This is a genomic window from Cupriavidus sp. 2SB (assembly GCF_005503625.1).
GTDB lineage: Bacteria > Pseudomonadota > Gammaproteobacteria > Burkholderiales > Burkholderiaceae > Cupriavidus.
In genome coordinates this window covers 1-88066 of the sequence record NZ_SCMX01000023.1, presented here as the reverse complement: position 1 = coordinate 88066, position 88066 = coordinate 1, and the positions used below count along the sequence as shown (strand labels likewise).

99 protein-coding genes and 1 tRNA gene are annotated in these 88066 nt (G+C 62.2%); 13 read left to right on the top strand and 87 right to left on the bottom strand.

Annotation, left to right across the window (positions count from 1 at the left end; translation table 11 throughout):
- On the bottom strand, positions 1-2301 hold a 2301-nt coding region (locus FFS21_RS13475; RefSeq protein ID WP_137925329.1), incomplete at its 3' end, for a DUF3300 domain-containing protein.
- 238 nt (positions 2302-2539) lie between these two features.
- Between FFS21_RS13475 and FFS21_RS13470 the strand changes: the two genes are divergently transcribed.
- The gene (locus tag FFS21_RS13470; RefSeq protein ID WP_137925328.1) at positions 2540-3682 is read left to right on the top strand and encodes a metallophosphoesterase; all 1143 of its coding nucleotides are present in this window, start codon (positions 2540-2542) and stop codon (positions 3680-3682) included.
- 157 nt (positions 3683-3839) lie between these two features.
- Here FFS21_RS13470 and ettA read toward each other — a convergent pair whose 3' ends face one another.
- Positions 3840-5507: an energy-dependent translational throttle protein EttA gene (ettA, locus tag FFS21_RS13465; RefSeq protein WP_137925327.1), complete on the bottom strand. Its 1668-nt coding sequence runs from the start codon at positions 5505-5507 to the stop codon at positions 3840-3842.
- A 234-nt stretch (positions 5508-5741) separates the two neighbouring features.
- On the opposite strand from ettA, the gene FFS21_RS13460 reads away from it, so the two are divergent.
- Positions 5742-5966, top strand: coding sequence for a hypothetical protein (locus FFS21_RS13460; protein WP_137925326.1), 225 nt, complete (start codon positions 5742-5744; stop codon positions 5964-5966).
- A gap of 49 nt (positions 5967-6015) precedes the next feature.
- Complete coding sequence (locus tag FFS21_RS13455) at positions 6016-6516, top strand: M48 family metallopeptidase (protein ID WP_137925333.1); 501 nt, start codon at positions 6016-6018, stop codon at positions 6514-6516.
- Between the two features lie 166 nt (positions 6517-6682).
- Here the strand turns inward: FFS21_RS13455 and FFS21_RS13450 are convergent, their stop codons facing one another.
- Positions 6683-7582, bottom strand: a complete 900-nt coding sequence (locus FFS21_RS13450) for an endo alpha-1,4 polygalactosaminidase (RefSeq protein WP_137925325.1) — start codon at positions 7580-7582, stop codon at positions 6683-6685.
- Between the two features lie 418 nt (positions 7583-8000).
- On the opposite strand from FFS21_RS13450, the gene FFS21_RS13445 reads away from it, so the two are divergent.
- Positions 8001-9890 (top strand): PhoX family protein, encoded by a 1890-nt coding sequence (locus FFS21_RS13445; RefSeq protein WP_137925324.1) that lies wholly within the window; start codon positions 8001-8003, stop codon positions 9888-9890.
- Positions 9891-9948: 58 nt separating this feature from the next.
- Here FFS21_RS13445 and FFS21_RS13440 read toward each other — a convergent pair.
- From FFS21_RS13440 to petA, 6 genes are all read right to left on the bottom strand, one after another.
- Positions 9949-10024, bottom strand: a tRNA-Thr gene (locus FFS21_RS13440).
- 51 nt (positions 10025-10075) lie between these two features.
- Positions 10076-10576: a ClpXP protease specificity-enhancing factor gene (locus FFS21_RS13435; RefSeq protein ID WP_137925323.1), complete on the bottom strand. Its 501-nt coding sequence runs from the start codon at positions 10574-10576 to the stop codon at positions 10076-10078.
- A gap of 27 nt (positions 10577-10603) precedes the next feature.
- Positions 10604-11215: a glutathione S-transferase N-terminal domain-containing protein gene (locus FFS21_RS13430; RefSeq protein ID WP_008643086.1), complete on the bottom strand. Its 612-nt coding sequence runs from the start codon at positions 11213-11215 to the stop codon at positions 10604-10606.
- A 293-nt stretch (positions 11216-11508) separates the two neighbouring features.
- Positions 11509-12252 carry a cytochrome c1 gene (locus tag FFS21_RS13425; protein WP_137925322.1) on the bottom strand — a complete coding sequence of 248 codons (744 nt, stop codon included), beginning with the start codon at positions 12250-12252 and terminating at the stop codon, positions 11509-11511.
- A 37-nt stretch (positions 12253-12289) separates the two neighbouring features.
- Positions 12290-13693 carry a cytochrome b gene (locus tag FFS21_RS13420; protein ID WP_137925321.1) on the bottom strand — a complete coding sequence of 468 codons (1404 nt, stop codon included), beginning with the start codon at positions 13691-13693 and terminating at the stop codon, positions 12290-12292.
- Between the two features lie 2 nt (positions 13694-13695).
- Positions 13696-14313 carry a ubiquinol-cytochrome c reductase iron-sulfur subunit gene (gene petA / locus FFS21_RS13415; protein WP_137925320.1) on the bottom strand — a complete coding sequence of 206 codons (618 nt, stop codon included), beginning with the start codon at positions 14311-14313 and terminating at the stop codon, positions 13696-13698.
- Positions 14314-14556: 243 nt separating this feature from the next.
- Here petA and mscL point away from each other — a divergent pair, with 243 nt between their 5' ends.
- Positions 14557-14991, top strand: coding sequence for a large conductance mechanosensitive channel protein MscL (gene mscL / locus FFS21_RS13410; protein ID WP_137925319.1), 435 nt, complete (start codon positions 14557-14559; stop codon positions 14989-14991).
- A 36-nt stretch (positions 14992-15027) separates the two neighbouring features.
- Here the strand turns inward: mscL and FFS21_RS13405 are convergent, their stop codons facing one another.
- A complete protein-coding gene (locus FFS21_RS13405; protein WP_137925318.1) occupies positions 15028-15774 on the bottom strand; it encodes a Nif3-like dinuclear metal center hexameric protein in 747 nt (248 codons plus the stop codon).
- A gap of 20 nt (positions 15775-15794) precedes the next feature.
- On the opposite strand from FFS21_RS13405, the gene FFS21_RS13400 reads away from it, so the two are divergent.
- Positions 15795-16985 carry a Do family serine endopeptidase gene (locus tag FFS21_RS13400; protein ID WP_137925317.1) on the top strand — a complete coding sequence of 397 codons (1191 nt, stop codon included), beginning with the start codon at positions 15795-15797 and terminating at the stop codon, positions 16983-16985.
- A 434-nt stretch (positions 16986-17419) separates the two neighbouring features.
- On the opposite strand, the gene FFS21_RS13395 is transcribed toward FFS21_RS13400, so the two are convergent.
- The 27 genes from FFS21_RS13395 to FFS21_RS13265 form a co-directional block, all read right to left on the bottom strand.
- Positions 17420-18568 carry a porin gene (locus tag FFS21_RS13395; RefSeq protein ID WP_249359362.1) on the bottom strand — a complete coding sequence of 383 codons (1149 nt, stop codon included), beginning with the start codon at positions 18566-18568 and terminating at the stop codon, positions 17420-17422.
- A gap of 253 nt (positions 18569-18821) precedes the next feature.
- A complete protein-coding gene (gene tatC / locus FFS21_RS13390) occupies positions 18822-19613 on the bottom strand; it encodes a twin-arginine translocase subunit TatC (RefSeq protein ID WP_137925315.1) in 792 nt (263 codons plus the stop codon).
- A gap of 2 nt (positions 19614-19615) precedes the next feature.
- Complete coding sequence (gene tatB / locus FFS21_RS13385; RefSeq protein ID WP_137925314.1) at positions 19616-20134, bottom strand: Sec-independent protein translocase protein TatB; 519 nt, start codon at positions 20132-20134, stop codon at positions 19616-19618.
- Positions 20135-20218: 84 nt separating this feature from the next.
- Positions 20219-20458, bottom strand: a complete 240-nt coding sequence (gene tatA, locus FFS21_RS13380) for a Sec-independent protein translocase subunit TatA (RefSeq protein WP_130393095.1) — start codon at positions 20456-20458, stop codon at positions 20219-20221.
- Between the two features lie 160 nt (positions 20459-20618).
- Positions 20619-20975 carry a histidine triad nucleotide-binding protein gene (locus tag FFS21_RS13375; RefSeq protein ID WP_137925313.1) on the bottom strand — a complete coding sequence of 119 codons (357 nt, stop codon included), beginning with the start codon at positions 20973-20975 and terminating at the stop codon, positions 20619-20621.
- A 40-nt stretch (positions 20976-21015) separates the two neighbouring features.
- Complete coding sequence (locus tag FFS21_RS13370; protein WP_137925312.1) at positions 21016-21408, bottom strand: DUF4870 family protein; 393 nt, start codon at positions 21406-21408, stop codon at positions 21016-21018.
- A 62-nt stretch (positions 21409-21470) separates the two neighbouring features.
- Positions 21471-21839 (bottom strand): phosphoribosyl-ATP diphosphatase, encoded by a 369-nt coding sequence (locus tag FFS21_RS13365; RefSeq protein ID WP_137925311.1) that lies wholly within the window; start codon positions 21837-21839, stop codon positions 21471-21473.
- On the bottom strand, positions 21836-22243 hold the full coding sequence (gene hisI / locus FFS21_RS13360; protein ID WP_137925310.1) for a phosphoribosyl-AMP cyclohydrolase: 408 nt from the start codon (positions 22241-22243) through the stop codon (positions 21836-21838). Before hisI ends, FFS21_RS13365 begins: the two co-directional genes overlap by 4 nt.
- A 2-nt stretch (positions 22244-22245) precedes the next feature.
- The gene (hisF, locus tag FFS21_RS13355; protein ID WP_137925309.1) at positions 22246-23016 is read right to left on the bottom strand and encodes an imidazole glycerol phosphate synthase subunit HisF; all 771 of its coding nucleotides are present in this window, start codon (positions 23014-23016) and stop codon (positions 22246-22248) included.
- Positions 23017-23091: 75 nt separating this feature from the next.
- The gene (hisA, locus tag FFS21_RS13350; RefSeq protein WP_137925308.1) at positions 23092-23835 is read right to left on the bottom strand and encodes a 1-(5-phosphoribosyl)-5-[(5-phosphoribosylamino)methylideneamino]imidazole-4-carboxamide isomerase; all 744 of its coding nucleotides are present in this window, start codon (positions 23833-23835) and stop codon (positions 23092-23094) included.
- 210 nt (positions 23836-24045) lie between these two features.
- The gene (gene hisH, locus FFS21_RS13345) at positions 24046-24699 is read right to left on the bottom strand and encodes an imidazole glycerol phosphate synthase subunit HisH (protein WP_160473057.1); all 654 of its coding nucleotides are present in this window, start codon (positions 24697-24699) and stop codon (positions 24046-24048) included.
- Entirely contained in the window at positions 24696-25319 is a 624-nt protein-coding gene (locus tag FFS21_RS13340; protein WP_137925306.1) for a YchE family NAAT transporter, read from the bottom strand. The genes hisH and FFS21_RS13340 overlap by 4 nt, the downstream gene beginning before the upstream one ends.
- Positions 25320-25410: 91 nt before the next feature.
- Positions 25411-25998, bottom strand: a complete 588-nt coding sequence (gene hisB / locus FFS21_RS13335) for an imidazoleglycerol-phosphate dehydratase HisB (protein ID WP_137925305.1) — start codon at positions 25996-25998, stop codon at positions 25411-25413.
- A gap of 7 nt (positions 25999-26005) precedes the next feature.
- Positions 26006-27106 carry a histidinol-phosphate transaminase gene (gene hisC / locus FFS21_RS13330; RefSeq protein WP_137925304.1) on the bottom strand — a complete coding sequence of 367 codons (1101 nt, stop codon included), beginning with the start codon at positions 27104-27106 and terminating at the stop codon, positions 26006-26008.
- A 33-nt stretch (positions 27107-27139) separates the two neighbouring features.
- Complete coding sequence (hisD, locus tag FFS21_RS13325) at positions 27140-28474, bottom strand: histidinol dehydrogenase (protein WP_137925303.1); 1335 nt, start codon at positions 28472-28474, stop codon at positions 27140-27142.
- 36 nt (positions 28475-28510) lie between these two features.
- Positions 28511-29185: an ATP phosphoribosyltransferase gene (hisG, locus tag FFS21_RS13320; protein ID WP_137925302.1), complete on the bottom strand. Its 675-nt coding sequence runs from the start codon at positions 29183-29185 to the stop codon at positions 28511-28513.
- Positions 29186-29263: 78 nt separating this feature from the next.
- Positions 29264-30514 carry a UDP-N-acetylglucosamine 1-carboxyvinyltransferase gene (gene murA / locus FFS21_RS13315; protein WP_137925301.1) on the bottom strand — a complete coding sequence of 417 codons (1251 nt, stop codon included), beginning with the start codon at positions 30512-30514 and terminating at the stop codon, positions 29264-29266.
- 64 nt (positions 30515-30578) lie between these two features.
- Positions 30579-30827 carry a BolA family protein gene (locus FFS21_RS13310; RefSeq protein ID WP_137925300.1) on the bottom strand — a complete coding sequence of 83 codons (249 nt, stop codon included), beginning with the start codon at positions 30825-30827 and terminating at the stop codon, positions 30579-30581.
- Positions 30828-30872: 45 nt separating this feature from the next.
- Positions 30873-31694 (bottom strand): ABC transporter permease, encoded by an 822-nt coding sequence (locus FFS21_RS13305; protein WP_370459294.1) that lies wholly within the window; start codon positions 31692-31694, stop codon positions 30873-30875.
- Positions 31691-32641: an ABC transporter ATP-binding protein gene (locus FFS21_RS13300; protein ID WP_137925299.1), complete on the bottom strand. Its 951-nt coding sequence runs from the start codon at positions 32639-32641 to the stop codon at positions 31691-31693. The genes FFS21_RS13305 and FFS21_RS13300 overlap by 4 nt, the downstream gene beginning before the upstream one ends.
- Before the next feature lie 252 nt (positions 32642-32893).
- Positions 32894-33193 carry an STAS domain-containing protein gene (locus tag FFS21_RS13295; protein ID WP_137925298.1) on the bottom strand — a complete coding sequence of 100 codons (300 nt, stop codon included), beginning with the start codon at positions 33191-33193 and terminating at the stop codon, positions 32894-32896.
- A 140-nt stretch (positions 33194-33333) separates the two neighbouring features.
- Positions 33334-33957, bottom strand: coding sequence for an MlaC/ttg2D family ABC transporter substrate-binding protein (locus FFS21_RS13290; protein WP_137925297.1), 624 nt, complete (start codon positions 33955-33957; stop codon positions 33334-33336).
- A gap of 220 nt (positions 33958-34177) precedes the next feature.
- Positions 34178-34951, bottom strand: coding sequence for an MlaA family lipoprotein (locus FFS21_RS13285; protein ID WP_137925296.1), 774 nt, complete (start codon positions 34949-34951; stop codon positions 34178-34180).
- On the bottom strand, positions 34948-35523 hold the full coding sequence (gene mlaD, locus FFS21_RS13280; RefSeq protein WP_137925295.1) for an outer membrane lipid asymmetry maintenance protein MlaD: 576 nt from the start codon (positions 35521-35523) through the stop codon (positions 34948-34950). The genes FFS21_RS13285 and mlaD overlap by 4 nt, the downstream gene beginning before the upstream one ends.
- 21 nt (positions 35524-35544) lie before the next feature.
- Positions 35545-36321: a lipid asymmetry maintenance ABC transporter permease subunit MlaE gene (mlaE, locus tag FFS21_RS13275; RefSeq protein WP_137925294.1), complete on the bottom strand. Its 777-nt coding sequence runs from the start codon at positions 36319-36321 to the stop codon at positions 35545-35547.
- Entirely contained in the window at positions 36318-37169 is an 852-nt protein-coding gene (locus FFS21_RS13270; protein ID WP_137925293.1) for an ABC transporter ATP-binding protein, read from the bottom strand. Before FFS21_RS13270 ends, mlaE begins: the two co-directional genes overlap by 4 nt.
- A 182-nt stretch (positions 37170-37351) precedes the next feature.
- Positions 37352-38440, bottom strand: coding sequence for a tripartite tricarboxylate transporter substrate binding protein (locus FFS21_RS13265; RefSeq protein ID WP_137925292.1), 1089 nt, complete (start codon positions 38438-38440; stop codon positions 37352-37354).
- A 174-nt stretch (positions 38441-38614) separates the two neighbouring features.
- Between FFS21_RS13265 and FFS21_RS13260 the strand changes: the two genes are divergently transcribed.
- On the top strand, positions 38615-39133 hold the full coding sequence (locus FFS21_RS13260) for a GNAT family N-acetyltransferase (protein WP_249359360.1): 519 nt from the start codon (positions 38615-38617) through the stop codon (positions 39131-39133).
- 75 nt (positions 39134-39208) lie between these two features.
- On the opposite strand, the gene FFS21_RS13255 is transcribed toward FFS21_RS13260, so the two are convergent.
- The 11 genes from FFS21_RS13255 to pilM all read right to left on the bottom strand — a co-directional run bounded on the left by FFS21_RS13255 (position 39209) and on the right by pilM (position 54879).
- On the bottom strand, positions 39209-40675 hold the full coding sequence (locus FFS21_RS13255) for a glutamate synthase subunit beta (RefSeq protein ID WP_137925291.1): 1467 nt from the start codon (positions 40673-40675) through the stop codon (positions 39209-39211).
- Between the two features lie 114 nt (positions 40676-40789).
- Positions 40790-45457 (bottom strand): glutamate synthase-related protein, encoded by a 4668-nt coding sequence (locus tag FFS21_RS13250; RefSeq protein ID WP_202126800.1) that lies wholly within the window; start codon positions 45455-45457, stop codon positions 40790-40792.
- A gap of 375 nt (positions 45458-45832) precedes the next feature.
- The gene (locus FFS21_RS13245) at positions 45833-46564 is read right to left on the bottom strand and encodes a transposase (protein WP_137925289.1); all 732 of its coding nucleotides are present in this window, start codon (positions 46562-46564) and stop codon (positions 45833-45835) included.
- A gap of 82 nt (positions 46565-46646) precedes the next feature.
- A complete protein-coding gene (locus tag FFS21_RS13240; RefSeq protein WP_137925288.1) occupies positions 46647-47813 on the bottom strand; it encodes a deoxyguanosinetriphosphate triphosphohydrolase in 1167 nt (388 codons plus the stop codon).
- A gap of 55 nt (positions 47814-47868) precedes the next feature.
- Positions 47869-48975 carry a 3-dehydroquinate synthase gene (aroB, locus tag FFS21_RS13235; protein WP_137925287.1) on the bottom strand — a complete coding sequence of 369 codons (1107 nt, stop codon included), beginning with the start codon at positions 48973-48975 and terminating at the stop codon, positions 47869-47871.
- On the bottom strand, positions 48972-49583 hold the full coding sequence (locus tag FFS21_RS13230; protein WP_137925286.1) for a shikimate kinase: 612 nt from the start codon (positions 49581-49583) through the stop codon (positions 48972-48974). Before FFS21_RS13230 ends, aroB begins: the two co-directional genes overlap by 4 nt.
- A gap of 216 nt (positions 49584-49799) precedes the next feature.
- Positions 49800-51932: a type IV pilus secretin PilQ gene (locus FFS21_RS13225; protein WP_137925285.1), complete on the bottom strand. Its 2133-nt coding sequence runs from the start codon at positions 51930-51932 to the stop codon at positions 49800-49802.
- Complete coding sequence (locus FFS21_RS13220) at positions 51929-52471, bottom strand: pilus assembly protein PilP (protein WP_137925284.1); 543 nt, start codon at positions 52469-52471, stop codon at positions 51929-51931. Before FFS21_RS13220 ends, FFS21_RS13225 begins: the two co-directional genes overlap by 4 nt.
- Positions 52468-53139, bottom strand: coding sequence for a type IV pilus inner membrane component PilO (locus FFS21_RS13215; RefSeq protein WP_137925283.1), 672 nt, complete (start codon positions 53137-53139; stop codon positions 52468-52470). The genes FFS21_RS13220 and FFS21_RS13215 overlap by 4 nt, the downstream gene beginning before the upstream one ends.
- A 2-nt stretch (positions 53140-53141) precedes the next feature.
- On the bottom strand, positions 53142-53789 hold the full coding sequence (locus tag FFS21_RS13210) for a PilN domain-containing protein (RefSeq protein ID WP_137925282.1): 648 nt from the start codon (positions 53787-53789) through the stop codon (positions 53142-53144).
- Positions 53790-53808: 19 nt separating this feature from the next.
- A complete protein-coding gene (pilM, locus tag FFS21_RS13205) occupies positions 53809-54879 on the bottom strand; it encodes a type IV pilus assembly protein PilM (protein WP_171020406.1) in 1071 nt (356 codons plus the stop codon).
- Positions 54880-55343: 464 nt separating this feature from the next.
- On the opposite strand from pilM, the gene FFS21_RS13200 reads away from it, so the two are divergent.
- On the top strand, positions 55344-57722 hold the full coding sequence (locus FFS21_RS13200; RefSeq protein ID WP_137925280.1) for a penicillin-binding protein 1A: 2379 nt from the start codon (positions 55344-55346) through the stop codon (positions 57720-57722).
- An 81-nt stretch (positions 57723-57803) separates the two neighbouring features.
- Here the strand turns inward: FFS21_RS13200 and cyaY are convergent, their stop codons facing one another.
- Positions 57804-58139, bottom strand: a complete 336-nt coding sequence (cyaY, locus tag FFS21_RS13195) for an iron donor protein CyaY (RefSeq protein WP_137925279.1) — start codon at positions 58137-58139, stop codon at positions 57804-57806.
- 117 nt (positions 58140-58256) lie between these two features.
- Here cyaY and lptM point away from each other — a divergent pair, with 117 nt between their 5' ends.
- Together lptM and lysA are read left to right on the top strand one after the other, a co-directional pair.
- Positions 58257-58517, top strand: coding sequence for an LPS translocon maturation chaperone LptM (gene lptM, locus FFS21_RS13190; RefSeq protein WP_349304715.1), 261 nt, complete (start codon positions 58257-58259; stop codon positions 58515-58517).
- An 18-nt stretch (positions 58518-58535) separates the two neighbouring features.
- Positions 58536-59798 (top strand): diaminopimelate decarboxylase, encoded by a 1263-nt coding sequence (gene lysA / locus FFS21_RS13185; RefSeq protein WP_137925278.1) that lies wholly within the window; start codon positions 58536-58538, stop codon positions 59796-59798.
- A 115-nt stretch (positions 59799-59913) separates the two neighbouring features.
- Here lysA and msrQ read toward each other — a convergent pair whose 3' ends face one another.
- The 6 genes from msrQ to FFS21_RS13155 form a co-directional block, all read right to left on the bottom strand.
- Complete coding sequence (gene msrQ, locus FFS21_RS13180) at positions 59914-60573, bottom strand: protein-methionine-sulfoxide reductase heme-binding subunit MsrQ (protein ID WP_137925277.1); 660 nt, start codon at positions 60571-60573, stop codon at positions 59914-59916.
- On the bottom strand, positions 60573-61571 hold the full coding sequence (gene msrP / locus FFS21_RS13175; RefSeq protein WP_137925276.1) for a protein-methionine-sulfoxide reductase catalytic subunit MsrP: 999 nt from the start codon (positions 61569-61571) through the stop codon (positions 60573-60575). The genes msrQ and msrP overlap by 1 nt, the downstream gene beginning before the upstream one ends.
- A 149-nt stretch (positions 61572-61720) precedes the next feature.
- On the bottom strand, positions 61721-62143 hold the full coding sequence (locus FFS21_RS13170) for a COG4315 family predicted lipoprotein (protein ID WP_137925275.1): 423 nt from the start codon (positions 62141-62143) through the stop codon (positions 61721-61723).
- A 202-nt stretch (positions 62144-62345) separates the two neighbouring features.
- Positions 62346-63569: a c-type cytochrome biogenesis protein CcsB gene (gene ccsB / locus FFS21_RS13165; RefSeq protein ID WP_137925274.1), complete on the bottom strand. Its 1224-nt coding sequence runs from the start codon at positions 63567-63569 to the stop codon at positions 62346-62348.
- A 61-nt stretch (positions 63570-63630) separates the two neighbouring features.
- Entirely contained in the window at positions 63631-65850 is a 2220-nt protein-coding gene (locus tag FFS21_RS13160; protein ID WP_137925273.1) for a cytochrome c biogenesis protein ResB, read from the bottom strand.
- A gap of 179 nt (positions 65851-66029) precedes the next feature.
- A complete protein-coding gene (locus FFS21_RS13155; RefSeq protein WP_137925272.1) occupies positions 66030-66692 on the bottom strand; it encodes a c-type cytochrome in 663 nt (220 codons plus the stop codon).
- 368 nt (positions 66693-67060) lie between these two features.
- Here FFS21_RS13155 and yihA point away from each other — a divergent pair, with 368 nt between their 5' ends.
- From yihA to FFS21_RS13140, 3 genes are all read left to right on the top strand, one after another.
- Complete coding sequence (gene yihA / locus FFS21_RS13150) at positions 67061-67735, top strand: ribosome biogenesis GTP-binding protein YihA/YsxC (protein ID WP_137925271.1); 675 nt, start codon at positions 67061-67063, stop codon at positions 67733-67735.
- Positions 67736-68026: 291 nt separating this feature from the next.
- The gene (gene hemB, locus FFS21_RS13145) at positions 68027-69019 is read left to right on the top strand and encodes a porphobilinogen synthase (protein WP_137925270.1); all 993 of its coding nucleotides are present in this window, start codon (positions 68027-68029) and stop codon (positions 69017-69019) included.
- 24 nt (positions 69020-69043) lie between these two features.
- The gene (locus FFS21_RS13140) at positions 69044-70303 is read left to right on the top strand and encodes a magnesium transporter CorA family protein (RefSeq protein WP_137925269.1); all 1260 of its coding nucleotides are present in this window, start codon (positions 69044-69046) and stop codon (positions 70301-70303) included.
- Between the two features lie 12 nt (positions 70304-70315).
- On the opposite strand, the gene dsbD is transcribed toward FFS21_RS13140, so the two are convergent.
- The 32 genes from dsbD to FFS21_RS12980 form a co-directional block, all read right to left on the bottom strand.
- On the bottom strand, positions 70316-72277 hold the full coding sequence (dsbD, locus tag FFS21_RS13135; protein ID WP_249359364.1) for a protein-disulfide reductase DsbD: 1962 nt from the start codon (positions 72275-72277) through the stop codon (positions 70316-70318).
- 45 nt (positions 72278-72322) lie between these two features.
- The gene (cutA, locus tag FFS21_RS13130; protein WP_137925267.1) at positions 72323-72712 is read right to left on the bottom strand and encodes a divalent-cation tolerance protein CutA; all 390 of its coding nucleotides are present in this window, start codon (positions 72710-72712) and stop codon (positions 72323-72325) included.
- Positions 72713-72819: 107 nt separating this feature from the next.
- Complete coding sequence (rplQ, locus tag FFS21_RS13125) at positions 72820-73215, bottom strand: 50S ribosomal protein L17 (protein ID WP_137925266.1); 396 nt, start codon at positions 73213-73215, stop codon at positions 72820-72822.
- Positions 73216-73375: 160 nt separating this feature from the next.
- Positions 73376-74356, bottom strand: a complete 981-nt coding sequence (locus FFS21_RS13120; protein ID WP_019451037.1) for a DNA-directed RNA polymerase subunit alpha — start codon at positions 74354-74356, stop codon at positions 73376-73378.
- Positions 74357-74531: 175 nt separating this feature from the next.
- Positions 74532-75155: a 30S ribosomal protein S4 gene (rpsD, locus tag FFS21_RS13115; protein ID WP_137925265.1), complete on the bottom strand. Its 624-nt coding sequence runs from the start codon at positions 75153-75155 to the stop codon at positions 74532-74534.
- Between the two features lie 283 nt (positions 75156-75438).
- Entirely contained in the window at positions 75439-75840 is a 402-nt protein-coding gene (gene rpsK, locus FFS21_RS13110) for a 30S ribosomal protein S11 (RefSeq protein WP_130393144.1), read from the bottom strand.
- A 24-nt stretch (positions 75841-75864) separates the two neighbouring features.
- Positions 75865-76230: a 30S ribosomal protein S13 gene (gene rpsM / locus FFS21_RS13105; RefSeq protein WP_010812377.1), complete on the bottom strand. Its 366-nt coding sequence runs from the start codon at positions 76228-76230 to the stop codon at positions 75865-75867.
- 19 nt (positions 76231-76249) lie between these two features.
- Positions 76250-76366 carry a 50S ribosomal protein L36 gene (rpmJ, locus tag FFS21_RS13100; RefSeq protein WP_008642959.1) on the bottom strand — a complete coding sequence of 39 codons (117 nt, stop codon included), beginning with the start codon at positions 76364-76366 and terminating at the stop codon, positions 76250-76252.
- A 31-nt stretch (positions 76367-76397) separates the two neighbouring features.
- On the bottom strand, positions 76398-76616 hold the full coding sequence (gene infA, locus FFS21_RS13095) for a translation initiation factor IF-1 (protein ID WP_010812378.1): 219 nt from the start codon (positions 76614-76616) through the stop codon (positions 76398-76400).
- Between the two features lie 30 nt (positions 76617-76646).
- On the bottom strand, positions 76647-77990 hold the full coding sequence (gene secY, locus FFS21_RS13090; RefSeq protein ID WP_137925264.1) for a preprotein translocase subunit SecY: 1344 nt from the start codon (positions 77988-77990) through the stop codon (positions 76647-76649).
- Between the two features lie 49 nt (positions 77991-78039).
- The gene (gene rplO, locus FFS21_RS13085) at positions 78040-78474 is read right to left on the bottom strand and encodes a 50S ribosomal protein L15 (RefSeq protein ID WP_137925263.1); all 435 of its coding nucleotides are present in this window, start codon (positions 78472-78474) and stop codon (positions 78040-78042) included.
- A 19-nt stretch (positions 78475-78493) separates the two neighbouring features.
- On the bottom strand, positions 78494-78676 hold the full coding sequence (gene rpmD / locus FFS21_RS13080) for a 50S ribosomal protein L30 (RefSeq protein WP_008642953.1): 183 nt from the start codon (positions 78674-78676) through the stop codon (positions 78494-78496).
- Between the two features lie 10 nt (positions 78677-78686).
- On the bottom strand, positions 78687-79205 hold the full coding sequence (gene rpsE, locus FFS21_RS13075; protein ID WP_006160449.1) for a 30S ribosomal protein S5: 519 nt from the start codon (positions 79203-79205) through the stop codon (positions 78687-78689).
- A 21-nt stretch (positions 79206-79226) separates the two neighbouring features.
- Positions 79227-79583 carry a 50S ribosomal protein L18 gene (rplR, locus tag FFS21_RS13070; protein WP_061956591.1) on the bottom strand — a complete coding sequence of 119 codons (357 nt, stop codon included), beginning with the start codon at positions 79581-79583 and terminating at the stop codon, positions 79227-79229.
- 11 nt (positions 79584-79594) lie between these two features.
- Positions 79595-80128 (bottom strand): 50S ribosomal protein L6, encoded by a 534-nt coding sequence (gene rplF, locus FFS21_RS13065; protein ID WP_137925262.1) that lies wholly within the window; start codon positions 80126-80128, stop codon positions 79595-79597.
- A 9-nt stretch (positions 80129-80137) separates the two neighbouring features.
- Entirely contained in the window at positions 80138-80533 is a 396-nt protein-coding gene (gene rpsH / locus FFS21_RS13060; protein WP_130393148.1) for a 30S ribosomal protein S8, read from the bottom strand.
- A 27-nt stretch (positions 80534-80560) separates the two neighbouring features.
- Complete coding sequence (rpsN, locus tag FFS21_RS13055) at positions 80561-80866, bottom strand: 30S ribosomal protein S14 (protein WP_008642942.1); 306 nt, start codon at positions 80864-80866, stop codon at positions 80561-80563.
- Positions 80867-80875: 9 nt separating this feature from the next.
- Entirely contained in the window at positions 80876-81418 is a 543-nt protein-coding gene (rplE, locus tag FFS21_RS13050) for a 50S ribosomal protein L5 (protein WP_019451027.1), read from the bottom strand.
- Positions 81419-81443: 25 nt separating this feature from the next.
- A complete protein-coding gene (gene rplX / locus FFS21_RS13045; protein ID WP_137925261.1) occupies positions 81444-81752 on the bottom strand; it encodes a 50S ribosomal protein L24 in 309 nt (102 codons plus the stop codon).
- 9 nt (positions 81753-81761) lie between these two features.
- Entirely contained in the window at positions 81762-82130 is a 369-nt protein-coding gene (gene rplN / locus FFS21_RS13040) for a 50S ribosomal protein L14 (protein ID WP_006576237.1), read from the bottom strand.
- 271 nt (positions 82131-82401) lie between these two features.
- Positions 82402-82680 (bottom strand): 30S ribosomal protein S17, encoded by a 279-nt coding sequence (gene rpsQ, locus FFS21_RS13035; protein ID WP_008642939.1) that lies wholly within the window; start codon positions 82678-82680, stop codon positions 82402-82404.
- Positions 82677-82871, bottom strand: a complete 195-nt coding sequence (gene rpmC / locus FFS21_RS13030) for a 50S ribosomal protein L29 (RefSeq protein ID WP_137925260.1) — start codon at positions 82869-82871, stop codon at positions 82677-82679. The genes rpsQ and rpmC overlap by 4 nt, the downstream gene beginning before the upstream one ends.
- Positions 82872-82881: 10 nt before the next feature.
- Entirely contained in the window at positions 82882-83298 is a 417-nt protein-coding gene (gene rplP / locus FFS21_RS13025; RefSeq protein ID WP_006160465.1) for a 50S ribosomal protein L16, read from the bottom strand.
- A gap of 2 nt (positions 83299-83300) precedes the next feature.
- A complete protein-coding gene (gene rpsC / locus FFS21_RS13020) occupies positions 83301-84098 on the bottom strand; it encodes a 30S ribosomal protein S3 (RefSeq protein WP_092602196.1) in 798 nt (265 codons plus the stop codon).
- A 9-nt stretch (positions 84099-84107) separates the two neighbouring features.
- Entirely contained in the window at positions 84108-84437 is a 330-nt protein-coding gene (gene rplV, locus FFS21_RS13015; RefSeq protein ID WP_137925259.1) for a 50S ribosomal protein L22, read from the bottom strand.
- A gap of 9 nt (positions 84438-84446) precedes the next feature.
- The gene (gene rpsS, locus FFS21_RS13010) at positions 84447-84722 is read right to left on the bottom strand and encodes a 30S ribosomal protein S19 (RefSeq protein ID WP_137925258.1); all 276 of its coding nucleotides are present in this window, start codon (positions 84720-84722) and stop codon (positions 84447-84449) included.
- 22 nt (positions 84723-84744) lie between these two features.
- The gene (gene rplB, locus FFS21_RS13005; protein ID WP_137925257.1) at positions 84745-85575 is read right to left on the bottom strand and encodes a 50S ribosomal protein L2; all 831 of its coding nucleotides are present in this window, start codon (positions 85573-85575) and stop codon (positions 84745-84747) included.
- 2 nt (positions 85576-85577) lie between these two features.
- Complete coding sequence (gene rplW / locus FFS21_RS13000; RefSeq protein ID WP_006576245.1) at positions 85578-85892, bottom strand: 50S ribosomal protein L23; 315 nt, start codon at positions 85890-85892, stop codon at positions 85578-85580.
- Complete coding sequence (rplD, locus tag FFS21_RS12995; RefSeq protein ID WP_130393152.1) at positions 85889-86509, bottom strand: 50S ribosomal protein L4; 621 nt, start codon at positions 86507-86509, stop codon at positions 85889-85891. The genes rplW and rplD overlap by 4 nt, the downstream gene beginning before the upstream one ends.
- 12 nt (positions 86510-86521) lie before the next feature.
- A complete protein-coding gene (rplC, locus tag FFS21_RS12990) occupies positions 86522-87166 on the bottom strand; it encodes a 50S ribosomal protein L3 (protein ID WP_137925256.1) in 645 nt (214 codons plus the stop codon).
- 351 nt (positions 87167-87517) lie between these two features.
- On the bottom strand, positions 87518-87826 hold the full coding sequence (gene rpsJ / locus FFS21_RS12985; protein WP_006160488.1) for a 30S ribosomal protein S10: 309 nt from the start codon (positions 87824-87826) through the stop codon (positions 87518-87520).
- An 81-nt stretch (positions 87827-87907) separates the two neighbouring features.
- The coding region (locus FFS21_RS12980; protein ID WP_502705172.1) for an EF-Tu C-terminal domain-related protein at positions 87908-88066 on the bottom strand (159 nt) is incomplete at its 5' end.

Genomic DNA, 88066 nt, shown 5'->3' with positions numbered 1-88066 from the left:
GTCCAGCCGGTTCTGCACATCGGCATTCGGTTGCACCGACTGCCAGCCGTTGCTGGTGTGCTGCTGCCAGCCGTTATCCGTGTGCTGGTAGACGTTTCCGTCGTGCCCCGCATAGACATTGCCGTTGTTCCAGACCACGGCGTTGTCCTTGTTCGGATTGGCGACAAAGCCTCGACTGCCCGCCGTCTGCTGGCCGGTCTGCGTGTTGCCGGCCACGCCGATCTCGCCAGCGCCCACGCGGCCGGTCTGCGCGTTGTAGCCTGCGGCCTGTCGGCCCGCCGCATAGTTGCCCGAATACTCGTTGCCGGCCACGCCGCCGCGCGCCGCACCTTCGCGGCCGGTCGACGGATTGGCGAACGATCCCTGGCGCCCCGCCGCGTAGTTGCCCGAGTAGGGATTGAAGGCCGCACCCCGGCTGCCCTGGTAGCGAGCGCCCGTGGCCGCGTTGTAGCCGGCACCTGCCGTGCCACGCCACTGGGTGCCGGTCCAGGCATTCCAGCCTTCGGCATGGGTGACCGTGCCTTGCCCCCACCGGCCATAGAAGTTCGCCTGGTTGATATTGACGAAGTTGCCGCCGCCCCAGCCGCCGTACCAGTACGGACCCCAGTACGGCGCCGCGCCGCCCCAGATCGCGCCTGCCGCAAAGCCGAACGCAAACCCCTCGGCCACGCCGATGCCGAAGCCTGCGCCATAGCCGTACGTCACCGGATAGCCGTAGTAATAGCTGCCGACATAGGGCGGATAGACATAGCCCGTGCCGTAGACGACGGTGCCGTCGGGGCTGACCACCACGCCCATATAGCCCGGCGTGTAGCCGACCACGACAGTCGTCGGTGTGACCGAGTAGATCCGCACATAGGTCACGTAATACAGCGGCGAACTGGGCGGGATCGTGTAGATGGCCGAGGGCACTTCGGTGGCCACGCGCCACGGGCCGCCCGGCACACCAGCGGTGAACCAGACGCCGTTGGCCACGGCGTAGTAGTGGGCGCTATCGACCTCGATCACGGGCGTGCCCGTGTTGACCGCGTAGCGCAGTGACGTGCCGGTGATGGCCTCGAATTTCGGCGGGCCATCGTAGGTGACGGCGACCGTGGCCTTGTCACGTGCCACCGAGGCGGTCTGCGGAATCGTCGCCGCGATCTCGGCTTCGCGGGCCTGCGGCGTGCCCGGCACCGAGACCAGTACATTCGCCTTGGGGTCCTTCGGCGAGATCTTCGCGAACTCCGCCGGCAACTGGTCACCGGGCACGTATTCCCATGGCCCGTTGAGCATCGCCGCGCGGAACCAGCGCCCCGAGATCAGCACATAGGTCTGGTTGCTCGACGGATCGACAAAGACCGCGTGGTCGGCATTGGACATCGTCAGCAGGCCCACCCCCGCGACCGGTGTCATCTGCGGCTCGCCCTGTGTCACGATCAGTTCCGCTGGCCGCGTCGCCAACTGCACGGCTGGCGGCCGCGCGGGCTTCTTGCCATCGGCAGGCATCATCGGATCCGCCTTCGGCTCGTTCTTGACCGCTGCAATCTTGCGGGCGGCGCCTAGCAGCGCGGCGGGCGGATTGGCGACGGCATCCCACTTCCCACCCTCCGATGCCGAGCGATACCAGTAACCCCCCGCCTGCAGCCATAGCTCGCCGCTGGTATCGCGCAGCAGCAACGCGCGGCTGTTGATCGCGCGCTCGTAGCCAGTGCCAGCCACCTCGCGCCAGACGGGCTCGCCATCCACATGCACAAGCAGCGTGGGCGTGGCGGCGAACAGGATCTGCGGAGCATCGTTCTTCACGGGCACGCGCTGCGCTTTCGCCAGTTCCTGCGACACGGCGTAGCTGGCCTGCAACTCATCCAGCGGCACGGTCAGGCCCTTGGGAGACAACTGGCCGATCAGGGCCTGGCGGATCTTGTCGGCGGCTTCCGGGCGTGTGGGCACGTCCACGCTATCGATCTGGATCTTCGACAGTTGCACCAGCGCCGATGGCTTGTCGATATCGGCCTGCGCCGAAAAACGCGCCACGCCATAGGTCGGCGCACCGTCCTTGGCGCCGATGCCCACTGCGGCGCGACCTGACATCCGGTCACCCTCCCATTTCTCGATCTCGGGCTGGTAAAGCTCCACGTGCTCACCCGCCACCTCGTAGCTGCGCGGCCAGGTGAGCGGCGCCACCTTGCGGGCGGCGCTGGCGGGCTGGGCCGTGGTGGCAGCCTGCGCATCCACCGGCAGCGGCGCCGCCGCCACACCGAGCAGCGCCGCGGCGATCAACGTAGGGCTGATGGGCAAACGCCTGGGAAATCGCTTCAACATAGAAACTCCAGCAAGAATGGGCAGCATCAGACACCACTGCAGCGTCAGTGAATCTAAATGACCGCGCAGGCTGGAACAATGCGCCTCGAAAACATTCATCTTGCGCCCAAAATCGGACAGATCGATGCCGCCTTGCCACGGGCAGCGCAGGCATTTGTCGCGTATCTTGCACCTACACCCTTGAATCATGCGCGTGAGGGCCTCAACTACGTCGAATTACGATGCCATCGCCCCCGCCATGAGTTCCAAGCTGCTGCGCCGCTCCCTGTTGCTGCCCGCGATGATCGTCGCGGCGCTCCACGTCTATATCGGGGTGCGCCTGCTCCCGCCCCTGCCCGGTCCGCTGGTGGTCCACACGGTGGGCGTGCTCTGGCTCATGGCGTCGAGCCTGCTGATTCCGTCCGCGTTGATGGCCCGGCGCCTGTCCACGGGCTGGGCGGATCGACTGAGCTGGATCGGCATGCTGGCGATGGGCTTCTTCTCGTCGCTGCTGATCCTGACCGTCGCCCGCGACATCTTCCTGCTCGTAGCCACCCTGACCGGCTGGCAGCCTGCCCGCCTCGCTGCCAACAGCGCAGCGGCAGTGTGGGGACTGGCGCTGGCAGTCTCGGCCATCGGTTTCTTCAACGCGCGGGGGCTGGCGCGGGTGGTGAAGGTGGATGTGCCGATCGCTAACCTACCCGAGGCATTCCAGGGTTTCACCATCGCGCAGATCAGCGATATCCACGTGGGGCCGACGATCAAGCGCCCCTATCTCGATCGCATCGTCGATCGCGTGAACGGCCTCAAACCCGACGCCATCGCCGTGACGGGCGATCTTGTGGACGGTTCGGTTCGCGAGCTATCGGCCCACACCGCACCCTTCGCGCGACTGGAAGCGCGGCATGGCGCCTATGTGGTCACAGGCAATCACGAGTACTACTCTGGCGCGGAGCCGTGGATCGCCGAACTGCGGCGCCTGGGCCTGACGGTGCTGATGAACGAGCATGTGGTGGTCACGCGCGGGCAGGCGTCGCTGGTGCTGGGTGGCGTGACCGATTTCACGGCGGGCGGCTTTATCGAAAGCCATCGCAGCGATCCGGTTCGTGCGCTGCAGGGTGCGCCAGCCGATGCGTCCGCACGCGTGTTGTTCGCCCATCAGCCGCGCTCGGCCCCCGCTGCTGCAGCGGCAGGTTTCGATCTGCAGCTATCGGGACACACGCATGGCGGCCAGTTCTGGCCATGGAACCTGTTCGTGCCAATGCAGCAGCCCTATGTGCATGGGCTGAACCGGCATGAAAGGATGTGGATCTATGTGAGCCGCGGAACGGGCTACTGGGGTCCGCCGAAGAGGTTCGGGGCACCGTCGGAGATTACGCTGGTGAGGTTGGTGCGGGGGTGAGTCTTCTGCTCTACCGCTTGTTTGCTCCCCTCTCCCGCGACGCGGGAGAGGGGTTGGGGGAGAGGGCCGGAAGTTCTGCTTGCCGACATCAGCAATTTGAACCGCTGGCCCTCTCCCCCGCCCCTCTCCCACAAGTGGGAGAGGGGAGAAGAACCAATCAACGCATGATCGGCTTGTACCGGATCCGCTTCGGCTTCGCAGCTTCTTCACCCAGGCGCTTCTTCTTGTCCGCTTCGTATTCCTGGTAATTGCCCGGGAAGAACTCCACGTGCGAATCGCCTTCGAAGGCCAGGATGTGCGTAGCGATACGATCCAGGAACCAGCGATCGTGGGAGATCACCATGACGCAGCCGGCGAACTCCAGCAGTGCGTCTTCCAGCGCGCGCAGCGTTTCCACGTCGAGGTCGTTCGACGGTTCGTCCAGCAGCAGCACGTTGCCGCCTTCGATCAGCGTCTTGGCCATATGCAGGCGACCGCGTTCACCGCCTGACAGCGAGCCCACGGTTTTCTGCTGGTCGCCGCCCTTGAAGTTGAAGCGGCCGATGTAGGCGCGCGACGGCGTTTCGTAGCGGCCCACCGTCAGCACATCGGAGCCGCCCGAGATTTCCTCGAACACGGTCTTCGTGCCATCCAGCGCATCGCGGCTCTGGTCCACGAATGCCATCTTCACCGTCGGGCCGACCTTGATCTCGCCGCTATCCGGCTGTTCCTTGCCGGTGAGCATCTTGAAGAACGTCGATTTACCGGCGCCGTTCGGCCCGATGATGCCGACGATGGCGCCCGGCGGCACCTTGAAGCTGAGATTGTCGATCAGCAGTCGATCGCCAAAGCTCTTGCTGACGTTCTCGAATTCGATCACTTCATTGCCCAGACGCTCGCCCACAGGGATGAAGATTTCCTGGGTTTCGTTGCGCTTCTGGTATTCCTGGCTGTTCAGTTCGTCAAAGCGCGCGAGACGCGCCTTCGACTTGGCCTGACGGCCCTTCGGATTCTGGCGCACCCACTCCAGTTCCTTGTTCAACGCCTTCTGGCGGGCCGACTCGCTCGACTCTTCCTGCTTCAGCCGGTTTTCCTTCTGCTCCAGCCACGAGCTGTAGTTGCCCTTCCACGGAATGCCATGGCCGCGATCCAGTTCGAGAATCCACTCGGCGGCGTTATCGAGGAAGTAGCGATCGTGGGTCACGGCCACCACGGTGCCCGGGAAGCGCGTCAGGAACTGTTCGAGCCAGTCCACGGACTCGGCGTCCAGGTGGTTGGTCGGTTCGTCGAGCAGCAGCATGTCGGGGCGCGACAGCAGCAGGCGGCACAGCGCCACGCGGCGCTTTTCACCACCGGACAGGTTGCCGATCTTGGCGTCCCACGGCGGCAGGCGCAGCGCATCGGCGGCGATGTCGAGTTGCAGCTCGGCGTTGTTGCCATCGCTGGCAGCCAGGATGGCTTCGTACTTGGCCTGCTCGGCGGCCAGCGCGTCGAAGTCGGCGTCCGGCTCGGCGTAGGCCGCATAAATTTCGTCGAGCTTCTTGCGCGCTTCGAACACGCCGCCCAGCCCGGCTTCCACCGATTCACGAACGGTCTGCTCGGGATCGAGCTGCGGCTCCTGCGACAGATAGCCGATGTTCAGGTTCGGCATCGGCGTAGCTTCGCCCTCGATTTCCTTGTCGAGGCCGGCCATGATCTTCAGCAGCGTGGACTTGCCCGAGCCGTTCAGGCCCAGCACGCCGATCTTGGCGCCGGGGAAGAAGGACAGCGAGATGTCCTTGAGAATGTGACGCTTGGGCGGAACGATCTTGCCCACGCGGTTCATGGTGAAAACGTACTGTGCCATGGGAGCGGGTTCGGTTGAGTGCTGTGGAATGCGGAGGAAGGCGGCTGCGCTGGGCGCACCGCGAGGGAATGGCGGGAGTGTAGCAAACGGATGGCAGGACTCAATGCCATCCCCGCATCACCCACCTGGCACCCACGCATTGATCCGGCACGGCCGGTACAATACCGGGTTCTTTGGAGCGCCTTCACGGTGCTTCCATCACCCCCGAATTTCTCCGATATCTTCCGAATTGCGATGAGCAAACCCGCCCTGACCCTGAAGTTCAAGTGCAAGAAGTGCACGAAACCCGTCACGCTGTATCTGCAAAAGACCTCGGCCTGCTCGCACATCATGCCGTACCAAGGCATCTGCAAGTGCGGCGAACTGATGCGCCACGCCACCGGTGACAAGGACGCGGTCGCGTCGTTCGTCAACTCGACGGACAACAGCTGGATGCACCAGCACCATCACCACCACTGATTGACGATTGGCGATGACCGAAGGCTGGCGGCCGGGCGTGAAAGACCCGATGCGATTCCTGGGCGGCTATCCGCCCAACGTACTCGACCAGGTGCGCGCCGCGATGGCGGCCGGCACGCTGGGCGACCATATCGCACGCCGCTATCCAGAGCACCACATCATCCAGACCGATCGCGCGCTCTACGAATACACCGCAGAACTCAAGCAGGAATACCTGCGCAGCGCGCCGCCGCTGCACAAGGTGGGCTACGACGCGCGGCTCGACACCGCGCAACACGCGCTCGGCCTGCACACAGCCATCTCGCGCGTACAGGGTGGCAAGCTCAAGGCAAAAAAGGAAATCCGCGTGGCGTCGCTATTCAAGGACGCACCCGCCGATTTCCTGCGGATGATCGTCGTCCACGAACTCGCCCACCTGAAAGAGAGCGACCACGACAAGGCGTTCTATCGCCTCTGCGAACATATGGAACCGCGTTATCACCAGCTGGAGTTTGATACGCGCGTGTATCTGGCGTGGCGGGAAGTGGAAAAGACGCAAGGGGCTCGCTGAACCCCTTGTTTGCTCCCCTCTCCCGCAAGGCGGGAGAGGGGCAGGGGGAGAGGGCTCAGCGGTTCAAATTGCGATCAGTCGCAATACAAGCCTTTGCCCTCTCCCCCACCCCTCTCCCACTATCGCGGGAGAGGGGAGCGCATAACGACTTATCGCGCTGCGAAAATCAATCGCAGCTATACCGATACTTGTCATTCAACGCCAACGGCAGCACCAACGTCCGCAGGTTCAACGCCTTGGCCTTCGCGCATAGCGTCTTGCGCGTGGTGGCGTCCTTCCACTTCGTCTGATACTCCACGTTGAACACAGGCTTGCCCTGTACGGTGAACGCCGAGTAACCCGCGCATTCGTTGTACCTGAAGCACGACTCGTTCACCGCGAAATCGAACGACGAAGCCAGATCACCCAACTGGTCCACACTGTTCTTCAATCCCACGGCCAGTCCGCGCGCATGCGCTTCGGTTGCCAGGAAGCGGTTGTAGTCGAGCTGCGTGGCTGCTGTCAGCGGCAAGCCCGGCTTATTGGTGTAGCCGTCGACATTGTCGGGATCGACCCCATCGCAGCCCTTCGCCCTGGCGAGGTCCATGCGCGCTTTCATGATCGTACGCACGTTGGCCGATCGCGTGTCGAGCCAACGTTCGCCCGCCCAGCCATCGAGTGCATTACCCATATCGGCCGCCTTGAACTTCGAGAAGTCCGAGCGCCAGTTCTCGCTGCTGCCTGCGGAGAAGTAGCAGACCACGCGCTTGCCCTGCGCCTTCAGGTTATCGATGGTGGCCTGCGGCGTATCGAACAGGTCGATGTCGAACACCGCCGCGTTGTAGCTCGTGTTGACGGTGCCCTGCAGTTGCAGTTGCCACGTGTCGTTCACCGAGGGGATCCACCGCGCCGGTGTCACCGTGCTTCCCGATGTTGCCATCGTCGACAACATCGTGGCATTCGCTTCCGACACCCGCACTACCGAATTGCCATCGTCGTCACCGCCGCCACCGCATGCGGCCACTGTCCCGACGATCGCCGCCATTGCCACGCGCGCAAGCCCCCGGCCTGCTTTCCTGCGTTCCATAGATTGACCTCTCCAGTTGTACCCAACAGAAAAAAAATCGGCCGGATTGTTTGTCCCCCGCGTGGCCAGCCACCGGCGCGGGGATGCCCTTTTTCAGAAAGGGTCGGTACGGTGTGGCACCGATTATGCGCGAGACAAGCGTCGATGACTGGACAACTCACCGCCCTGTCGTCACGCCACAGGACTGTCATCGAACTCCGCCACCCTTACGGGACTTGTCCGCTTAGAAGTTATCGGTTGAGGATTCTGGAGATTGAAGGGGGATGCCGAAGTCGGCCCAAGCCAGATCGAAGATCGCCGATTGTGCAGTCATTGTGTAACGAAAAAGACATATCGCTTCCCTAGTATCTGCGGCTGTCCCTGAACCGGCGCGCGTCACGCAACGCGCGCCTTCCCGCAAAAGACTGGAGGAACGATCATGTCGTACATCACCGACAAGCTGCGCGCACCGCGCCGCGAAGCAGAAGGCAACAAGACAGTACCGGGCCAGACGCTCGAAGAACTCGTAGCCGCCAACCCGGCCCGTCGCCGCGTACTGCGCGGCAGTCTCGGCATGTCGCTGCTGTCCGCCTTCGGCGGCGGCACGCTCCTCGCCGCATGCGGTGGCGACGACGACAACACCGCCGCACCGGCGCCCGCCCCTGCACCGGCTCCGGCCCCTGCACCGACGCCCGGCCAGCAGCCGCTCGACTACAGCGTCAACTTCAAGGGCCTGGACTCGAAGATCACGGCCAACAAGGTGACCGTAGCCGAGAACTACGAGACCTACACGATATTCTCGGCAGGCGACCCGGTCGCTCCGGGCGCAGCCGGCTACAAGGGGGCGTTCCAGACGTCGATGGAAACGGAGCAGCAGGCCGGCGGCAATCACGACGGCATGCACTTCTATGAAATCCCCGGCGTCGATCCGCAAAAGGGCGGCCTGCTCGTGATGAACCACGAAGCACCGGATGCCGCCATCCTGATGTCCGGCTCATACGACCCCGCCACCGCCACGCCCGAGCAGAAACGCATCGTGCTGTCGTCGGTAGGCGTGTCCGTCATCGAGATCGAACTCGTGGCCGGCAAGTGGGAAGTCAAGCGCAACTCGCTCTACAACAAGCGCTACTCCGGCAACACGTCTTACCGCGTGTCCGGCCCGGCCGCAGCCGCCGTGGGCCCCGTGGTCATCGGCACGCTCAACAACTGCTCCAGCGGCCATACGCCGTGGGGCACGTACCTGACGTGCGAGGAAACCACCGACAACTACCTCGACCCGACGCACGCCGACGAAGGCTACGGCTGGGTGGTCGAGATCGACCCGCTCCAGCAGATCAGCGGCCTGCCCGTGAAGCGCACCGCCATGGGCCGCTTCGACCACGAGAACACCGCGTTCATGACCACCGCAGACAATCGCGTGGCGTTCTACATGGGCGACGACGGCACGCCTGGCTGCATCTACAAATTCATCCCGAGCGCCGCGTTCGACGCCACCAATCGCCTGAACAACGCCAGCCTGCTCGACAACGGCACGCTCTACGCGGCCAAGTTCAATGCCGACGGCACCGGCGACTGGATCGAACTGACCCAGGGCAAGAACGGCCTCACCGCCGGCGCCTCGGACCCGGGCAACTGGACCCAGGCCGCCCCGGGCGTGGTAGTGCCGGTCAACGTCGACTTCAACACCCAGTCAGACGTCCTGATCAACACCAAGGCCGCCGCCCGCGTGGCAGGCGCCACGCTGATGGATCGCCCCGAGTGGATCACGGTGGGCCTCGACAAGACCATCTACTGCACGCTGACCAACAACGGCAGCCGCGTGCAAATCGACGCAGCCAACCCGCGCAACAACAACTCGCACGGCCACATCATCCGCTGGCGCGAAGACGGCGACTCCCCGCTCGCCACCAAGTTCAAGTGGGAAATCCTGCTGCTAGCCGGCGACCCCTCGATCGCCGCCCCCAACCTGAAGGGCAACATGATTGGCGCCACCTTCAGCAGCCCCGACGGCATCCGCGTGGACCCGAAAGGCCGCCTCTGGGTGCAAACCGACGCCGGCACCGGTACATCCGTCACGAACATCTTCGGCGCGAACTCGATGCACTACGTCGACCAGGTGACGAAGGAAGTGCGACGCCTGCTGGTCGGACCGCAAGGGTGCGAAATCACCGGCCTGGCCTACACGCCGGATCTGACGACGTTCTTTGTGAATATCCAGCATCCGACGGGGACGGGGGTGGCTGGTGGGAACTGGCCGGATGCGAACCTGCCGTCGAGGTCTTCGACGGTGGTGGTGCGGCATAAGGATGGGAAGCCGGTGGGGGGGTGATATCCACGAGGGAAGAAGTAAAAAAGCCACGCTTTCGCGTGGCTTTTTTACTGGAAATTGGTGCCGGCTGCAGGACTCGAACCCGCCACCTGATGATTACAAATCAACTGCTCTACCTGATGAGCTAAGCCGGCATGTTTGGTGCAGACCGCGATTCTACTGCATGCGGTCGGCTTTGTGGATGTCTATTTGACAACCTTCAGCGATGGCTTCTTGCCGCCGATGCGGGGCACAGGCGGTGGGGTCGGTTCGTCGTCCGAATCGACGCCGCCAGCGTCGGCGGTAACCGGCGCGGGCGTGTCGATGTCCACCGGGGCCAGCTTCGGAGGCGGGTTGTTTTCGCGTTCTGTAGCAGCCTGGGTTTCGGGGACGCTGCGTTCTACCGGGAACGCCATGCCCTGCCCGTTTTCGCGTGCGTAGATGGCCAGCACGTTTTCGATGGGCACATCGATCTTGCGCGATACGCCACCGAAGCGGGCGCTGAAAGCAATCCATTCGTTGCCCATGTCCAGGCCGCTGGTTGCGTCGAAGCTCACGTTCAGCACGATTTCGTTGTTCTTCACGAACTCGCGCGGCACGTTGGTCTGGCTGTCGACGAACACGGCGATGTACGGCGTGAAGCCGTTATCCGTGCACCACTCGTAGATGGCGCGGATCAGGTAGGGCTTGGTGGAAGTTTCAGACATTAGCTTTGCGGTGGCGTCGCGGCCGTCTTAGCGACGCATGACCTTTTCGGACGGAGTCAGTGCTTCGATGTAGGCCGGGCGGCTGAAAATACGTTCTGCGTACTTCAGCAGCGGTGCGGCGTTCTTCGACAGTTCAATGCCGTAGTGGTCCAGGCGCCAGAGCAGCGGCGCGATGGCGACGTCGAGCATCGAGAACTCTTCGCCCAGCATGTACTTGTTCTTGACGAAGATCGGGGCGAGCTGGGTCAGGCGGTCGCGAATCGCGGCGCGGGCACGCTCGTGGTTCTTCTCGGCGGCCTTGCCCTTCTCGTTCTCCAGCACGTACACGTGGGTGAACAGTTCCTTTTCGAAGTTGAACAGGAACAGGCGGGCGCGGGCGCGTTGCACCGGGTCTGCCGGCATCAGCTGCGGATGCGGGAAGCGCTCGTCGATGTACTCGTTGATGATGTTCGATTCGTACAGGATCAGGTCGCGTTCGACGAGAATCGGCACCTGGCCGTACGGATTCATCACCGAAATATCTTCCGGCTTGTTGAACAGGTCAACGTCGCGAATTTCGAAATCCATGCCCTTTTCGAAGAGGACAAGGCGGCAACGTTGGGAAAACGGGCAAGTGGTACCCGAATACAACACCATCATGGTTGAATTCCTTGGGTGGGAAGTGCGCCAAATTCGTAGCAATTTGACGAACTTAGCAGTGCTAGCTCAGACAGGGCAAACATTCTGCCGGAACGGCCCATCGAAAAGCAAATTAGTTACAAATGATCCATGGATCACTGAAACCACCAGGCCGGCATCGGTAACCCGAAACGCCCCAAGCAAAAGGGTCGGCGCGGCGGTGCATTGCTGCAACTTCCGCGCCGACCCCTGGGGATGGCATCCTGCGTTGTTACAAACACCGTTACAAAGCTAACGGAGCAAACCTCCCCTGCTTACTTCACATCCTTCCAGTACGCCGCATTCAGGCGCCAGGCGAAGATGGCAAAAACGCCGAGGAAGAGCAGCACCCAGACGCCGAGCCGCTTGCGGCGGCTCTGCGCCGGCTCAGCCATCCAGTTGAGGTAGTTCACCAGGTCGGCTGCAGCCTGGTCATACTCCTGCGTGCTCATCTTGCCAGCAGTAACCTGCTCCCAGCCAGCCAGTTTCTGCACCTTGTGGCCGTGCTCCTCCACTTCGGCGAACTTCGGCACGCGAACACCTTGCAATTCCCACAGCACGTGCGGCATGCCGACGGCCGGGAAAACCAGGTTGTTCCAGCCCGTCGCGCGGGTGTCGTCACGGTAGAAGGTACGCAGATAGGTGTAGAGCCAGTCATTGCCCCGTGCGCGGGCGATGACCGACAGGTCCGGCGGAGCTGCGCCGAAGAACGCCTTGGCATCCTTCGGCGGCATCGCCACAGTCATCGTATCGCCCACCTTGTCCCCGGTGAACAACAGGTTCTGACGGATCTGGTCGTCAGTCAGACCCAGGTCCTTGAGCCGGTTGTAGCGCATCATCGATGCACCGTGGCAGTTCAGGCAGTAGTTGACGAACAGCTTGGCGCCACGCTGCAGCGACGATACATCGCTGGTATCCAGCGGCGCCGGCTCCAGCGGATAGCCTCCTTCTGCGGCCATCGCGGGCAGCGCGGCAAGGCACGCGCCGACCAGTGCGAAGATCGAAAGCAACTTTTTCATCTTGTGTCCTTGTCCTCTTGTAGGGTCGCGCGGCGTCTTAGTGCGGATGGAACGTGACACGCTCCGGCACCGGCTTGAACGTGCCGGCACGGCTCCACAACGGCATGGTCAGGAAGAAGGCGAAGTACAGCAGCGTACCGAGCTGCGACACCTTCTCGCCGACCGGCGACGGCGGTTGGACACCCAGGTAACCCAGGACCAGGAACACCACCACGAAGACCGTGAGAATTGTCTTGTGGAAACCCGGACGGTAACGGATGGACTTGACCGGCGAGCAGTCGAGCCACGGCATGAAGAACAGCACGATTACCGAGCCGCCCATCACCAGCACCCCCCAGAACTTGGCGTCGATGAAATAGAAGCCAACGGCCAGGATCACAAGCACCGCAACCGAACCAATGCGGATGCGCGCATCCTTCGTGCGAAGGAACACCATGCCCAGCACGAACGCGAAGAACAGCCACAGAATCGGCAGGAAGTTCGTGGTCGTGGCGCGCAGCATCGAATAGAACGGCGTGAAGTACCACACCGGTGCGATGTGCGGCGGTGTCTTGAGCGGATCCGCCGGGAAGAAATTGTTGGCTTCCAGGAAGTAGCCACCCACGTCCGGGAAGAAGAAGATCACCGCCGAGAAACAGATCAGGAAGCCTGCCACGCCCACCAGGTCATGCACCGAGTAGTACGGGTGGAACGGGATGCCGTCGAGCGGAACACCGTTCTCGTCCTTCTTCGCCTTGATCTCCACGCCGTCCGGGTTGTTCGAGCCCACTTCGTGCAGCGCGATGATGTGCGCCACCACCAGGCCCAGCAGCACCAGCGGCACTGCAATGACGTGGAACGAGAAGAAGCGGTTCAGCGTGGCATCGCTCACCACGTAGTCGCCGCGGATGAACAGCGACAGGTCCTGGCCGATCACGGGAATCGCCGAGAACAGGTTCACGATCACCTGCGCGCCCCAGTACGACATCTGGCCCCATGGCAGCAGGTAGCCCATGAACGCCTCGGCCATCAGGCACAGGAAGATCAGGCAGCCGAAGATCCAGACCAGTTCGCGCGGCTTGCGATACGAGCCGTACAGCAGCCCGCGGAACATGTGGAGGTACACGACCACGAAGAACGCCGAGGCGCCAGTGGAGTGCATGTAGCGGACCAGCCAGCCCCATGGCACCTCGCGCATGATGAACTCGACGCTGGCAAACGCCACGGGAATGCCGGCGGCATTCAGGGTGCCATCCGGCTTGTAGTTCATCACGAGGAAGATGCCCGTGACGATCTGGATCACGAGCACCAGCAGCGCGAGCGATCCGAAGAAATACCAGAAGTTGAAATTCTTCGGCGCGTAGTACTTGGAGAGATGATCTTCCCAGAGTTGGGTCGCGGGGAAACGGGCGTCGATCCAGCCCAGCAGCCCGGTAGTCTTGACTTCTTTTTCGGCCGCCATGATCACGCTTCTCCTTTCTCGTCCTTGCCGATCACGATCTTGGTGTCGGAGAGGAACTGGTACGGGGGGACGTCAAGGTTCTGCGGGGCAGGCTTGTTCTTGAACACGCGGCCAGCCAGATCGAACGTTGACCCGTGGCACGGGCAGAGGAAACCAGGATCGGCGCCGAGCTGCGGGTTGGCACCCGAGGCAAAGGGACCGGAGGGGGAACATCCAAGGTGGGAGCAGATGCCCACGACAACGAGGAGATCCTTGTGCTCGGCACGCGAGCGGGTCTCGTTCTTGCAATAGTCGGGCGTCGCCATCGTAAAGGGAACGTCTGACTTGGGATCCGCTACTTCAGCGTCGGTCTTCTGAAGCGAAGCCAGCATTTCCGGGGTACGGCGGAGAATCCAGACCGGCTTGCCACGCCATTCCACCGTCATCATTTCGCCAGGCTTCAAGGCACCAATGTCGGCCTCGACGGGCGCGCCGGCGGCCTTGGCCTTCTCCGACGGTGCAAAGGTACTGACGAAAGGTACTGCTACTGCTACGCCTCCTACGCCGCCCGCGACTGAAGTCGCGATCAACCAATTGCGGCGACCTTTGTCCACGTTCTTCACGTTTTGCTGGTCACTCATTCCAAACCCCAGGGGATGTCATCAATTGAATCCTGCGTCAACAAAAAATTATACCTGAGGCACATCTGGCGACGATAGGCGAACTACTGATAGCCGCGGCGCCGATAATCCGTCATGGGATCGCGGGTGTGACCGCTTGGGGGCGGTTCTGGCGCTGATTCCCGACTTGCACTCGAGGTTGCGATGATGCAGTCTTTGTCAAACTCAAACGTTAATCTGGAACAACAAAATGGAGAATAACCAATGGGAATGATGAGCGAGTTCCGAACTTTTGCAATGCGCGGCAATGTCGTGGACCTGGCGGTCGGGGTCATCATCGGTGCGGCCTTCGGCAAGATCGTGGATTCCATCGTCAACGATCTGATCATGCCGCTGGTGGGCCGGATCATCGGGAAGCTGGACTTCTCGAACCTCTTCATCGTGCTGGCGGACCCTCCGCCCAATGTGCCGCACACGCTGGCGGACCTGAAGAAGGCGGGCGTGCCAGTCTTTGCCTACGGTAACTTCCTGACCATCGTGGTCAATTTCGTGATCCTGGCCTTCATCATCTTCATGATGGTGCGCGCGGTGAACAAGATGCGCGCGAAGAGTGAGGAAGCGCCGAAGCCCGCCGAGACGCCCGAGGACATCAAGCTGCTGCGTGAAATCCGCGACAGCCTGCAAGCCCCGCGCGCCTGAGGCTCCTTCGGTTTGCAACCATATTCCGAATCCGGATCAGACCGGGTTCGGAATATCGATGAACGTGTGGCGCAGCTCGAAACGTTGTGCCAGATGTTCTCCGACGGCGCGGATGCCATACCGTTCCGTGGCGTGATGCCCCGCCGCGATGTAGGCCACCCCGCTCTCGCGCGCCAGATGAGTGGTCGGCTCGGAGACCTCACCGCTGATATAGACATCCACGCCGGCATCTACAGCCGCCGCAAAATAGCCCTGCGCACCGCCCGTACACCAGCCAACAGAACGGATCATCTGGTCCGGATCGCCAATCGTCAGCGGTTCCCGATCCAGCACGCCTCCCACGTGGGCGGCAAATGCTTTCAGCGGCATCGGCTGCAGCAATGTGCCCGTCCAGCCGAGTTGATCGTCGCTGAAACGTCCGATGGGAGACAGCCCCAGTTGCAACGCGAGTTGCGCGTTGTTGCCGAGTTCGGGGTGGTTGTCGAGCGGCAGATGGTAGGCCATCAGGTTGAGATCGGCGGCCAGCAGATTTTTCAAGCGCGCGTGCTTTTGACCGATGACCCGTGCATCCTCGTTCTTCCAAAAGTAGCCGTGATGGACGAGGATCGCGTCGGCACCGGCCTCGATCGCGGCGTCGATCAGTGCCAGGCTCGCCGTGACACCGGTGACGATATGCGTGACTTCGGGTCGACCTTGCACTTGTAGCCCGTTCGGGCAATAGTCCTTGAAACGCGGAACTTCCAGAAGGTCGTTCAAGTACAATTCAAGCTCTTTTGTTTTCATTTTCTGGTCAAAACTCCAATATGTTGCGCCGCTTCTGGCTGTTTTTCGCCCAGGCCGTCACGGTCGTGCTGGCCGTGTGGTTCGTGATAGCCACGCTCAAACCCGAGTGGCTGCAGCGCGGGCGGGTGGCCGTGCAATCCGGGTCTCCCATCGTCGCATTGAAGGAAGTAGTGCCCAGCGTGGCCGGTTCCGCAGCGCAGGGGTCGTACAGCGACGCTGCTCGCGAAGCGATGCCCGCGGTGGTCAATATCTTCACCAGCAAAAACGGCTCAAAGCGGACGCCCAACCCGCAGGCGGAAGATCCGTGGTTCCGGTTCTTCTTTGGCGATCGGCTGCCTGAGCGGCAGGAGCCCGTATCCAGCCTGGGTTCCGGAGTGATTGTCAGCGCCGAGGGTTACATTCTAACCAACCACCATGTGGTGGACGGCGCCGATGAGATAGAGGTAGCGCTGACCGACGGTCGCAAGGCCAACGCCAAGGTCGTGGGGTCCGATCCCGAAACAGACCTGGCAGTCCTGAAGATCACGCTGAAGGATTTGCCTGCAATCACGCTCGGTCGAATCGAGAACGTCAAGGTGGGCGATGTGGTGCTGGCCATCGGCAACCCGTTCGGTGTCGGCCAGACCGTGACGATGGGTATCGTCTCGGCGCTCGGCCGTAGCCATCTGGGCATCAATACCTTCGAGAACTTCATTCAGACCGACGCTGCAATCAATCCCGGTAACTCCGGCGGCGCGTTGGTCGATGCGCAAGGCAATCTGCTCGGCATCAACACGGCGATCTATTCGCGCTCGGGCGGCTCGCTGGGTATCGGCTTCGCCATCCCTGTCTCGACGGCCAAGCAGGTGATGGAGTCGATCATCTCGACTGGCAGCGTCACACGAGGCTGGATCGGTGTGGAGCCACAGGATCTGACGCCTGAAATTGCCGAATCCTTTGGTCTCGACGCCCGGGAAGGTGCGCTGATCGCCGCCATCGTGCAGGACGGACCTGCGGACAAGGCAGGCATGAAGCCTGGCGATGTGCTGGTCTCGGTCGATAACCAGGTCATTTCGGATACGACCGCACTGCTTAACGCCATCGCCCAGCTCAAACCCGGTGCCGAGGTAAAAATGAAGATGATCCGACGCGGCAAGGCGTCTGAACTGACTGTCACCATTGGCAAGCGACCTCCGCCGCCGCGGCGCGCGATGCCGTTGGACGAAGAGTGATCGCTGAGCAGCAATCGATAGTGCAGTAGAAGGTCTCAACGCAGAAAGCAAAACCCCCGCCTCTTCAGACGGGGGTTTTGCTTTTTGAGGGTCACCGATGCTGCACCGATGCAAACAACACAGGAATGGGGCGACGACAGGCGCTTTCCCGTCGATGCTGCTGGATACTCCCTCACCACCCCGGAGTCAGAGGCGGTACATGGCGCCACGCTCGAATCCAGCCTCTCGCATCGTCTGCGCCGCCGGATTCAATGTGCCATCCATGTCTCCGAACAGACCACCGATTCGCACCGGCGAGCGAAAGGGATACGACGGAGTCCAAGGCGCGCAACTTGAAACCCACAACCCAGGCCACAAAACAAAACGCCGGCATCCTTGCGGATACCGGCGTTTTGGACAAGCCGAATCTGAAGCGGGCTTACACCCGCGTCAAATTAGAACTTGTGGCGAACACCAACCACAGCGCCGAACTGGTTGGCACCGTTGTTGGTCGCGCCGAAGGCCGAACCACCAGCGCCCGTGCCCGACAGACCCAGTTGCGAGCCGTCCTTGTTCTTCGTGTAGGCGACGTTGAAGTACGCGTCGGTACGCTTCGAGAACGCGTAGTCAGCCGAAGCCACGAAGCTCCACGGATCTGCACCGCTGTTGCGGAAGTCTTGGTAGTACGCAGCGCCCGTCAGCGAGAACGCCGGGGTCAGCTGGTAACCCACGCCCAGCCAGTACAGGTTGGAGGTCGACGAGTTGTTCGGTTGACCGATTGCCACGGCGCCCGGCAGCACTGCGCCGTCCAGAGCCTTGGCCCAACGGTAACCAGCGAACACCTTGGCCGGGCCAAAGGCGTACGTACCGGCTGCCGATGCGCGACGGATCTTGGCGTCGGTCAGACCAGCAACGTTGATACCTTGGTTCGTTTCGTCGTAAATGGCACCGAACGAGAACGGACCTGCTGCGTAGATCAGGCTGGCAGTGTAAGCACGGCCCAGCTTGTAGTTGCCCGGAACTTCGCCAGCGGTGCCTTGGTAGGTCACGCCGCCGATGGTGTTGGCTGCGCCGCCAGTGTTCGTGCCTTGGCTATACAGCAGCGAGCCGGTCAGGCCGCCGAACTTGCCGATGTACTTCAGCGAGTTGTCAGCACGAGCCTGGAATTCCGGAGCTTGGCCAGTGATCGAGTAGTTCGAAGCGATGGCCATCGGGTCGAAGGCCAGACCGAAGTCATAGAACGGCGTCTGGTGGCGACCCAGGGTCAGCGTGCCGTAGTTGCTTTGCAGACCGACGAAAGCCTGACGACCGAACAGGCGGTTGCTTTGGCCCATCGTGCCGCTATCAACGTTGAAACCGCTTTCCAGGACGAACACGCCCTTCAGGCCGCCGCCCAGATCTTCCACGCCGCGCAGGCCCCAACGGCTGCCGGACATGTTGCCCGAGTTCAGGCGCACGACGTCGTGGCTGCCCGAAACGCCCGGCTGATGGTTTTGGTATTCGATACCGGCGTCAACGACACCGTACAGGGTCACGCTCGATTGGGCATAGGCGCCACCGGCGGCCAGAGCGGCAACGGCAGCAGCAAACAGTTTCATCTTCATATCGACACTTTCCTTGTCAACTGATTGGGAAATCTTGGTTGCCCAAGTGCTTGGGCGACGCATTTAGCTTCACGTCTGCGTCGTATTATGTGTCACCCCCCCTGCCCGTCAGAAGTCTTTTTCGCCGTAAACCGAGTTTACCGACGCTTCTTGTTGTGATGAAGCAACAGCAAACCCGAATATTTTCACCATTTTGGTGCAAAAAAGGCATAAAGACCCGGGATATACAGGTCGTTAACAACTCGCGGGGAACTCAGTCAGGCTGGGTTTCGCCTTCTGCGGGCCTACCAAGAGGCTGACGCGTCACAAAACGCGCCATAAGCAGGCCGAGTTCGTACAACAGCACGAGCGGCACGGCCAACAGGAGTTGCGACATCACATCGGGAGGTGTGACCACTGCCGCAATAATGAAAGCGCCCACAATCACATATGGGCGGATCTGCTTTAATTTTTCCAGTTCCACCACGCCGAACTTGACGAGCACGATGACTACCACCGGCACTTCGAACGTGATGCCGAAGGCAAGGAACGTGGTCATGGCAAAACTCAGGTATTTATCGATGTCCGTGGACATCTCGGCCCCGAGTGGCGCGTTGTAATGCGCCATGAAATGGAAAACGGTTGGAAATACCAGGAAATAGGCAAACGCCACGCCGCACAGGAACAGCACATAGGTACTGGTAACCAGCGGTACGATCAGCTTCTTTTCATGCTGGTAAAGGCCCGGCGCCACGAACTTCCATATTTGGTAGAGCACCCAGGGCAACGCGATCAGGAACGCCACCAGCATCGTGACCTTCATGGGCACGAAGAACGAGCCGGTGACATCGGTCACGATCATCCGGCCATTCTTGGGCAGCGAGGCGGTCAGCGGCGCGGAAAACAGGTTGAAGATTTCAGCCGCCCAGTAAACCAGGCAGACAAAGACGAGGATCACGCCACCCACGGCCTTGACCAGTCGTTCGCGCAGCTCGACCAGGTGGGAAATGAACGTCTCTTGCTGGGACTCGGCGTTGGGGTCGAGAGGATCTGGGGTGCCCGCCATGCTTACTCGAAAAAGGAACGATTACGACCGGTGGCCGGGCGATGGCGCTTGACGCGCGCAGCGCCGGACTGCACCCACACGCGGGTATTCTGCTGACGCTTGAACCAGATAGGCCGCGCGCCCTGCTTCACACGCCAGCTCTTCCGGCCGTTGTGCGATTTGTGAGCACTGTCCCAACTGGGCACGTAGCCAGCGGAAACGCCGGAGTCCATCCCAGCCGAATTGTCGGCCGACTCCGCACCGTTCAGCGCTTCATTCAGCGACTGCGTGTGCTCGTTGACTTCCTTGTGGATGGTCTGCTCGACATCGCGCGCGGCAGTCTCGAATTCCGTGCGCATCTTGCGCAGTTCCTCGAGTTCCACCTCACGGCTGACTTCAGCCTTGACGTCATTGATATAGCGCTGCGCACGGCCGACCAGTGCGCCAACCGTGCGCGCCACTTTCGGCAAACGCTCGGGGCCGATCACGATCAGCGCAACAGCGCCAATGAGTGCCAGCTTGGAAATGCCGAGATCGATCATGCGGACATCGGGACAGTAACACGTGACAGGCGGCCGCGATTCACGCAGCCGCCATGTGGAGGGAGGAAAACAGCCGCCCGGACTTTATTGCTGGCGCGACTTTTCCTTGGCTTCCACGTCGATCGTGGTGGTGTCGCGCAGTTCCTTGGCCGGTGCCGGCTGGCCATCTGCCGCCGCTTCACCATTGCCGTCCTTCATGCCGTCCTTGAAACCCTTCACGGCACCGCCCAGGTCGTTGCCAATATTGCGCAGCTTCTTGGTACCGAAGACGAGCATGACGATCACCAGCACAATCAGCCAGTGCCAAATGCTAAACGAACCCATTTCTTGCTCCTGATGTAGCTGCGGCGTCGGATGGAATAGCCGCCCCGCCAGTAGTTCCGTCCCTCAAAGGCCGCGCCGGTCGACGGTGGCCGGCGCAACATCCAATCGGTGCATCGCTGCACCGATCACTCTTCATACCCAGGCAATCTGACGAACGTCCTCAGAACGCCGGCGTCTTCCACTGGTCGCGCGGGCCGCCGAGCACATGCAGATGGAGATGGAAAACCTCCTGTCCACCGTCCGTGCCGGTGTTGATCACCGTGCGGAACCCGTTAGTGCAGCCGGCAAGGCGCGCCAGTTCAGGCACCTTGAGCATTATTCTAGCAAGCACCTCGGCATCGCCGGGCCCGCAATCGGCCAGCGAATCGACATGCGATTTCGGAATAACCAGAAAGTGTACCGGCGCTTTGGGATGAATATCGTGAAATGCCAGCAGGTCGTCATCCTCGTAAACCTTGTTCGACGGGATCTGGCCGGCCACGATCTTGCAGAAAAGGCAATTGTCCTGGGATTTCATGAAATTTTCGTTGCAACGTGTCCAACGCGCCCTGGCTGTCTCAGAACTGCTCGCCCGGGTACATCGGCTTGCGGTCATTCAGATTGAGCCAGCCCTTGATAATACGGTATAGCATCCACAGGGAAAGCACGCTCCAGAGCCCGATGGCCACCGGAAACAGCAACACCGTCACAAACATGGCGCCGCCCACCACGAACCAGAGGATCGACCACCAAAAAGTGCGGATCTGCCACGCGAAGTGCGAAGCGTAGAGCGTACCCCGTGTGTCGTCACGCTTCACGTAGTTGACGACAATAGCAATCAGCGCAGTGATTCCGCCAGTCAGCCAATGTATCGCATAGAGCGCATAGAGGATATGCGTGAGTTTGCGTAGTCCATCGAGTTTGTCCGAATCGACCGTTGTCGTGACCTGCGTGGTGTAGTCCGTCGCCATTCGTGACCTCCAACGTAGCGCATCCGCCGCTCCGGACCATTTCCGGGTGGCATGGCGTCATCCTACTCCTTGCGGCTTGCCTTCTCCGCCAGCCCCGACAATCCTTCGCGGCGCGCCAGTTCGTCGATGACGTCGGCGGGAGACCTGCCCACGTGCGCCAGCAATACCATCGAATGGAACCACAGGTCGGCCACTTCGTAGACCATCTTGTCGACAGTTGCGGCGTCCAGATTGGCTGCACGTGCATCCTTGGCGGCCATCACGGTCTCGGTGGCTTCTTCGCCGATCTTCTTCAGGATGGCGTCGTCGCCCTTCCTGAACAGCTTGGCCACATAGGACGATTCCGGATCGCCACCGTTCTCCGGCTTGCGAGATTCCAGCGTGGCGGCCACGCGCGCCAGCACATCGGCGGAGGACAGTTCCTGACTCATGATTTCGAAGTGTAGATCTTGGAGGGATCCTTTAGCACCGGCTCCACGGTCTTCCAGTCGCCCGTTTCGGCATCCCCTTCGAACTTCTGGAAGAAGCACGAGTGGCGGCCGGTGTGGCACGCAATACTGTCGATCTGCGTGACCTTGAGCAGTACCACGTCTTCGTCGCAGTCCAGGCGCATCTCATGCACCTTTTGCACGTGCCCCGATTCCTCGCCCTTGTGCCACAGGCGCTTGCGCGAACGTGACCAGAACACCGCTTCGCCCAGTTCCGCGGTGCGCAGCAGCGCTTCGCGGTTCATGAATGCGAACATCAGCACATCGTTGGAGCCCGTCTCCTGGACGATCACCGGCACGAGCCCGTTATCGTCCCACTTCACCTTGTTCAACCACTTGTTCGCCATGATCAGATCCGGACCGGAATGCCCTCGCGGGCCATGAAAGCCTTGGCTTCGCCAACGGTATGCTGGCCGTAATGGAAAATGCTGGCCGCGAGCACCGCGTCCGCACGGCCCAGCTTGATACCGTCGGCCAGGTCCTGCAATCCACCCACGCCACCCGAGGCGATCACCGGCACGGGCACGGCGTCGCTCACGGCGCGCGTCAACTCCAGGTCGAAGCCGCTCTTGGTGCCGTCGCGGTCCATGCTGGTCAGCAGGATCTCGCCGGCGCCGCGCCTTGCCATCTCGCTGGCCCACTCCACGGCGTCAAGGCCCGTGGCCTTGCGGCCGCCATGTGTGAAGACTTCCCAGCGGGCCGGCTCACCGGGCGCCGATGTGCGCTTGGCGTCTATGGCCACGACGATGCACTGCGAGCCATATTTCCCGGTAGCGTCAGAAACCAGTTGGGGATTGGCAATGGCCGAGGAATTGACGCTGATCTTGTCAGCGCCGGCATTCAGCAGGCGCCGCACATCTTCCACGGTCCGCACGCCGCCACCCACCGTCAGCGGGATGAACACCTGCGAGGCAACCGCTTCGATGATGTGAAGGATCAGGTCGCGGCCATCGCTGGTAGCGGTGATATCGAGGAATGTAATTTCGTCGGCGCCCTGATCGTCGTAGCGGCGCGCGATTTCCACAGGGTCGCCCGCGTCGCGCAACTCGACGAAGTTGACTCCCTTGACCACCCGCCCGTTCGTGACGTCGAGGCAGGGGATGATACGTTTGGCTAGCATGAGTTTCCTTGCCTGCCGCCGCCCGCCTGGGGCAGCGGCTGGTTGGGGTGCCATTGGGGCACCCTGCCGGCGACGTTACTCCGCGCCCAGCTTGTCGGCGTGCGCCTGGGCTTCCGAGAAGTTGAGGTCGCCGGAGTAGATTGCGCGACCGCAGATCACACCTTCCACGCCCTCATGCTCCACCGCGCAGAGCTGGTCGATATCGGCCATGTTGGACAGGCCGCCGCTGGCGATCACCGGGATCGACATCGACTGGGCCAGCTTGACCGTGGCATCGATATTGATGCCCTGCAGCATGCCGTCGCGGCCGATGTCGGTGTAGATGATGGCTTCCACGCCGTAGTCCTCGTACTTGCGCGCCAGATCCGCCACTTCGTGGCCGGTCAGCTTGCTCCAGCCATCGGTGGCGACCTTGCCATCGCGGGCGTCGAGTCCCACGATGATGTGGCCGCCGAAGGCCGAGCACGCATCCTTGAGGAAGCCGGGGTTCTTGACGGCAGCCGTGCCGATGATCACGTACGAGAGGCCATCGTCGAGCCAGCGCTCGATCGTGTTCAGGTCGCGGATGCCGCCGCCAAGCTGCACGGGGATCTCGTCGCCCACCTCGGCGATGATCGACTTGATGGCCGCCTCGTTGCGCGGCTTGCCGACAAACGCGCCGTTCAGATCAACCAGATGCAGGCGCCGCGCGCCCTGATTGACCCAATGACGTGCCATGGCGGCGGGATCTTCGGAAAAGACGGTGGCCTGGTCCATGTCGCCTTGTTTGAGGCGTACACACTGACCGTCCTTCAGGTCGATGGCCGGAATGAGCAACATAGCGTAACGAGCGTGGTGGTTGTGTAAAAAGGGAAAGGTAGCGATGCCGGCGCGGACGCTGGCGTTCAGGTCATGTCAGTTTTGCAAGGAATGCAGTCTGGGTCGTCGGCTCTGAACGATCGGTATCGATATCGCTTGGGACAATTCTTGGTGTGTCTGGCAAAAAGGTGCTGCTAACGTGCTTCTGCTCGTGAGGCCGCTTTCGAGGCTTCACGGATTCCAGTGCACGAAGTTCCGGTACAGCTGCAAACCCATCGCGGCACTCTTCTCCGGGTGGAACTGCGTGGCGAAAATATTATCGCGTGCCACTGCGCTGGTAAACACAACGCCGTAATCCGTCTCGCCAGCCACATGGGCCGCGTCTTGCGCCCGCACATAATAGCTGTGGACGAAATAGAACCAGCTCTCGTCCGGAATACCGTTCCACAGCGGGTGGGCCCGCGTCTGGCGAACACGGTTCCAGCCCATCTGCGGCACCTTGAAGCGCGAGCCGTCTGCCTGCGTCATGCCATCCAGCTCGAAGCGGATCACCTCGCCTGGCATCAGTCCCAGCGCAGGCGTATCGTCCTGGCCGATGCGAGCTTCGTGGCTACGGTCGAACAGCATCTGTTCGCCAACACACACACCGAGCATCGGCTTCGAGGCGGCGGCTTCGATCACTGCTTCCTGCAGGCCCGATTCGCCGAGTGCACCCATGCAGTCCGGCATCGCGCCCTGCCCCGGCAATACCACGCGGTCCGCCGCGCGAATCGCTTCCGGGCGATCCACGACCTGGACATCCGCTTCCGGCGCTGCGGCGCGAAGCGCCTGCGCCACCGAGCGCAGGTTGCCCATGCCGTAATCCACAATTGCTATGGTAGTCATGATTTCAAAACAGGCAACAATGTCTTGAGCCCGTCCACAATGAATTCAACGGCCAGCGCCGACAGGATCAGACCCATCAGGCGCGTACCGATATTGATCCCGGTCCGCCCGATCACCCGTGCGATCGGGTCAGCGGCCCGGAACGTTCCATACACCACGCACCCCAACACCACGCCAATCGCCACCAGGATCAGCAGTTCGTACCAGTGATCCGTCTTGCCGGCATACACGATCACGGTACTGATCGATCCCGGCCCCGTCAGCAGCGGCAACGCCAGCGGCACCACCGCGATACTCGTCTTGGCTTCGGCCTCGTCCTCTTCCTCGGGTGTGGCCTTGGTCCGACCGGCCTGCGCGTTCAGCATGTTCATCGCCATCATGATCATGATGAGTCCGCCGCCAACCTGCAGCGATGCCACCGAGATATTGAAGAACGCGATGATCTGCTGGCCCAGCAACGCCGACAACCCCACCACGATCGCCACGGCAATCGACGCCGTCTTGATCGTCTTCAGCTTTTCCGCCTCGGTCTGCTGACTGGTCAGACTGATGAAGAACGGGATGGCACCGATCGGGTTGATCAGCGCTAGCAGCGAGATGAAAGACTTCAGCGTATCCATCGGATGCGGGTGAGTAGCGGTGGTGGCGTGTCAGCGTCGCCGCAACCAGCCGGCTCGCCTGCAAGGGGCGCAGGTCAGTACCCAGTATCGTTCAGAGCGTTCCCTTGGTCGATGGAATCTGGCCAACCGCGCGCGGGTCAAGCTCCACCGCCATGCGCAGTGCCCGGCCAAAAGCCTTGAACACGGTCTCGCACTGATGGTGGGCATTGATGCCGCGCAGGTTGTCGATATGGAGCGTCACGCCGGCATGGTTCACGAAGCCGCGGAAAAATTCGATGAGCAGGTCCACGTCGAACGTACCCACGCGGGCGCGCGTGAACGGCACGTGAAACTCCAGGCCCGGACGGCCCGAGAAGTCGATCACCACGCGCGACAGGCACTCGTCCAGCGGCACGTAGCTGTGGCCGTAGCGGGTGATGCCCTTCTTGTCGCCAATGGCGCGCGCCACGGCCTGGCCCAGCGTGATGCCCACGTCTTCCACCGTATGGTGATCGTCGATATGGGTATCGCCCTTGGCTTCGACCTCGAGATCGAACATGCCATGGCGGGCGATCTGGTCCAGCATGTGGTCGAGGAACGGCACACCGGACGCCAGCTTCTGGCGGCCCGTGCCATCAAGGTTCAGCGAAACGCGAATCTGCGTTTCCGAGGTATCGCGAGTGACCTCTACAACACGCATGGTGGGGTTAATCCTGCAATGAAGCCTGGAATGCTTCAAGAAACTGCGCGTTTTCTTCGGGGGTGCTGACCGTCACGCGCAGACAGTTGGCCAGCAATGCGTGCATTTTACTCACGTTCTTGATCAATACCCTCCGTGCGAGCACCCGGTCGAATACCTGTGTAGCGTTCGGCACACGGACCAGCAGAAAGTTGGCTGCGCTCGGGAACACCGTCACACCCGGCAGCGCCGCCATCGCATCGGCCAGCTTCGCGCGTTCTGCGCGCAGTTGCGCGGCCTGATCGTCGAGCACATCCACATGTTCGAGCGCGAATAGCGCGGTGGCCTCGGTCAGCACGTTGACGTTGTACGGCGGGCGCACCTTGTCGAGTTGCGCCAGCCAATCGGGCGAACCAGCCATGTAGCCCAGGCGGATACCAGCCAGCCCGAGCTTGGATACCGTGCGCATGACCAGCAGGTTGCCGAAATCCTTCAGTCTCGGCATCCAGCTTTCCTGCGCGAACGGCTGGTAGGCCTCGTCGACGACCACCAGGCTCTGGCACACCTCGCCTTGTGCGGCGCGGACGATGGCTTCCATGTCGGCGGCATCGAACAGGTTGCCCGTCGGATTGTTCGGATAAGCCAGATAGATGATGGCGGGCTTGTGCTCGGCCATCGCTGCCAGCATCGCGCTACGGTCCAGCGAGAAATCGGCACGCAGCGGCACGCCGACAAACTCCAGTCCTGCAAACTGCGCCGACATCGCATACATGACGAAACCCGGCAACGGCGCCAGCACCTTCGCACCAGGCTTTGCAGCCGCCAGCGACAGGATGCTGATCAGTTCGTCCGAACCATTGCCGAGGATGACGTCCATGCCAGCCGGCACGTTCATCACTGTCTTCAGCTTGGCACGCAGTGCCTCGCTGCTGGGCACCGGGTAGCGGTTCAGGGCCACCTCGGCCAGCCGCGCGGCCAGCTGGTCGCGCAGCGCGGGCGGCAGCCGGTAGGGATTCTCCATCGCGTCGAGCTTCACCAGTCCGTGCGAATCGGCGACATGATAGGCGCCCATGGCGCGTACGTCGTCACGGATGATGCGTTCGATCAGGGATGGGTCTACGGCTGACATATCGATCCTTATGGAGGCGGCTCTGAAATTGACTTAACGTTTGAAGCGATACTCGGCGCTGCGCGCGTGGGCCTGCAGCCCTTCGCCATAGGCAAGTTCGGCGGCGATCTGGCCCAGCATCTGCGCCCCGCCCTCGCTGACCTCGATCAGGCTTGAACGCTTCTGGAAGTCATACACGCCCAGCGGCGACGAGAAGCGCGCCGTGCGCGAGGTCGGCAGCACGTGGTTGGGACCGGCGCAGTAGTCGCCCAGCGACTCGCTCGTGTAGCGGCCCAGGAAGATCGCGCCAGCATGGCGGATCTTCTCGCTCCACTGGCGCGGGTTCTCGGCCGAAATCTCCAGGTGCTCCGGTGCAATGGCGTTTGCGATGTCGCACGCCTCTTCCATGTCGCGCACCTTGATCAGTGCGCCACGCCCGGAGATCGACGCGGCGATCACCTCGCGGCGCGGCATCGTCGGCAACTGGCGACGGATGCTCTCTTCGACGCGACGCAGATAGTCGGCGTCCGGGCACAACAGGATCGATTGCGCCAGTTCATCGTGCTCGGCCTGCGAGAACAAATCCATCGCCACCCAGTCCGGATCGGTCGTGCCGTCGCAGATCACCAGGATCTCGGACGGGCCGGCGATCATGTCGATACCGACCGTGCCGAACACGCGGCGCTTGGCCGCCGCCACATAGGCATTGCCCGGGCCGACGATCTTGTCCACCTGCGGCAGCGTGGCCGTACCGTAGGCCAGCGCGCCCACAGCCTGTGCGCCACCGATCGTGAAAACACGATCCACACCGGCGATCTGCGCGGCTGCGAGCACCAGCTCGTTGCGCACGCCGCCGGGCGTGGGCACGACCATGATCACTTCCTTGACGCCAGCCACGCGTGCCGGAATCGCGTTCATCAGCACAGACGACGGATATGCGGCCTTGCCGCCAGGCACGTACAGGCCCACGCGGTCCAGCGGGGTCACCTTCTGACCCAGCATCGTGCCGTCCGATTCGGTGTACTCCCAGCTATGGCTGCCGCACTCGATCTTCTGCTTCTCGTGATAGGCACGCACGCGGGCAGCGGCCGCTTCCAGCGCGGCGCGGCGCTTGGGTTCCAGTTCTTCAAGCGCGGCTTCGAGCGCCGACTGCGGGATTTCCAGCGCGCCCATCGACGCGGCTTCCACGCGGTCGAAACGGCGCGTGTATTCCAGCACGGCCTCATCGCCACGACGGCGCACATCGGCCAGGATGTCGGCTGCGGCGCGGTCGATGGCCTCGTCTTCCGAGGCTTCGAAGGCCAGTACCTGCCGCAACGCTTCAGCGAAGCCGGGCTCGGTCGAATCGAGCCTGCGGATCGACAGGTTGTCCATTTCGGATTCGTTCATGACTTCGTTCCTTGCGGGTCCCCGATCAACTTCACCTCAGGCGATTGCCGCCGAGGCCCGTTCAAATGCGTCCAGAATCGGCGTCAGCCGTTCCCGCTTGAGCTTCAATGCCGCCTGGTTGACCACCAGCCGCGACGAGATCTGCACGATCTCCTCCACCTCGACGAGGTTGTTCGCGCGCAGCGTGCCACCTGTGCTGACCAGATCGACGATGGCGTCGGACAGTCCTACCAGCGGACCCAGTTCCATCGACCCATAGAGCTTGATCAGATCCACGTGGACGCCCTTCTTGGCGAAGTGCTCACGCGCGGTCTGCACATACTTGGTGGCCACTGCCAGCCGCGCACCCTGACGCACGGCATTGGCGTAGTCGAAACCGGCCGGCACCGCCACCGACATGCGGCAGCGAGCGATGTTCAGATCGATCGGTGCATACAGGCCGGTCATGCCATGTTCCATCAGCACGTCCTTGCCCGCCACGCCAAAGTCCGCGGCGCCGTACTGCACGTACGTGGGCACGTCCGAAGCGCGCACGATGATCACGCGCACGGCGGGATCGGTCGTGGGCAGGATCAGCTTGCGCGAGGTTTCCGGGTCCTCGGTGACCTCGATGCCGGCAGCGGCCAGGAGCGGCAGCGTTTCCTTGAAGATGCGGCCCTTGGAGAGCGCCAGCGTCAGCTGGTTGGGCGAGGCATTGAAAGCGGGGCTCATCGTAGATTCTTCAAACGCGTTCAGGGGGCGACTCGATACGATCTTCGTCGATGTTCGATAGTCGATGGTGTACGTGGCTCAGGCGATGCGGCGGATCTTCGCGCCCACGGCCGACAGCTTGTCTTCCATGCGGTCGTAGCCACGATCCAGGTGATAGATCCGCTCGATCGTCGTTTCGCCATCGGCCACCAGGCCGGCGATCACGAGACTGGCCGACGCGCGCAGGTCGGTGGCCATCACGGTGGCGCCGGACAGGCGCGGCACGCCCGTCACGACCGCCGTGTTGCCTTCCGCCGTAATGCTCGCGCCCAGGCGATTCAGTTCCTGAACGTGCATGAAGCGGTTCTCGAAGATCGTTTCGGTGATGCGCGCGGTGCCTTCGGCCACGGCATTCAATGCCATGAACTGCGCCTGCATATCGGTCGGAAACGCCGGGTACTCGGACGTACGGAAACTCACGGCCTGCGCGCGCTTTGGCATCGCCAGACGAATCCAGTTGTCGCCCGTCTCGATCTGGGCGCCGGCTTCGCGCAGCTTGATCAGCACGGCGTCGAGGATCTGCGGCGGGATATCGCGCAGCGTCAGGTCACCCAGCGTGGCAGCGGCCGCGCACAGGAACGTGCCGGCCTCGATGCGATCGGCCACTACGCTGTGACGCGCGCCGTGCAGGCGGTCCACACCGTGGATCACCAGCCGATCGGTGCCGATGCCCTCGATCTTCGCGCCCATCTTCACCAGCAGTTCGGCGAGGTCGGTCACCTCGGGCTCGCGTGCGGCGTTCTCCAGCACGGTCTCGCCATCAGCCAGCGTGGCGGCCATCAGCAGGTTCTCGGTGCCGGTCACTGTGATCATATCCGTCACCACGCGCGCGCCCTTCAGGCGGCTGGCGCGGGCATGGATGAAGCCATGCTCGATGGTGATCTCTGCGCCCATCGCCTGCAGGCCCTTGATGTGCTGGTCCACGGGGCGTGCGCCGATGCCGCAACCACCCGGCAGCGAGACACGTGCCTCGCCGAAGCGCGCCACCAGCGGTCCCAGCACGAGGATTGACGCGCGCATGGTCTTCACCAGTTCGTACGAAGCTTCCGGCGCGTTGATATCGGCCCCGGTCAGCGTGGCCACGCCATCCACCATTTCCGCCTGCATGCCCATCTGGCGCAGCAGCTTGAGCATGGTGCGCGTGTCCTGCAGGTCAGGCACGTTGTCGATAGTCACCGTGTCGGCGGTCAGCAGGCTCGCGCAGAGGATCGGCAGCGCGGCGTTCTTGGCGCCCGATACGCGGATCTCGCCCTTGAGGGGGCCATTGCCCTGGATCTGGAATTTGTCCATGTTCTGTCTGGTTCACCGCCCCGACACACGTCCAGGCGGCAGTTGATCTGTTGTGTGGCGCCGCTTACTTGTCGGCCCCGGCCTGCCACTCGGCAGGCGTCAGCGTCTTCATCGACAGCGCATGGATCTCCGCGCGCATACGGTCACCCAGGGCCGCGTAGACCCGCTGGTGACGCTGGATCAGGCGCTTGCCATCGAACTCCGCGCTCACGATGGTGGCGAAGAAGTGCTGGCCATCGCCTTCCACTTGCAGATGTTCGCAGGGCAACCCTTGGGCAATGTAATCCCTGACTTGTTCCGGTGTAGGCAGCATGTCTGTCTCAAATGTAATCAGTGAATGGCGGCGGATCGACGTCGATCAATGCCGCAGCTTGTAACCCTTGCGCAGCAGGTGCAGCGCCAGCGCGGCCAGCACGACGAATGCCACCGCCACCACGGCCAGGCTGTACAGCGGCGGCACGTCGGACACGCCGAAGAAGCCGTAGCGGAATCCGTCGATCATGTAGAAGAACGGATTGGCGTGCGACACCGCCTGCCAGAACGGCGGCAGGGAATGAATCGAATAGAACACGCCGGACAGGAACGTTGCCGGCATGATCAGGAAGTTCTGGAACGCGGCCAGTTGATCGAATTTCTCCGCCCAGATGCCGGCGATCAGCCCCAGCGTGCCCAGGATGCCCGCACCGCCCAGACCGAACAGCAGGATCCAGAACGGATGGGCGAAGTGCAGGTTGGCAAACCATGCCGTCACCAGCAGCACGCCCAGGCCAACGCTGAGTCCGCGGATGATCGACGCCACCACATAGGCGCCGAACATCTCCCAGTGCGACAGCGGCGGCAGCATGATAAATACGAGATTGCCTGTGATCTTGGACTGGATCAGCGACGAAGAACTGTTCGCGAACGCATTTTGCAGCACGCTCATCATCACCAGGCCAGGCACCAGGAATGCGGTGTAGCTGATCTGGTCATAGACGCGCACGCGGCCTTCGAGCACATGGCCGAAGATCAGCAGGTACAGCACGGCGGTCAGCACCGGCGCGGCCACGGTCTGGAAGGCGACCTTCCAGAAACGCAGCACTTCCTTGTAGAGCAGCGTGCGGAAGCCCACCAGCCCGCCCACGGCCATCGCATCCAGCCGTTGCTGCTGGGTCACATCCACGTCGACGGGGTTCTTCATGCCGCGGCCTCCATGGCGGAATTCGGCAGGCTGCCGGGCATCTCGCCCTCACGGCGCATGATCTGCACGAATACATCCTCCAGGTCGGCCTTGCTGATTTCCATGTCTTCGATTTCGCATCCGGCGGCGCGCAGCGCGCCCAGGATCGGCTCCACGGCCTCATAGCCCGACAGGCGCAGGCGATGCGCCCGCTCGCCCGGGTTGCCCTGCGTGCGCAGTGCTTCGAGTTCCGCCGGCAGCGTACCCTTCGAAAGTGTCAGGACGAGTTGCAACCCGGCGAACTGGTTCAGCAGACTGCTGGTACGGTCCAGCGCCACCACCTCGCCGAACTTGAGCATCGCGATGCGATCGCACAGCGCCTCGGCTTCTTCCAGATAGTGCGTGGTCAGGATGATCGTGTGGCCTTCGCGGTTCAGGCGCGAGATGAACTTCCACAGGGTCTGGCGCAGTTCCACGTCCACGCCGGCCGTCGGCTCGTCGAGCACGATCACGGGCGGGCGATGCACCAGCGCCTGCGCCACCAGCACACGGCGCTTCATGCCGCCCGAGAGCTGGCGCATGTTGCTGTCGGCCTTGTTGGTGAGATCCAGGTTGGCCATGATCTCGTCGATCCAGTCGTCGTTACGCGACAACCCGAAATATCCCGACTGCAGCCGCAGCGTCTCGCGCACGGTGAAGAACGGATCGAACACCAGTTCCTGCGGCACCACGCCCAGCATGCGCCGCGCCATGCGGTAATCGTCCACCACATCGTGACCCAGCACGCTGACCGACCCCGAATCGGCGCGATTCAGGCCTGCGAGGATCGAGATCAGCGTGGTCTTGCCGGCGCCGTTGGGACCGAGCAGGCCGAAAAACTCGCCACGCTCGACGCTGAAACTGACGCCCTTGAGCGCCTGCAGGTTGCGGTAGCGCTTGCGGACATCGGTAATTTCGATGGCTTTCATGGCCAGATGTTGGGACGGGGCCGCTTGCACGGCCGGGCCTCTCTTGGAGTTGGGAAGCGACCCTGAGGTTAGCCGCGAAGCACCTGAGGGAATGGTCTCAGGGCAGTTGGGGGCGACTTGGGGACGAACAACCCGGAATTATAGGGGATGCGGGGGTTCTCCCGCTCTGACCTGCGCGACGGCGGGCCAGGCCCGACGCCGTGGCATCGCATGACCGCGCGCTTGAGTCCGCGCACGGCAACGGATGCCGGTTCAATGTCGGTGGTGGTGGTGCTGCGGGAGGGTGGCGCCGGCGGACAGACCCAGCAGGGTGTCGACGCCGTAAAGGCTGGCCAGCGACTGCAACTGCGGTGGCACACCCTGGAGCGCCAGTGTCTGGCCACGTTGCTCGGCAGCACGCTGCCACGCCAGCAGCACGGCCACGGCCGACGAATCGACGTGGGTCAGCGCACTGCAATCCACCGTCACGTCGCCCTGCCGCACATGCGACAGCCCGTCACGCAGCACGTCGGCGGCGTTGCGGTTGGTCAGCGAGGAGCCAAAGGCTGGCATGGGATCAGGGAGGCTTCGGGAGAGGAATCGAAACTCCCGCCTGCAAACAAAAAAGTGCAACAGCCGGGAGCGAGCGACCATTGTAGACCAGATCCGCGCGCCATGTTGCGGCGCAACGGTTTCCAGCGTCACATGGACAGTCAGCCCTTGGCGTTGGCCAACTGGCGGTTGCGGTCCTGCAGCGTCTTGATGATGCCGTCAATACCCTGCTGGGTAGCAATCGTGTTGAAGCTGCCCTTGTAGGCTTCGGTCAGCCACGCGCCCAGCACGTTGATGTCATAGACTTTCCAGCCTGCAGCGGTCTTCTCAAGGCGGTAATCCATCTGGATCGGCTCGCCCTTGTTGATGACCTGCGTACGGATCGTCGCGTCGGTGTCCTCCGCAGTGCCACGGTACGGACGGAACTGCACCTTCTGGTCGCGGATCTGCGCGATGGCGCCTGCGTAGGTACGGATCAGCAACGTCTTGAACTCGTCGGCGATCACTTTCTGCTGCTCGGGCGACGCTTTCGACCAGTTACGGCCCATGGCGATCTGCGTGGTGCGCGTGAAATCGGCATGCGGCAGGATCTTCTGTTCCACAAGTTGCGTGATCTTGCCGATGTTGCCAGCCTGCATGTCCTTGTCGGCCTGCACGGTCGCCATCACGTCGTTCACGACGGTCTTGACCAGACCATCCGGCGTGGCAGTGTCGATGGCCTGGGCCTGTGCGGCGCCCGAGAATGCCAGGACAGTCAGGAATGGAAGCAGAACTCGCTTGAGCATGTGAATTTTCCTCTTTTCATTGTGGTGACACTGCAATATCGGCAGGGTCACGCCCTCCCGGTACACCAGACACGGCGCCGGGACGGGCTCATTGAAACATAGGCGCCGTCGCGACGCTGCCCGAATCATGCTTGAGACACCACTTTCAAACACTTTGTTTCAGGGCTGACACCGCGCTCACAGCGCCGTACGTCCTTGACTGGACTGGGCTGGCGCCGGATCAGCCAGCGCTCGTCGTGGTGGGTGCCGCGCCATCGTCCTTCGGTGCCGGCTTGTCGTCTCCGTCATCCTCGTCGTCCTTGGACTTCGGCGGATTGCCGTCATAGATCAGGTACTGGCGGCGCTGCAGGTACGAATCGCGCAGGAACGAGTACTTGTCCAGCGCCGCGGCCTCGATCAGGTTGGACGCACCTAGCAACTGTGCCCGGCCGTCGACCACGCGAACCCCCGATACTGCAAGGCTGGCGGTCCACGGCGAGATATAGAAGGTGGGATCCATGAAACGGTCCACCACCATGCCCGACGCGTCGCGCACGCTGCTCGGCCCGAACAGCGGCAGCACCAGGTATGGGCCCGTCGGCACACCCCAGACCCCCAGTGTTTGGCCAAAATCTTCCTTGTACTTGGGCAGGCCAGCCGGCGTGGCGATGTCGATCAGGCCACCGATACCCAGCACGCTGTTGATGGCCACGCGCATCGTGTCTTCCATCGCACGCGTCGGCTTGCCCTGCAGCAGGTTGTTGCCGGCCGAGTAGACATCGCTGATGTTGGAGAAGAAATTGCCTACTGCCGTGCGCACCGGCGAAGGCACGACGTTCTGGTAACCCTCGGCCACCGGCTTCAGCGCGTAGCGGTCGAGGTTGTCGTTGAACGTGCTGACGCCGCGATTGAAGGGTTCCAGCGGATCGGCCGGGTTGGCTTGGGGACCCGTGGCGCAACCCGCCAGGGCAAAGGCGGCAACGGAGGCCGCGATCAGGCGTTGATAGGAACTCATTTGCTGCCGCCAAGCCCCGGCGCCGCAGGCAAGGCTGCCGCGCCCGAGCCGGACGTATCCGTCGAAGAAGAAGGGGTAGCCGGCGTCGAGGCAGGGGCCGGCGAGCTGCCGCCGCCCGCATCCGCGGCCTTGTTATAGAGGAACTGACCGATCAGGTTCTCGAGCACCACGGCGGACTGGGTCATCGTGATCTTGCTGCCCTGCGCCAGCATCTTGTCGTCGCCGCCCGCTTCGAGCCCGATGTACTGCTCGCCCAGCAGGCCCGAGGTCAGAATCTTGGCCGAGGTATCTCTCGGGAATTCGAAGCGCTTGTCCAGGTGCATCGTCACCTTGGCCAGGTACTCCTTGTCGTCGAACGTGATCGACGACACACGGCCCACCACCACACCCGCGCTCTTGACCGGTGCGCGCGGCTTCAGGCCGCCGATATTGTCGAAGTTGGCGGTTACCGTATAGGTGTCCTGGAACGAAAAGCTGCTCAGGTTGCCGGCCTTGAGCGCCAGGAACAGCAGTGCAGCAAAGCCCACCACCACAAACAGCCCCACCCAGTAATCGAGCGAATTTTTCTTCATGCGAGTCTCTTTTGGAAAGCTTTAGCTGAACATCAGCGCGGTCAGCAGGAAATCCAGCCCCAGCACGGCCAGCGACGCCATCACCACGGTGCGCGTCGTGGCGCGCGATACCCCTTCAGGCGTCGGGTTGGCCTCAAACCCCTGGTACAACGCAATGAACGTCACCGCGACACCAAAGATGAAGCTCTTGATCACGCCATTGAGCACGTCGGCGCGCACATCGACACCGCCCTGCATCTGCGACCAGAACGCGCCGGCATCCACGCCGATCAACTGCACACCCACGACATAGCCGCCCAGGATGCCCACGGCGCTGAAAATGGCCGCCAGCACCGGCATGGCAATCACGCCACCCCAGAAGCGCGGCGCTATCACGCGTTGCAGCGGATTCACGGCCATCATTTCCATGGCCGTAAGTTGCTCGCCCGCTTTCATCAGGCCGATCTCGGCCGTCAGCGACGTACCGGCGCGGCCCGCAAACAGCAGCGCCGACACCACCGGACCCAGCTCGCGCACCAGCGAGAGCGCCACGAGCAGCCCCAGCGCCTGTTCCGAGCCGTACCGGTTCAGCGTGTAGTAGCCCTGCAAGCCCAGCACGAATCCGACGAACAGCCCCGACACCGCGATGATCAGCAGGGACAGGTTGCCCACGAAGAACACCTGATCGGTCACCAGCCGGAAACGGCGGAAGAGCGCAGGCGATAGCGCCAGCAATGCCACGAACATGCGCGTCGCTCGGCCCAGGCCACCCACGAACTGGCGCAGCGCGGCGCCGATGGAGATGAAGAAGCCGGTCAACGCGAGCCTCCGGCGAGAAAATCTTCGGCCAACGAGGGGCCGGCATAGTGGAATGGCACCGGGCCGTCCGCCTCGGCACGGACAAACTGGCGCACGAACGGATCTTCCGACCGGCGCAGCTCCTCTGGCACGCCTTCGGCCGCGATACCGCCGTTGGCAATGAAATACACGTAGTCCGCGATCTGGAACGTCTCCTGCACATCGTGCGAGACGATGATCGTGGTGGCGCCCAGCGCGTCATTCAGGTTGCGGATCAGGTTGGCCGTCAGGCCCAGCGAGATCGGGTCGAGTCCGGCGAACGGCTCGTCGTACATCAGCAGCGCCGGATCCAGGGCAATCGCCCGGGCCAGCGCCACCCGCCGTGCCATACCGCCCGAGATCTGTGCCGGCATCAGGTCCCGCGCACCGCGCAGCCCTACGGCATTCAGCTTCATCAGCACCAGATCACGAATCATCGACGCGGGCAGATCAGTGTGCTCGCGTAGTGGAAACGCCACATTATCGAAGACGGAGAGGTCAGTGAACAGGGCCCCGAACTGAAAGAGCATGCCCATCTGACGCCGCACGGCATAGAGACCGGGCTGATCCATGGTGTCGATATCGGCGCCATTGAACGTCACACGGCCTCGTTGGGGGCGCACCATGCCGCCGATCAGCCGCATCACGGTGGTCTTGCCGCAGCCCGATCCGCCCATGACCGCTACGACCTTTCCACGCGGAAAACGCATCGAAAGCCCGGAAAGTATGGGCGTGGCGCCATCGGCATACGCGAAATCGACGTCCGTGAGTTCGACGATGTTCGGGCCGGTAGCAAGCTGGCCAGCAGGGTTCGGCACGGTAGCGCTCACAATGTCACCGGTTTTAGGCAGGTCGCCATTATAAGGGCTACTACCTACCGGTCACTGTCCCGTGTGGTGATCTCACCATTGCCAGCACGACAACAATCGGCATCCGGTGGGAAACGAGGTGGCATCTGCAGATGCGGACTACGCGCCACCTGCCCTCGGGAGGCGTACCAGCCGGGCCGCACTCAGGGTTCAGCGCGTGTCCCGCCTTGCCTCATGATGACCTGCCACTGTACGGATTCCGACCGGATGGCCGTGGCGAAAGCCTCGGGCGAATCCCGCACCGGCGTGAGCCCGGCAGCCAGCAACTGGGTCTGCACGTCCCGCTCGTTTGTCACGTTGTCCAACTCGCCGGCCAGGCGGGCGACAATGGCTCGTGGCGTCTTGGCAGGGGCCATGACGCCGTACCACGCCAGGGCGCCATAGCCATCGAGGCCCGACTCTTGCAGCGTGGGCACTTGCGGCGCCAGCGGCGACCGCAGCGGCCCAGCCACGCCAAGTATCTTGAGTGCGCCTGATCGCACATGACTCTGCACGGCCGTCCACGAACAGAAACAGGCGCTGATGCGGCCCGCCAGCATTTCCTGGACGACGGCATTCTCGCCCTTGGCGGTGACCAGCGGCACACCGTTCGAGACGCTGCGCACCGCGTACTCGGCATAGAGATGGGAAGGACTCCCGGGCTGACCATAGCCGAAGCTGTACGACGCCGGATTCGAGCGCACAGCGGTAACCCACTGCTGCGACGTCGTCATCGGCAGCCGTCCGTCGATGACGAGAAACAGCGGCGTGGCAGCCACCCGGGCCACGGGCGTGAAGTCGCGCATCACGTCGTAAGGCACGGGCTCCAGCCCTGGCTGGATCAGCATGTTGGCCTGATGGAACAACAGCGTGTGCCCATCGGAACTGGCCTTGGCCACGAGGTCGCCGGCCATGGTGCCCGATGCACCCGGACGGTTATCCACTTCGACAGGCACCGCCAGCCGTACCTCCAGCCGCTCGGCGAGCAGGCGCGCGACGGCATCGGCCACACTGCCGGCCGGGAATGGCACGATCATGCGCAGCGACCGCGCCGGGAAAGATATCTGGCGATTCTGCAATTCCGCGCGGGAGCTGTGCGGAATGCTCGCAAGCTGGGCGAAAGCAGGAGGCTGAGCGAGGACCGTCGTCATGCCGCTCAGGCAGACAACTGCACACCCCAACCACTTGGCAGCGAGTATTGGCAACTTCGCTTGACCTCGCCAAAGCCGCATACAAACGCGTACTTCGGTCATCAATTTCCTCCGGGCCGCAGCCCACCGCAGCGGCACCAGTTCGGCTGAAAGGGATTCTCGAGGCAGTTTCTTTTGTTATGTTCTGTGGAAATTCTAAGAAGAAGAGCGGGCGCGGCACAGACACGTAAACGCTCTCAGGGCGGACCCCAATGTGAGCGCTCGTATAATCCGCCGATGCATCCGAAGTCAGAATTCACGCTGCGGCCGATGCGCGCCGCCGACTTGCCCGCCGTGCTCGATATCCAGGCGCAATGCTATGGCGCCGCGCTCGTGGAAACTGCCGCGGCGCTGGCGAGCCGACTGGACCTCTCGCCCTCCACTTGCTGGATCTCCGGATTGCCCGATGGGACATTGGCCGCCTATCTGTTCACGCACGCCTGGCCCGAGACATCGTTGCCGCCATGGAATGGCGCACTCGCGCGGGACTGGCGCGATAGCGAATCGCTGACGTGGTTCGTGCATGACATGGCCGTAGCGCCGATCGGGCGTGGGGCGGGTCTGGCGGTGCAGCTCTACGAGGCGGCGCGCGAGGTGGCGTGGAATGCGGGCCTGCGGTCTTCACGGCTGGTCGCCGTACAGGATGCCGATGGATTCTGGCGCAAGCTTGGGTACGCGCCGGTGGCGAGGCATTCGCTTGGCGCGAAGCTGGCGACGTATGGGGAGGGGGCGGTGTTGATGGAGTGTGGGCTGTAAATTCATCACCCGCCGTCTGGCTCCCCTCTCCCACACGGTGGGAGAGGGGCGAAAACCGGAGGCACCGGTTGATGCTTACCGCGGCAGTTCCGAATATCCCATCAGGAACGCATCCACCGAACGCGCGGCCTGACGGCCTTCGCGGATGGCCCAGACCACGAGCGACTGGCCGCGACGGACGTCGCCGGCGGCGAAGACCTTCGGCACGTTGGTGTGATACGCGCGCTCGCCTTCGGTCGATGCCTTGGCGTTCTTGCGAGCGTCGGTATCCACGCCGAACGCTTCGAGCACCGAACCTACCGGGTTCGTGAAGCCCATTGCCAGCAGCACCAGATCGGCCTTGAGCACGAACTCGCTGCCCGGCACTTCCTGCATGCGTCCGTCCTTCCATTCCACGCGGCACGCCTTCAGCGCCGTGACCTTGCCGTTCTCGCCGATGAATTCCTTGGTGGCCACCGACCAGTCGCGCGAGCAGCCTTCGTCGTGCGACGACGACGTGCGCATCTTGATCGGCCAGTACGGCCACACCAGCGGCTTGTTCTCTTCTTCCGGCGGCTGCGGCAGCAGTTCGAACTGCGTCACCGACACCGCGCCATGGCGGTTCGACGTACCCACGCAGTCAGAGCCCGTATCGCCGCCACCGATCACGATCACGTGCTTGCCTTCGGCACGGATCTCGTTGGCGCCGTCGCCGGCCACTTCCTTGTTTTGCGGAATCAGGAATTCCAGCGCGTAGTGCACGCCATCCAGATCGCGGTTCGGCACCGGCAGATCGCGCGGCACTTCGGAGCCGCCCGCCAGCACCACGGCGTCGAACTGGTCCATCAGCGCCTGCGCAGTCACCGTTTCGCGAGCGTAGTTCTTGATGCCGGCCGGCAGCTTGTCGCCATCGGTCACCATCACGCCCGTGCGGAACGTCACGCCTTCCGACTGCATCTGCTCGATGCGGCGGTCGATCAGCGTCTTTTCCATCTTGAAGTCGGGGATGCCATACCGCAGCAGGCCACCCACGCGGTCGTTCTTCTCGAACACGGTCACGTCGTGACCGGCGCGCGCCAGTTGCTGCGCAGCGGCCATGCCCGCCGGGCCCGAACCCACCACGGCCACGGTCTTGCCGGTCTTGTGCTTGGCTACCTGCGGTGCGACCCAGCCTTCTTCCCAGGCCTTGTCGATGATCGCGTGCTCGATCGACTTGATGCCCACCGGCAGTTCGTTGATGCCGAGCGTGCAGGCTGCCTCGCACGGTGCCGGGCAGATGCGGCCCGTGAACTCGGGGAAGTTGTTGGTCTGGTGCAGCACCTCGATCGCCGACTTCCAGTCCTGGCGATACACCAGGTCATTGAAGTCGGGAATGATGTTGTTGACGGGGCAGCCGTTGTTGCAGAACGGAATTCCGCAGTCCATGCAGCGCGCACCCTGGAGCTTCGCTTCGTTGTCCGACAGCGCGAACACGAACTCCTTGTAGTGCTTCACCCGCTTGACTACCGGTTCGTAGCCTTCGTTCTGGCGCGGAAATTCGAGAAAGCCAGTCGCCTTACCCATGTTGCATCCTTGGTCTTGCTTGGCGCGAGGCGGCCGGGCCAGCCTCGCGTGGGGTCAGTATCTTGTCGGCGCCGCGGCCCGTGGCCGCAGGCGCCCTCTCGTGGGGCTGCCCGATCAGGCGGCTACCGCTTCGCGATCGTTGTCGCGTGCGGCCTGCTCCTTGGCGTACATCTCGCCCAGCGCGCGCTTGTACTCGGTCGGGAAGACCTTGACGAACTTGCGGCGTGCCGTTGCCCAGTCGGCCAGCAGCGCCTTGGCGCGCTCCGAACCGGTGTAGCGGAAATGCTGCTCGATCAGGTTGCGCAGGATCACTTCGTCCAGCTGGCGCTTGCCATCGAACTTGTGCCACTGCGATTCCGGCTGCTCCTTCTGCTGGTCCGCCGAGGCGAGCACCGGATCGAGTGCCACCATCGCCGTGTTGCAGCGCTTGTCGAACAGGCCGTCCTCGTCATAGACGTAGGCCAGGCCACCCGACATGCCAGCCGCGAAGTTACGGCCCGTACCGCCCAGCACCACCACCGTGCCGCCGGTCATGTACTCGCAACCGTGGTCGCCCGTGCCTTCCACAACTGCCGTGGCGCCCGAGTTACGCACCGCGAAACGCTCGCCGCCCACGCCGTTGAAGAAGGCTTCTCCAGCCAGCGCGCCGTACAGCACCGTGTTGCCGACGATGATGTTGCGCGTCGGGTCGCCACGGAACTCGTGCGGGGCACGCACGATCACGCGGCCGCCGGACAGGCCCTTGCCCACGTAGTCATTGGCATCGCCGACGAGGTCGATCGTCACACCGTGCGCCAGGAACGCGCCGAACGACTGGCCGGCCGTGCCCTGGAACTGGATGTGGACGGTATCGTCGGGCAGGCCCTCGTGACCGTACTGCTTGGCAATCACGCCGGACAGCATCGCGCCCACCGTGCGGTTCACGTTCTTGACCGGCTGAATGAACGAGACGCGCTCACCCTTGTCGATGGCAGGACGCGCCTTGGCGATCAGCGTGTGGTCCAGCGCCTTGCCGGCTTCCACCGACAGGCCGTGGTCCTGCACGTCGGTGTGGTAACGCGGCACATCCGCCGGGAACGGTGCCTGGTAGAAGATGCGGCTGAAGTCCAGGCCGCGTGCCTTCCAGTGTTCGATGCCACCGCGCGTGTCGAGCAGGTCAGCGCGGCCGATCAGTTCGTCGAACGTGCGGATACCCAGTTGCGCCATGATCTCGCGGGCTTCCTCTGCAACGAAGAAGAAGAAGTTCACCACGTGCTCGGGCTTGCCCTGGAATTTCTTGCGCAGCGCCGGGTCTTGCGTGGCCACGCCCACCGGGCAGGTGTTCAGGTGGCACTTGCGCATCATGATGCAGCCCTCGGCCACCAGCGGTGCCGTGGCAAAGCCGAACTCGTCGGCGCCCAGCAGCGCGCCGATCACCACGTCGCGGCCCGTCTTCATCTGGCCGTCAGCCTGCACGCGAATGCGGTTGCGCAGGCCGTTCAGCATCAGCGTCTGCTGCGTTTCGGCCAGACCCAGTTCCCACGGCGATCCGGCGTACTTGATCGACGACCACGGCGATGCGCCCGTGCCACCGTCATGGCCGGCGATCACCACGTGGTCAGCCTTGGCCTTCGCCACGCCGGCCGCCACGGTGCCCACGCCCACTTCGGACACGAGCTTGACCGAGATGTCCGACATCGGGTTCACGTTCTTCAGGTCGTGGATCAGCTGTGCCAGATCCTCGATCGAGTAGATGTCGTGGTGCGGCGGCGGCGAGATCAGGCCAACGCCCGGCACCGAGTAACGCAGCTTGCCGATGTAGTCGGACACCTTGTGGCCCGGCAACTGGCCGCCTTCGCCCGGCTTGGCGCCCTGCGCCATCTTGATCTGGATCTGGTCGGCGGAAGCCAGGTACTCGGCCGTGACGCCGAAGCGGCCCGACGCCACCTGCTTGATCTTCGAGCGCAGCGAGTCGCCAGCCTTCAGTTCCAGGTCCTTCTCGATGACGTGATCGCCCAGCAGGCTCTTGAACGTGTCGCCCTGCTTGATGGGAATGCCGCGCAGTTCGTTGCGATAGCGCTTCTCGTCCTCGCCGCCTTCGCCCGTGTTGGACTTGCCGCCGATGCGGTTCATCGCCACGGCCAGCGTTGCGTGCGCTTCGGTCGAGATCGAACCGAGCGACATCGCACCCGTGGCGAAGCGCTTCACGATTTCCTTGGCGGACTCCACTTCTTCCAGCGGAATCGCGCGGGCCGGGTCAACCTTGAACTCGAACAGGCCGCGCAGCGTCATGTGGCGACGGCTCTGGTCGTTGATGATGTTCGCGTATTCCTTGTACGTCTGGTACTGGCCCTTGCCATCGTCCGCACGCACCGAGTGCTGCAGCTTGGCGATAGAGTCCGGCGTCCACATGTGTTCTTCGCCGCGCACGCGGTAGGCGTATTCGCCGCCCGTGTCGAGCATGCTCTCCAGCACCGGGTTGTTGCCGAATGCATCGCGATGCAGGCGCAGCGCTTCCTCGGCCACCTCGAAGATGCCGATACCTTCGACATTCGACGGCGTGCCGTGGAAATACTTCTGCACCAGTTCGCGCGACAGGCCGATGGCTTCGAAGATCTGGGCGCCCGTGTACGACATGTACGTGGAGATGCCCATCTTCGACATCACCTTGAACAGGCCCTTGCCGATCGCCTTGACGAAGTTCTTGACTGCCTTTTCCGGCGACAGGTCGCCCGACAGGCCCGCGGCCATATCGGCCAGCGTTTCCATCGCCAGGTACGGGTGCACGGCTTCCGCGCCGTAGCCGGCCAGCAGTGCGAAGTGGTGGACTTCACGTGCCGAGCCGGTTTCCACGACCAAGCCGGCGGACGTGCGCAGGCCCTTCTCCACCAGGTGATGATGGATGGCCGACGTGGCCAGCAGCGCGGGAATCGCCACCTCGCCACCGTCCACGCGACGGTCCGTCACGATCAGGATGTTGAAGCCCGAACGCACGGCGTCCACGGCTTCCGCGCACAGCGATGCCAGGCGGGCTTCGATGCCTTCCTTGCCCCACGCCACCGGGTAGCAGATGTTCAGTTCGTAAGAACGGAACTTGCCGCCGGTGTAGTGCTCGATGTTGCGGATCTTGGCGATGTCCTTGAAGTCCAGCACGGGCTGGGACACTTCGAGGCGCATCGGCGGGTTGATGTTGTTCAGTTCCAGCAGGTTCGGCTTCGGACCGATGAACGACACCAGCGACATCACCATGTTCTCGCGGATCGGGTCGATCGGCGGGTTGGTCACCTGTGCGAACAGCTGGCGGAAGTAGTGGTACAGCGTCTTGTTCTTCGACGACAGCACGGCCAGCGGCGAGTCATTTCCCATCGAGCCCGTGGCTTCCTCGCCGGCCAGCGCCATCGGCGCCATCAGGAACTTGACGTCTTCCTGCGTGTAGCCAAATGCCTGCTGGCGATCCAGCAGCGGCGACACCGGCTTCTTCTCGGCCGCCACGTCTTCCGGCTTGGCGTCGATCTCGTCCAGCTTGATGCGGACGGCGTCGATCCAGCTCTTGTACGGCTTGGCGTTGGCCAGGTTGTCCTTGAGTTCCTTGTCGTCGATGATGCGGCCCTGCTCCATGTCGATCAGGAACATCTTGCCCGGCTGCAGGCGCCACTTCTGGACGATGCGCGATTCCGGGAACGGCAGCACGCCAGCTTCCGAAGCCAGCACGACGAAATCGTCCTCGGTCACATAGAAGCGGGCCGGACGCAGGCCGTTACGGTCCAGCGTGGCGCCGATCTGGCGGCCATCGGTAAAGCAGATGGCGGCGGGGCCGTCCCACGGCTCCATCATCGCGGCGTGGTATTCGTAGAAGGCACGACGGTTGTCGTCCATCATGGTGTGCTGTTCCCAGGCTTCCGGGATCATCATCATCATGGCGTGGACGAGCGGGTAGCCGGCCATCGTCAGCAGTTCGAGGCAGTTGTCGAACGATGCCGTGTCCGACTGGCCCGGATAGATCAGCGGCCAGAGCTTGGGCAGGTCATCGCCGAGCACGGGCGACGAGATCGCGCCAGTCCGCGCGTTCACCCAGTTCACGTTGCCCTTGACCGTGTTGATTTCGCCGTTGTGGGCAACCATGCGGTACGGGTGGGCCAGTTCCCAGGCCGGGAAGGTGTTCGTCGAGAAGCGCTGGTGAACCAGGGCCAGTGCCGACACGGCGCGCGAATCCTGCAGGTCCAGGTAGTACTCGCCCACCTGGTTGGCCAGCAACAGACCCTTGTACACCACGGTACGGGCCGACATCGACGGCACGAAGTATTCCTTGCCGTGCTTGAGCTTCAGCGCCTGGATGGCGTGGCTGGCCGTCTTGCGGATGACGTAGAGCTTACGTTCCAGCGCGTCGGTGGTCATGATGTCGCGGCCGCGACCGATGAAGATCTGGCGGATGACCGGCTCGGTCTCGCGCACCGTCGGCGACATCGGCATGTTGGCGTCCACCGGCACATCGCGCCAGCCCAGCACGACCTGGCCTTCCAGGCGCACCGTGCGTTCGAGTTCCTGCTCGCAGGCCAGACGCGACGCGTGTTCCTTCGGAAGAAAGATCATGCCCACGCCGTACTCGCCGTTCGGCGGCAGGGTCACGCCCTGCTTGGCCATTTCCTCGCGGTAGAACTGGTCCGGAATCTGGATCAGGATGCCGGCCCCGTCGCCCATCAGCGGGTCAGCGCCCACGGCGCCCCGGTGATCCAGGTTCTCCAGGATCTTCAAGCCCTGCGAAACGATTTCGTGGGACTTCTTGCCTTTGATGTGCGCGACCATGCCGACGCCGCAGGCGTCGTGCTCGTTGGTCGGGTCATACAGGCCCTGGGCCTGCGGGCGGGCGGCGAGTGCATCAGAAGCGGTGGGGTGTTGCGTATGGTCCACGGGCTGAATTCCGGTGAAGGCTGCGCAATCAGCGCGCGTGCAGACCGTAGGGGTGGCTGCTGCAGGGCCTCTTTATCGGGCGTGGCAAGCAGGCACCGCAGCGGCGTACACGAGCGTGACGCGCCGCACAATGACTGTGTGGGTGGGGCAACTATAAGAGAATCGACTTAACCGTGCAGATTTTTTAAATGGGGTCAGAACACATTAAAAATCGCACCATTTTTGTAGGGTCAATTAATGGGGACACATTAAATTTCGCGCACAAATGCCTCAACTTGGTGCGTGCTCCGACGGCGCCGTCAACGCGTCCTCGCCCCCCACCTTGCGCGGCCGGCCTTTGGGAAGGGGTTGCACGCGCCGGGTGGACTGCCGCTCCAACTGCGCCAGGAACGCATCGCTACCCAGCGGCCAGCCGCTATGGGCATGTTTTTGCAGAGTGGCGAGCGCCTTGCCGGACAGGCCGTCAGCCATCAGCGCCCGGTAGTTGGATTGACGCTCGAATGGCGTGTTACCGAGATCCCAATACACGGAGTGATCGCTTACAAGCGGACTGGCTTCGATGCCGGCATGATGGCGATAGCTGCTCCAGCGGTCGGCGTCAGGCGTCAAGACATCGGCAGAACGAACCGCATTCCCCTCGACATAGAGCATGGCGGGCATCATCCAGAGGCCGGGTTCGATGACCGCCGAGCGAAACCGTCCTTCCCAGAGGGTGCCAGTACGCTCTGCCACCCGATTGAAATGCCGAGCGTAGCGCCGGCCCACCGCTTGCATCGTCAAGCTCAGCGAATCAGCCCCCTTGGGCGTGGCGACCAGGTGGATATGGTTGGGCCGCAATGCATAGGCGTGGATCGACAACTCGTGTTCGCGGGCTGCCATGCGCAGGCAATCGAGGTAATGCAGGTAGTCGTCTGTGCCGAGGAACACCGGCTGGCGGTTGTTCCCGCGCTGCAACACCAGCACAGGCATGTCAGGGGGAGAGAATCGGGGAAGGCGAGCCATGGGGCAATCCGGCTATCTGATCTTGGGTGGCCCCAATGATAGCCTGATCTGTCCCCGTTTATTTCAATGCATCCCCGGCGAGTCAGTTGCTTTCGCTGACTGCGAAAATGCGGCGATGCTCGCGGATGGCATAGCGGTCCGTCATGCCGGCGATATAGTGCGCGATCAACCGTGGCTGATCGGTGCCGTGGCCCGCCGCCTGGTATTGCGGCGGCAGGAGGCGCGGATCCTGAATGAATGCGCCGAACAGGTCGGTAATAATGCGCTGGGCTTTGGCCGACATCCGCATCACCAGGTAGTGGCGATACAAATGGCGGAACAGGAAACGCTTGAGTGCCTGGGCCTCTTCATGCACCTTCGGACTGAACGACACCAGCGGGCCGGCGGCGCGTACGTCATCGATCGTCTTCGGGTTGGCCGCCACGATATTGCGCCCCGTGGTCTCGATCAGATCGACGATCAGCGTGTTGATCATACGGCGCACCGTCTCATTGATCACACGCCTGCCGTTGATACCCGGGAACGCCGCCATCACCTCCGCGCGATGGCGTCCCCACATCGGGATCTCGTCGAGTTGCTCCAGGGTCAGCAAACCCGACCGCAGGCCATCGTCGATATCGTGGTTGTTGTAGGCGATCTCGTCGGCCAGGTTGGCCAGTTGCGCCTCCAGCGAGGGCTGCGCCCCCTCCAGAAAGCGGCGCCCCAGCTCACCCAGCGCAGCGGCGTTCACGCGCGAACAATGCTTCAGGATGCCCTCGCGCGTTTCGAACGTCAGGTTCAGCCCGTTGAAGCCGCCGTAGCGCTCCTCCAACTCGTCCACCACCAACAGGCTCTGCAGATTGTGCTCGAAGCCTCCGTGGTTCTTCATGCAGCCGTTGAGCGCATCCTGACCGGCGTGGCCGAATGGGGTGTGCCCAAGATCGTGCGCCAGCGAAATGGCCTCTACCAGATCCTCGTTCAGCCGGAGGTTGCGGGCGATGGACCGCGCGATCTGCGCCACTTCGAGGCTGTGCGTCAGCCGCGTGCGAAACAGGTCGCCCTCGTGATTCACGAAGACCTGCGTCTTGTATTCGAGTCGGCGGAAGGCTGTGCTGTGGATGACGCGATCGCGGTCGCGCTGGAATTCGCTGCGCGACGACGAGGCCGGCTCCGCATGCACGCGCCCGCGCGACCGCGCAGAGAGCGCGGCATACGGGGCGAGGTGGGCGTCGAGGTCGGCGGGTGTGACTTTCAGGGGAGCGGTGGTCATGCGGGCAATCCGTTAATCCGTGGCTGGTTCGGGGTTGCAAGGCATAACCTGTCGCTCACGCGACCGGTGCCTCGGTAGGCGGTTTGAGGACGGCGTGGCGCAACGTATCGCGCAGATCGGGGTCCGGCACCGTGGTAATGAATGCTTCGCCCAGCTTGCGCAACAGGATGAACTTGATGCTGCCGGCTTCGGCTTTCTTGTCCACCTTCATCAGTTCGACATAGCGATCCACGCCCAGGTCCGGCGCCACCACGGGCAGCATGGCCGCTTGCGTCAGCGTGCGGATACGCGCGCGGGTCTGCACGTCGATGAAGCCCAGCCGATGCGACAGGTCCGCTGCCATCACCATGCCGCAGCCCACGGCCTCCCCGTGCAGCCATTCGCCGTAGCCCATGCCGGCTTCGATGGCATGGCCGAACGTGTGCCCAAAATTGAGGATGGCGCGCAGGCCGCCTTCGCGCTCGTCCTGCGCCACCACACTTGCCTTGATCTCGCACGAGCGGCGCACGGCTTCGGCCATCAGCACGACGTCGCAGTCATTGAGTCCGCCGATATTCGATTCGATCCAGCCGAAGTAGTCCGCATCGGCGATGGCACCATGCTTGATGACCTCGGCCAGCCCCGCTGCGAGTTCCCGCGGCGGCAGCGTTCGCAGCGTGTCGATATCGGCGATCACAGCATTCGGCTGGTGGAACGCGCCGATCATGTTCTTGCCGAGCGGGTGGTTGATACCAGTCTTGCCGCCCACGGACGAGTCCACCTGTGACAGCAGCGTCGTCGGCATCTGCACGAACGGCACGCCACGCATATAGCAGGCGGCTGCAAACCCCGTCATGTCGCCCACCACGCCGCCGCCCAGTGCGATCAGTGTCGTCTTGCGATCGGCGCCAGCCTGCAATAGCGCATCGAAGATAAGGTTCAGCGTTTCCCACTGCTTGAAGCGCTCGCCGTCGGGCAGTACCACCGTCCGTACGGTCTTGCCGAGCTTCGCCAGCACGGCCTCGACGCGCGCCGCGTATAGTGGCCCCACGGTTTCGTTGGTGACGATGACAGCGTGCTGCCCCCGCACATGCGGTTGCAGCAGTTCGGCGCGGTCCAGCAGGCCGCCGCCGATATGGATCGGGTAGCTACGCGTCCCGAGATCGACTTCCAGCGTGATCATGAATGGGTGTCCTGGGCCGGGCGCCCGTCTGGCTCGTCCGTTTCCGAAATCGAATCGGCGGCAGTATCGACGGGCGGAAGCGTGAAGCCGGCCATTTCAAGTTGCATGAGAACCATATTAGCAAGCTGTGCCACGGTCGGCTTGCCGGTTTCGATAATGAAGTCCGCCACTTCCCGATAGAGCGGATCGCGCTCGGCGTAGAGCGCTTCCAGGCGCCCCTTGGGATCGGCGGTTTGCAGCAGTGGACGGTTGCGGTCATGCCGGGTGCGCAGCCACAGGTCATGCGGGCTGGCGCGCAGGTAGACGACCGTGCCATTGGCCTTCAGGGCCGCCCGGTTGGCCTCGCGCAGCACGGCGCCGCCGCCGGTTGCCAGCACAATGCCGCTGCGCGACGTCAGTTCTGCAATGGCGTGTTCCTCGCGGTCCCGGAATCCGGCTTCACCTTCGTGATCGAAAATTACCGGGATGCGCACGCCACACCGCGCTTCGAGTTCATGGTCCGAATCGAAGAACGGATAGTTCAGGCGTCGGGCTACGGCGCGGCCCACGGTGGTCTTGCCGGCGCCCATCAGGCCAACAAAGAATAGGTTCGGGCGATTGGCTGTCACAGGAGACTGTCTTGCACGATAAGGCTCGGGGCACGCGCGGTCGCCTGGGAGGGGACGCGACGTGATGCAAACGCCATTGTGCATCATTGCATGGCTCCCGTCCCGGCCAGCCATCGATACCGCCCACGACGCCGCCAAAAGGAAAAAGGCCGCGTCGGGTTGCGACGCGGCCTGCCAGTTTACTGCATCCGGGCTTGGTGCTGCACCCGGACCGGGCTATTTCAGCGAGACGTTATCGTTCAGGATGCGCGGCGTCAGGAACACCAGGAGCTCGGTCCGGTTGTTGACCTTGGCGTTGTTCTTGAACAGGTTGCCGATCACCGGGATATCGCCCAGGAAGGGCACCTTGTTGACGTTGTTGCTTTCGTCCTGGCTGTAGATACCGCCAATCACCACCGTGCCGCCGTTGTCGACCAGCACCTGGGTCTGCACGTGCTTGGTGTCGATGGCAAAGCCGTTGACGGTCTGGATACCGACACTGTCCTTGTTCACATCGACGTCCAGCAGCACATTGCCTTCGGGCGTGATCTGCGGCGTGACTTCCAGCTTCAGGTTGGCCTTGCGGAACTGGATCGACGTGGCGCCGCTCGACGTAGCCGACTGGTACGGCAGTTCGGTACCCTGCTCGATCAGCGCCTTGATGTTGTTTGCCGTCACGACACGCGGGCTGGAGATGATCTTGCCCTTGCCGTCAGCTTCCAGCGCCGAGATTTCCAGATCCAGGAAGCGGCCTGCGCCGGCGTTGAAGATGCTGAACGCCACCGATGCCGGGTCCACGCCATTGATCGCCGCTGCCGGCAAACTCAGCGCCGGCGCGTTGGTCCACTTGCTGTCGGCCGTGAATGGCGAGGCCACGTTCTGATAGGAATTGCCGATTGCGCTGCCCGAGCGCGGCAGGGCAAAACCCAGCTTCACACCGAGATTGCGGCTGAACGTATCGCTCGCCTCGACGATGCGCGCCTCGATGATGACCTGGCGTACAGGAATGTCGATCTTCTGCAGGAAGCCTTGCACTTCTTCCAGCTTGCTGCCGATGTCCGACACGAACAGCTGGTTCGTACGCGGATCCGCCGTCAGCGAGCCGCGCTTCGACAGCATGCGCGTCACGCTCGCGGCACCCGCTGCACCACCCGCCGGTGCAGCACCGCCGCCACTGCCCGCAACCGGCAACCCCAGCAGCATGCGGCGCACATCGTCGGCACGCTGGTAGTTGAGTTGGAACACCTGGCTGCGGATCGGCTCGAGTTCGTTGATCTGCTGCATCGACTCAAGCTCGAGCTTTTCCTTCGTGGCCAGCTCGGCCTTCGGCGCCACCCACAGCACGTTGCCGTTGCGGCGCGACGCCAGCCCCTTCGAGTCCATCACGATCTGGAGCGCCTGGTCCCACGGCACATCCTTGAGGCGCAGCGTCAGGTTGCCCTGCACCGTGTCGCTCGTGATGATGTTCAGGTTCGTGAAGTCCGCAAAGACCTGCAGCAGCGACCGGATATCGATGTTCTGGAAGTTCAGCGACAACCTCTCGCCGCGATATCCCTGACCGGCGATCAGCTTGTTCGGATCGTTCTTGACCGGCCGCACCTCCACCACGAACTGAGTGTCGGTCTGGTAAGAGCTATATTCCCAGTTGCCCCGCGGCTCGATGATGAGGCGAGCGCTGCCGTTGGCATCGTTGGCACGCAGACCTTGCACCGGCGTGCCGAAATCCGTCACGTCGAAGCGGCGGCGCAGATCGGCGGGCAGCGCGGTGCCCATGAAATCCACGACCAGGTTCTGGCCCTGCTGCTGGATGTTGATGCCGGTATCGCGCGAGGACAGGTCCACCACCACGCGGCCCGCACTCTCGCCTGCGCGACGGAAATCGATATTGCGTACCGACGGACGGTTGGCCGCCACGGCGGCGGTCACGGTCGGCGATGGCGCGAACGTCGGTGCGGCGGCGGTAGCCGACTGCGTGACGTTGTCCATCAACACCACGTACTGCGTGCCCCGAATTTCCGTGCGATACGTCGCGTTGCGACTCAGGTTCAGCACCACGCGGGTGCGGTCCCCGATCTGCATCACGTTGGCGCTCTTGAGCAGCTTGCCGGCGTACTCATACTGTGCCCGGCCCGCTACAAACCCGGTATCGAAGAAATCGATCGCGATCTTCGACGGATTCTGCGTCGTGAAATCCACCGGCTTCTGCGCCAGCGGGCTCTTGAGGTCGACCGTGAACACGGTCTGCTCGCCAACCACGTTGGCGTCCACCTGTTTGAGCTGGTTGTTCTGTGCAAATGCGGCCGGAGCGGCCAGCATCAGCGCCATAGCGGACGCGCCCGCAAGCGTCCTGACCCAACGTGCGGTGATCATGCGGATGCCTCCAGCTTCAGGCTGGTCATTTTCTCTTTCCAATCTGAGACCCCTTCCCGAACCAATTCGCGCAACACGATCTCCTGATCGTTGATGCGGACGACCCGGCCATAGCTTTGGCCGAGATATTGACCCACCTTGACGTGGTGGATCTTGTTATCTACGCGTACGACACCGTAGGTCTCGCCGTTTTTCTTCAGCATGCCGAGCATCTTGAAGTTCTCCAGCGGATAGTCTTCAAGCGGCTCGCGTCGCCGTCCGGCCTCCGGCGACTCGGTCATCGACTTGTTCAGCTCGCCGATCTTGGTCTGCGCAAATGGCTCCGGCGAACTACGGCCGGCATACTCGCGCGGCGTGTAAGGCTTGACGTCGGGCAGCGGCTCGGGCGCGGGCGCCTTAGCGGCACGCGTCTGGTCCATCCACAGTCTCAGGCCGTCGTCCTCGCTAGGGCCGCATCCGGTCAGCGCGAGCACCGCCAGTGCCGCAGCAGCCAACGTATGCAGCGCAACCGGGGGGCATCGTTCGAGAAGGCGACTCACTTGGCACCTCCCTTCTTCTTCGCCGCGGCATCGGCAGCCGCCTTGCGTTGTGCTGCCTGCTCGTCCGGGTCCAGCGCACGATAGGCCATCGCCACACCTTCCATCGAAAGCGTGCCGTCCTTGGCCACCGACATGTTCAGGTTACGCATCGACACGATCCGCGACAGGGCCGCCACGTCCGCATTGAACAGCGCAACGTCGTGGTAGCGGCCGGTGACCTTGAGGTTGACCGGAATCTCGGCAAAGTACGGCTTGATGATGGCGGCCTGTGGCTTGAACAGTTCGAACTGGAGGCCGCGCGCCACACCAGCGTGGTTCACGTCCGCGAGCAGCGCGTCCATCTCGGTACTGTTCGGCAACTGGCGTTCGGCAAGCGCGACGCGCTTTTCCACTTCCACCTTCTGCTTGCGCAATGCTTCGAGGTTGGCCACCTGCGCCACCTTGCTTCGGAACTGTGTCTTGAGAGTCTCGTGTTCGGCATGACGGCGATCAAGATCGGCGGTTTTGTCGCTCCAGTAGAACTGCCAGCCGAGTACCAGCACGATCACCGCGGCCAGAACCGAGAACAGCAGGCGCGGGGCGGTAGGCCACGTTTCGGGCTCGTTCAGGTTCAGGCCGCGGAACTGCGCGGTCAGATCCTGCAGGGAGATATCGGAATTCAGCGCCATGGTCAGACCTTGCCTTTCGCGGGCTTGGCCGCGGCCGCCGATGCGCCGCCGGCGCCCTTCTTGACGGCGGGTTCTTCCACGCGATACGAGAAGCGCATCGAGAAGTCGAACAGCCTGCGTTGCTCCTTCAGGTTGTTCGTCATCACGGTGGCCTTCGACTCGACCAACTCGGCTCGATCGAGCCATTGCACCTGGTCGATGTTGCGAAGCAGTTCGGAGACACGCTCGTTGGATTGCGCGATGCCGGCCATGACAAAGTTGTCGCCCGTCTGCTTGAGGCTTGTCAGGTACACGCCTTCGGGTACCTGGCGAACCAGTTCCTCGAGCAACTGCACCGGCAGGTTGCGCTGGGCCTGCAAGCTTTCGATGGCGCGCTGCCGGTCGAGCAGTGCCTCGATATCCTTCTTGAGCGAGTTGACTTCCTTGATCTGCCCGTCCATGCGGGCGTTCTCGGTCGAAAGCGTCTGATTCAGACGGCTGACATCCTCGATCTGCGCGTCAATGTAGAAGCCGCCAGCCAGCACCACGAGCGCACCTGCGCCCGCCGCACCGCCCAGCATCGTGTAGACCTTCTTGCGTCGGGCTGCCTTGCGCGCCTCGTGATAAGGCAGCAGGTTGACCGACGGAATGGTATTCGTCGTCGTGGACATGCGTGTCCCCCAAGGTGGGTTATTGCAGTCCGCGCAGCGCCAGTCCCGCACTGACGATGTACGCAGGCAGGTCACGCTGGAGATAGCGTTCGTTGACCTTGCCTGCGGTCATCATGTTGGCGAAGGGATTGGCCAGCGTGGTCGTGATCTGCGTCTGCTGCTGGATCGCCGCCTGGACACCCAGCAGCGAAGCGTGGCCGCCGGACAGCAGGATCTCGTCGACACGTCCCAGGCTGGAACTGGCGATGAAGTTGCCGATGGCACCCTGCACTTCCATGGCGAGTGCATCGAGCGACGGCTTGAGCAGTTGCGCACGCCACGCTTCGGGAAGCGTGTTCTTGCGCTTCTTGATCTCGGCCTTGAGCGCGTCCAGTGTGAACATGCGAGCGGCGCTCTGCGTGAGCTGGTCGCCGTAGCTGTTCAGAGGCTGCTCGTACAGTTCCTTCCAGCCCTGGTAGAAGATGGCCTTGGAACGGCTGCCGCCAAGATGCACGACCGCCACGACCGGCAGATCCTTGGCGTCGGTTTCCGTCACACCCACCGGAACGCCAAGCATCTGCACGACCGAACGCTGTACGGCGTACTCCTCCACGTCCATGACCTGCGGCTTGAGGCCGGCCATTTCGGCAGCCGTCACGCGCTCCTGCACACGATCGCTGTTGGCGGCCGTGACGCGTACGCCAATGCCACCTTCGGTTTCGCTGGGACCAATCACCGCGAAGTCGAAATTCACCGCCTGGGAAGGCGGATAGAGGCGGTGCGCCTCCGATTCGACCTGCGAATAGAGTTCGTCCTCGGACAGGTTGTCCGGAAGACTGACCGTCTGGGATTCCGTGAGCATGGACGGCACACCCAGGACTACGTCCTTGGTGCGGATGCCGGCCTTGCCAAGGGCACGCTTCAGCGCGATCCCCACGGCCTCGATGTTGACCACGTTGCCATCGGCAACGGCATTGCGATCCAGCAGTTCGCTGGCGCATTTCTCCAGCCTGAAGTCGTTCTTCCCTGCCCCGACGGACAGTTCGACGACCTTGACGCTAGACGACCCAATATCTACGCCGACCGTAGTACGGCGTAGAAGACCCGACAAGATGCCCCGTCGCAAGGTTGACCCCCTGACATTTGAACTCGCCCACGGCTTGTTTGCTCTAATGGTGCGAGCCAGTTTCTTGGATGAAACGTTTGCTCTTTTATGTTCGTGGATTCTCACTCAAACCATGGGCGCTGGCAATGTGCCGGTTTGACCACGCATCCATTTTCAGAAGGTCGTCGCGAATCCGTTGCCAAAATCCGACGCTCCGAAACATCGCCGTCGCAGGGCGTCGTTTCCCGGCAACGCGCCCCTTCCGACGTCACGTCAGACGGGTCGTTTTCACCAACGCTGCGAGACCTCCCGCTGACCCGCGCTGCGTCAGCGATCTGCACCGCGTGACAGGCAGACCTCAACGTCATTACATCTTGTAACAGCGCGATAGCGCCTTCCGCGCCACCGGGCGCGCTGTGTGGCCAGGCGCCGACGATATAATCCGGGCACTCTTGTCAGGTAAACCCCTTATGGCCACAGCACAACAGAAGCCGTCCCTCCCCGTCCGCCGTCCGCTCTGGACGCGCATCATGTTCTGGGTGCTCGGACTGCTTGTTGCCGGCATGGTTGCGGTGGCGCTGCTGGTAGGCTATGCGCTGGTTGTGGCAGCCCCGAACCTGCCGTCGCTGGACACCATCACCGACTACCGTCCCAAGATCCCGTTGCGGATCTACACGGCCGACAACATCCTCATTGGCGAGTTCGGCGAGGAGCGCCGCAACTTCGTGCCGATCGGCGAAATTCCCGACGTGATGAAGAAGGCCGTGCTCGCGATCGAGGACGACCGCTTCTACGAACACGGCGGCGTGGACTTCGTAGGCGTGCTGCGGGCTGGCCTGGCCAACCTGCGCGGCGGCCTATCGCAAGGCGCATCGACGATCACGATGCAGGTGGCACGCAACTTCTTCCTGTCCAGCGAGAAGACCTACACGCGCAAGATCTACGAGATGCTCCTCGCGTACAAGATCGAGGCCAATCTGACCAAGGATCAGATCCTCGAGGTGTACATGAACCAGATCTACCTGGGCCAGCGCGCCTACGGGTTCTCCAGCGCCGCACGCGTGTATTTCGGCAAGTCGATCAAGGACGTGACGCCGGCCGAAGCCGCGATGCTGGCCGGGCTGCCCAAAGCACCGTCGGCGTACAACCCGGTGGTCAATCCGCGCCGCGCCAAGGTGCGCCAGGAATACATTCTCCAGCGCATGCGCGACCTCGGCTACATCACGCCCGAACAGTACGATCAGGCGGTACGCGAGGAGTTGAAGGTACGCAGCGAGGGCAACGAGTTCTCGACCCACGCCGAGTACGTGGCTGAAATCGTGCGGCAACTGATGTACGCGCAGTATCGTGAGGAAACCTACACGCGCGGCCTGACGGTCCACACCACGTTGAACAAGACCGACCAGGACGCCGCATACGAGGCTGTGCGCAGCGGCATCATGACGTACGAGCGCAAGCACGGCTACCGCGGTCCGGAGGCATTCATCGACCTGCCGTCGGACTCCGCCGAGCGCGAGCAGGCCATCGACGATGCACTCGTCGAGCATCCGGGCAGTGACGACCTGCGCTCCGCCGTGGTGACCAGCGTGACGGCCAAGCAGGTCAAGGCCACGCTGCTGTCCGGCGAGGTGGCAACGATCGAAGGTAACGCGCTGCGCTTTATCGCGCCGTCGTTGTCGGCCAATGCCCAGCCCAAGGTCAAGATCCGCCCGGGCGCAATCATCCGCGTGACGCAGGACGAGAAGTCCAACTCGTGGTCCGTGACGCAGCTGCCCGAGGTAGCCGCGGCATTCGTCTCGCTGAATCCGGAGGACGGTGCGATTCGCTCCATGGTGGGCGGCTTCGACTACAACCGGAACAAGTTCAACCACGTCACGCAAGCGTGGCGCCAGCCCGGCTCGAGCTTCAAGCCGTTCATCTACACGGCCGCATTGGAAAAGGGTTTCTCGCCGGCGACGGTGATCAATGACGCGCCGCTGACGATTGGCCCGGACACTGGCGGCCAGGTATGGGAACCGAAGAACTACGACGGCAAGTTTGAAGGTCCGATGACGATGCGCCGCGCGCTGGCCAAATCGAAGAACCTCGTTTCCGTCCGTATCCTGCGCGCCATTGGCACGCAGTACGCCCAGGACTACATCACACGCTTCGGCTTCGAAGCCGACAAGCATCCGGCCTACCTGCCAATGGCACTGGGCGCGGGAAGCGTGACGCCGTTGCAGATGGCCGGCGCCTACTCGGTCTTCGCCAATGGCGGTTACCGCGTGAATCCGTACCTGATCCAGCGTGTGGAAGATTCGCGCGGCAAGGTCATCTCGGAAACCCATCCGCAGACGGCCGGTGCCGATGCGGTGCGTGTGCTGGATGCGCGGACCGCCTTTATCGCCGACAGTATGCTGCGGGAGGTGGTGCGCAGTGGCACGGCCAATCCGGCCAAGCAGCGGCTGGGCCGCAACGATCTGGCCGGCAAGACCGGTACCACCAACGACGCGGTCGATGCCTGGTTCGCAGGCTATACACCGAAGCTCGTGGCCATCGCCTGGATGGGCTATGACCAGCCCAAGAGCCTGGGCGTGCGCGAAACCGGCGGCGGGCTGGCCCTGCCGATCTGGGTGGGGTACATGAGCAAGGCGCTGAAGGGCGTACCGGAAAGCCCGGATCGCCAGGCGCCGGAAGGCGTGGTCAACGTGGCTGGCGACTGGACGCTTGAGGAGAACGCGGGCGGCGCTGGCGTGGCCTCCGTGGGCCTGGGCGATCCGTGGCCGGGCAAGCCCGAGGAAAGCTCGCGTCCGATCCAGGACACCGAGCAGGAAAAGAAGAAGATCCTGGAGATGTTCGGCGGCGCATGATGTGCGGCCTCCGGCTTCAAAACGAAAAAAACCGGCCCTGGCGGCCGGTTTTTTTATCATGGCGCCGAAGCGCCCCAGCGCTTACTTCAGCGTCAGCGTCGCACCGGCCTGCTGGCTCATGTAACCCGACAGCGCCGCGTACAGCTCCGCCCCGCTGCGCGAATCGATCCATTTGGCGCCGTCATGGCGAAAGTGGAAGCCTCCTGCCTTGGCCGCCACCCACAATTCCTGCATCGGCGCCTGGCTGTTGACGATGATCTTGGAGCCATCCTCGAATTCGAGCTCCATGACATTGCCGGTGCGGTTGATTTCGACATCGGCATCTACCGCGTCGGCGGCCGACTCGATGTCGGCTTCCAGCTTGTCCAGCGCGGCCCCGGCCAGCGCCAGGAACTCCGTTTCATTGAGGGGGGGCATGCTACACTCCAAGACCGCCGGCGGCCCGTTTCCGACAGGCTTTGGGGCCGGCATCAATTGATGGAAATCAGGGAAGCAGCACGCCTCCCCCAGCCATCCGAAAGCCCATCCAGACAAATGAAGGACTCCCCGATGCTGCGTCGTGGTGCGATTGTATCGGCGTTTGCCGCCGTTCTCGCGATGACCCTCGCCGGCTGCGGCATCCGCGGCCCGTTGTACATGCCCCGGGTACCGGGCGAACCCACCCCGCCGACCGTGCCCGATCCGGGCCTGGGCAAGCCGGGTGCCGTGACGCCGGCCCAACCCATGGGCGAACCGGCCACCACGCCAGTACCCGTCCAGCCGGCCACCGGCGCTTCCGCCCCCTCCGCACGCTGAGTGCTGCACGCCACGAACATGACTGAATTCTTCTCCCGCCGTCCGGACGGCACCCTCGCCGCCGAACAGGTGCCGCTGGCCCGTATCGCCACCGAGTTCGGTACGCCGACCTACATCTATTCGCGCGCCGCGCTGACCACCGCCTACAATGCCTACGCGGCTGCCTGCAAGGGCCGCAATGCGCACGTGCAGTACGCAGTCAAGGCCAACTCGAATCTGGCCGTGCTGCAGGTCTTCGCAAAGCTGGGCGCGGGCTTCGACATCGTCTCGGGCGGTGAACTACTGCGCGTGATCGCCGCTGGCGGCGACCCACGCAAGGTGGTCTTCTCCGGCGTCGCCAAGAGCGAGGCCGACATGGCGCTGGCACTCCAACATGACGTGCGTGGCTTCAATGTCGAATCGATTCCCGAACTCGACCGGCTCAACGCCGTGGCGGGACGCCTGGGCAAGCGCGCGCGCGTGTCGCTGCGCATCAACCCCGACGTCGATGCCAAGACCCACCCCTACATCTCCACGGGCCTGAAAGGCAACAAGTTCGGTGTCGCATTTGAAGACGTGCTGCCGACTTACCGCAGCGCCGCCGCACTTCCGCACATCGACGTGGCAGGTATCGATTGCCACATCGGATCGCAGATCACGGAAGTCGCCCCGTACCTTGAAGCACTGGACAAGGTGCTGGACGTAGTGGAAGCGCTCGAAGCCGAAGGGATCAAGCTCGAACACATCGACGTAGGCGGTGGTCTCGGCATCACGTACGACGACGAGACGCCGCCGGACATCACCGGCTTCGCCACGACGCTGATCGACCGCGTGGCGGCGCGAGGTCACGGTCACCGCGAAGTGCTGTTCGAACCGGGCCGTTCGCTAGTTGGCAATGCTGGCGTGCTGCTCACCCAAGTGGAGTTCCTGAAGCCGGGCGCGGCAAAGAATTTCTGCATTGTCGATGCCGCCATGAACGATCTGGCCCGCCCTGCAATGTACGAGGCGTTCCATCGCATCGAACCCGTGGCGCCGCGCGACGACGCCGCCAGCACCTACGATGTGGTCGGCCCCGTGTGCGAATCAGGTGACTGGCTGGGCCGTGATCGCGCGCTGGCTGTGCAGCCGGGCGACCTGCTGGCGGTGATGTCGGCTGGCGCGTATGGCTTCGTCATGAGCTCGAACTACAACACGCGTGGCCGCGCCGCCGAAGTCATGGTCGATGGCAACACCGTGCACCTCGTGCGCGAGCGCGAACTGCCGGCGGACCTGTTCGCCAATGAGCGCCTCCTGAAAGACTGAAGACGCCTCAGACATCCCGATGCGCCCTGCATCGGCACGCCAAAAACGGCGATGCTGCGACTACCGCACGTCGCCGTTTTTTCATCGCACTCCGGGACGACGTGCAGAAGCCGCTTTATGCCCGCTTGCCCCGCCACCACACCCGCGCTGCCAGCAGCACAAACACCACGGCAGCATAGATCGACACTTCACCAAAATCGTTCTTGCCGGCCTTGTGCCACCAGAAGTGCAGGATCGCCAGCACGGCGATGGCATAGATCGCCCGATGCAGGCTCTGCCACCGCTTGCCGCCGAGCCATCGCACCATAACATTGGCCGAGGTGGCAGCCAGCGGCACCATCAGCACGAACGCCGCAAACCCGACCGTGATAAACGGGCGTTTGCCGATGTCCTTGAGAATGGCCGCCAGTTCGAATCCTCGATCCACGGCCAGCCACAGCAGGAAGTGCTGCAGCGCGTAGAAGAACGTGAACAGGCCCAGCATGCGACGCAGCCGAAGCAACCAGTTCCAACCGGTCAGCCTGCGTAGCGGAGTGACAGCCAGCGTCACGCAGAGCATCACCAGCGTCCACGTCCCAGTGGACCGCGTCACGAATTCCAATGGATTGGCGCCGAACTGCGAGGTCGCGCCCAGGTACATCAATCGCGCGAACGGCAGCAATGCCAGCAACCACACCACGACCTTCACGGCACGCAGTTGCGCTGGCGTGGGCATCGCCAGCCCGCGCGCCTCGCCCGCACGCGTCGGGGTAGCCGACGGACCGCGCCCATCCATCAGAAGTTCTTCCTCAGATCCATGCCCTGATAGAGCGATGCCACTTGCGCGCCATAGCCGTTGAACGGCAGCGTCTTGCGCTTGGGCGCGAACAGCGCGGAGAAACCACCACCGCCTTTGTCCTCACCAATGCGACGCTCCGTGGCCTGGCTCCAGCGCGGATGATCGACATCCGGGTTCACGTTGGAATAAAAGCCATACTCATTGGCGGCGGCAAGGTTCCAACTCGTCGGCGGCTGCTTGTCGACGAAACGAATCTTCACGATCGACTTTGCGCTCTTGAATCCGTATTTCCACGGCAGCACCATCCGCACGGGTGCGCCGTTCTGATTGGGCAGCACCTCGCCATACAGCCCGAAGGTCAGCAGCGCCAGCGGATGCATCGCCTCGTCCATGCGCAGTCCTTCGCTGTACGGCCAATCGAGGACACTGCTACCCAAGCCCGGCATCTGCTTCTTGTCGGCCAGCGTGATGAACTGCACGAATTTCGCGCCGGGCTGCGGCTCCACGCGCTTGATCAGTTCCGCCAGCGGATATCCGATCCACGGGATCACCATCGACCAACCTTCCACGCAACGCAGCCGGTAGACACGTTCCTCCATCGGCGCGAGTTTCAGTAGCTCGTCGATGTCGTAGGTCTTGGGATGCTTGACCAAGCCTTCCACTGCCACCTGCCACGGACGCGGGCGCAGCGTGCCGGCATTGCGGGCGGGATCGGACTTGTCCGTGCCGAACTCGTAGAAGTTGTTGTAGGTGGTGACGTCCTCGTAGGGCGTGCGCTTCTCGGTCACGACATAGGCGTTGTTCGGCGTGGCGGGCAGCCGCGCCAGTTTGCCGGGCGCGCCTTGCGCAAACGCTGAACGCGAGAGCCACGTACCCGCCATCCCAGCGCCGCCGAGCGCCAGCAACTGCCGACGCGAAAGATATGTCTCCCGAGGCGTGATCTCGGATGCGGCAATGTCATCACCGCGCAGCCATTTGGGGGAAGGAATCAGCATGATGGGCAGCATTTATTCTGGACGATGCTGCATTGGACACGAAAACGGTCTCAAACGTGCGATGCCGCCCCCGACATTGCGACAAAAGGCCGCGCCCGCCCCTTCTACCCGGGAGCCGGCGCGGCCTTCTGGCGGGTCGCCGTGCCCGCTCAGGGCTTTGCGACGTGCCAGACGTTGTTCAGGTTGTCGCCTGCACGATCGCCAGCCTTGGCGTCCTTGGCAAAGCGATAGAGCGGCTTGCCCTTGTACGCATACTGGCGTGCGCCGTCGTCGCGCGTGATGATCGAATAATCGCCCGATGCCGTACGGCCGGGCTCTGCCAACAGCGGCGGCCAGTTGGTGGCACACGCGCCGTTGCAGACGCTCTTGCCACTGCTCGCCGTGTCGCGGTCAAACGTGTAAAGCGTCAGGCCCTGCGGATCGGTCAGTACGCCGTTGGCGACCTTGACGGTCGGCGGCATGTTTCCACCTCCCATTCCCATGCTCGCGCAACCGCCCAGCAGCAGCGCTGCCGTACCCAGTGCCAAGGCAGCCGGTCGCAATGCAGACATGGCGTTGTGACGAATAGTCATCTTCAAGTCTCCCTTCTCGGTCGGCGCCGACAACCGGTGCCGTTCACCCTCAGTAAACACCGAATGTGATGCGTTTGTCGCCGTCGAGTTCAAATAAATGTCACCTGTGATGCGGGCGCTACTCGACAAGACAAACGAAAAAGAGCCCGTCGTATTGGACGGGCTCTTCGATCGACAAGCTCGGGTCCAGCGTCGGCGCGTCTCAGAGTTCGCCGTAGCTATGCAAGCCCGAAAGGAACATGTTGACGCCCAGGAACGCAAAGGTCGTGACCAACAGGCCCACCAACGCCCACCACGCCGCCATGGTGCCGCGCAGCCCCTTCATCAGGCGCATGTGCAGCCATGCCGCATAGTTCAGCCACACGATCAGCGCCCAGGTTTCCTTGGGGTCCCAACTCCAGTAGCCACCCCACGCTTCGGCCGCCCACAGTGCGCCCAGGATCGTCGCAATCGTGAAGAACGCGAAGCCCACGGCGATCGCCTTGTACATCACGTCGTCGAGCAGTTCGAGCGATGGCAGGCGCTCCGCCATGATGCCGCGCTGCTTGAGCAGGTAGGCCACCGCCACCATTGCAGCCAGTGCAAACGTGCCGTAGCCAATGAAGTTCGCCGGCACGTGGATCTTCATCCACCAGCTTTGCAGCGCCGGTACCAGCGGCTGGATCTCCTGCGCATTGCGGGACACCGTATACCAAAGCAGGAACGCCACCGCTGCCGACACTACCAGCATGACGAAGGCGCCCAGCGCGCGCGTGGCGTAGCGACGCTCGTAGTACAGGTAGAACAGCGACGTGATCAGCGTGAAGAGGACGAAGACCTCGTAGAGGTTCGAGATGGGAATGTGACCGATGTCTGCGCCGATCAGATACGACTCGTACCAGCGCACCATCAAACCGGTAAAACCGAGGACCACGGCGGCCCAGCAGAGCTTGCTGCCGATGCTCGCGCCCGTTTCGGATCGGGTGATCAACGACACCCAGTAGAACGCCGTCGAGAGAAACACCAGCGCGCTCATCCACAGGATGGCCGACTGGCTCGACAGCAGATACTTCAGGAAAAATGCCTCTTCGGCACGCGCCAGGTTGCCCTGGTACATCTGGATCGCCAGCAGCGACAGTACGGCGATGCCTACCATCAACGGCCGCACCGCCTTCCAGTGCCAGCCAAGCAGCGCGAACGTCGGCACCGACGCAATCAGCACGGCCTTGTCGTAGACGTTCATCCAGTGTCCGTACTGCGCCAGCGCGAAGCCGGCACCCACAACCAGCAACAGCGCAAAGGCCCAGTCAACCCAGGTCAGCCGGCGAAGGAACGACGGTTCCAGATAGTCGGCATCGAGCGAGGCATCGACCTGAGGGATATCTTGGGCTGCGACGCTCGGTCGTGCTGGCAACCCCGGATTGGCGTGGTTCAGATTGGAGGACATGGCATTCCTGCTATGCGACGCTTGCGCGCCTGTTATATCTGCTATCTCTACGGTCTTTCTACTATAGCGACGCGCCGCGTTGATCATCGCGCGCTGATGTTTCCGATCGATGTGCTGCGGAAGACATCGCTGCCGTGACCCCGGCCCCTACCGCGCGTCCGATATCGTCGCGCAGTGCCGTGAACTCCTTCTCGAAGTCGAGCGTGCGTCGCTGCGTGGACATCGCCATCATGACGTGACTGCCTGTCGCGTCGCTCTCGTCTTCGCGCCTGTCGCGCACCCAGACCCAGACCCGGCGCTCGCGAATGTAGAACATCGCGAACACGCCCAGCGTCAACAGCAGGCAGCCAAGATACACGATGTTTTTGCCCGGCGCACGGGTCATCTGGAACACGCTTGCCTTGACCTCCTTGAAGTCATCAAGCTGCAAAAATACCGGTGCCAGATAGAAAAAGCTGTCTGACAACGCGTTAATGGACTGCTGCAGGAATGCCGCACTTTGCGCATCACCCGGGATCGTCGGCTGCTTGGCCTGCTCACGCGACAGTTGCCACAATTCCCACATCGAACCATTCAGAATCTTCAGCAATACATCGGCGGCCTTCTGCTGCTCGCCCTGCGGCACGGACTTCTCCAGGAACGCCGCAATGGCCGTGAAGCCGCCCGGCGGAGAGTCCGGCGAAGGACGCGTGGCACCGGCAAACAGATCCATCGCACGCAAGGCGCTTTCGGCAAGCTGGCCACGCAGCGCTTCCTTGCCGGCCCCGGGCATCGAGGCTTCCGCAAACCGGCGTGCGGCCTGTTCACGCATCGCCTTGTCCTGCAGTGCCGCACGCAACCGCATCCAGTCATTCAGGCTGCGCTGGTCATCCGCGGGAATCCGCAGGTAACGGAACGACTCGCTAGGGGATTCGCGCATGCCAGCCAGGAATACCGTCTGTCCTTCGAGTTGCACCGGCAGCATGTAATTGTTGAACTCGCGCGCCTGACCGTTGCGATCACGCAGCTTGTACTGGACCGAGGGGCCGACGTTGCGCAGGTTCTTTTCCTTGTCGAGATTTACCGCAGAGCCCAGGTGCTGATCCAGCGTGCCGAGCGGCTTGCGCGCGACGCCGCGCACATCGGCCTTGCCCGAGCCATCGGTCACCGTCTCGACATTGATCTGCCGGAAATCGCTGAACTCGACGGTCAGGCCGTCGACGTCGGGACCCGTACCCGCAAGCTGCACGTTACCGCCCACCGTGCCACCGAGCGCGAAGGTGGCATGGCTGCTACCGGCCATCGGATAGCCCTCGAATTTCAATTGCGAGCCGCCATCCTCGAAGCTCGACTGGTAAATCGCAATGCCATCGATCGTCAGCGGCTCGTTGACCTTGATCGTCGCCTCAGTCTGCTTGCCTGTTGCACGGTCGGTCACAATGACATCGGACGCAAACAGCTTGGGCATGCCGGTCGAGTAGTAGTCGACCGTGAACTTCTTGAGCATGATCGTGAACGGCAGGTCCTGCACCAGCGCGCCGTCCGCGACGTTGAGAATGGCCGTCGACACGGTAGCGCCCTCGGGCACGAACGCATTGCCACGGAATCCCGGGTTGCTCGTCGACAAACGATGCTGGGCCCCGATTTCGCTGATGAGGGCGTTGCCACTGATCGGCGACTTGCCGCCAAACCACATCTGCGCGCGAATCAGCATATCGCCATCGAGCAAACCGCCGATACAGATCACGACGATGGCTGTATGGGCAAGAATGTAGCCAAGCTTGTTCGCAGCCCCGGCCTTCGCCGCCAGCAGCGTGGCACCCTCATGCTCCACCGGCTTGATGCGATAACCCCGATTGCGTAGCAGTGCGGCCACGCGGCCGACCGCTTCCGCACGACCGCGTGGCGCGTCATATTCCCCGCGATGATGGAACGCACGGAGACTGCGCTCGCGCACATGGTCTTTCCACGAACGCATCTCGACCAGCATCTTCGGGGCGTTGCGGGAGATGCACAGCGATGTGGAAATCACCAGGAAGGCCAGGATCAACAGGAACCACCACGAGCCGTACACCTTCTGCAACGACAGCGTGTGGAAGAGATCAGCCCAGAACGGTCCGAACTGGTTGACGTAATTCGGATACGGCTCGTTCTGCTTGAGCACCGTGCCGATCACGCTGGCGATGGCAATCACCGTCAGCAGCGTGATGGCGAACCGCATCGAGGACAGCAACTCGACGGTATCGCGCAGGACGCGGTGGGAGGTCTTCAGGTGCAGCCCTGAAGTGGAAGGGTTCGACATGTGCGGAAACGCCTGAAATCCATGTGGCGCGAGTCTCTCGCGCCGGTGTGACGCCACGGTGCGGCGCAAAAAATGAAAAAGGGTGGACATGCTTCGGCAAGCAGGCCACCCTCTTCGATTGTTGCCCGCGTCTCCGGTTCATCCCACTACGGGATATACCGGATCGCGCGCGATACGACTTAACGGACGCCGGCGACGTAATCCGCCACCGCCTTGATCTCGGCATCCGACATCCTGGCGGCAATCGTGGTCATGACCGAATTGTTCTTGCGGGTGCCCTGGCGGAATGCCACCAGTTGTGCTTCGGTGTACTCGGAATACTGGCCTCCGATACGGGGATACTGCGCCGGAATCCCGGCGCCGGTCGGTCCGTGGCAGCCGGCACAAGCCGGGATACCCTTCGCGGCAATACCCGCACGGTAGATTTTCTGGCCCTGTTCGATCGTATCCTTGTTCTTGGCCGTGGCAGGCTTCAGTGGCTGCTTGGCCAGGTAGGCGCCAATATCACGCATGTCCTGATCCGACAGCGCGCCAGCGTAGAGCGACATGATCGGGTTGTCCCGCGATTTGGCCTTGAAATCGACAAGCTGCTTGTGTGTATAGTCGGCCTGCTGGCCAGCCAGCTTGGGATTGACTGCGGCGCTGCTGTTGCCAGCGGCGCCGTGGCAGGAGAAGCAGGCGGGAACATTGCGATCAGGGACGCCCTGTGTGTAAAGCGTTTCGCCCTTGGCGGGATCAGCTTTCGTGGTGGCGGCCTGCTCTGCGGCAGTTGCCAGCCCAGTCATTGCGCCAAGCGGAACAGCCAGCGCCATGACACCCAAAAGTTTCGCAATGCGGTTCATTAGTACACCTTGTCAGATTTGTTATGAACACCGTAATGCATGCCGCCGGTCGTCCCTTTCCTGACCCCTGCCTTTGTCCTGCCTGGCGGTGAGGAAGCGCCTATGTGAGCAGAAAAAACAGAGAGCCTGGTACCGCGTATGCGCAAGCCTTTGAATTGATCGCGAACAACTTCAAGCTCAAGCGATCGATTTAAAGCATTGCCGATGACATCCGGCAAGAATGCCACACGCCACCTGCTCAGGAGACCGTAAACCGGGTTATTGTACAATAAATCGCTTTCCGGATTGACTTAGGTCATTCTCTGTGGCGACGTCTGCACTGGCAGCTTGCCAAGTCCGGCTTTTCGCCCTCCTTACCGCATTCGCGCATGTCCCTTCTTCATCAGGCCCGCTTCTTCGATACCGTCAACCATCTGCGCGACCTGCCCGCCACGGCAGTGCCCGAGGTGGCGTTTGCCGGCCGCTCCAATGCCGGCAAATCGACGGCCATCAACACGCTGTGCAACCAGAAGCGCCTGGCTTTCTCGTCGCGCACGCCTGGCCGCACGCAGCACATCAACTATTTCACGGTGGCACCGGTCAAGGCCACCGATCCGCTTGCCTTCCTCGTGGACCTGCCCGGCTATGGCTATGCGCAGGTGTCGGGGAGTGCCAAGTTCCACTGGCAGGGACTGCTGTCGGACTATGTCCAGACGCGACAGCAACTGATGGGCCTGATCTTGATGATGGACGCGCGACGCCCTTTCACGGACCTCGATTGCCAGATGGTCGAGTGGTTCCTGCCCACGGGCAAGCCGATCCACGTGCTGTTGACCAAGGCCGACAAGTTGACGCAAAACGACAACACCAATGCGCTTCGGGAAACGCGGCGCATCCTGGCGAACTATTCCCAGCAGATGGACAACCCGCCGCCTCTGACTGCGCAGTTGTTCTCCAGCCTTAAAAGGCGCGGTATCGAGGAAGCCCAGCGCGTAGTAGCCGGATGGCTGGCGCTACCGGAAGCCCAGCCGCCCGAGCAGGGCACGGTCACGCCGCAACCCTGATTCCCTCGCGCATATTCCCGCAGCCATCCCCGCATTGGCCGGACAAAAAAAAGCCCCGTTGCAAGCAACGGGGACAAACTTTCCCACCGGTTCAGGGCGGGTACCCGCTCAGGGAGGAGTAGCGGGGGACACCGCGCTGCGCGAAGCAACACAAGGTGTCCGCGAGTATGATAGCGGGCAGGCACAAAAGTTCTTTTTTCTTTCGACGCTGTTTCCGGGTCACCGGCCGCGAGAGGTTCTGGTGACTTGCGTCGCGCATTTGTCCCCCGACTCACTCCCCTAGATTCAGCCATGTCCACTTTCCCCGAGTACCGCCCGCGCCGCATGCGCCGCGACGATTTTTCGCGCCGGATGATGCGAGAAAACCGCCTGTCGCCTGACAATCTGATCTATCCGGTGTTCATCTTGGAAGGCCAGAACAAGCGCGAAGCGGTGGCGTCGATGCCCGGTGTCGAGCGCGTCTCGGTGGACCTGCTGCTGCCCGTGGCCGAAGATTGCGTCAAGCTCGGCATCCCCGTGATCGCCTTGTTCCCCGTCATCGATCCGTCCGTGAAGACGCCGGACGGCATCGAGGCCACCAACGCCGACGGCCTGGTGCCCCGCGCCGTGCGCGCGCTAAAGGATCGTTTCCCCGAACTGGGCGTGCTGACCGATGTGGCGCTCGACCCGTACACGAGCCACGGCCAGGACGGCGTGCTCGACGAGAACGGCTACGTGATCAACGACATCACCGTCGAGCTTCTCGTGAAACAGGCACTGGTCCAGGCCGAAGCCGGCGTGGACATCGTGGCACCGTCCGACATGATGGACGGCCGCATCGGCGCAGTCCGTACCGCGCTCGAGGAGGCGGGCCACATCCATACACGCATCATGGCGTATTCGGCCAAGTATGCCTCCGCGTTCTACGGCCCGTTCCGCGATGCGGTAGGCTCGGCCGCCAATCTGGGCAAGGGCAACAAGATGACTTACCAGATGGACCCGGCCAACACCGATGAAGCCCTGCGCGAAGTGGCCCAGGACATCATGGAAGGTGCGGACATGGTGATGGTGAAGCCGGGCATGCCGTATCTCGATATCGTCCGCCGTGTGAAGGACGAGTTCAGCTATCCGACCTATGTCTATCAGGTCAGCGGCGAATACGCGATGCTGAAAGCCGCTGCGCAGAACGGCTGGCTCGATCACGACAAGGTCATGATGGAGTCGCTGCTCGCATTCCGCCGAGCCGGTGCCGATGGCATCCTCACCTATTTCGCCCGCGATGCGGCGCGTCTGTTGACGGCCTGAGGCTCCGGCCCCGATATCGCCTGCATGCAACTACTTGGGTTCTCGGCCAGCCAGGTGCATCCGCTGGCCACGCTGGACGCGGCGCGTGACTTCCTGGCTGACAATGCGGCCGCGCGTTTTGTCTGGGCGGATTTCGCCACGGAAGAAGTCACTGCTGCGCCTGCCGCGTGGCGTGACAACCTTGTGGCGCTGACAGGTGCACCGATCCTCGACCTGCACCTCTCCGACGCCACCAATCCGGCGCATCCGTCGTTCTTCGATACGACCAATGCGTACGACATGGTCATCTTCCGCAAGCTGACGTTTGAAACCAGTCGGCAGTTTGCGGAAGAGGAAGCGGAGCATGCAGGCGATGCCGCCGCGCAGGCATCTTCGGGCGCCACGCCCACCGCGGTCGAGCCGTCAGGAACACCGGTAACGCCAATGCCGGCGCCTCAGAAGGCAGCTCGCAAGTACGCACCCGGCTTCCTGCCCGCGCTGGCGAGGATCGACACCCAGCCAATCACTTTCTTCGTATTCGACACCGTGCTGGTGACCGTACGGCCGTCGCCGTCGCGTACGGTCGATCAGGTCCGGCAACGGCTGCTCGATACCTGCGGTGCGCCACGCATCGCCGCACCGCGTGCCAACGGTATCAGTGCGCTGGTGCATGGCGTGCGCCCGCCTACGCGGCCTGAAGACTTGATGCTGCGGCTGCTCAATGCCATGGTCGATCGTTACCTGGATCTGCGGGCGCCACTGACCCGCCAACTCGATCGCTGGCAGCGCGCGCTGCTCAGCACGCGCCGGAGCTTCTCCAGTTGGGAAGGGTTGCTCGACGCCCGCATCCAGCTACGCCGGCTTGAGCACCTGAGCGAGGAGCAACGCGATGCGCTACAGGAGTTTCGCGACAGCCTGCTGGACAATCGCTACAGCACCGAGGATGGTGAGAACGCCACAACGGCCAGTCGCGATGAAGTGCTGCTCGTGCGCCTGACCGATCTGATGGAGCACATCCTGCGCGTGCTCGCCCATGCGCGACGGCTGGAGGACTCGATCGAGTCGGCCGTGCAGATTCATTTTTCCGCCGTGGCACATCGTACCAATCGCACGATGCGGGCACTCACCATCATCACCGCATTGTTCATGCCGCTGACGTTGATCACCGGCATTTTCGGCATGAACTTCGCGCGCATGCCGTGGCTGCAGGAGACCAATGGCTTCTGGTGGACCATCGGGCTGATGGGCGCCGTGGTTGCCACGATCGGCGGAATCTGGGGACTTGGCCGGTGGCTGGATCGATAGGAAGTTGACCGCTCAGGTCTGCGGCGTCTTGCCGAGTGCGCGCTCGAGACTATCGAGGAAGCGATTGGCCGACTGGTAGCCGATCACGCGCACTGGTCGCTCCCGACCATCGGCGCCGAACATGATGATGCCCGGCGGCCCAAACAGGCCGAAGCGCTTCAGCAGCGCCTTGTCGTCGGCATTGTTCGCCGTCACATCGGCCTGCAGCAACACGACGTTGGCAAGGCGGGCCCGCACCTTGGGATCGGGAAACGTCAGTTTCTCCATCTCCTTGCAACTCACGCACCAGTCCGCATAGAAATCGAGCAATACCGGACGTCCCGCAGCCGCCGCTTGCGCCACGCGCGCGTCAAGCTCTGCGACGCTACGTACACGCTCGAATCTGACTTCGCCCTTGCCTGGCGTACTGCCCACCGTGCCCGACACGGCACCGATATGCGAAAGCGGCTGCAGCGGATCGCGCCCGCCCGAAGCCACGCCCACGACCTGGATTGCACCGGCCAGCGCAGCGACCAGACCGAGTCCCTTGCCAAGCCGCAGCAGACCGCGCGCATCCGGTGCGAGTGCGTCGAACGCGCCGAGATATACCGACGCCACGATCAGCAACGCCGCCCATGCGAGCATCACGATCCACGACGGCAGCACGGGTGTGACCATCCAGATCGCCAGTCCCAACAGCATGAATCCGAAGAAGCGCTTGGTGGCCTCCATCCACTTGCCGGCGCGCGGCAGCAGGTTGCCCGCACCCACGCCCACCAGAATTAGCGGCACCCCCATGCCAAGAGCCATTGCCAGCAGCGCAGCACCACCGGTCAGCGCATCGCCCGTCTGAGCGATATAGGCCAGTGCCCCAGCGAGCGGCGCAGTGACGCATGGTCCAACGATCAGTGCCGAGATGGCCCCCATCGCCACGGCGCCGGCGATCTGTCCGCCCTGGCGCCGATTCGAGGTAGCTGTCAGACCAGTCTGCCAGCGTTGCGGTAGTTGCAGTTCGTACAAACCAAACATCGATAGCGACAACGCGACCATCAGCAACGCAAAGGCGCCCAACACCCATGGCGTCTGCAGCGCAGCCGACAGTCCTTCGCCAGCCAGACCTGCCGCCACACCAACCGCCGTATAGACGACGGCCATGCCAAGCACATAGGCCAGCGAAACGATGAAAGCCCGTCCGCGCGTCACATGCTCGCCCACGACGATCGACGACAGGATCGGCACCATGGGCAGCACGCAAGGCGTAAAGGTCAGCAGCAGCCCGAGGCCGAAGAACAACCCGCCAATCAAGGCAAGGTTGCGCGTGGCGAGCGCTCCGGCGATTCGATCACCGTCGTCCGCCGTCAGGCTGCGCTTCACCGTCGCGCCCGCTGATGTGGGTACGTCCGACTGAGCGGAGGAACCACTCGCCGTATCCGCGTTGGACTCGCCTGGGCTGGACCGAGGTGCCGCATTGCGATCGCCAAACAGCTTGCCCAGTACCGAGCCGCCAACCTTGTAGACACTCTCCATGGGCGGGTAGCACAGGCCCTTGTCGGCACAGCCTTGCGACGTCACCACAAGGCTCCATTGCCCATCCGAGGGCGCCTGTTCCACAGGCACCTTGATCACCACCGCACCGCGGTACGTTTCCATGTCCTTGCCGAAGGTCTCGTCGAAATGCACCTTCCCCTGCGGCAATTCGGGCTTACCGAGCCTGACATCCTGCGGCTTCGCGGCGAACGCGAAACGCTCCCGGTACAGGTAGTAGCCATCGGCAACGTCGAATCGGATCTCGACAGTCTTCGGATCGAGCTGCTTTGCGGAAAAACGGAATGCCTGCTCGGGCGGCAGGAAGTCATCCTCGCTCGCTGCGTGTGCCGGGTTCCACGCGAACAGGCAGACCCACGTCGCAAACATCGCAATCAGCAACGTAGCCGACCGTGCGGCGATATGACGCAGGATTTGCCGTGCGAAAAATGACGTCGCACCCTTCGGCATGCTTGCATCCACCCAGTTACCCGACATTCCCATGAATCATTCCGTTCAGTTTGTAGGAGGCACTGCCACGCTGCCTGTGACCTCACTCCGGACCCAGCCCAGATAGGCCGGCAATCCGGCCGCCAGCGGCCACGCCACGACCTCTGGCACGTCGTACGGGTGCACTGCGCTAATGACGGCTTCAAGCACCGCGTATTGGCCCGCTGTCGTCTTGATCAGCAACGGGTACTCCTGCGCCTGCTCCAGCTTGCCCTGCCACCAGTACTCCGACTGGCAGGGCGCCAGCCGGTTCACGCACGCCGCCACGCGAGCCTCGAGCACTGCGCGCGCCACCCGCATCGCGGAGGCTTCATCGGGCAGGTTGGTCATCGCCATCCAGACCGATTCTGACGGGTCCGCAAGCGATACAACATAAGCAGATTCTGAATCTTTCATGACGAATGGGTCGTGTGGCGCGCACAAAACAAAAGAGCCAGGCAATTGCCTGGCTCGATTGTAGTGCGGTGTCCGATAACCCGTCAGCGACGGGCTACGGCTTTCACTTATTCCGCGGCTTCGTCAGCCGGGGCTTCCGTGATTTCCGGACGATCCACCAGCTCGACCAGTGCCATCGGCGCGTTGTCGCCCTGACGGAAGCCGAACTTCAGGATACGGGTGTAGCCGCCCGGGCGAGCGTTGTAACGCGGGCCCAGTTCGTTGAACAGCTTCGTGACCATGTCGCGGTCGCGCAGACGGGCAAATGCCAGACGGCGGTTTGCAACGGTATCCTTCTTGGCCAGCGTGATGAGCGGCTCGACAACCTTGCGCAGTTCCTTGGCCTTCGGCAGCGTGGTCTTGATCAGCTCGTGCTGGAACAGCGAGTTGGACATGTTGCGCAGCATCGCGAGACGGTGCGACGAGGTGCGGTTCAGTTTCCGCAAACCATGACGGTGACGCATGATGATTCCTTTCGATTACAGTGTTTGACCAGCTCTTCTATCGCCGCCGCATGCACAACGCAGCTACGGCGCGGGCCGGTAGTGCTTCCAAGCCCCGTACGACATTGCACGGGACGCGAATGACATGCGGAACCGCCTCGCGGCCGTTCCGCACCGTCAATTACTTCTCCAGACCTGCGGGCGGCCAGTTCTCGAGCTTCATGCCGAGCGTCAGACCACGCGAAGCCAGGACTTCCTTGATCTCGTTGAGCGACTTGCGACCCAGGTTCGGGGTCTTGAGCAGTTCGTTCTCGGTACGTTGGATCAGGTCGCCGATGTAGTAGATGTTTTCGGCTTTCAGGCAGTTGGCCGAGCGCACCGTCAACTCGAGATCGTCCACCGGGCGCAGCAGGATCGGATCGATCTGCGGTGCGCGGCTCGAAGCAGCCTCGGCAGCCGATTCCGTGCCTTCCAGCGCGGCAAACACCGACAGTTGGTCGACCAGGATACGTGCCGATTGACGAATCGCTTCCTCCGGCGAGATGACGCCGTCGGTTTCGATGTTCATCACGAGCTTGTCCAGGTCGGTACGCTGTTCCACACGCGCCGATTCCACGGCGTACGACACACGGCGAACCGGCGAGAACGATGCGTCCAGGACGATGCGGCCAATAACCTTGCCGGATTCATCACCAAACTTGCGCACGTTGCCCGGCACATAGCCGCGGCCTTGCTCGACCTTGATCTGCATGTCCAGCTTCCCGCCTGCGGACAGGTGAGCAATGACATGACCCGGGTTGATGATTTCGACGTCGTGCGGCAGCTCGATGTCGGCAGCCGTAACAATGCCTTCACCGTCCTTGCGCAGCGAGACCGTGACTTCGTCGCGGTTGTGGAGCTTGAATACCACGCCCTTCAGATTGAGGAGCAGATTGACGACGTCTTCCTGCACGCCATCAATAGTGGAGTACTCGTGGACCACCCCAGCGATCGTGACCTCAGTCGGGGCATAGCCGACCATCGACGACAACAGGACGCGACGCAGGGCGTTACCAAGCGTATGCCCATAACCGCGCTCAAACGGCTCCATCACGACTTTGGCGTGGTGGTCGCCCAGCGGTTCGACGGCGATGATTTTAGGTTTGAGGAGTGCTGTTTGCATTAGGTTGTCCTTTTCAATACCCTCGGCTCGTTACACCGATAAGGCTGACGTTTGGAACCTGAAAAAGCCCATCGCATGATGGGCAATAAGCCCGACGCGCCACAGAGCGCGTCGGGCTGAAAGCGAAGCCTTGTACGAAAGGCAAGCGCTAAACCGTGCGAGTACCGGTCCGCGATTAACGCGAATACAGTTCGACGATCAGGCTTTCGTTGATATCGCCAGAGATATCGGCGCGATCCGGGACTTGCTTGAACGTGCCTTCGAATTTCTTCGAATCGACATTCACCCAGGTCGGGAAGCCCGATTGCTCGGCCAGCGACAGCGACTCGGCGATGCGGACTTGCTTCTTCGATTGTTCGCGGATCGTCACGACATCGCCCGACTTGATCTGGGCCGACGGGACATTCAGGGTCTGACCGTTCACCAGAATCGCCTTGTGCGACACCAGCTGACGCGCTTCAGCGCGGGTCGAGCCGAAGCCCATGCGATACACGACGTTGTCCAGACGCGATTCCAGCAGTTGCAGCAGGTTCTCACCCGTGTTGCCCTTGCGGCGATCGGCTTCGGCAAAGTAGCGGCGGAACTGGCGCTCGAGCACACCATAGATGCGCTTGACCTTCTGCTTTTCGCGCAGTTGGTTGCCATAGTCCGACGTACGGGCGCCCGACGTGCGGCCATGCTGGCCCGGCTTGCTGTCCAGCTTGCACTTGTCAGCCAGCGAGCGGCGTGCGCTCTTCAGGAACAGGTCAGTGCCTTCGCGGCGGGAAAGTTTGGCCTTCGGGCCGGTATAACGTGCCACTTTATCTTCCTTTGATCGATCGCGACGCCATCAGGACGCGCCGCGAGTCCGTCACCTGTGTGACAGACGGTGGGCTTATGGTTCTTCATCCGCCAGCACCAAGGCAAGCGGAGGCAACGCAAAAGCATGACGATATCGCCCGCATGAAAGCTACGCTTTCGTTTGTGCGAGCGCAAAACGAAAACCTGCCGCAATGAACTTGCAGCAGGTCAACGCGCGATACTACCACAGTACCGGAGTTTGGGGGAAAGCCCCCAACCTCACCTCCGGTTAGCCTCGACGCTTAGATACGGCGGCGCTTCGGCGGACGGCAGCCATTGTGCGGCACTGGCGTCACGTCTTCGATGATAGCGATCTTGATGCCGAGCGCGTTCAGCGCGCGGACAGCCGATTCGCGACCCGGACCCGGGCCCTTGATGCGCACTTCCAGGTTCTTGATACCCTGGTCTTGCGCCACGCGACCGGCATTTTCTGCTGCGACCTGGGCTGCGAACGGGGTCGATTTACGCGAACCCTTGAAGCCTTGGCCACCGGCAGTTGCCCACGACAGGGCGTTGCCCTGGCGATCGGTGATCGTGATGATGGTGTTGTTGAACGAAGCGTGGACGTGTGCGATGCCGTCGGCAACGTTCTTCTTGACCTTCTTACGCGCGCGCTGAGCGGCGTTATTCGGACCTTTTGCCATTCGATTCTTCCTATGCCTTCGGCTTTACTTCTTCAGTGCCACGCCGGCCTTGCGCGGACCCTTGCGAGTACGTGCATTGGTGCGGGTACGCTGACCGCGCATCGGCAGACCCTTGCGGTGACGCATGCCACGATAGCAACCAAGGTCCATCAGACGCTTGATGTTCATCGTGGTTTCACGACGCAGGTCACCCTCGACCGTGACCTTGCCCACTTCGTCACGAAGCTTTTCCAGGTCGGCGTCGGTCAGATCCTTGACCTTCTTGTCAAACGGTACACCGGTAGCCTCGCAAATCTTGCGGGCGCGCGAGCGGCCGACACCATAAATGGCCGTCAGACCGATTTCGGTGTGCTTATGGTTCGGGATGTTAACCCCTGCGATACGTGCCATTCGTCAATCCTCTTTCCGATTAGCCTTGGCGTTGCTTGTGGCGGGGATCCGACGAGCAGATCACGCGCACGACACCGTTGCGCTTGATGATTTTGCAGTTGCGGCAAATGCGCTTCACAGAAGCCAGCACTTTCATGATTTTCCTCTTCCTTCAATTCCTGTTCGCTTCACTTCGTCCGGAAGACGATCCGTGCGCGTGACAGATCATATGGAGTCAGCTCAACCGTCACCTTGTCACCCGGAAGAATCCGGATGTAGTTCATTCGCATCTTGCCGGAGATATGTCCGAGTACTACATGGCCATTCTCAAGCTTGACGCGGAACGTCGCGTTGGGGAGATTTTCCAGGACCTCCCCTTGCATCTGGATGACGTCGTCTTTTGCCATACCTGGTGCAATCCACCAACCCCGGCTTTGTCAGCGCAAGGTCAGGTTACCCTTGAAATTCGCCTTCTTCAGCAGCGACTCGTACTGCTGCGACATGACATAGGACTGCACCTGCGTCATGAAGTCCATCGTGACGACCACGATGATCAGCAGCGAGGTTCCGCCAAAGTAGAACGGAACGTTCCAGCGCAGCACCAGGAATTCCGGCAACAGGCAGACCAGTGTGATGTAAATCGCACCAGCCAGCGTCAGGCGCACCAGGATCTTGTCGATATAGCGCGTCGTTTGCTCGCCCGGACGGATGCCCGGAATGAAGGCTCCACTTTTCTTCAGGTTATCTGCCACTTCCCGACTGTTGTACACAAGAGCCGTGTAGAAGAAGCAGAAGAAAACAATCGCAGTCGCATACAGCAGGATATACACCGGCTGGCCGGGAGACAGCGTTGCGGCGAGGTCTTTGATGACCCGCCCCACCGACCCCGTCGAGTCCGACGTGAACCAGCCTGCAATCGTCGCCGGGAACAGAATGATCGACGATGCAAAGATCGGCGGAATCACCCCTGCCATGTTCAGCTTCAGCGGCAGGTGCGACGACTGACCGCCGTACACCTTGTTGCCGACCTGACGCTTGGCATAGTTCACCAGAATCTTTCGCTGGCCGCGCTCCACGAAGACCACAGCGAACGTCACACCGATCACGATCGCGACGATGAAAATTGCCGCGATGATGCTCATCGACCCCGTACGAACCAGTTCGAACAGCCCGCCGATCGCATTGGGAAGCCCCGCCGCGATACCGCCGAAGATGATGATCGAGATACCGTTGCCCAGACCTCGCTCGGTGATCTGCTCACCCAGCCACATCAGGAACATCGTACCGGTCACCAACGTGATCACGGCCGTCGCCCGGAACATCAGCCCCGAATCGATGACCAGACCCGGCTGAGACTCCAGCGCTACCGCGATGGACAGCGCCTGGAACGTAGCGAGGATCACCGTACCGTAACGCGTGTACTGCGTGATCTTGCGTTGCCCCGCCTGCCCTTCCTTCTTCAGCGCTTCCAGCTGCGGCAACACGATCGTCAGCAATTGCATGATGATCGACGCCGAGATGTACGGCATGATGCCGAGCGCGAAGACGGTAAAGCGCGACAGCGCACCGCCCGAAAACAGGTTGAACATCCCGAGGATGCCACCCGACTGACTCTGGAAAAGCTTCGCAAGCTGGTCCGGATCAATCCCCGGCACCGGAATATGTGCACCGATGCGGTAGACGATCAGAGCCAGCACCAGGAACATCAGCCGACGCTTGAGATCGCCGTACTTAGCTGTGTTCCTGGCCTGCGAGCTTGCATTGGGTTTCGCCGTGGCCAAACGATGCTCCGACTGTGACTTCGCCTATGCTGCGAATGCTATGCGTAAATTACGCTTCGACTTGGCCGCCCGCGGCTTCGATCGCAGCCTTGGCACCAGCGGTGGCACCCAGACCCTTGATCGTTACCTTGCGCGTCAGCTCGCCGGCCTTGATGACCTTTGCGTTCTTGACCAGTTCGCCCACCAGGCCAGCTTGCTTCAGGACCAGCAGGTCCACTTCAGCAGCTTCCAGGCGTTCGATGTCACGCAGGGTCACTTCGGCGTTGAAGGCCTTGGTCAGCGAGGTAAAACCACGCTTCGGCAGACGACGATACAGCGGCATTTGACCGCCTTCGAAGCCAACCTTATGGAAGCCGCCCGAACGCGACTTCTGACCCTTGTGACCGCGACCAGCCGTCTTGCCCAGGCCGGAGCCGATACCGCGGCCGACGCGACGCTTGGCGTGCTTCGAACCGTCAGCCGGTTTCAGGTTGTTAAGTTGCATGTTGCTCTCCGAGTCCTGATCAGGCCAGAACCTTCACCAGGTACGAGACCTTGTTGATCATGCCGCGCACGGCGGGCGTGTCCTGCAGCTCCGAAACGGAGTTCAGGCGACGCAGGCCCAGGCCACGTACGGTGGCGCGATGATCCTCGCGCGTGCCGATGAGGCTGCGCACGAGTTGCACTTTTACGGTTTTCTGCGACATTTCGTTCACCTTAGCCGAGGATGTCTTCAACCGACTTGCCACGCTTGGCGGCGATTTCGCCCGGCGTGCTCATCTTTTGCAGACCATCGAGGGTGGCGCGAACCATGTTGTAAGGGTTCGTCGAACCGTGCGACTTGGTCACAACGTTCGTCACACCCATTACTTCGAAGATCGCGCGCATCGGACCACCAGCGATAACACCGGTACCTTCCTTGGCGGGCATCATCAGCACCTTTGCGGCGCCGTGCTTGCCAACGACTTCGTGCTGCAGCGTGCCGTTCTTCAGCGAGACCTTGACCATCTTGCGACGGGCTTCGTCCATTGCCTTCTGCACGGCTACCGGAACTTCCTTGGCCTTGCCCTTGCCCATGCCGATGCGGCCATCGCCGTCACCAACCACGGTCAGCGCAGCGAAACCGAGGATACGACCACCCTTCACCACCTTGGTGACACGGTTGACCGAAATCATCTTCTCGCGGAGGCCGTCGTCGCGTTCGTCCTGTTGGACTTTTGCTTGCATCTTTGCCATGACGTATCTCTCTCTGAGCGCTTAGAACTTGAGGCCGGCTTCACGCGCGGCATCAGCCAGGGCCTTCACGCGACCGTGGAAGCGGAAGCCGCCGCGATCGAACGCAACGGTTTCCACGCCAGCAGCCTTTGCCTTCTCGGCAACGCGCTTGCCCACCAGGGTGGCGGCGGCAACGGTAGCACCGCTGCCAGTCAGTTCCTTGCGCACTTCTGCCTCGGCGGTCGAAGCCGAAGCCAGCACTTGCGTGCCGCACGGCGAGTACACCTGAGCGTAAATATGCGAATTCGTACGGAACACGGTCAGACGATTGATCTTCAGTTCCGCGATCTTGGCGCGGGTCTGACGTGCACGGCGCAAACGAGCGTCTTTCTTGTTCATCATTGGACCCCTTACTTCTTCTTGGTTTCCTTCAGGATGACGCGCTCGTTGGCATAACGAACACCCTTGCCCTTGTAGGGCTCAGGCGGACGGTATGCGCGAACTTCCGCGGCAACCTGACCGACTTTCTGCTTGTCAGCACCCTTGATCACGATCTCGGTCTGCGTCGGCGTTTCAGCCTTTACGCCTTCCGGCATTTCGTGAATCACATCGTGCGAGAAACCAAGCTGGAGCTTCAGCGCGGAGCCTTGCAGTTGAGCGCGGTAACCCACGCCAACCAGGTTCAGCTTGCGCTCGAAACCGGTGGTCACACCCTTGACCATGTTTGCCGCCAGGGCGCGCATGGTGCCTTGCAGGGCGTTAGCTTCACGCGATTCGTCGGCCGGTTCGAACGTCAGGTTGCCTTCGGCAACGTTGACCTTCACCAGGCTGTGAATCGGCTGGGACAGCGTACCCAGCGGGCCCTTCACGGAGAGCACGCCAGCCGCCACGTTCACTTCAGCGCCTTTCGGCAGCGCGATGGGAGCCTTACCTACACGGGACATGTTTGCTCCTTACGCGACGTAGCAGAGAACTTCACCGCCCACGCCAGTGGCACGTGCCTTGCGGTCGGTCATCAGACCCTGCGGGGTCGAAATGATCGCCACACCCAGGCCGTTCATCACTTGGGGGATGTCGCTGCGGCCCTTGTACACGCGCAGGCCGGGCTTCGAGACGCGTTCAATGCGTTCGATAACCGGACGACCGGCGTAGTACTTCAGACCAATGGTCAATTGCGCCTTGCCGCCATCTTCCGCCACCGAGTAGTCGTCGATATAGCCTTCGTCCTTGAGGACCTTGGCGATCGCAACCTTCAGCTTCGACGAGGGCATGGCCACCGACGCTTTCTGCACGCCTTGAGCGTTGCGGATGCGCGTCAGCATATCGGCGATAGGATCGCTCATGCTCATACTGTTTCTCCTGTAGCCTGTGCGTAATTACCAGCTGGCTTTCGTCAGACCCGGAATTTCGCCCTTGAAGGCGATCTCGCGGATCTTGTTACGCGCCAGGCCAAACTTGCGGAAGGTACCGCGGGGACGACCGGTGATCGCGCAGCGGTTACGCTGGCGAGTCGGGTTAGCGTTGCGCGGGAGCTTTTGCAGCTCGAGACGCGCCAGATAACGCTCTTCTTCCGACTTCTCTTGGTCGTCGATAATGGCCTTGAGGTTTGCGCGCTTGTCGGCGTACTTCGCCACGAGCTTTGCGCGCTTCTTCTCACGTTCAATCAGAGCCAATTTAGCCACGGTTACCCCTTAATTACGGAACGGGAACTTGAACGCATTCAGGAGAGCCTTGGCTTCCTCGTCGTTCTTAGCCGTCGTCGTGATGCTGATATTCAGACCACGCAGTGCGTCAATCTTGTCGTACTCGATTTCGGGGAAAATGATCTGCTCTTTCACACCGATGTTGTAGTTGCCACGACCGTCGAACGAACGGCCCGACACACCACGGAAGTCACGCACGCGCGGCAGGGCCACGGTCACGAAACGATCGAGGAATTCGAACATGCGCTCACCGCGCAGGGTCACCATCGCACCGATGGGGTAGCCCTGACGGATCTTGAAGCCGGCGATGGCCTTCTTGGCCTTCGTCACCACGGGCTTCTGACCCGCGATCTTGGTCAGGTCGCCAACGGCCAGTTCAATGACCTTCTTGTCATTGATGGCCTCACCCAGACCCATGTTCAGGGTGATCTTGGTGAAACGCGGCACTTCCATGACCGACTTGTAGCCGAACTGCTTCATCAGCGCCGGCACAACTTGTTCTTTGTAAAACTCTTGCAGACGTGCTGTCATGCTCAACTCCTATCTGTGCCCAGAATCAAGCGGCCAGGACGGCACCGGTCGTCTTCAGCACGCGCACACGCTTGCCGTCTTCGACCTTGATACCGACACGCGACGGCTTGCCATTGGCATCCACGAGCGCAACGTTGGAAATATGCAGCGGCATCAGCTTGTCGACCACGCCACCGGTGGTACCCAGCATCGGGTTCGGGCGAGCGTGCTTCTTCGCAACGTTCACACCGTCAACCACGAGCTTGTCGCCTTGCACTGCCTGGACGACACCGCGCTTGCCCTTATCCTTACCGGTCAGCACGATGACTTCGTCGCCTTTGCGAATCTTGTTCATGGCGGCTCCTTACAGCACTTCCGGAGCGAGCGACACGATCTTCATGAAGCGCTCGGTACGGAGTTCACGAGTTACCGGCCCGAAGATACGGGTGCCGATCGGCTCGAGCTTGTTGTTCAGCAGGACAGCAGCATTGCCGTCGAACTTGACGAGCGAACCGTCCGCGCGGCGCACGCCCTTGGCGGTACGCACGACAACGGCGTTGTAGATGTCGCCCTTCTTCACGCGGCCACGGGGAGCTGCGTCTTTCACGGTAACCTTGATGATGTCGCCCACGCTCGCGTAGCGGCGCTTGGACCCACCCAGTACCTTGATGCACAGCACTTCGCGCGCACCAGTGTTATCGGCCACTTCGAGCCGGCTTTCTGTCTGAATCATGGTGTTATCTTCCCAACTTAATCCGCCAGTCCCTCAAATGAAGGCCGCCGGTCAGTCTTGGTCCCGTCGGAGCCAGGCATTGCGCCAGCGCCGTTTGGGTTGATCAACTTGGAAGTCGGTAGTGCCGACACCCCAGACTTCAGGATGCCAGGCTCTGGCTCGCTATACAGACCCACCCGGGTGATGCTGCTTGGGCGGATGCAATAAAGCGGAAGTCCAGGATTATAGCAACACAATCCTGGACTTGCAAGTCAACTCAGTACTGTTGTACTTAGATGACGCGTGCAGCTTCTACCAGCCGGGAAACAACCCAGGACTTGGTCCGCGACAGCGGACGGGTTTCCTGGATCTCGACCTTGTCGCCTTCCTTGTACTGGTTGGCTTCGTCGTGTGCGTGGTACTTCTTCGAACGCAGCACGTACTTGCCGTACAGAGGGTGCTTGACGCGGTTTTCGATCAGGACCGTCACGGTCTTGTCCATCTTGTCGCTCACGACACGGCCCACGAGGGTCCGGCGAAGCGACGTTTCAGTCTTCGCAGCTTCAGTCATTTCGCGTCTGCCTTCTCGTTCAGCACGGTTTGCACGCGCGCGATGTCCTTGCGCACCTTCTTCAGCTGGCTGGTGTTCTGCAGCTGTTGGGTGGCCTTTTGCATGCGCAGGCTAAATTGAGCCTTCAGCAGCTCGGAGAGCTCCTGGTTCAGGCCTGCGGCGTCCTTGCCGCGCAGTTCGGATGCTTTCATCCCAATCTCCTTACGTACCGACCTGACGCACCACGAAATTCGTGGCGATCGGCAGCTTGGCGGCCGCGAGGCGGAACGCCTCACGTGCCAGCTCTTCCGTCACGCCGTCCATTTCGTACAGCATCTTGCCCGGCTGAATTTCAGCCACGTAGTATTCCGGATTGCCCTTACCGTTACCCATACGGACTTCGGCAGGCTTCTTCGAAATCGGCTTGTCCGGGAAGATCCGGATCCAGATGCGGCCGCCACGCTTGATGTGACGGGTCATCGCACGACGTGCCGACTCGATCTGACGAGCGGTCAGACGGCCACGGCCCATTGCCTTCAGGCCGAACTCGCCAAAAGACACGGCGTTGCCACGGGTAGCTTTACCCGTGTTGCGGCCCTTCTGCTCCTTGCGATACTTCCTACGCTTCGGTTGCAGCATTGTTATTCTCCACTCTTCGCGTCTGCGCCTGGCGCAGCACGACGACCAGCACCGGCACCACCGCGGCGGTTGCCCGACGGACGACCTTCGCCTTCACGGCGGCGGCCTTCCGGGCGACCCGGACGACGACGACGGTCTTCTTGCGGCTCTTCCACCACAGGCGCGTCATTGCGGCCCAGGTGATCACCCTTGTAGACCCACACCTTGACACCGATGATGCCGTAGGTGGTTTCGGCTTCCGAGAAACCGTAGTCGATGTCGGCGCGCAGGGTGTGCAGGGGCACACGGCCTTCGCGGTACCACTCGGTACGTGCGATTTCGATACCGTTCAGACGGCCCGAGCTCATGATCTTGATGCCTTGTGCACCCAGACGCATGGCGTTCTGCATCGCGCGCTTCATGGCGCGACGGAACATGATGCGGCGCTCGAGCTGCTGCGTGATCGAATCGGCAATCAGCTGCGCATCGGTTTCCGGCTTGCGGATTTCTTCGATGTTCACGTGCACGGGCACACCCATGCGACGTTGCAGCTCGGCCTTGAGCAGTTCGATGTCCTCACCCTTCTTGCCGATCACCACGCCCGGACGCGAGCTGTAAATGGTGATGCGTGCATTACGGGCCGGACGCTCGATGACCACGCGGCCAACCGATGCGTTCTTCAGCTTTTTCTTCAGGAAGTCTCGAACTTCGATGTCTTCCTTCAGCATGCCGGCGAACTTCGTGTTGTTGGCGTACCAACGCGAAGCCCAATTACGGCTGACGGCCAGACGGAAGCCAGTCGGATGAATCTTCTGTCCCATCGTGACTCCTTAGTTGCCGAGCGTCACAGTGATGTGACAGGTTTGTTTCTCGATGCGGTTGCCGCGGCCCTTTGCACGCGCAGTGAAGCGCTTGAGCGAAGTGGCCTTGTCGACGAAGATCGAAGTGACCTTCAGTTCGTCGATGTCGGCGCCTTCGTTATGCTCGGCGTTGGCGATGGCCGATTCGACGACCTTCTTCACGATCCCGGCAGCCTTCTTCGGGCTGAAGGCCAGGATGTTCAGAGCGCGCTCAATCGGCAGACCGCGGATCTGGTCAGCAACCAGACGCGTTTTCTGGGCGGAGATGCGGGCACCGCGATGAATCGCTTTCACTTCCATGATGGCACCTTACCTCTTCGCTTTCTTGTCAGCCGCGTGGCCCTTGAACGTGCGAGTAATCGCAAATTCACCGAGCTTGTGGCCAACCATGTTTTCCGTCACGTACACCGGCACGTGTTGACGGCCGTTGTGCACAGCGATCGTCAGGCCGATGAAGTCCGGCAGAATGGTCGAACGACGCGACCAAGTCTTGATGGGCTTCTTGTCCTTGCCGCTCACCGCCGTTTCCACCTTCTTCAGCAGGTGGTCGTCGCAGAACGGACCCTTTTTTGCGGAACGAGTCATATCTTTAGCTCCTACCTACCGATTAGCGCTTGTGGCGGCGCTGGACGATCATGCTGTCCGTGCGCTTGTTGCTGCGAGTGCGGTAACCCTTGGCCGGGGTACCCCACGGCGAAACCGGATCACGACCAGCAGCAGTCTTGCCTTCACCACCACCGTGGGGGTGGTCCACCGGGTTCATCACCACACCGCGAACGGTCGGGCGAATACCGCGCCAGCGCGTTGCACCGGCCTTGCCGATCACGCGCAGGCTGTGCTCTTCGTTGCCCACTTCACCGATGGTGGCGCGGCATTCGATATGCACGCGACGCACTTCACCGGAGCGCAGACGCACTTGAGCGTACAGGCCTTCACGAGCCATCAGCACTGCGGACCCACCAGCAGCGCGCGCGATCTGCGCACCCTTGCCAGGCAGCATTTCCACGTTGTTGATCGTGGTACCGACCGGGATGTTGCGGATCGGCAGGTTGTTACCCGACTTGATCGGCGCTTCCGAGCCGTTCATCAGAGCCTGGCCAGCAACCATGCCCTTCGTGGCGATGATGTAGCGACGCTCACCGTCGACGAACAGCACCAGGGCGATGTTCGCGCTACGGTTTGGATCGTATTCCAGACGCTCGACCTTGGCGGCGATGCCGTCCTTGTCGTTGCGCTTGAAGTCGACCACGCGGTAGTGGTGCTTATGACCACCGCCCTTGTGGCGGGTGGTGATATGACCGTTGTTGTTGCGACCCGACTTCTGGAATTGCTTTTCCAGCAGCGGTGCGTGCGGGGCACCCTTGTGGAGGTCGCGATTAACGACCTTCACCATCGAGCGACGGCCCGGGGATGTCGGCTTGGTCTTGACGAGTGCCATGATTACTTGGCCTCCGCTTCAAAATTGATTTCCTGACCCGGCTTCAGCGACACGTATGCCTTCTTGACGTGATTGCGACGGCCCATGAAGCGGCCAAAGCGCTTTTGCTTGCCCTTCTGGTTCAGGATCTGAACGGACTGCACCTCGACCTTGAACAGCAGTTCGACGGCGGCCTTCACTTCTGCCTTGTTGGCATCGCGAGCCACTTCGAACACAACCTGTTCGTTCTTGTCGGCTACCAGGGTTGCCTTTTCGGAAACCACCGGCGCGAGCAGCACCTGCATCAAACGATGATCGTTCTTGGCTACTTGCGTCATTTCAGCAACTCCTCGATCTGCGCGACAGCTGCCTTCGTCACCAGCACTTTCTTGTAGTGCACGAGCGACAGCGGATCAGCATGACGCGGCTCCACGACTGCCACGTTCGGCAGGTTGCGCGAAGCCAGGTAGAGGTTTTCGTCGAGGCTGTCGGTAATGATCAGCACCGAGTCCAGGCCCATGGCCTTGAACTTGTCGGCCAGCAGCTTGGTCTTGGGCGCGTCGACAGCGAAACCGTCCACTACGTTGATACGACCTTCACGTGCGAGCTGCGAATAAATCGAGCGCATACCGGCACGGAACATCTTCTTGTTGACCTTCTGGCTGAAGTTTTCTTCCGGCGAATTCGGGAAGATACGGCCACCGCCACGCCACAGAGGCGAGGACGACATACCGGCACGAGCACGGCCCGTACCCTTCTGGCGCCACGGCTTCTTCGTCGTGTGCTTGACCTCTTCGCGGTCCTTCTGCTTGCGGTTACCGCTGCGAGCATTGGCCTGATAGGCAACGACGATCTGGTGAACCAGGGCTTCGTTGTAGTCGCGGCCGAACACTTCGGGCGAGGCGGTAACGCCAGCACCGATCTGACCGTTGTCCTGGAGGAGCTTGAGTTCCATTACATGCGCTCCTTAAGCTTTGGCCTTGACGGCCGGGGTCACAATGACCTTGCCGCCCTTGGAACCGGGGATGGCGCCCTTGACCAGCAGCAGCTTGCGCTCTGCGTCGATCTTGGCGATCTCGAGGTTTTGCACGGTACGGGTAGCGTCACCGAGGTGGCCCGTCATGCGCTTGCCCGGGAACACGCGGCCCGGATCCTGCGCCATACCGATGGAACCCGGCACGTTGTGCGAACGCGAGTTACCGTGGGTGGCACGACCGGATGCGAAGTGGTGGCGCTTGATGGTACCGGCATAGCCCTTACCAATCGTCACACCCTGCACGTCGATCTTCTGACCAACCTGGAACAGGTCGACAGAAATCGAGCCGCCAGCTTGCAGCTCGGCAGCCTTGGCTGCATCGATGCGGAATTCTTTGATGATTTCGCCAGCTTCCACGCCGGCTTTGGCGAGGTGACCCGCCAGCGGCTTGGTGACACGGCTTGCGCGTCGGCTGCCAAAAGTGACTTGAACCGCGGTATAACCGTCGGTCTCGTCCGTCTTGATTTGCGTCACGCGGTTGTCGCCGACCTCGACCACGGTAACGGGAATCGAATCACCGTCGTCCGTGAAAATACGGGTCATGCCAACCTTGCGACCTACAAGGCCAAGGCTCATGGTTTGCTCCATTCCCAGCTGCGATTGGCCGGGGCTGATTGATACACGAAAACTGTGTGAGTGCGGGTTGCGCGAAAAGGATTGCGCGTGACCAAAATGGCCCCCACTACCCGGATTAATGGGTAGCCTTGCAACATACCACAGCAATTTGGAAAGGGCAAGCGGTGGCGCGCTTTTCCTCGACGGTCTTGCGCCTGTGGGTCGGAAACGGCGCCGAATCCGGCACTTTGCGTGCCGATGCTGTAGCTTTCCGTACTATTCGCACACCATGCGACGATTTGGAAAACAAAAACGGCGAACTTGCGTTCGCCGTCTTGCTGAATCAGGCCAGAAGCCTGGCCCGACACATACTTATACCTTGATCTCGACGTCCACGCCTGCCGGCAGATCGAGCTTCATCAGCGCGTCGACGGTCTTGTCCGTCGGATCGACGATGTCCATCAGGCGCTGGTGGGTGCGGATCTCGAACTGATCGCGGCTGGTCTTGTTGACGTGCGGCGAACGCAGGATGTCGAAGCGCTGGATACGAGTCGGCAGGGGCACCGGGCCCTTGACGATCGCGCCGGTACGCTTGGCGGTATCCACGATTTCGGCGGCCGACTGGTCGATCAGGCGATAGTCGAAAGCCTTCAGGCGGATACGGATCTTCTGGTTCTGCATGATTGTTCCTTAAAAGAGCGATGGGCGAAGCGCCCAGATTATAAGGGACATGCCCGCAGGCATGCCCCAAAAAGGTTGTGCTTAGTCGAGGATCTTTGCCACAACGCCGGCGCCGACGGTACGACCGCCTTCGCGGATAGCGAAGCGCAGGCCTTCTTCCATGGCGATCGGGGCGATCAGCTTGACGGTGATCGACACGTTGTCACCCGGCATGACCATTTCCTTGTCCTGCGGCAGCTC

Bases quoted from the DNA above. Each gene is read 5' to 3' on its own strand.
- FFS21_RS13470 (WP_137925328.1), top strand. From the start codon at position 2,540: ATGAGTTCCAAGCTGCTGCGCCGCTCCCTGTTGCTGCCCGCGATGATC.
- ettA (WP_137925327.1), bottom strand. From the start codon at position 5,507: ATGGCACAGTACGTTTTCACCATGAACCGCGTGGGCAAGATCGTTCCG.
- FFS21_RS13460 (WP_137925326.1), top strand. From the start codon at position 5,742: ATGAGCAAACCCGCCCTGACCCTGAAGTTCAAGTGCAAGAAGTGCACG.
- FFS21_RS13455 (WP_137925333.1), top strand. From the start codon at position 6,016: ATGCGATTCCTGGGCGGCTATCCGCCCAACGTACTCGACCAGGTGCGC.
- FFS21_RS13450 (WP_137925325.1), bottom strand. From the start codon at position 7,582: ATGGAACGCAGGAAAGCAGGCCGGGGGCTTGCGCGCGTGGCAATGGCG.
- FFS21_RS13445 (WP_137925324.1), top strand. From the start codon at position 8,001: ATGTCGTACATCACCGACAAGCTGCGCGCACCGCGCCGCGAAGCAGAA.
- FFS21_RS13435 (WP_137925323.1), bottom strand. From the start codon at position 10,576: ATGTCTGAAACTTCCACCAAGCCCTACCTGATCCGCGCCATCTACGAG.
- FFS21_RS13430 (WP_008643086.1), bottom strand. From the start codon at position 11,215: ATGATGGTGTTGTATTCGGGTACCACTTGCCCGTTTTCCCAACGTTGC.
- FFS21_RS13425 (WP_137925322.1), bottom strand. From the start codon at position 12,252: ATGAAAAAGTTGCTTTCGATCTTCGCACTGGTCGGCGCGTGCCTTGCC.
- FFS21_RS13420 (WP_137925321.1), bottom strand. From the start codon at position 13,693: ATGGCGGCCGAAAAAGAAGTCAAGACTACCGGGCTGCTGGGCTGGATC.
- petA (WP_137925320.1), bottom strand. From the start codon at position 14,313: ATGAGTGACCAGCAAAACGTGAAGAACGTGGACAAAGGTCGCCGCAAT.
- mscL (WP_137925319.1), top strand. From the start codon at position 14,557: ATGGGAATGATGAGCGAGTTCCGAACTTTTGCAATGCGCGGCAATGTC.
- FFS21_RS13405 (WP_137925318.1), bottom strand. From the start codon at position 15,774: ATGAAAACAAAAGAGCTTGAATTGTACTTGAACGACCTTCTGGAAGTT.
- FFS21_RS13400 (WP_137925317.1), top strand. From the start codon at position 15,795: ATGTTGCGCCGCTTCTGGCTGTTTTTCGCCCAGGCCGTCACGGTCGTG.
- FFS21_RS13395 (WP_249359362.1), bottom strand. From the start codon at position 18,568: ATGAAGATGAAACTGTTTGCTGCTGCCGTTGCCGCTCTGGCCGCCGGT.
- tatC (WP_137925315.1), bottom strand. From the start codon at position 19,613: ATGGCGGGCACCCCAGATCCTCTCGACCCCAACGCCGAGTCCCAGCAA.
- tatB (WP_137925314.1), bottom strand. From the start codon at position 20,134: ATGATCGATCTCGGCATTTCCAAGCTGGCACTCATTGGCGCTGTTGCG.
- tatA (WP_130393095.1), bottom strand. From the start codon at position 20,458: ATGGGTTCGTTTAGCATTTGGCACTGGCTGATTGTGCTGGTGATCGTC.
- FFS21_RS13375 (WP_137925313.1), bottom strand. From the start codon at position 20,975: ATGAAATCCCAGGACAATTGCCTTTTCTGCAAGATCGTGGCCGGCCAG.
- FFS21_RS13370 (WP_137925312.1), bottom strand. From the start codon at position 21,408: ATGGCGACGGACTACACCACGCAGGTCACGACAACGGTCGATTCGGAC.
- FFS21_RS13365 (WP_137925311.1), bottom strand. From the start codon at position 21,839: ATGAGTCAGGAACTGTCCTCCGCCGATGTGCTGGCGCGCGTGGCCGCC.
- hisI (WP_137925310.1), bottom strand. From the start codon at position 22,243: ATGGCGAACAAGTGGTTGAACAAGGTGAAGTGGGACGATAACGGGCTC.
- hisF (WP_137925309.1), bottom strand. From the start codon at position 23,016: ATGCTAGCCAAACGTATCATCCCCTGCCTCGACGTCACGAACGGGCGG.
- hisA (WP_137925308.1), bottom strand. From the start codon at position 23,835: ATGTTGCTCATTCCGGCCATCGACCTGAAGGACGGTCAGTGTGTACGC.
- hisH (WP_160473057.1), bottom strand. From the start codon at position 24,699: ATGACTACCATAGCAATTGTGGATTACGGCATGGGCAACCTGCGCTCG.
- FFS21_RS13340 (WP_137925306.1), bottom strand. From the start codon at position 25,319: ATGGATACGCTGAAGTCTTTCATCTCGCTGCTAGCGCTGATCAACCCG.
- hisB (WP_137925305.1), bottom strand. From the start codon at position 25,998: ATGCGTGTTGTAGAGGTCACTCGCGATACCTCGGAAACGCAGATTCGC.
- hisC (WP_137925304.1), bottom strand. From the start codon at position 27,106: ATGTCAGCCGTAGACCCATCCCTGATCGAACGCATCATCCGTGACGAC.
- hisD (WP_137925303.1), bottom strand. From the start codon at position 28,474: ATGAACGAATCCGAAATGGACAACCTGTCGATCCGCAGGCTCGATTCG.
- hisG (WP_137925302.1), bottom strand. From the start codon at position 29,185: ATGAGCCCCGCTTTCAATGCCTCGCCCAACCAGCTGACGCTGGCGCTC.
- murA (WP_137925301.1), bottom strand. From the start codon at position 30,514: ATGGACAAATTCCAGATCCAGGGCAATGGCCCCCTCAAGGGCGAGATC.
- FFS21_RS13310 (WP_137925300.1), bottom strand. From the start codon at position 30,827: ATGCTGCCTACACCGGAACAAGTCAGGGATTACATTGCCCAAGGGTTG.
- FFS21_RS13305 (WP_370459294.1), bottom strand. From the start codon at position 31,694: ATGAAGAACCCCGTCGACGTGGATGTGACCCAGCAGCAACGGCTGGAT.
- FFS21_RS13300 (WP_137925299.1), bottom strand. From the start codon at position 32,641: ATGAAAGCCATCGAAATTACCGATGTCCGCAAGCGCTACCGCAACCTG.
- FFS21_RS13295 (WP_137925298.1), bottom strand. From the start codon at position 33,193: ATGCCAGCCTTTGGCTCCTCGCTGACCAACCGCAACGCCGCCGACGTG.
- FFS21_RS13290 (WP_137925297.1), bottom strand. From the start codon at position 33,957: ATGCTCAAGCGAGTTCTGCTTCCATTCCTGACTGTCCTGGCATTCTCG.
- FFS21_RS13285 (WP_137925296.1), bottom strand. From the start codon at position 34,951: ATGAGTTCCTATCAACGCCTGATCGCGGCCTCCGTTGCCGCCTTTGCC.
- mlaD (WP_137925295.1), bottom strand. From the start codon at position 35,523: ATGAAGAAAAATTCGCTCGATTACTGGGTGGGGCTGTTTGTGGTGGTG.
- FFS21_RS13265 (WP_137925292.1), bottom strand. From the start codon at position 38,440: ATGACCGAAGTACGCGTTTGTATGCGGCTTTGGCGAGGTCAAGCGAAG.
- FFS21_RS13260 (WP_249359360.1), top strand. From the start codon at position 38,615: ATGCATCCGAAGTCAGAATTCACGCTGCGGCCGATGCGCGCCGCCGAC.
- FFS21_RS13255 (WP_137925291.1), bottom strand. From the start codon at position 40,675: ATGGGTAAGGCGACTGGCTTTCTCGAATTTCCGCGCCAGAACGAAGGC.
- FFS21_RS13250 (WP_202126800.1), bottom strand. From the start codon at position 45,457: ATGGTCGCGCACATCAAAGGCAAGAAGTCCCACGAAATCGTTTCGCAG.
- FFS21_RS13245 (WP_137925289.1), bottom strand. From the start codon at position 46,564: ATGGCTCGCCTTCCCCGATTCTCTCCCCCTGACATGCCTGTGCTGGTG.
- FFS21_RS13240 (WP_137925288.1), bottom strand. From the start codon at position 47,813: ATGACCACCGCTCCCCTGAAAGTCACACCCGCCGACCTCGACGCCCAC.
- aroB (WP_137925287.1), bottom strand. From the start codon at position 48,975: ATGATCACGCTGGAAGTCGATCTCGGGACGCGTAGCTACCCGATCCAT.
- FFS21_RS13225 (WP_137925285.1), bottom strand. From the start codon at position 51,932: ATGATCACCGCACGTTGGGTCAGGACGCTTGCGGGCGCGTCCGCTATG.
- FFS21_RS13215 (WP_137925283.1), bottom strand. From the start codon at position 53,139: ATGGCGCTGAATTCCGATATCTCCCTGCAGGATCTGACCGCGCAGTTC.
- FFS21_RS13210 (WP_137925282.1), bottom strand. From the start codon at position 53,789: ATGTCCACGACGACGAATACCATTCCGTCGGTCAACCTGCTGCCTTAT.
- FFS21_RS13200 (WP_137925280.1), top strand. From the start codon at position 55,344: ATGGCCACAGCACAACAGAAGCCGTCCCTCCCCGTCCGCCGTCCGCTC.
- cyaY (WP_137925279.1), bottom strand. From the start codon at position 58,139: ATGCCCCCCCTCAATGAAACGGAGTTCCTGGCGCTGGCCGGGGCCGCG.
- lptM (WP_349304715.1), top strand. From the start codon at position 58,257: ATGAAGGACTCCCCGATGCTGCGTCGTGGTGCGATTGTATCGGCGTTT.
- lysA (WP_137925278.1), top strand. From the start codon at position 58,536: ATGACTGAATTCTTCTCCCGCCGTCCGGACGGCACCCTCGCCGCCGAA.
- msrQ (WP_137925277.1), bottom strand. From the start codon at position 60,573: ATGGATGGGCGCGGTCCGTCGGCTACCCCGACGCGTGCGGGCGAGGCG.
- msrP (WP_137925276.1), bottom strand. From the start codon at position 61,571: ATGCTGATTCCTTCCCCCAAATGGCTGCGCGGTGATGACATTGCCGCA.
- FFS21_RS13170 (WP_137925275.1), bottom strand. From the start codon at position 62,143: ATGACTATTCGTCACAACGCCATGTCTGCATTGCGACCGGCTGCCTTG.
- ccsB (WP_137925274.1), bottom strand. From the start codon at position 63,569: ATGTCCTCCAATCTGAACCACGCCAATCCGGGGTTGCCAGCACGACCG.
- FFS21_RS13160 (WP_137925273.1), bottom strand. From the start codon at position 65,850: ATGTCGAACCCTTCCACTTCAGGGCTGCACCTGAAGACCTCCCACCGC.
- FFS21_RS13155 (WP_137925272.1), bottom strand. From the start codon at position 66,692: ATGAACCGCATTGCGAAACTTTTGGGTGTCATGGCGCTGGCTGTTCCG.
- yihA (WP_137925271.1), top strand. From the start codon at position 67,061: ATGTCCCTTCTTCATCAGGCCCGCTTCTTCGATACCGTCAACCATCTG.
- hemB (WP_137925270.1), top strand. From the start codon at position 68,027: ATGTCCACTTTCCCCGAGTACCGCCCGCGCCGCATGCGCCGCGACGAT.
- FFS21_RS13140 (WP_137925269.1), top strand. From the start codon at position 69,044: ATGCAACTACTTGGGTTCTCGGCCAGCCAGGTGCATCCGCTGGCCACG.
- dsbD (WP_249359364.1), bottom strand. From the start codon at position 72,277: ATGCCGAAGGGTGCGACGTCATTTTTCGCACGGCAAATCCTGCGTCAT.
- cutA (WP_137925267.1), bottom strand. From the start codon at position 72,712: ATGAAAGATTCAGAATCTGCTTATGTTGTATCGCTTGCGGACCCGTCA.
- rplQ (WP_137925266.1), bottom strand. From the start codon at position 73,215: ATGCGTCACCGTCATGGTTTGCGGAAACTGAACCGCACCTCGTCGCAC.
- FFS21_RS13120 (WP_019451037.1), bottom strand. From the start codon at position 74,356: ATGCAAACAGCACTCCTCAAACCTAAAATCATCGCCGTCGAACCGCTG.
- rpsK (WP_130393144.1), bottom strand. From the start codon at position 75,840: ATGGCAAAAGGTCCGAATAACGCCGCTCAGCGCGCGCGTAAGAAGGTC.
- rpsM (WP_010812377.1), bottom strand. From the start codon at position 76,230: ATGGCACGTATCGCAGGGGTTAACATCCCGAACCATAAGCACACCGAA.
- rpmJ (WP_008642959.1), bottom strand. From the start codon at position 76,366: ATGAAAGTGCTGGCTTCTGTGAAGCGCATTTGCCGCAACTGCAAAATC.
- infA (WP_010812378.1), bottom strand. From the start codon at position 76,616: ATGGCAAAAGACGACGTCATCCAGATGCAAGGGGAGGTCCTGGAAAAT.
- rplO (WP_137925263.1), bottom strand. From the start codon at position 78,474: ATGCAACTTAACAACCTGAAACCGGCTGACGGTTCGAAGCACGCCAAG.
- rpmD (WP_008642953.1), bottom strand. From the start codon at position 78,676: ATGTCGCAGAAAACCGTAAAAGTGCAACTCGTGCGCAGCCTCATCGGC.
- rpsE (WP_006160449.1), bottom strand. From the start codon at position 79,205: ATGGCAAAGATGCAAGCAAAAGTCCAACAGGACGAACGCGACGACGGC.
- rplR (WP_061956591.1), bottom strand. From the start codon at position 79,583: ATGAACAAGAAAGACGCTCGTTTGCGCCGTGCACGTCAGACCCGCGCC.
- rplF (WP_137925262.1), bottom strand. From the start codon at position 80,128: ATGTCCCGTGTAGGTAAGGCTCCCATCGCGCTGCCGAAAGGCGCTGAA.
- rpsH (WP_130393148.1), bottom strand. From the start codon at position 80,533: ATGAGCATGAGCGATCCTATCGCCGATATGCTGACGCGCATCCGCAAC.
- rplE (WP_019451027.1), bottom strand. From the start codon at position 81,418: ATGACAGCACGTCTGCAAGAGTTTTACAAAGAACAAGTTGTGCCGGCG.
- rplX (WP_137925261.1), bottom strand. From the start codon at position 81,752: ATGAACAAGATTCGCAAAGGCGACGAAGTCATCGTGCTGACCGGTAAG.
- rplN (WP_006576237.1), bottom strand. From the start codon at position 82,130: ATGATTCAGACAGAAAGCCGGCTCGAAGTGGCCGATAACACTGGTGCG.
- rpsQ (WP_008642939.1), bottom strand. From the start codon at position 82,680: ATGACTGAAGCTGCGAAGACTGAAACGTCGCTTCGCCGGACCCTCGTG.
- rpmC (WP_137925260.1), bottom strand. From the start codon at position 82,871: ATGAAAGCATCCGAACTGCGCGGCAAGGACGCCGCAGGCCTGAACCAG.
- rplP (WP_006160465.1), bottom strand. From the start codon at position 83,298: ATGCTGCAACCGAAGCGTAGGAAGTATCGCAAGGAGCAGAAGGGCCGC.
- rpsC (WP_092602196.1), bottom strand. From the start codon at position 84,098: ATGGGACAGAAGATTCATCCGACTGGCTTCCGTCTGGCCGTCAGCCGT.
- rplV (WP_137925259.1), bottom strand. From the start codon at position 84,437: ATGGAAGTGAAAGCGATTCATCGCGGTGCCCGCATCTCCGCCCAGAAA.
- rpsS (WP_137925258.1), bottom strand. From the start codon at position 84,722: ATGACTCGTTCCGCAAAAAAGGGTCCGTTCTGCGACGACCACCTGCTG.
- rplB (WP_137925257.1), bottom strand. From the start codon at position 85,575: ATGGCACTCGTCAAGACCAAGCCGACATCCCCGGGCCGTCGCTCGATG.
- rplW (WP_006576245.1), bottom strand. From the start codon at position 85,892: ATGACGCAAGTAGCCAAGAACGATCATCGTTTGATGCAGGTGCTGCTC.
- rplD (WP_130393152.1), bottom strand. From the start codon at position 86,509: ATGGAACTCAAGCTCCTCCAGGACAACGGTCAGATCGGTGCTGGCGTT.
- rplC (WP_137925256.1), bottom strand. From the start codon at position 87,166: ATGAGCCTTGGCCTTGTAGGTCGCAAGGTTGGCATGACCCGTATTTTC.
- rpsJ (WP_006160488.1), bottom strand. From the start codon at position 87,826: ATGCAGAACCAGAAGATCCGTATCCGCCTGAAGGCTTTCGACTATCGC.